Below are 115,343 nucleotides of genomic sequence, written 5' to 3' on the forward strand. Positions count from 1 at the left end.
GGAACTTCCGGCCGATCAGGCAGGACGACGAGGTGTAGAGCGTCAACTCGCCGAACCACTCGAGCAGGTCGATCTCGCCCTCGTCGCCCCAATCGGCGATCATCCGCTCGACCTCGTTGGGGATCGTCACGGCGTGCTGCTTCATGTGGGCGCCCTTGAGCGCCTGGTTGTGCAAGGCCTTGGAGCGCTCCTCCGGCGAGGTGTCGAAGACGACGCCCTCGCCGAACACCGGCGTCATGAACGGATAGGCGGCGGCCTGGTCCAACAGCTCGTCGGGGGCGCGGAAGAACTCCTCGTTCGCGCTCGCACCGGAGACCAGGACGACTTCCCGGTCGGCGAGTTGGAACATCCCGACGTCGCCGCATTCGCGTCGGACGCGCCAGAACAGTTCGATCGGATCGGTGGACATCTCGTCGAGGTGTCCGTGTTCGCCGTCGCCGCCGGATACCCGCTTCGGCAGGGTCTGGGTGGTCATAGTGGGCCTTTCACTCTTTGCGCTCGGAGGTGAGCTTGCCTTCGGCTTCGACTTCCACGACGCGCATGTGCGCGCCGGGCGGCATCGCGACGATCGCCCCGATGGCCTGCGCGAGGTTGTCCGGGGAGAGGAAGTTGCCGTGCCGCGCGAGGCCGAAGGCGATCCAGTCGTTGAGCATCGCCGTCGTCTCCTCCTGGTCGAGGTTCATCCCCATCCCGGTGAGGGTCTGGCCGGGGCGGATGATGCTGGCGCGCACCCCGGTGCCCTCCAGTTCCATCTGCGCGGTCGCGACGAGGCCGTCGACGCCGGTCTTCGCGGCGACATAGGCCGAGGACCAGGGCCGCGGATGCACGGCGACGTCGGAGCCGATGAACACGAAGTCGCCGCGACGGCGCTCGATCATCCCGGGCACGATCGCACGGTAGAGCCGGAACGCCCCGACGAGGTGGATGTCGATCTGCTCGGCCCACTTCTCGACAGAGATCTCGTGCGCCCGTCCGATACCGAGGTCGCCGGCACCGGCGACCGCGATTTCGATTGGCCCCCAAGCCGATTCGACCTCGCGCACAGCGGCGAGCACCGAGTCGTTGTCGGTGACGTCGAGCGCGACGGCCATCGCCTCACCGCCGTCGGCGATGATCTGTTCGGCGATCTCCTTGCATTTCTCGACGCGGCGGGCACCGAGGGCGACGGGGTAGCCGGCCTTGGCAAGCCATCGTGCGGTCGCCTCCCCGATTCCCGACGAGGCGCCGGCGACGAAGACGGGTCGACGGTCGGGGTGCGGTCCGAAGGCGGGCATCAGCGGGCCGTCACTTTCATCGGGAGGCTGGCGAAGCCCCGGACGTTGACCGAGTGGACGCGCTCGGCGTTCTCGAGGTCGAGTTCGTACCCGGCGACGCTGCGCGCCACCGCGTCGAGCCCGATATTGCTCTCCAGCCGCGCCAAGTGGGCGCCGAGGCAGAAGTGGGTGCCGAGCCCGAAGCTCATCAGGTTCTGTCCGACCTCGCGGCCCAGCACGTACCGGTCGGCGTCGTCGCCGAACACCTCGGCGTCACGGTTGGCCGAGCCGACCAACAACAGCACGCGCTGCTCGGCCGGGATCACGATGCCGCCGAACTCCGCGTCGGCCACGACCCGGCGCAGCACCATCTGCGTCGAGTTGTCGTAGCGCAGCGTCTCCTCGGTCCACAACGGCACCAGGTCGGGGTCGTCGAGGACGCGGGTCAGCTGATCGCGGTTCTCATGCGCCCAGTAAGCGGCGTTGGCCAGCAGCTTCGTCGTCGTCTCATTGCCCGCGACGACCATCAGCATCATGAAGCCGTTGATCTCCTCGTCGGTGAGCGCGACGTGCTCGCCGGACTCCTCATCGACGATCTCGGCTTCCAGCAGGGCCGAGACGAGGTCGTCGCCGGGTGATTTCCGGCGGTCGGCGACCAGCTCGTTGTAGTAGGTGTAGAGCGCGAGGTAGGCGTGGATCGCCGCCTCGGGGACGTCGAGGACGCCCTCCTCGCGGTGGATGAGCAGGTCGGACTGCTCGCGCAGGAAGGCGCGGTCGGCGACCGGGACGCCGAGCAATTCGCTCACGACGTCCATCGGCAGCTTGCCCGCGAAGTCGGCGACGTAGTCGAATTCGCCCTTCTCCAAGCACTGATCCCAGTGCTCGGTGGTGAGCTCACGGATCCGCTGCGCCAACTCGTTCACGCGTCGCGGGGTGAACCCCTTGGACACGAGCTTGCGGATCCGCAGGTGCTTCGGGTCGTCCATCGCGAGGAAGGACATCACGTTGCTGGCGTTGGGCCCGTAGGACATCGCGTCCATCGAGACCCCCCACGCATTCGACAGCGAGACGTTGTCGCGGAAGGCCTGCCGCACGTCCTGGTGCCGCGACAGCGCCCAGAAGTCGAGCGTCGAGTTGTAGTAGACCGGCGCCTCGGCCCGCAGGCGGGCGTAGGTCGGGTACGGGTCCTCGTGGAAGTCGTAGGCGTACGGGTCGAAGGGCAGCCGGTGCTCCATCCCGGCGATCGTCGTGCTCACTGGTGCTCCTTCAAGATCAGCAGGGCCGCCTCGGTCAGGCGGTCGGCGGTGTCCTCGTAGGACATGTGGCCCATACCCGCGTGGACGAGGCCGCCGGCGTACAGCATTTCCAGCGCCTCGACGACGGGCCCCGGGTTCTGCGCGTCGACCTCCAGCGCGTCGGCGAGGCGGCGGCGGATGAACCCGCCGATGCGCAGGCGCAGGTGCTCGACGTCGGGGTCGGTGCCCAGCAGCGCGACGGTGACCGCTCCGCCCAGATCGCCGTCGCCGGTGACGATGAGCGCGATCGACCGCAGCAGCTCGACGACGCGCTGCGCCGGTGTCGCACTCATGTCCGGCTCGGGCACCCCCTGGGCGAGCCGTCGCCAGAACACCTCGGCGACGAGGTGGCTCTTGGAGCTGAAGTAGGTGTACGCCGTCGCCGGCGCGACGCCGGCCAGCTTGGCGACCGAGCGCACCGTGAGGCCGTCGAAGCCGTCGGCGCGCAGGACCTCGACGGCGGCGTCGGTCAGCTTGGCGACCGTCTCCGCCTGCTGCGCGGTCAGGCGTCGACGGGTGGATTCGGTCGAAACCGAAGTTGCTGCGGGGGTGGACATGTGAGCGACGTTACACTACGTTTGTACTCACGTCTAGACACTTGTCCAGACGGTGGCCCAGTAACTGGGCCGCCGACGCCCGCACCGCGCCCGACGAGGGAGATTCCATGACCTTGCGCCCACAAAACAGCTCTGACCTGCTGATCGACGGCAAGCTCGTCCCCGGTTCGCAGGGCAGCTTCCCGATCCTCAACCCGGCGACCGAGCAGGTCATCGGCCACGCCGCCGACGCCGGGCCCGACGACATGGACGCCGCGATCGACTCCGCCCGACGCGCCTTCGACACCACCGGCTGGTCGCGCGACCACGCCTTGCGCGCCCGGTGTCTGCGCCAACTGCGCGACGCGCTGCTCACTCACAGCGACGAGTTCCGGGCATTGACCACCGAGGAGGTCGGCGCCCCCGCCTTCCTCACCGGCGGCCCGCAGTTCGAGGGCCCGGTGCGCGACCTCGGCTACTTCGCCGACCTGGCCGAGAACTACGAGTGGACCCGCGATCTGGGCCGTGCCGAGCCGATGGGCATCCCGAATCTGCGGGAGATCCGCCACGAGGCCGCCGGTGTCGTCGGGGCCATCACCCCGTGGAACTTCCCGCACCAGATCAACTTCGCCAAGATCGGGCCGGCGCTCGCGGCCGGATGCACCGTCGTGCTCAAACCCGCCCCGGACACCCCGTGGGCCGCGGCTCTCGTCGGCAAGGTCATCGCCGAGGAGACCGACTTCCCGCCCGGCGTGATCAACATCGTCACCTCGTCGGATCACTCCCTCGGGGAACAACTCGTGGCCGATCCCCGCGTCGACATCGTCTCCTTCACCGGGTCGACGGCCACCGGGCGCAAGGTGATGGCCGCGGCCACGCAGAACCTGACCAAGGTGTTCCTGGAGCTCGGCGGCAAGTCGGCGTTCATCGTCCTCGACGACGCCGATCTGAACGGCGCCTGCAGCATGGCCGCGTTCAACGTCGTCACCCACGCCGGGCAGGGTTGCGCGATCACCACGCGCCTGCTCGTCCCGCGCGAGAAGCTCGCCGAGGCGATCGCCGCCACCGGCAAGGCGATGGCCGGGCTGAAGGCCGACGACCCGTCGAAACCCGGCACCATCTGCGGGCCGCTGATCTCCGCGGCCCAGCGCGAACGGGTCGAGGGGTATCTCGAGCTGGCCGTCGAAGAGGGCGGGACCATCGAATGCGGCGGCGGCCGCCCCGCCGACAAGGAGAAGGGCTTCTTCATCGAGCCGACGCTGATCTCCGGCCTCGACAACTCCGCACGTGTGGCGCAGGAAGAAATCTTCGGCCCGGTGCTCGTGATCCTGCCGCACGACGGCGACGACGACGCGATCCGCATCGCCAACGACTCCCCCTACGGGCTGTCCGGCATGGTCTACGGCTCCGACGAGGCGCGGGTGAACCACGTCGTCGACTCCGTGCGCACCGGGACGATGGGTGTCAACGGCGGTATCTGGTACGCCGCCGACGTCCCCTTCGGCGGCTACAAACACTCCGGGATCGGCCGCGAGATGGGTGTGGCCGGCTTCGAGGAATACCTGGAGACCAAATCCGTCGCGAAGCCCGCCTGACACCGCCGAGTGGGCACCCCAAATACACCGAGTGGGCACCCAAGCACGAGTAAATCCGCGGTGGTCGAGTGGATCCGAGCCGCTAGGCGAGGAACCGTATCGAGACCGCCGCCAGCCGAGGAACCGTATCGAGACCCCGCAAGACGAAATGCCAACCCAACAGAGATAGGACAACACCATGAGTTCAGGACGTTTCGACGGTAAGACGATCATCGTCACCGGTGCCGCGGGCGGCATCGGTGAGGGCTATGCGCGCGGGCTCGCCGAGGAGGGCGCGAATGTCGTCGTCGCCGATCTCAACGACGAGGCCGGCGAGGAGGTCGCCGCCGACATCGGCGGGCTGTACGTTCACACCGACGTCTCCGACCCCGAGTCCGCCGAGAACCTCGCGGCCAAGTCGGTGGAGCGCTACGGCACCATCCACGGCCTGGTCAACAACGCCGCGATCTACGGCGGCATGAAGCTCGACTTCCTCATCACCGTGCCGTGGGACTACTACAAGAAGTTCATGGGCGTGAACCTCGACGGCGCGCTGGCCGTCACCCGCGCGGTCTACCCGCATATGAAGGACGGCGGTTCGATCGTCAACCAGAGTTCGACGGCGGCCTACATGTACAGCGGCTTCTACGGCCTCGCGAAGGCGGGCATCAACAACCTGACCTTCCAGCTCGCGACGGAACTCGGCGGCAACAACATCCGCGTCAACGCGATCGCCCCCGGCCCCACCGACACCGAGGCCACCCGCTCCACCACGCCGATGGAGATGGTCCAGGACATGGTGAGCAAGCTGCCCCTCAAGCGGTTCGGCACCCCCGACGACCACGTCGGCATGTGCAAATTCCTCCTCTCCGACGAGGCCAACTGGATCACCGGGCAGATCTTCAACGTCGACGGCGGTCAGGTCTACCGCCCATGAGCGACGACGTGGCGCTCGGCTACATCGGCCTGGGCAACATCGGCGGCCCGATGGCCACCCGTCTGGCCGCCTGGCCGGGCGGGCTCACCGTCTTCGACCTTTCCGACGAGGCCGTCGCGAAGCTGGTCGGTGCTGGTGCGACACGGGCGGATTCGATCGCCGCGGTCGCGGCGGCCGCCGACATCGTCGGCATCTGCGTCGTGAACGACGAGCAGGTGCGCACCGTCGTCGCCGACCTGTTGTCGGCGGCGAAGCCGGGCACGATCATCACCGTGCACTCGACGATCAGTCCGCAGACCGCGATCGAGCTGGCGGGCGACTGCGCGTCGAAGGGTGTGCAATTGCTCGACGCGCCGATCTCCGGCGGCGCCCCCGGGGCCGAGCAGGGGCGGCTGGCGATCATGGTCGGCGGCCCGCGCGAGCAGTACGAGCGGATCAAGGAACCGTTCAAACTGGCCGGTGACATGGTGGTGCACGCGGGCGAGGACGTGGGCGCCGGGACGCGGATGAAGCTGGCGCGCAATCTCCTGCATTTCATCTCCTTCACCGCGACCACCGAGGCGGCACGACTGGCCGAGGCCGCCGGCATCGACATCGCCAAACTGGGCCGGGTGGTCCGCCACACCGACGCCATCACCGGCGGAGCCGGCGCGATCATGCTGCGCGACACCACCGCGCCGATCGCCCCCGACGACTTCTGGCACGGTGTCTTCACCCACGTGGTCAACTTGGGGAACAAGGATCTCGACCTGGCTTTGGCGCTGGGCGAAGAACTCGGCGTCGACCTGCCGCTCGGCACGATCGCGCGCCGCGACCTCGCCCCCGGCTTGGGAATCATCGATGACGACGAAGGGACAACAGCGTGACTTCAGGATCGGCCGTCGGCGGCGAGGGCACGCCGCAACGCAAGCGCGGTGTCGAGAAGATGTCGGAGGTCTACGGCTGGGAGATGGCCGACGGCCCCGGGCTGCACTTCGCGCACACCGCCGACCAACTCTTCGCCGAGGTGTGGGGCCGTGAGGGCCTGACCAACCGGGATCGTCGGCTGCTGCTGCTCGGTCTGCTCGCCGGCAACGGCCACACCGACGTCGCGGAGATCCAGTCGGCCGCCGCACTCGGCAACGGGGAGCTGACCCCGGAACAGCTCGAAGAGATCGCCCTGTTCCTCTGCTACTACGCCGGCTGGCCCGTCGGGACGAAGATGAACACCGTCTTCGGCACCGCGATCAAGAACTGGCGCAAGTCGGCGAAGCAGGGCTGACAACACCGCCGAAAAGAACGAGCGCCCGCACCCGTCTTCGGGTGCGGGCGCTCGTCTTCCGGCGCTACGAGGACTTGTTCTTCATGACCATGCCGAGGATCGCGGCGAGGATGCCGCCGCCGACGCCGCCGCCGACGCCCGATCCGAGGATCTGGGTGATCGCATTCGGGTCAGAGATGACCCCGTTGAGCAGGGCGCCGATTCCGCCACCGCCCAGCAGGCCGCCGACCGCACCGGCAACGCTGTTTCCCACCTGGCCGACGTTGTTCTTGGCTCCCGCGGCATTGCCGCCGAGCAGACCACCGAGCAGACCCGGCAGCAGCGTTTCCAAACCCATGGTTCCTCCTGATCGACACACGGACCCGTAGTCGGGTGCGCTGCGCCGAACGCTACCGACCACAAACGTGAGAAATCACGCAATTCACGTATTTCGCCCAACACGGGTGGCGCCACAGAGATGCCGACCCCGATCTACCCTGAGACTCGTGTGCCCCGACGACCCGATGCCCGGCGCGACGCCGACTCCCTTCTCCCCCGCCGAAGCCGAGGCGGTCCGCCGACTGTGGGAGCCGTTGGGCCTGCCCGGGCTGATCGACATCCACACGCATTTCATGCCGCGCAGCGTCCTCGACAAGGTGTGGGCCTACTTCGACTCCGCCGGCCCACTCCTCGGCCGCGAATGGCCCATCACCTACCGCGCGGAAGAGCAGACCCGCGTCGACGGCCTGAGCGCCTTCGGCGTGCGGGCGTTCACGTCGATGCTCTACGCACACAAGCCGGATATGGCGGCCTGGCTGAACACCTGGGCGGCCGAGTTCGCCGCGCTGCAGCCGCGTTGCCTGCACACGTCGACCTTCTATCCGGAGCCCAGCGCGCCCCAGTACACCCGAAAGGCGCTCGAGGACGGGGCACGCATCTTCAAGGTGCACATCCAGGTCGGCGACTTCTCCCCCGACGACCCGCAGTTGGACGACGTGTGGGGAATCGTCGAAGACTCCGGCCTCCCGGTCATCATCCACTGCGGCTCGGGCCCGGCACCCGGACGCTTCACCGGGCCCGCTCCCGTCGAGAACGTCCTGAAGCGCTTCCCGAGGCTGCGGCTGATCGTCGCGCACATGGGGACCTTCGAGTACCTGGAGTTCCTCGACCTCGCCGAGCGCTACGAGAACGTCGGACTCGATACGACGATGAGCTTCACCGATTTCTCCGAGCAGGGCGCGCCCTATCCGCGCGAGGCGCTCCCGCGGGTGAAAGCACTGGCAGACAAGGTGTTCTGGGGTTCGGACTACCCGAACATCCCGTACCCGTACGCGCACGGAATCGAGTCGCTGATCCGCCTGGATCTCGGCGACGACTGGTTGCGCCGGGTGCTGCACGACAACGCCGCAGAGCTCTTCGACCTCGACTGAAGCCCCGACCGGCTCGTCATCTCGACGATCTACACGCGCGCCGCGAGCACCTATCGTTCTGTCCACCTGAACGGAACGATCGAAAGTCAGCCAATGACGACGCGTAACCGCAAGAACCGTGTACTGGCGGCGCTGGTATCCGGCGCCCTCATCTTCGGGGCCACCGCCTTCGGCAGTGCCGCCCCCGCGTTCGCGGACTCGGGCCTGTGCCAGACGGTCTCATCCGCGGCCGACGGGCTGCGCGCCCAGGTCGAGTCGATCAAGTCGCGCATCGCGGCGCACAACTCGCAGCCGGTCAACCGCTACGACGCCGGGGCGGTCAACGCCTACAACGCCGAGGCCGCCCAGCTCAACGCCGAGCGCGACGCGATCAACGCGCAGATCCTCGCGGCCGGTCAGCGAGTGTCCAAATGCAACACCGCGGCGCGGCAGCTCGAGACCGCGGGGCCGCCGATGAATCCCCTGACGCAGGCCGACAAGCAGGCACTGACCAACGCCAACGCCAACGTTCCCAAGGGCTGGACGCCGCCGACCACGCTTCCGCAACGCCCGAACGGCAACGTCTACGTGCCCAAGGACTCGCCGGTGCGCCCGCATTTCGACATCATGGACAAGCGGCAGACGCCGATGTTCCCGTATCCCAACATCCAGCTGCAGGGCAAGAGCATGCCCACGCCCACCCAGATCAACGAAGCGACCGGCCAGCCCTACGGCGAGGTCACGCGCGGTCCCCGCAAGGGACAGGCGGCGGTGAGCCCGGACCACATCGTCCCGAAGGCCGAGATCATGCAGATGCCGCGGTTCACCGAGCTGACCCCGGATCAGCAATGGGCGATTGTGAACTCGCCGAGCAACCTCGCCTGGGTCGGCACGCGCACCAACTTCAAGAAGGGGTCGCGCGACGTCGCCGCCATGTCCGGGGTGAAGCCGGAATGGCAAGCTAAGTACAAGCAGCTCCAAGACGACAAGCGGCGAGAAATCCAAGACCTGATCAACCAGTTCGCCGACAGCAACGCAGGTAAGTGAGACACCGTGTCAGGAATCGACAGAGACCAGCTGGACGCCGCCTTCGACCTCTACGGCGGTGGGGATTTCACCATCCTCGACGCGGATTCGACGGCGCTCCCCGAGCTGCCGGTGCAATGGCGCGGCGTCGTCGGGGCGTCGAGCGCGGATGAGCGGCGCCGGGCCGCCCTGGCGTCGTGGAATGACGAATTCCTCGGCCTGCTGCCGCGCTTTGCCGACGCGCTGCACACGCGACTCCTCGACGTGCGGGCGATCTCCTCCCCCGCCGAGGACCAGCCGATGCTCGTCTACATCCTCTCCGGCGCGGCCGACCCCTACGCGCTGTGGATCGGTTGGAGCCCCACCTCATCCGGTTCCGACGACCCGCCCTTCTTCGAAGCTCTGCCCGCACCCGCGCAGACCTTCCTGCGCGACGTCCACGCCGGGTTTTCCGCTCCCGACGCCGAGAGCTGCGGACTCACCCCGCCATCGGACATGACCACGATGGCGCAGTGGGCGGAGTGCCCCGACGGCATCCCCGACTGGGACGGGTACGGGTGGGAGGACTGCGCCCCCATCGACTCGCGACGGCTCCTGCGGGTGACCGGCTACGGCGCGGACTACAGCCTGTGCGTCTCGCCCGACCTGCCCGCCGGGCAGGCGCTCGCCTACTCCGACGGCGAGCTCCACGTCCGCCCGTTCGCGGCGGAACTCGACCGCATCATGTCCCTACCGGTGGAGGTCTAACCGATGTTCCCCTCGCAATCGCCACAGCAGCCGTGGACCCCGCCTGGTCCGCCACAGCCGGGTCCGCCACAGCCGAACCCGTCGCAGCCGTTCCCGTCGGCGCCGTCCTCCTTCCCCGCGGCCCCCTCGCCGTTCCCGCCCGGACCGTTCCCGTCGACGCCGCCGCAGCCGGCCCCGATGCCGTCAGCGCCCCAGCAGCAGCAGTGGGGACCTTCCGGCGCCCCGTCGACCTTCCCGGGGCCGCCCGTGCCCGACGCCCCCAAGCGATCGCGCAAGAAGCTGTGGATCTCCCTGGGATCGATCGCGACGGTCGCCGTCGTCGCGGCGGGCGCGGGAGCATTCGCCTACCACGCCGCCAACACCCCGGAGAAGCAGGTCCGCAAGACCATCTCGAAGTTCGCCGAGGCCGTCGACACCGCCAACGGGCCCAAGATGCTGAGCATGATGTGCAAAGAACAGGCCCAGGAGGTCCGGGAGGGCGACGACTTCGACGAGAACGACGACAGCACCGTCGACCCGGGCAACCGTCGCCCGGTCGACATCTCGTCGGTGACGGTTAGCGGCGACACGGCGCAGGCCACCGTGACCCGGCCGCCCGACGTGCCGCACACCTACCGTCTGGTCAAAGAGGACGGCTCGTGGAAGTTCTGCTCCACCGGTCCGGTCAGTCCGCAATAGCGACGACGGCCTTGCCGCGAACCTTCCCGTCGTGCAGGTCTTGTAGGGCCTGCGGAAGCTGCGCGAGCGAATAGGTCACGTCGACGGGCGGTCGCATCCCGTCGGCGATCATCTCGGTCAGCTCGTCGTGCAACACCGCGGGGACGTCGGGATGGGTTCGGATGTACTCGCCCCAGGCGGCGCCGACGATGTCGATGTTGCGGAACAGGACGCGGTTGAGCTTGACCGTCGGGATGCCGCCCGCGGCGAACCCGATGACCACGTAGCGACCGTCCGGCGCCATCGTCCGCAGCGCATCGTCGAAGACGTCGCCGCCCACCGGATCGATCATGACGTCGAGGCCGCCGTCGGAGAGTTCCTTCACCCGGGCGGCCCAGCCGTCCTCCAGTTGCACCACCTCGTCGGCACCGGCGTCGCGCAGCATCTTCTCCGCACCCGTGCGGTGGACGATGGCGATGACTGTGCAGCCCATCTCCTTGGCGACGCGAATCGCGGCAGCGCCCACGCCGCCGGCCGCGCCGAGCACGCCGACGATCTCGCCTGGCGCCGCGTGGGCGCGCATCTTGAGGGCGAAGATCGCCGTTTGGAAGTTGATGCCCATCCCAGCGCCCTCGGCGAAGGTCAGCCCCTCCGGTAGCGGCAGGATCTGTTCCGGCACCGCGGCCATCTTCTCGGCGAATCCGCCTATCCCGGCCGTGACCAGCACTTTGTCGCCGACCTTGTACGCTCCCCCGTCCGGGGCCTCGGCGATCACGCCAGCCACCTCGGTGCCCGGCGTGAACGGCACGGGCGGGCGCATCTGGTAGAGCCCGCGGCTCATCAGCAGATCGGGGAAGCAGACGCCGCAGGCTTTGATGTCGACGAGGTACTGCCCGGGTGCGGGCTTCGGGTCGTCGACGTCGGCGAGTTCGAACCCGCTCGGACCGGTTTCTTCGCGCAACACTTGAGCCTTCATGGCTACCGAGCCTACGCGTGTAGAACGTGTTTCAACTCCGGTTACGATCAGCTCATGGATTCCCCGACGACCCTCCCCCCGACGCTGAGCCAGGCCCGTCTCGAGGTCGCGCTCGACGCACCCGGGTTCCTCCCGCTCGACGAGGCGCTGGCCCTGCACGAGTCGGCGGAATCCTTTCTGGCACAACCTGATTCGGTTGGAATCGGGGTGGAGGTCGGGACCTACTGCGGCAAGTCGACGGTCTTCCTCGGCGCGGTGTGCGAGGCGCACGGCGCGCTGCTCGCCACCGTCGACCACCACCGCGGATCCGAGGAGCATCAGCCCGGATGGGAGTACCACGACACCGCGCTCGTCGATCCGCACGCCGGCACACTCGACACGTCGGCCCGATTCCGGCGAACCATGTTCGACGCGGAGCTGGAGCAGACGGTCGTCGGCGTGATCGCCTCGTCGACGATGGGTGCGCGCATGTGGGGCCGCCCGGTCGACTTCGTCTTCATCGACGGCGGGCACAGCATGGCCGCGGCGCAGAACGACTTCGACGGCTGGTCGCCGTGGGTCCGCGTCGGCGGCGGCCTGCTCATCCACGACGTCTTCCCCGACCCGGCCGACGGGGGCCGACCGCCGTATGAGATCTACCGGCAGGCGCTCGACTCCGGACGGTTCGACGAGGTGTCCGCGCACGGGTCGCTACGCGTGTTGCGCCGCGTCGAACCGCGCCGGTAGCGCCAGATTGCCGACGCCGGTGGCGATCACCTCGTCGAGGCCCTGCCATCCGGCGGCTCGGGCGAGGAGTTCGACGGCGGCCTCGGCGGTCCGCGCCGGCGCCCCGTCCTCCTGCCATGCGGCTTGGACGAGCAGGGCCCGCGACGCCCGGTCGGCCTTCAAGTCGATCCGCCCGGCCAGCTTGCCGCCCACCATCAGCGGCAGACAGTAGTAGCCGTAGCGCCGCTTCTCCTTGGGCGTATAGATCTCGATCCGATAGTGGAAATCGAAGAGCCGCTCGGCGCGCGGGCGGAACCAGACGGTCGGGTCGAAGGGGGTGAGCAGCGCGTCGGGCGCCAGGCGCGACGGTACCCGCGCATCGCGATGCAGCCATGCCGGCTCCGGCTTCCCGTTCTTGACCCAGCCGTCGACGACGATCGGCAGCAGCACCCCGTCGGCCTCCAGCTCGCGCACCGCGGGCTTGGCGTCGACGGCCTTGAGTCGGTGGTAGTCGGCGAGATCGGCTAGAGTAGCGACGCCCAGCGACTGCGCCGCGCGTTCGACCAGGATCCGGTGCGCCTCGCCGCGTTCGACGGGGATCAGCGCCGGCGCCGGCAGCACGTCGTGGGCGAGCGCGTACCTGCGCTGGAATCCCTCGCGGCCCGCCGTCGCGACCTCGCCCCACGCGAACATCAACTCGACGGCCCGCTTGGTCTCGCTCCAGTCCCACCACGGCCCGCGGTTGGCGCGGGGGCCTTCCTCCAGCTCGCGTACGAACTGCGGGCCGCCGTCGGCGAGTTGCGCGCGAACCCGTTCGATCGTCGACGACAACGCACCGGCCCGCCCCTCCCGCCGATGCCGGGCGCGATAGTCGTCCATGCGCCACGCGAAGAGACCGCGGTCGTGTACCGGCAGGAAGGCGGCCTCATGGGCCCAGTATTCGGTGTACTCACCGCTGCGCCAGAGCAGTCTGTCCAGCTGCGGCACGTCGTAACCGCCGTGGCGGGAGAAGACCGGCAGGTAGTGGCTGCGCGCGAACACGTTGACCGAATCGATCTGCAGGATGTGCAGCCGTTCGAGTGCCGGGTCGAAGGGTCGCCGCGTACGCAGTCTCGGGGTGTTCGTGAAGCCCTGTGCGGCGAGTGCCACGCGACGAGCCTGCGCGGCACTCAGCGACGCGCGCCCAGATGTCATGCCCTCACGCTAGTGCGAAGGTCGGACGGCACCGACGGTGGTCGCATGTCGTACGACGCTGGTCGAGTGTCGCAGGCAGTGGTCGAGTGCCATAGAACGCTGGTCGAGTGAATTCGAGGCGCTAGCCGAGAATTCGTATCGAGACCACGCCAATCGCAAGCAGTTACGCCGGGACAGCGTCACAGAACGCTGGTCGAGTGAATTCGAGGCGCTAGCCGAGGATTCGTATCGAGACCACGCCAATCGCAAGCAGTTACGCCGGGACAGCGTCACAGAACGCTGGTCGAGTGAATTCGAGGCGCTAGCCGAGGATTCGTATCGAGACCACGCTAGCCGCAGACGGCTACGCCGAGACCGGCGCCAAGCCGAGCTTGCCGGCGAGCTTGGCGAGGTACCCGGAAGCGCGCTCGACGGTGTCGTCGGGCAACCCGTACAGGACTGTCGTGACGCCGAGTTCGCGCCACTTCTCCAGCTTCTCCGGCACCGGCTTGAAGTCGAGGACGACGATCTGCGGCTCGCCGTCGCGACCGGCGTCGTGCCAGATCTGTTTGAGCAGCCCGACCGAGCCCTCGATGTCGGCCTCACCCGGCGTCGTGATCCAGCCGTCGGCGCTGCGGGCGATCCACTTGAAGTTCTTCTCGTTGCCCGCGGCGCCCACCAGCACGGGGATGTGACTCTGCGTCGACTTCGGCCAAGCCCAGCTGGGGCCGAACCGCACGAACTCCCCGTCGAACTCGGCCTCCTCCTGCGTCCACAGTGCGCGCATCGCCTCGAGGTATTCGCGCAGCATGGTGCGACGGCGCTTGGGCGGGACGTTGTGGTCGGCCATCTCGTCGAGGTTCCACCCGAACCCGACGCCGAGGGTCACGCGTCCGCCGGAGATGTGATCGACGGTGGCGATCGTCTTGGCCAGCGTGATCGGGTCCGATTGCACGGGCAGTGCGACGGCGGTCGCGAGGCGGATGCGCTCGGTCACCGCGGCGGCCGCGGCGAGTGTGGTCCACGGGTCGAGGGTGCGCATGTAGCGGTCGTCGGGGAGCTCCGATGTTCCCGTTCCCGGATGGGCGGCATCGCGTCGCGTCGGGATATGACCGTGTTCCGGCACGAAGTACGACGCGAAGCCGGCCTGCTCGATCAGTGGTGCCAACACCTGCGGCGGTAACCCGCGGTCGCTGGTGAACTGTACGATTCCGAACTCCATCGGACGCCTCCTGGACAGGTGTCTAGTTCTGTAAACTGTAACACGTTCTAGTTGGGAGAGGTGCCCACTCGGCGGGGTTGGGGTGCCCACTCGGCGTACTTGAGGTGCCCACTCGGCGGGGTTGGGGTGCCCAGTCGGCGGGGTTGGGGTGCCCACGGTCTCGATACGGTTCCTCGCCCCAGGGGGCTCGGATCCACTCGACCAGCGCGACGGGGTTGGGGTGCCCACTCGCGACGGGTCAGGGCGCGACGCCGACTTCCGTGGGCAGTCGCACGTCGCGGAAGATGCCGTTACCACCCGAGCAGCGGGATAGTGCGTCGGCGGCCAGGACGACGGCGGCCGAGGTCCAGCAGCTCTTCTCCACCGGCCAGCGCTTCCCGTCGGCGTAGACGAGGCCGGTCCAGTAGGAGCCGTCCGGGTCGCGCAGGTGCCCGATGTCGTCGAGCAGGACGGTGGCCGCGTCGACACGGCCGATCGCCTCCAGCGCCAAGGCCAACTCGCTGGTCTCCGCGCCGGTGACCCACGGCCGGTGGTCGATGCAGCGGATCCCCTTGCCCGCGACGACGAACTCATCCCACCGCGAGTCGATCAGCTCGTGCGCGCGATCGTCGCGCACGGCTCCGCCCAGCACCGGGTAGTACCAGTCCATCGAATGCGACGACGGTTCGACGAACACCCCGGGCGTCACCCCGGCGCCCGAGCCGAAGGCCACCCCGAAGGCGTCGGCCAACCGGGCCTGAGCCGCCGACCAGCGCGCCCGCGCCTCGTCGTCGTCCATCTCCCGGGTGATCCGCACCGCGCAGTCCAACGATTGCAGGATGCTGGCGTTGCCGGTGATCAGCGCCTCGTCGAACATCTCCAGACTCTGCCCGTCGGCGGCCCAGCGGAAGGCGCCGTCGGCGCGCTGGAACCGGCAGACGAGGTCGACGGCGGCGCGCACCGTCGGCCACATCTCGACGAGGAAGTCCGTCGACCCGCTTACACAGAAGTGGTGCCACACCCCGACGGCGAGGTAGGCGCAGAAGTTGCTGTCGATATTGGGGTCGACGACCCGTCCGCCGCGGTACTCGATCCCCCAGGACCCGTCGACCCGCTGCTCGCGCGCCGACCACCGGTAGGCGGCCAGCGCCTCCTCGTGGAAGCCGGTCACCGAGAGCGCCATCGCCGACTCGACGTGATCCCACGGATCGGTCTTGCCGCCCGGGAACCACGGCAGCGCACCCGAGGGCTCCTGCATGGCCGCGATCGCGGCACCCGTCGCCGCGACCTGATCCGCGGTCAGGACGCCGGGCACCTCCGGAATGTCGAAACCCACGGTTACAACGGCTTTTCCAGGTACAGGACCACCGATTTGCCGATCACCGGGTTGAGCAGCTTCTCCGCGGTCCGGGTGAGCGCCGGCGCTTTCATCATGTCCCACACCAGCATCTGGTGATAACCGCGGACCAGCGGGTTGCCCTCGTTGTCGACGCCGACCGCGCATTTGAGCCACCAGAACGGCGCGTGCAGCGCATGCGCGTGGCCGGTGCCGGTGACCCTGAGCCCGGCCTCCTCGAGCTTCGACGCCAGCTCCGAGGCCTTGTAGATGCGAACGTGCCCGCCCTCGACCTCGTGGTATTCGTCCGACAGTGCCCAGCACACCTTCTCCGGCCAATACCGCGGCACCGTCACGGCCGCTTTGCCGCCGGGCTTGAGGATGCGGACCATCTCGGCGATCGCCGCCTCGTCGGCCGGCACGTGCTCGAGGATCTCCGACATCAGCACGACGTCGAAGGAGTCGTCGGCATATGGCAGGCGCAGCGCGTCGCCGACCTCGGCGCGGGCCTTCGCCGACGCCGGGACCTGCTTCTCGGCCATCATGGCGTCGAACATCGCGCCGACGTCGGCCATGTCGGACTCGGATTGGTCGAAGGCGATGACGTCGGCTCCGCGTCGGAACATCTCGAAGGAATGGCGGCCCTGGCCGGCGCCGATGTCGATGGCACTCGTCTCCGGTCCGACGTCGAGCCGGTCGAAATCCACGGTCAGCATCATTCGCTCCCTTCGATGGCGCGCCGGTATTGCGCGACGGTCTTCGCCGCGACGGCGGCCCAGCTGTAGTTCTCGACGGCGCGTCGGCGGGCCGCGGCCCCGAGTTCGGTGCGGGCCCGCTCGTCGTCGAGCAGGCGCAATAGTTCTTGGGCGATCGCACCCGAATCCTGCGACGGCACGAGGACGGCGCCGGCGCCGCTCCCCTCGCCGACGACCTCCGGGATCGCCCCGGCCCGCGTCGCGATCAGCGGGGTCCCGCAGCTCATCGCCTCGACGGCCGGCAGCGAGAACCCCTCGTACAGCGACGGGACGACGGCGACCTCCGCCGAGGCGAGCAACGCGGCCAGCTCCTCGTCGTCGATCCCGTTGACGACGCGGACGTGCTCGCGGATCGACAAGGCGTCGATGAGCCGCGCCGAGGGGCCGGTCGGGTCGAGTTTGGAGACGAGGGTGAGTTCGACGGGGCGTTCGGCGGCGACCTTCGCGATGGCCTCCAGCAGGTAGGAGACGCCCTTGAGCGGCGCGTCGGCGCTGGCGATGCACACCACGCGGCCGGGGACGCGCTGTGCGGTCGGCAACGGCGTGAACAGCTCCGTGTCGACGCCGAGCGGGATGGTGGCCAGGCGCCCCTCGGGGATGTCGAAGGCCTTGCGGGTGTCGACCTCGCTGCTGCGGGAAACGGTGAGCAGCACCGGGATTCGGCGCGCGACGCGCCCCTGCATGGCCAGGAAGGAGTGCCAACGGGCCGCCGTGATCTTGCGCCACCCCTTGGCGGCTTTGACGGCCAGCGCGCGGTCGCGGGTGATCGGGTGGTGGATCGTCGCGACGAGCGGGAAGCCCATCTTCGGCAGCCGCAACAGACCGTAGCCGAGGCACTGGTTGTCGTGGACGACGTCGAAATCGTCGCGGCGCTGCTCCAGCAGGCGGGCGACGCGCAGGCTGAACGTCAGCGGCTCGCCGAAGGCGGCGGTCCACATCTGGGCGACCTCGACGACGTCGATCCAGTCGCGGTATTCGCTGCGCTTCGGGTTGCGGAACGGCTCCGGCTCGCCGTAGAGGTCGAGGCTGGGCACCTTGGTCAGGCGGACCCCGGCGTCGAGGGCGGCCTGGTCGAACTCCGGGTAGGGCTGGCCGGAGAAGACCTCGACGTCGTGACCGAGTAGCGCGAGTTCGCGCGAGAGATGCCGGACGTAGACGCCCTGGCCCCCGCAATGCGGCTTGCTGCGGTACGAGAGCAGGGCGATGCGCAAGCGATCGGATGTGTCTCCCACTGCGCTACTCCGCCGCTTCCGCTGCGGCTTCGAGCGCGGAGACGTCGGTCAGCTTGATCCGCGGGCGGCCCGCCTCGCGTCCGGCGGCCCGCTCCGCGGCGTCGATCTGCTTCCACCCGGCCAGGTCGACGAGGTGTGCGCCCCGTTCGGCGACGAGGGCGGCCACGTCCTCGCGCGCGATGGTCGGGTCGGTCAGCTTCTCGTCGACGAAGTCGGCGATCACGGCCTCGGCCGTCTCCTCCCCGCACAGGCGGTTGCGTCCGATGCCGCCGGTGGCGCCGCGCTTGATCCAGCCCGTCACGTAGACGCCGGTGAGCGGTGCGTCGCCGTCGAGAACGCGTCCCCCGTCGTTGGGGACGACCCCGCGCGCATCGTCGAACGGCAGTCCGGGCACTGCCTCGGCGTGTCCCTGGTAGCCGATGGACCGCAGCACCAGACCGGTCTCGAGCGTGTCGGTCTCCCCGGTGGGGCTGACCGCCACCCGCTCGGTGCCGTCGTCGAATGCGTTCTTCCCGACCACCATCGAGGTCACCTTGCCGTCACCGGTCAACGAGACCGGCGAGGAGAGGAAGCGGAAGACGATGCGACGGTTGCCATCGGTCGTCGGGCGCTCCGAGAACTCTTGCGCCAGGCGCAGTTTCGTCCCGATCGTCGAGTCCAACTCGTCGTTGTCGAACGCCTCCTGCGACGCCGGGTCGAGGGTCAACTCGTCGGGGTCGATCACCACGTCGACCCCCTCGATGTCGCCGAGGGCGAGGAATTCGCTGTTGGTGTAGGCGGCCTGGCCGATGCCGCGGCGGCCCAGCACCACGACCTCGCGGATATTCGACGCCCGCAGCCGCTCCAGCGCGTATTCGGCGATGTCGGTCTTGGCGAGGGCCTCGGGGTCCGTCACGAGGATCCGCGCTACGTCGAGCGCGACGTTGCCGTTTCCGACGACGACGGCGCGCTCGCCGGAGAGGTCGAAATCGAGGTGCGTGTAGTCGGGGTGGCCGTTGTACCAGGCGACGAACTCGGTGGCCGAGATCGAGCCGGGCAGGTCCTCGCCGGGGATGCCCAGCTTCTTGTCGGTGGCGGCGCCCACCGCGTAGACGACGGCGTGGTAGCGCTGCGCCAACTCGTCGTGGGTGATGTGCTCGCCGACCTTCACGTTGAGGAAGTAGTTGAAGTTCTTCTTGTTGGCCGTGCTCAGGTAGCCGCGCTCGACGAGCTTGGTCGCGGCGTGGTCGGGTGCGACGCCGAAGCGGACCAGGCCGTGCGGTGTGGGCAGGCGGTCGTAGACGTCGACGGTGACGGTGTTCTTGCGGACCAGGACCTCGGCGGCGTACAGCGCGGCGGGTCCGGCGCCGACGATCGCGACGTGCAGCGCTTTATCCGGCATCGGGGGCGTCTTCTTGGGCGGCACCAGCCCCCCGTCGACGTCGTGGTCCTTGTAGTAATCGGCGTTGATCTGCAGGTAGGGCTCGTCTTTTTCGGACAGCTGGTCGTCGGGGTAGATGGCCTCGACGGGGCATTCGTCGATGCAGGCGCCACAATCGATGCAGGTCTCGGGATCGATGTAGAGCTGCTCGGCGGTCAGGAACTCCGGCTCGTCGGGCGTCGGGTGGATACAGTTGACAGGGCAGACACTGACGCAGCTGCCATCGTTGCAGCACGGCCGAGTGATAACGTGCGCCATCTGGTGATACCTCGCGGATCGTCAGGTAGAACGTGTTCTAGTTCACATCGAACTCTAGCGCACAGATCAACGCCTATCCACAAGGGAGATCGTGACCGCCGCAGCCGAGGGACCCAAGCCCCTGTCCGACCGCAAAGCGGGTGCCCGATTCTTCGAGGCCGCCTACCGCGTGCGCACCGGCGACGTGGACCAGGACATGCGCGTCCGCCTCGATTCGGTGGCGCGCTACCTGCAGGACGTCGCCAACGACAATATCGAGGCGACGGACTTCTGGCGTTCGGATCCGTTCTGGATCGTGCGCCGGACCGTCGTCGACGTGATCCGGCCGTTCTCCTGGCCGGCGACGGTCACCGCACAGCGGTGGTGCGGCGCGCTCTCGACGCGGTGGACCAACATGCGGGTGCGGCTGACGGCGGCGCACGAGACGAACCTGTTCAACCCGGAGCCGCGCGAGGACGGGCTGATCGAGACCGAAGCGTTCTGGATCCTCGTCAACGACCAGGGCTTCCCGACGAGGCTGACCGACGAGGCCTTCGAGATGCTGAGCTCGATGACCGACGAGCACCGACTGCGCTGGAAGGCGATGAACCCGGAGAAGGCACCGGAGCAGGGCAGCGAACCCGACCGCGAGCACGTACTGCGCGCCGTCGACTACGACCCGTTCAAGCATCTCAACAATGCCGCCTACCTGGCCGTGCTGGAGGACGAGGTACTCGCGCACCCCGAACTCATCGACGGCCCGCACCGCATGGTCATCGAGTACCTGCGGCCCGTCGTCCCCGGCTCGCGGATCACCGTCCGACGGCTGCGGGAGGACGACCGCCTCACCCTGTGGCTGTTGCTGGGCGAGGAGAAGACCGTGGCCGCCACCATCTCGCTGGGACCGCTGCCGTCATGACCCGACCCGCCCCCGCCAATCCGTGGTCTTCCGTGCGCCCGGGCGCGGCCTTCGGATGTCTCGTCCTGGGCGCCGTCGTCGGCGCGGTGATGCTGGTGCAGAGCGGCGACGACGACATCGGCCCGCTGCGGACCGTCGGCGCGCTGCTGTTCGTGCTGTCGGGTTGGATCATCTCGCTCTCGCTGCACGAGTTCGCCCACGCGTTCACCGCGTTTCGCTTCGGCGACCACACCGCGGAGACCCGCGGCTATCTCACGCTGAACCCGGTGAAGTACGCGCACCCGGGACTCTCGATCGGGCTGCCGCTGGTGATCATCCTGCTGGGCGGCATCGGATTCCCGGGCGGCGCGGTGTACCTGAACGAGTCGGGCTTCAGCAAGCGGCAGCGCACCCTCGTCTCGGTGGCCGGACCGGCGACGAACTTCGTGCTGGGCATCGTGTTGCTGCTCGTCGCACCGCTCGTCGGCGACGACTGGCTCAACCTCAAGGCGGCCGTGGTCATGCTCGGCTTCCTGCAGATCACCGCCGCTTTCCTCAACATCTTGCCGGTGCCCGGATTCGACGGCTACGGGGCGATCCAGCCCTATCTGTCACGGGAGACCCAGGCCTCGATGGCGAAAATCGCGCCCTACGGGTTCCTGATCGTCTTCGCGCTGCTGTTCATCCCGAAGCTGAACTACGCGTTCTTCGACGTGGTGTTGGGCTTCATGAACTGGTTCGACGTCCCGCGCGACCTGCTCTGGTACGGCATGCAGATGACCATCCCCTGGCGCTGAGGCCGCCCTCACGCGTCCCGGTCGGCGTCGACCACCCGCGCGCCCCACGACTGCGCCCAGAGTTCCAGCGGGCCGAGCGCGAGCAACAGCGCGGCGCCCTGCTTGGTAAGCCGGTAGCCCGACCGGCTGCGGGAGATGATCCGCGCCTCCAGTAGGTCGTCGAGCCGCTGGGAGATCGTCGACGGCGAGGCGGCCGGTATCCGTTCGCGCAGCTGCGAAAACCGAACTGAGCCGTAGCGCATCTCCCACAGGATCAGCAGCATCCACCGCCGGCCGAGCAGGTCGAAGGCGGCCATCAGGGGCCGCCCGGTCTCCGAACCGCGAACGGGCCGCCCAGGCAGCGGCGTGGGCTCTGACATGTGGTGATCGTATCGCAGCGGCGGAACACCCTCGGATCGCGAGCCCCCGAGCGGGTGTGACGCACGCCATAGTCCGGTACGGACTGAGGGCGAGCCAACCCTACGGAATCTTGACAATGATCATTGTCATAGATACAAAAATTGTACCTAGGAGGTGGTCCGCTTGCCGATCCCGCTGGCGTCGTCACGCGGCGCGCACCAGTCGAGCCGATGGCTGGGCCTCGTCGTGGTCGCCGTCCTCGCCGCCTCGGCGCTGTATGTCGCCAACCTACGGCTCAGCACGATCCCCGACCGTGCGATGGGACACGCTCCGGCGGCCGTCGGCGTCGGCGTGCCCCGAACCAAAGAAGTGCAGTACCTGGTCACCGGTCCCGCGGGGGCGCAGGCGACGATCTCCTACCTGATCCCCGGTGGCGGCGTCACCGACACCCAGGTCGCCCTCCCGTGGCACACCACCCTGACCACCCAGGACTTCACCACCGCCGCGGGCGTCCTCGCCCAGGTCCACGGCGACGGCGCGGCCACCTGCGTCGTCCGCGTCAACGGGACCCAGCGCGCGGTCGACCGCGCGAATCGCTCCCAGCCCGTCGTCAACTGCGCCGTTCCCACCGCATAGGACTCGAATCGATGACCCCCTCGACGACCACCGCCGGCAAACGACCTCGGTTGGCACGACTGCTCTACCGGTTCTCGGTCCCCGTCCTCGGCTGCTGGCTGCTGCTGGTCGCCGTACTCAACATCGCGGTGCCACAGCTGGAGTCGGTGGTGATGCACAAGGCGCAATCCTTCCTGCCGGACCAGGCGTCGTCGGTCCAGGCATTGACCAAGATGGGCCACTACTTCGGCGGCGGCGGGAGCAACAACTTCGTCTACGTGCTGCTCGAGGGTGATCACCGACTCGACCAACAGGCCCACGTCTACTACCGGGCACTGCTGGACAAGTTGACCGCCGACACCGAGCACGTCGGCTCGGCGATGGACTTGTGGTCCGACCCAGACCTGGCCCCGGCCGCCGAGAGCGCCGACGGCAAAGTCGCCTACGCGCTGGTCAACCTGACGGGCAACATGGGCACCGCCCTGGCGATGAAATCGACCGAGGTGGCCCGCACGATCATCGCCGAGAACCCTCCCCCGGCCGGTGTCACGGTCCACCTCACCGGGCCGTCCGCGGTGGTCAACGACGAGATGGTCGCGATCGCGAACTCGATGCTCCTGTTGGTCGCGCTCAGCGGCCTGCTGGTCACCATCGTCCTGTTGTTCGTCTACCGCTCGCTGATCACCGCGGCCGTCCCGCTGTTGACCGTCGGCGCCGGGCTCGCCGTCGCCCGCGCGACGATCGCGCTGCTGGCCGAGCACGATCTGCTCAACGTATCGGTCTTCGCCGTCGCACTCTCCGCCGTGGTGGTCCTGGGTGCGGGCACCAACTACGGCGTTTTCCTCCTCGGGCGCTATCAGGAGAACCGGCGAAACGGGTTGGGGCGCGAGGACTCGTATTACGCCGCGCTCGCCGGGGTCCAGCACATCATCATCGCCTCGGCGCTCACCGTCGCCGGAGCGATGGCCTGCCTCACCGCGACGCGGCTGTCCATGTTCAGCACGGCCGGGCTGCCGTGCACGATCGCGATCCTCGTGACGTTGGTCGCGGCACTCACCCTGGGCCCGGCCGTGCTGGCCGAGCTGAGCCGTCGCGGATATGCCGAGCCGCGGGCCGAGGCGGCGGCCACTCGCCGCTGGCACCGCATCGGCACCTCCGTGGCACGCTGGCCGGTGCCGATCCTCGTCGGGGCCCTGGCGGTCATCGCCGCGGCGATCGCCCCGCTGGCCTTCTACCACCCCAGCTATGACGAGCGCCGGGCGCAGCCGGCCGACTCCCCGGCGAACCTCGGGTTCGCCGCGGCCGACCGCCACCTCGCCCCCAACGTGATGGCGCCGAGCGTCCTGATCGTCGAGTCCGACCACGACATGCGCAACCCCGCCGACCTCATCGCCCTGTCCAAGCTGACCGACGCCGTCGCGTCGATTCGGGGCATCAACGCCGTGCAGGGGGTGACGCGCCCGCTGGCGCGCCCACTCGAGCAGGGGACGCTGACCAGCCAGATCGGCTACATCGGCAACCGCTTCACCCAGTTGACCAGTCTGCTCAAGCACCGGATCGACGATCTTGACCAGATCTCGACCGCCCTGGACAACCTCGACTCCGCAGTCGACGGGCTCTCCTCGGCCCTGGCCGAAGGCAGCGCCGGAACCACCTCCCTCGCGCAGGCCGCAACGCGGCTGGGCGACGCGAGCGGCACCACGCTGGGCAAGGTCGACGACCTTTCGCGGGCACTGAAACCGGTGCGCCGAATGATGAAGGCCCCCGACTGCGGCCGCGTCGAGCAGTGCCGGGCGGCCCGCTCGGGACTCTCCGCCTTCGACGACCTGCCCGCCCTGCGCTCGGCGATCGCCGACGTCGCGACCGGTGCGAACAGCGTCAGCCGAGCACTGCCGCTGGCGAGCAGCCAGATTCCCGTGTTGCGGGCGGCCCTCGCGCAGGCCCGGGAGGTCATCGTGCCGCTGCGGGGAACGCTCAACGCGATCCTGCCGCAGACCGAGGAGATCACCGCCTTCATCGACGAGGTGTCCAAGGCCTACGCCTCCGGTGCGCCGGGCAGCTTCTTCTTCCTGCCCAGCCAGGCACTGCAGAGCCCGCTGTTCCAGTCCGGGATGCCGCATTTCTTCTCGCCAGACGGCAAGGCCACCCGCATGGTGGTGACGCCCGAAGTCGAAGGCTTCAGCCGCGAGGCGATGGACGTCAGCGCCGAGGTCATCCCGACGGCGGTCGCGGCCGTGAAGGGCACGTCACTGGCCGGTTCGACGGTGAGCATCGGCGGCCCGGGCGGCACGCTTCTCAACATCGAGTCCTTCGCGCACGAGGACTTCATCGCCATCGTCGTCGCCGCATACGCCTTCGTCTTCTGCGTCGTGCTGCTCCTGCTACGCAGCTTCGTCGCGGCCTGTGCGGTGCTCGGCACGGTCACCCTCTCGTATCTCGCGGCGATGGGGCTGTCGGTGGCGCTCTGGCAGGGCTTGCTGGGCAATCCGCTGCACTGGTCGGTGGCGCCGATCGCCTTCACCTTCCTCGTCGCCGTCGGCGCCGACTACAACATGCTGTTGGTCAGCAGGTTTCGCGAGGAGTACCGCCACGGCGGCGGGGTCGGCCTGATCCGGGCGATGGTCGGCACCGGCCGCGTGGTGACCGTCGCCGGCCTGACCTTCGGGTTGACGATGCTGGCGATGATCGCCAGCGACGCGCGCAACGTCGGCCAGGTGGGCACCACGGTGGCCCTGGGGCTGTTGATCGACACCCTGATCATCCGTTCCCTGGTGATGCCGGCGATCGCCCGGGTCTGCGGCCGGTGGTTCTGGTGGCCGACGAACTTCGTCTACCCGCGCAAATCCCCCGACTCCGGTTAGCCCTTGCGGGTCGCGCCGTCGGATGACCGATCGACCCCGGTGTTAGCCTTTGCCCTGTCGTTGGTAAGCGCAAGACTCGGGGGGCACCGTGATCCGTCCATTCATCCTGCTGACAGTCGTCGCGGGGATCTTCTCATTCCTCTGCTTCAAACAGGGCGGGGTGCTGCCCGGTCTCATCCTCGCGATCGTCGCGGTGGTCCCGATCGGCCTGATGATCGCGTCGATCTCCCGGCGCAAGCGCAACGGCGGGCAGCCCGTGCCGTGGAGCCCGGTCGCGCGCAAGGCGATGGCCGCCGTCGGCGTCCTCCTGCTGGTCGGCGTGGCCTACTCCGCCTACTGGCTCTTCGCGACGCCGAAGGCGGAGAAGAACCTCAAGTACGACTCGGACCTGCGCAAGGCCTGCGCGACTCCGCGCAAGTTCTTCCCCTCGGCCGCTGAGTTCACTTCGGGCGGGCAGAACAAGGTTGCCGTCTTCTATGACCAGGGCGCCGAGTCGAGCCCGACGCAGTTGCGCAACCCCGACGCCGGCAATCCCGACGCCAAGGATTACTCCGTCGTCGTGTGCCTCACCGATTTCCAGAAGGGCGCGAAGGTCGGCGAGTGCAAGTTCGACAAAGGCACCACGCCCGTCTTCACCGGCACGTTCAAGGGCCACGTGTTTGAAGCGCGCACCGACAAGAAGCTCGGCGACATCTCCGTCCCCGCCAACCCGACGGCCGACGAGTCGCGCGACTGCCCCACGCTGATCTACATCAAGGGCAAGCCCGAGGACAAGCAGATCCACACCAAGCCCGACACGGACGCGCTACAGAAGGCGCTCTCGCAGTACGCACACTGAGCCCGGCCGCGCCTGCCCACAAGGTTCGGGCTACGCGGGCCGGGAAGTCGTGCGACGGTTCAGCTTCCCGTACCGGTCCCGGCCCTGCGACGGGGTGAGGACCACCGGTTCGGCCGGCTCCCCGGCGTCGCGGTGTGCGCGGAGAACCTTCGACGTCAGCGGTGAGATCGGTGCGATGACCAGCGAGCCGACGGTGGCATTCGACGACGCCCGGACGGCCATCCGCGTCGGCAGTTTCCACCCGGTGTCGACGATCCCCGGCTGGTCGAACTCGCCCATCTCACGCATCCACTTGGGCAGTGTCGCGATCGCGGCCGGCGCGGTCAGCCGACTGGCGATCCGCAGGCGCCAGTTGGCGTTGCCCCCGGTCCGCAGCAGGTAGTGCATGCCGCGCAGGGCGCGGTCGCTGACACACAGGCTGGGGCGAACGCTCTCGAAGTAGGCGCGCACCCCGTCGCGGTCGGCGGGCACATCGGCGGGGTCGCAGGTCTGCAGTTCGGCGGCGATGCGGCACTCGGCCCAGTACCGTCGCTCCTCTTCGGCGCTCAGCCCCGGGCCGTACATCTCGTAGCACTTGAGAACCGAATGCCAGCCGGTCAGGTGGATCCACAGCTGCGACGCGGGGTTGTTGGCGGAGTAGCGCTTGCCGGTGATCGGTTCGATGCCGGTGGCCTTCGCGTGGATGCCCATGAGGTGCTCGGAGGTCTCGATGGCCGTCTTCGAGTCCGCGGTGGCGACGGTGATGAAGTAGGCCAGCGTCAGGTCGAGGCGCTGCTGCGGATCCTCGTAGATACCGCCCATGTCGGCGACGGCGGCGGTGAGCGCGGGATCGAAGTGTTCCAGGACGACGGCGCGCTGGAAGCCGATGACCGCGGTCGGGTGGGTCCACAGCTTCCAGGAGACCGAGTCGGGGCCGAAGAACCCGTAGTCGGTGGTCCGATATTGCTTGAGATCAAACATGTGGGTGATTCTACACCCCATTCCTACATATGTGAATAATTGTGGTCGGCGACGGCGAGGGGTCACGCAGCCCGATAGGCGGCGGCCATCATGGAGCCGTACAGCTGGGCGAGGTCGTCGACGCTGAGATCGGCATCGGGGTCGAAGAGGACTCGCATGGCCGCCTCGCAGGACGAGAGGAACAACTCGATGAGCGCAGGCTTCTTCCGCTCCAGGTCTTTCGTGTCCCACCAGTGCGCGAGTGCGGGTGCGATCCAGCGCGTCGACGCATCGCCGACGACTTTGCGATAGTCGGCGATCGTCTGGGCGGTCTCCGGATCAGGACTACCGCCGATGAGGAGTCGCCACGCGTCGGCGTTGCTGTCGACGGCGCTCAACAGGGCGCGGTAGCCGTCGATGAAAACCTGCTCCGGATCGTCGCCCCGCGCCGAATGCAGCGAATCGAGGACGACGGTGAGCAGATGGGCCGACTCGCGATCAGTCAGCGCGCTCACGAGCGCGACACGGTCGGAGAAGCACGAGTAGACAACCGGCCTGGTCACGCCCATGGCCTTCGCGACCGACGCGATGCTGACCGAGCCCAGACCCTCGTCGACGGCGATTCGCAGTGCGGTGTCGAGTATCTCCGGCCGACGGCGCTCCGGGCCGAGGTGCGCGGCACGCGTCCGACGCGTCGTTGTGGTGGTCATCTTTCCAGCGTAGAGCAATATTCCTACACCCCAGCAGGATTGCTCGCGGAACACCGAAATCACTTGTACACGAGTGTATAAATTCGCCCCCGGCACGGCGTCGCGCAGTGATACGGTCGCCGTCAACACGGCCTGGCCGGGACCACTCCGCGCCCGAACTGGAGGACCCATGACCGAGAACCACGAACCTACGGTCGTGTCGCAGGAACGTCCCGCCGACGCCTCCGCCGTCGACCTCGCGACACCTCCCGCGTCGTATCAACCGTCGGTCCGAAAGCGCGTGTCACCGGCACCGGAAGCGGTGGTGGAGACGGTCGAGGTGGAAACAGTGGTGGAGACGATCGACGCGCCCGCGGTCGCCCAATCCACGCCGCCCGAACCCCGTCGTGAGCCGGATTCCCCCGTGCCGGTCACCCACCCCGAGCCGCGGCAGGCGATGCCGGCACCCGTCACTTCTTCCGGCGAAGACCCGTTCCAGGCGCTCTACCATCGCCGTCTCGGTCGACCCTTCCGCCGGTTGCGACGTCAGGCGCAGCCGATCCTCTCCGAAACTCAGCTCGACCGGCTGAACCAACCCATTCAGGGCGACTACCTGGTCGCGATGCTCTCCCTGAAAGGCGGCGTCGGCAAGACGACCACCACCGTCGGGCTCGGTGCGACATTCGCCAGCCTGCGCGGCGACCGGGTGATAGCGGTCGACGCCAATCCCGACCTGGGCACGCTGGGACAGCGGGTGCCGCAGCAGACCGACTCGACCGTGCGCGACCTCATCGCGGACCGCTCGATCGAACGGTTCTCCGACGTGCGCGCGCATACCTCGCAGGCCCGGTCGCGGCTCGAGGTGTTGGCGTCCGAGCGGGATCCCGCGATGGCCGAATCCTTCAGCGACGAGGAGTACCGCGAGGCAACCACCGTCCTGCGTCGCTACTACAACATCATCCTCACCGACTGCGGGACCGGCCTGAGCCACTCGGTGATGAAGGGGGTGCTCGCGCTGGCCGACGCCGTCATCCTCGTCACCTCACCCGCCCTGGACGGGGCGCGGAGCGCCGATGCCACCCTCGATTGGCTGCAGGCGCACGGATACGAAGATCTGGTCTCCAACGCGATCCTCGTGGTGAGTCATTCGCGTCCCGGGTCGAAGCAGATCGCCAAGGGTCGGTTGGCCGGGCATTTCCTGACCAAGTGTCGTGCCGTCCACGAGATCCCCTACGACAACCATTTGGCCGAGGGCGGCGTGGTGGACCTCGATCGACTCCAGAGGTCGACCTATTCGGCTTTCGTGTCGCTCGGCATGCTCGTCGCCGACGACATGGCGCGCCCGCGCCGCACTCCTCAGGCCGCTCGGTAGGCGGCCGACATCAGGCGTCCGTAGAGGGGCGCGAGATCGTCGACGGTGAGGTCGTTGGTCGGGTCGAGCATCACGCGCACGGCCGCCTCGCAGGACGAGACGAACAGTTCGATGAGCGCCGGGGTCTTCTGCTCGAGTTCGTCGATACCCCACCAGTGCCTCAGCGCCGGGATGATCCACCGGGTCGACGCGTCGACGACGACCTTGCGGGCGTTCGCGACGACGCTGGCCACCTCGGCGTCGGGGCTGGTGTCGAAGACGAGCCGCCACGACGCCGGCTGCTGCGACACCGCGTCCAGCAGCGCACGGTAGCCGGCGATGAAAGCGGCGTCCGGGTCGTCGCCGGAGGCGGCGTGCAAGGCGTCGAGCGACGAGGTGAGCAGCGTGTTCGCCTCTCGGTCGAGCAGGGCGTTCAGCAGCGATGCACGGTCGGGATAGCAGGCGTAGATCACCGGTCGTGTCACACCCATCCGCACCGCGATGCCGGCGATGCTGACGGCCGAGATGCCCTCGTCGACGACCATCTCCAGCGCCGTGTCCAGCACCATCGGCCGCCGACGATCCGGCCCGAGGTGTGCGGCGCGGATTTTGGGCGACGGGGATGTCGTGGTCACGGCATCGAGGGTAGACGAGTTTCCTTCGTCTGTGAAGATTTTTCCTACTGTAGTGTAGGAAATCTATTTCTCATAGGTGCACCGGCGACCGCCGGAGATCAGGTCTGATCATTGCTCCCGTTCTGGCCAGCCGTCCCCGGCGTGCCGGTGGGACCGCCGTTGCCACCGTTCGTTCCGTTGCCACCGTGACCGACGTGGCCGGTCAGGCTACCGCCGATACCGCCGTTGCCACCCTTGCCGCCGTTCCCGTTGCCCTGCGGGCCCGGTTGGCCGCCGTCGCCACCCTGACCGCCGTTGCCGCCGGAATTGGTGACACCGGTCGACGATCCCGCCGTGAGCCCGTAGGTACTGGCCCCGCCGGTACCTCCGTTGCCGCCGACCGCACCACCGTTGTGCCCGCCGTCGCCGCCGTTGCCAGCCGTCGACGTCGCCTGATCGACGGCGACACCCGCACCAGACGATTGGATCGTCGCCGCTCCGCCGTTCCCGCCCGCGCCGCCGCGACCGATCCCGCCATTGCCGCCCGTCGCGGTCGAGGAGCTGAGGGCTCCGCCCGCCGCAGCCGTGACCGTCGCGGCGCCTCCGGCGCCGTTGACGCCATCGGTACCGGTGGCCGCGTTGCCCCCATTGGCGGTGCTGCCGGTGACCGTAGAGCCAGCTCCGGTGGCCTGGACGGTCGCGGCCCCGCCGACCGCGGTATCGCTACTCTGCCCGGCGAGTGCCTTGCTGTTCGTGATGGTCCCACCGCCCGCTTGGACCAGCCCAGCTCCGCCGCCAAGAGCGCCCGCCGCATTGGCGCCGCGCGCCTCGCCACCGGTCACCTTTCCACCGGCCTGGGTCACACTCACCGTCGCGGCGCCGCCTCTGCCGGTGGACCCACCGTTCAGGCCGCCGTTGCCGCCGCGCGCGATGCCGTCGGCCGCGCTTGTCGCAGCCGACTGCCTATGCGTCGAGACCACGCCGTTGCCGCCCGCGCCACCGGTCTTGGTGGTGCCGTCACCGACGCCGCCGTCGCCGCCAAATCCCTTCCCGCTCGCAGAGGTGTTGCTCCCGCCGGCATAGATCTGGCCGAGCGCGCCGGCACCGCCGGTACCGCCGTTCTTTCCATCTCCGCCGCGGCCGCCTTTGGCTTCACCCGAGGCGTTGCCGCCGACGCTGGGAACCGGATTGGCCGCCGTGTTGGTGTTCGAGCCGACGAGGACGGTTCCCGCACCACCCGCGCCGCCCTTGCTTCCCGCATTCAGTGCGTCGCCGCCGTCGCCGCCGGTCGCGGTGCCACTGGCCGTTCCGCCGACGCCGCCGCGAGGTGTCCCGAAGTCGTCGGTATAGCCGACTTGGACCGAGCCGCTACCGGCGTTTCCGCCGACACTCTGGGCACCGCTGCCCGCGCCTCCATTGCCGCCAAGGCCGTCACCCGACGCCGTGCTCCCGTCGGTCCACGCGAAGAGGCCGCCGTTGGCGCCGCTGCCGCCCCGGCCGCCACTCGATCCCGTGCCGCCCTTGCCACCGGTGCCGGTACCGCTCGCCGTAGCCCCGACCTTCGATGCTCCGGCATTGGTTGCCGACGTCGGGTCGCTCGAATTGCCGTAGGCCCGGCCTTCGCCACCCGCCATGATTCGGCCGGCTCCACCCGCGCCACCGTCCCGGGCCGTGACGCCGTCTGCTCCAGAACTCGCGGTCGCGTCGCCACCCTGTCCGCCGACCGCGTGACCCGACGCCTTGCTGTTGGCCCCGTCGGTATAGACCTCGGCGAAACCACCGTTTCCCGCCAACCCGCCGTTCGATCCGGTGCCACCCGCGCCGCCTCGGGCGCTGCCGGTCGCGGTGCTGGCAGCACCCTTGGAAACGACCTGGCCGAAGCCGCCGGTGCCGCCGGTACCACCCGCGCTTCCCGCGCCACCGGCTCCGCCGATGGCTCCGGTCAGCTGGGTCACCGGGTCGACACCGGTGGCCGAAGCCTTACCGCCGTTCTGTCCGAGAACGTAGGCCATGCCACCGGTTCCGCCTTTCCCGGTGCCGACTGAGTCACCGCCGTCACCACCGGTCGCGGAACCGCCGGCTTGGGTTCCGGCCACGTTGCCGCCGCTGGCATAGATGTCGGCCTTCCCGGCATCGCCGCCCTTGCCACCGGGCTGACCGGTTGCCGCGTCACCACCGGCACCGCCCGTGCCGCCCTTGGCCGTTCCAGTGGCCTGGCCCGTGCCATTCGCACCGACGAGCGCCTGGCCGCCCTTGCCACCGGCGCCACCCTTCGAACCGTCCGAGGCGTTCAGACCGCCGTCGCCACCGTCACCGCCGGTCGACGAACCGTTGAGCACCGTCGACCCGGCCTCGGCGGTGATCCAGCCCTGTTCGCCGGCACCACCATCGCCGCCGCGACCCTGACCGCCGTCACCACCCGCGGCCGTGCCCGACGCCTGCGCGTCGGCACCGAGACCATAGAGGAAACCAAAACCGCCGCCGCCACCATGAGCAGCCGCGGCAGAAGCATCACCACCGGCACCGCCGGTCGCCGAGCCGGTCGCCGACGCAGTCGTATCGGAGAGAACCCCGCCGTTACCGCCACCGCCGCCGATGCCGCCGTTCGACGCATCACCGCCGTCGCCGCCGCGGGCTCCGCCAGTCGACGTTCCGCCCGGATCCACGTATCCCGCCTGGACAAACCCTTCACCGCCGGCACCACCGGTGCTGCCGACACCAGTGCCCTGGCCGCCATCACCGCCCTGCGCCCAGCCGGTCGACGAACCACCGGTGGCCGTCACGTCACCCTCACCACCGGCGCCACCCTGACCACCGGCGATACCGTCACCACCACGGCCACCAACCGCACCGGTCAAACCCGTCGCCGGATTCACCGTGGTCGCCGCGGCAGTGCCGCCGTCCTTGCCCAGCACATAGCCCTTGCCGCCCGCACCACCATTGCCGGTGCCGACCGAGTCACCGCCGTCACCACCGGTCGCGGAACCACTGGCCTGGGTTCCGGCCACGTTGCCGCCGCTGGCAAAAACCTCACCCTTGCCCGCATCACCGCCGTTTCCGCCGGGCTGGGCGACCGCGGCATTGCCGCCGTCACCACCCTTGCCGCCCTTGCCGGTGCCGGTCGCCTGACCCCCGCCGTCAGCGCCGACCAGCGCCTGGCCGCCGGTACCGCCCTTGCCGCCCTTCGAACCGTCAGACGCGTTGACACCGCCGTCGCCGCCGTCACCGCCGGTCGCCGAACCGTCGAGCACCGTCGATCCCGAGTAGGCATACACCCACCCCTGCTCGCCGGCACCGCCGTCGCCACCGAGGCCGTCGCCACCGTCGCCACCCTTCGCGGTTCCCGACGCAATAGCGCCGTCACCGGGAGCGCTGATGTAGCCGGTGCCGCCCTTGCCGCCGGATGCGCCCGCGGCGGACGCGTCGCCGCCGCTACCGCCCGTGGCCGTACCCGTCGCCGACGAACCCACCCCGTAGCTCAGGATTCCACCCCAATTGCCGGTGCCACCGGTTCCGCCGTTGTTCGCATCGCCGCCGTCACCGCCGCGGGCCCCACCGGCCGCGGTGCCGCCACCGGGGCTGCCCAAACCGGCCTGCACCCAGCCCTCGCCGCCCGTACCGCCGGTACTGCCGGCTCCGGTTCCGGTTCCACCGTCGCCGCCCTTGGCCCAGCCGCTCGCCGAACCGTTGTTGGTCGTCACGTCACCGACGCCACCGTCGCCGCCCCGGCCGCCGGCGACTCCATCGCCGCCGCGACCACCGGTGGCCCCGGTCATTCCGGTGATCGGGTCGACGTCGTTGGCCGACGCCGTACCGCCACTCGTACCGGTCACGATGCCCTTGCCGCCCTGACCACCGCGTCCGGTGCCGATGGAATCACCGCCGGCACCTCCGGTCGCCACGCCGGTCGCGGTACCGCCGTCGCCCGTGATGTCCGCGTCGCCGCCCCGGCCGCCCTTGCCGCCGGCGCTACCCGGCGCACCACCGTCGCCGCCGGCACCGCCCTGACCGCCCTTCGCGGTACCGGAGGCGTCGCCGCCAGCGGTCTCGATGATCGTCGCGCTACCTCCGGCGCCGCCCTGGCCGCCGCGCTCGGCCGCCGATCCGGCACCGCCCGCCCCGCCCTGGCCGCCGGTGGCACCGCCGGTAACGCCAGCGCCGAGTTCGGCACCACCACCACCGCCGCCACCGCCACCGCCGCGTCCGACACCGGTCGCGTCGGCTTGGCCGCCGGCACCGCCGATGCCGCCGGCTCCGGCGACACCGCCGCCCACCGCATACCCGGCACCGCCGTCGCCACCCTTGCCTCCGCCGCCGACGGTCGCGCCGGAGCCCGATGCCCCGTTGCTGCCGAAGAGGCCGAACAACCAGCCGGTGCCGGTGCCCCCGACGCCGCCCGCTCCGGCGGTTCCCCCGCCGCCGTCGCCGCCATAGCCGCCGGTGCCGCCGACGACGTGGGTGGCGTCGCCGTCAGCACCCTTACCGCCTTCACCGCCACCGCCACCTGTTCCGGCATCGCCGCCGTTGCCGCCCTGGGCGAACAGGAAGTTGACGGCGTTGCCGCCCTTGCCACCGTCGCCGCCGCGGCCTCCTTGGCCGCCGTCCTGGCCGTTGCCGTAGCCGTTGCCGAGGTCGAGGCTCCAGTCGCCGTCCTGGCCGTTGACACCGCTCAGCCCGTTGCCGCCGCGGCCGCCGTCGCCGCCCACGGCGAACAGCCAGCCCAAGCCCTTGCCTCCGTCGCCGCCGTTTCCGGCGGCCGCTCCACCGATCGCGGCACCGCCGTCGCCCCCTGCACCGCCGATGCCCATCAGCGTGCCGCCCTTGCCACCCGCCCCTCCGTCGAGGCCGGCCCAGCCGTCTCCGCCCGCGCCGCCGTCGCCGATCCAGCCGGCGTTGCCGCCCTTACCACCGGCGACTCCATAGGCGGTGCCGTCGAGGCCCTTGCCGCCGTCACCGAAGAGCAGGCCGCCACGACCGCCGTCGGGGTTGTCGATCGTGCCGTCGGCTCCGTTGCCGATCAGGTAGACGCCGGTTACCTGGTTGATGACCCCGGCGACGGTCGAGCCGATGGGGCTGACCACCCAGATCTGCTGGCCGATCTGGTGCACCGGGTTGTACACGAGCCAGTAGACGATGTCGGACACGCCGGGCAGCGACGCCGTTCCCAGCAACGTGGGACTCGCGGACTGCGGCGTGGTGAGCAGGCGGGCCTGGACGGTTCCGTCCGGCGCCTGCTGCGTCTCGACCGGCACGATCGTGTTGTCGTCGGCCACGAGGACGTTGACCGGTGTCTCGAACTGGGCCGCGGCGACCTGGGTGACGTCGGTACCGGAGTTCGCGAGGAACGTCCCCATCGTCACGAGATTCGTCTCGGTGCCCTCGAGGCCGTCGTCGGCCGACTCGCCGAGATCGGGGCGCTTCGTGTCGATGCGGGCGCCCGTCTCGCGACTGGCCGCCCAGAGTTCGGCGAGGTTGCCGATGCTGCCGGTGCCGCCGGCGGCACCGCCGAGAATCGGCAACGTCAGCAACGACGCGACGAGTGACTTGTGGTCGGGGGCGGACTCGGTCACCGGGGCGGGCGCCGGTTTCGCTTCGGCAAACGTGGAGGGTTGCACGGCGTCGGCCGCGGGAATCGGCTTCAATGCCGAGGCCGCCGGGTTGACCGGCGTCGCCACACCGGGCGCGACACCGAATTGCCCCGACGGACGATTGGTCGAGAACTGATCCGAGGACGTGCCCGGCTGACCCACATGCGGCGTCACCGACGACTGCTGCGTCGACGGCGTGCCGGGCACCTGTCCGAGACCCGGCTGTGCCGGATTCGTCGAGCCGAGGGGTTGGCCCGGCAATCCCGTCGACGGCAGCGGGGATCTCGGGACGACATTGGTCTTCGGCACCGCGGGCGCCGGTGTTCCCGGTGCCGGATAGACCGGCGCCACGTTCTGGGGAGGGTTCGCGTCCGGTTGCACAGACGACACCGGCGGATCCACTGGCGCCTGCGGAACGACGGGCGGCGGGACTATCGGATCCTGCTGCGCGGGAGCCGGGACCGCCGGAGCCGGCGCCTGCTGGATTGGCGCTTGCTGGATCGGCGCCTGCTGGATCGGCGCCTGCGGCGCGGGTGGCGACCACAGGCTCCCACCGGCACCGCCCGACATTCCGCCGCCGCTATCGGGGCTCGCCCCACCGCCGAACTGGCCCCCGCCGCCGCCGAAGGATCCGGGACCGCTGGTCGACGGATCGGCGTTGGCCGAGCCGTGGCCGCCGCCCAAGAGAACAATGCTGATACCTGCCGCCGCGGCGATTACCTGGGCACGACGCTTACCGATATTTGCCATGTCAACAAAGGTACCTAGAACGTGTTCTAGGTCACACACCTTCTGAGAAACTACTGAGGGGTAACTCCCAAAGGGCCCGCCAATCGTCGAAACCGCACCTCAACGCGCAAAATGTGCTAGGGGTCCAACCCGACATCGCGTGCGCCGATCCACGAGGGCCGGGCGAGGTAGAACGCGTTCTAACAATCGCGCTCCACGGCGTATCTACGCGCTCGTCTTCAGCACCATTTCCATGAGCTTCTTGGCGCCGGTGCAGGGATCGACGGGCGTTTGTCCGGGCGATTCGACGAACCAGGTGTAGACGCCGCGGCTGGGGGCCTTGGCGGTCACGCCGCAGATACTGCGGCCTGGTTTGGTCTGCTGTACCGCCGAGCTGCCGTTGATCTTGATGTTCTCGGTCTCGTAACCCATCTTCTTCGCGGTGCGCTGCTCGGCGGCGACGTTGCCCCATTCGAACCAGTTGAAAGTCACCGTCGTCGGGCCGGGCAGGGTCCAGCGGCAGATCGCCCCGTTAAATCCGGGCGAGGGCGCGTATCCGCCCATCGCTTTGCCGATCTGCTGCGGCGAGAGGATCTGGCATTCCAGGGTGAGTTTGTCGAACTGGTCGGTGTTGACGTGCCCGGGTTCCTGCGAATCAGGGGCGCCCTTCGGCTGCGTGCGGCCCGGGATCGAGCAACCGGCCAGACCCACGATCGCGGCCACTGCCACGAGGGCGAAAACCCACCGTCGAATATGTTTAGTCATGACGACCTCTCGATGCTCATGGTCGCGAGTTTCTTCGTCGCATCGCAGAGCTGCTCGACGGGTTGCGGTGAGAGGGCGTCGGCGCGCACCGACCATTCGAAGAAGTCGGCGCCGAAGCCCATGCCGACCTCGCAGATGGTCTGATCCCACGCGATGAAGCCCTTGTTGCCCTTGATCTCCAGATTCTTGGTGACCGCGCGCGAAAGCTGCTCGGTGGCGCGCTCGCGGGCGATCGGCGAGCCGCGGTACCAGTTGAACGACGCCACGGCGCCGCTGCGGCTGGAGCCGGCCGCCCACTCGCACGACGAGGTGTTGTTGACCGTGTTCTGCAGTCCGCCGAAGCCGGTGATCTGCATGACCTCGTCGGTGGTCACTCCCCCGCATTCGCCGAAGAACGGACCGGTGCCCGCCTCGGCCGGAGCCTGCGGGACGCCGTTGTTACTGTTGCCGCCGCCCGAGTCGTCGTGGCGTCCGCACCCGGTGACGGCCACTGCGAGCGCGGCCAGGACCGCGACCATCGACGCCGCGGTGCGGAACCGGTCGAGTTCGCGACGTTCCCGCTTGGTGGGCCGGCCCGCTCCCCGATCGCGACGGGGCTGGCTGGCCAAGACCTCTTTCGACGGTGGCGGCGGGCTCTTGTCGATGTAGCACGCCGTCGCCACGGGTGCCGACACCCGCTTGGAGACCTCGCGGGCCACCTCGACGACCCGCTCCCTGCCGCCGACGCGCACCCGCACCTCGTCGCCGACGGTGATCACCTGCGCGGGTTTGGCGGTCGCCCCGTTGACGCGCACGTGTCCGGCGCGGCACGCGGCGCCGGCGGCCGAGCGCGTCTTGGTCAGCCGGATCGACCAGATCCAGGAGTCAACTCGAGTGGCCATGCGCTCTCCGGTCCGAGGGTGTGACGGTGTTGGTCTCAGCGTAGCGATCGATCCTGACGATCACCCGTATCCGACTGACAACCACCCCGCGGGCGACGATCCGGGCGGGTCGATGTCGGCCAAGGGCAGTCACTACCGCGGCGGACACTGAGTCCGCGGCTCCATCTCAGACGCACAGCGCCCGTCGACGACCGGATGGTCGACGACGGGCGCAGGCGGCTGCAGAGACGCGTTGCCGGATCAGAGTTCGACGACGGGCGCATCAGGCGCGTCGCGCTTGATCGCAGCGATGCCGTTCAAGGCGTTCTCCTTGGTCGTGTACGCCTGACTTTCGGCGGTAATCTCGCCGTTCGCCGCCTTTAGGTGGAAGTGGTACTTCCCGTCCTTACCGGTGAAAACCTCGAACTTCGCACTCATGCTCGATCCCCTTCCGGGAGCCGGCCTGGCACGTCCTGCCAGGTAGAACCAGCTTTGTCTATTCAAACATCCGGTTTGCGAAGATGCGCCGCGTTTCACCGGACTCCCGCTCGGCGCGCGACGCAAACCGGCGCCCGTCGACGACCAGATGGTCGACGACGGGCGCTGGCGTTGTGTGCGGGAATTACTGACCGAAGTTCGGTTGGAAGCCGCCGCCTCCGCCTCCGCCGAACCCGAAGCCGTGACTACCCGACGACGTGCCCGGGTTCTGAGCACCGGAGCCGGTAGACGACGGTCCTGTCGATCCGCCGCCGTTGGGCCCGGTCAACGCGCCTTGCGGCGGGGTCTGCACGGCAGCACCTTGGCCTTGCGGCGGGGTCTGCACTGCGGCGCCCTGGTTGCCCCCGCCCCACGACGGCGGGCTGGTCCACTGCGGCGGGCTGAACGACGGCGGCTTGTACGCCGGCGCCGGGGGCGGCGTGTATGCGGGCGCCTGACCCACCTGCGGCGCCACCGGGTTGGTGCCCTGCGGCGTGAACTGGAAGCTCGTCGGCGGCTTCACCGTGTTGCCCAGACTCTTCCCGACGTCGACCTTCGGGGTGTTGTCGAGGAAACTGTTCGTGCTCGGCGTCGACGCGGCCAGGGGTGCCACGCTCGGCGCCTCCACCGGCGTCAGCGTCGTCGAAGCGACGCGCAAGGTGGTGGTCGGATCGGTCTGTGTCAGCGAGAACGGCAGTGAGCTTCCGCTGCTACCGCCGATCAGGCCGCCCAACAGCTGCCCCAACGCCAGCAGGTTCTCGCCCGGGAATCTGATGTTGTTGAATCCGAGCCCGTGGACCTCGGGAAGCCACTGCGACGTGTCCAGCGAGTTCAGGTCGACGAGCGGGAAGCCGAAGTAGTTCGGCGTGTTCGGCGTCGCGACGTTCGTGGCCGACGACGCGATCGCCGGGAAGATCGTCACCTTCTGCCCGAGCCATTCCGCCGTGATCGGGCTCTTCAACCCGTAGTCGCTGGTCAGCGAGACAAGACTCGGCAGACCGTAGGCGCCCGTACGACCGCCCGCGCTGAAACCGAGTCGGACGAAGTCCTGGGTGAGGAGCTTCTGGATCGCGCGGCTGTCGCCGCTCAACAGGCCGTTGATCAGCTTGCTGGTCACATCGCCGGGGTCGGTCAGCAGCGAGAGGATCGCCAACGGGTTGACGATCGCCCCGGAGATCGATTTGTCGTTCGGGTTGTAGTCGCCGTTGAGTACCGCGAGGACGTTCACACAACCGCCGTCGGTCGACGAATACGCGACGGTCAGGCCGCCGAGACAGGCGACTTGGGCTGCTTGCACATTGCCGTCGAGCGCCGAGTCGACGGCCGATTGCGGTGCCCCCATCGCCTGGAGAATCCCCGCGACCGCGAGACGGACCGGGAGGCCCACGACACCGGTTGGCAGCGGCAGATCAGTGGTCGCCAACCCGAGGCCGAGCATCGAGAACGCGGTCGCGCTGTGACCCGCTCCGGCCATCGAGATGGCGTAGGAGAGGGGCAGTACGGCGGTCGAGTTGGAGTCTCCGAGCAGATTGAGACTCTGCAGCGTCTGATATGCCGTGCTGCCCGCGCTCTCGCCGAGCACCAGTTGGAGGAGTCCCTCCGGATCCAGCGCGGTGCCACCCAGGTAGGAGTTCGAAGCGGCCTGTGCCTGCGGCGGCGCGACGAGGCCAGCTCCCAATGTGAGCGCGGATGCGGCTGCTACGGCCGCAACGGTCCCCCGGAGTTTGCGACTCTTGCGCCGTGCCGCTCTGTTCTCATTCCCCCGACCCCCGACATTGATCTTCGTTGTCTTCACGACTGAACACCTGCCTGCCCTGGTCGACTACGCCGGCGAATCACCGGTGTTCATCGATTGAAACACCAAATTTGCCAGTTGTGACGCAGATCACGTCAATTCGGACAAGACAAACACCCGCCGGGACCGAAGTCCCTGACGGGTGTTCGTCAGTTGGGGCTGCCTACTGCCCGGTAGTCGGGGCACCCGCACTCGGGCTGCCGCCGGTCGGGCTGCTGACGGCCGGGCTTCCGCCCGTCGTCGGCGCCGATCCGCCACCCGCCGGTCCGGTGAACGGTGACGCGGGCGCCGCGGGAGCCGGCGCCGGCGCCGGCTGCGCGGGTCCGCTGTTCAGGCTGCCGCCCAGGTTCGGCGGCGTCCCCAGGGAGGGGGCGGGAGCCGGAGCAAGGTTCGGAGCCGGATTGGCGGGGGTGTTGCTCTGCGTGTGACCGTCGAGGAAGCTCGGGCGGCTCGGCACGAAGCTGTGCTGCGTTCCGGCCGTGTCCGACGCCGACGGTGCGCTGTGCTGGATACCAGGCGCGGACACCGAAGGAAGATTCTTCAGTCGCGGCAGCGCGGCGGTACCTTCGGGCACCGAGCGGCTCTCGGTCCCACTGGGCGTGGTCGCGGCCTGAACATTGTTCGTGAGCGTCTCGGTCGTCGCCGCGCGCAGCGCCGAGTTGCTGTCCAGGTTCGCCGACGACGGCGCCGCGAGAGCGGTGGCGTTGTTGGTACCCAAAAGGCCGCCAAGCGGATTCGAGTTGCCGTTCGCGAAGAGGTTGAACAACCCGAAGTTGAGATTGTCCAGGCTGAGTCCGGTTACACCGGGCATCAGCTGCGACGGGTCGAACGTCCCCGAGAGCTGCGGCAGCGCGAGGTAGTTGGGAGTCGACTTGTGGTTGATCTCGCCGGTCCTCGGGAAGATCGTCAGATTCTGCCCGAGCCAGGAGACCGTGATCGGATTGATCAGGCCGTAGTCACTGGTGAACGCGACCAGGTTCGGCAGCTGTTGCCCGAGAATCTTCGCCCCGTTGCGGTCGCCGCCGATCGTCAAACGGCCGATGTCCGCGGTGAGGAGATCCTGCAACGAACTGCCGTTCAGGATGCCGGTGACCAGCTTGGTGAGGACGCTGCTGGGGTCGCTCAGGATCTCGAGCAGCGCGAACGGGTTGGTGACGGCCGCCTGAACCTCGGGGATCTTGCCGCCGGTCAGGACTCGGCCATCGAGCGTGCCGAGGATGTTCGCACATCCGCCGACTCCTTCGGCGTAGGCAGCGGTGACGGCACCGAGGCAGTCGAGTCGCTTCACACCCGGAATCGCCAGACCGGTGTCGATACCGACGATCTTGATCGGAACGCTGTCGGTGTTCCAGGCGTTTGCCATGCCGATGACGGCGATCGCGAAGGAGGTGCGACCTCCGGAGGCTCCGGCGGTCGCGACGCTGAACGGGAGATAGGAGATCGCCGTCGCCTTACCGCCGGTCGACGCCAGCGCGAACTGGAATCCGTCGCCGATGACCTTCGCGGTGCCCTGGGCGATCGGCGGCTGAGCGGTACTACCGCCGAGATCGGTGATGATCTGGCGAATCAGTTTGTTGACGCCCAGCCATCCGAAGAGCGTGTTGTCGTTGTTGATCTTGTCGATCGTGTTGTTCCACACCGTGTCGGGAACGCCTTCGATATGCGACGGCAGCACGACGGCGATGCCCGTTCCGGTCGACTGCGAACAATCGGCTGTACCGCCCTGGCCGTTCGTGGCGGTGGCACCGCTCGCACACAGCTCGGTGCGCCACTCGGATGCGAGTTTCGCGCCGGCCTTGTTCACGATGGCATCGAGCACCTGGTGATAGGGGTCGCCGTCCAGGCCACCCTTGCCGTTCAGCCAGTTTGTTACGTCGTCCAGCCCGGCCGCGTGCGCCTGCTGCGGAGGAGCGATCAGGCCCCCACCCAGCGTCAGCGCCGACACCGCGGCCACCCCGGCGATGGCACCACGCATCTTGATGCCCCGGCGGGTGACCTTCGGCTCGACCTCCCGGTCCTTGCCACCACTGTTAACAGCCTTCACGGCCACTCCTGTCGTCCCTGGTCGATCTGCGATCAGCCCCGGCGGTATGCCGGTAGTTACCGATTCAAGCAAGGAATCTAGATGACGTGACGTGGTTCACACAAATCGCCTCGCGGCGAGTCTGACCTGCACAGATGTCCAGAACAGTGGGTCGCGTGTCCAAGTCTGGTGACCCGAACGGGACCCGAGTCCGGATACTCCGCAGGTCAGGGCCAGTCTAGACAAATAGGGCGAACCCCGGAAACCGCGAAAGGTCTCGGAACGGCCCCGCTCCGGCCGCAGTCGGGTGACCTGACAGGAAGGTCCCAGGCAGCCCCGGTATCCTCGGTCACCGACTGTCTACGAAAGGACCGGGCGTGCGGGGATTCCGCTTCATTGGAATGGTGCTGGCCGCATTGATGGCTGCGGCGCTGTGCGCCGGGACCGCGCAAGCCGCTCCCGCCTCCCGCATCACGAGCAGCTACGACGACGGCCCGCAGGAGACGACGCTCGTCGTGTACTCCGCGGCCATGCGCCAGGCCTACCCCATCACGGTCCTTAAGCCGCGCAACCAGAACAAGCCGGCCCCGGTCCTCTATCTGCTCAACGGCGCCGGCGGCGGCGAGGACTCGGCCACCTGGGCCGCACGCACCACCTACACCAAGTTCTTCAAGAACAAGAACGTCTACGTGGTCACCCCCATCGGCGGCGCCTTCAGCTACTACACCGACTGGATGCACCGCGACCTCATGCTCGGCAAGCCCATGTGGCAGACCTTCCTCACCAAGGAACTGCCCCCGCTGATCAACGCGAAGTTCAACACGACCAAGCGCAACGCCGTCGCCGGCATCTCGATGGCGGGCACCTCGGTGTTCAACCTGGCAATCGCGAAGCCCGGCCTGTACCGCTCCGTCGCCGCCTTCAGCGGCTGCGCCCGCACCAGCGACCCGCTGGGCCAGCAGTACATCAAGATGGTCATCGACCGCGGCCAGGGCAACATCGCCAACATGTGGGGCCCGCTCAACGGTCCCGGTTGGCGCAAGAACGACCCGTACATCCAGGCACCGCGCCTGCGCGGCACCAAGATCTACATGACCACCGGCACCGGACTCCCCGGTGCGCACGAGAACCTCGCCGACAAGGGCATCGCCGGCGACCCCGGCACCCTGGCCAACCAGACCATCGTCGGCGGACTCATCGAAGCCGCGGTCAACCAGTGCACGCAGGACATGGCCGTCCGCCTGAGCTCGTTGGGCATCCCGTTCAAGCTCACTACCCGCCCCGGCGGCACCCACTCGTGGGGCTACTGGGAGGACGATCTCCACAACACCTGGCCCAGCCTGGCCCGCGACCTGCGCACGCGGTAGGTCTTCGCCCTTTCGGGGGTCTCGATACGGTTCCTCGCCTAGCGGCGGTCTCGATACGGTTCCTCGCCTAGCGGCGGTCTCGATACGGTTCCTCGCCTAGCGGCTCGGATCCACTCGACCACCCCGGATCCACTCGACCACCCCGGATCCACCGCCGGATCGAGTGACCGCGACGAAGGAGCAGTCGTATCGAGATCTCGACCACCCCGGATCGATCTCGACCAGCGCTGACGACGTCGAGATCGCCCGACCACTGTCGGATACGCGCGACCACCGATAGGCTACGAACGAGAACACGTTCTAGTTATCGGGAGGCGTTGTGCCCAGCCATCAGGTCCTCGGGACCACCGTCGAAATGCCGGTGCAGATCCGCGACGCGCGCTGCTTCGTCGCCGGGTTCAGCGCGTCGGCCGACGCCGTCCGCCGCGCCATCGCACCGACCGACCTGCAACCGGTCGTCATCAATCCGCGTAGCCTCGATCCACGGCGGTTCGGCCAGGCCCGCACCGTGGCGATGCTCGTATTCGTCCAGTACATCGACGGCGACCTGGGTCCCTACCACGAGTTCGGCGTCTGCTTCCTCGTCAACGAGCCGGGCACCTCGACGTCGCCGGTCGCCTCCCTGCGCTCACTCCTGCGCAGCGACGCCCGCGCCCTGATCCACCACCTACCCGTCGACGGGGAGTTCACCCTCGCCGCGGGTCGGGGGATCTGGGGCTTCCCCAAGACGATGGCGGAGTTCGACGTCGATCACGACTCCCCGCGCAAGCACGGCGCCGTGCGCGCCGACGACCAAGAGATCTGCGACCTCACGATCGCACCCGGAATCCCGGTGCCCGACCAACCCGGCGGCGCGACGTTGCAGGCCTACTCCCACCTCGACGGCACCACTCGACGCACCCCGTGGCGCCTCTCCGGAACCCACGGCGTCCGCACCCGCCCCGGCGGCGCGAAACTCGTCCTCGGCGGGCACCCGATCGCCGACGAGCTGCGCTCCCTGGACCTCTCCCGCCACGCGCTCATGACCTCGTCGGTGGCGAAACTGCAGATGTCGTTCGACGACGCCGTGGTCGTGTAGCTGGCATTTCGTCGCACGAGGTCTCGATACGGTTCCTCGCCTAGCTGTACTTCCCCGACACGTTGTGAACGGGTGAGGTGAGGCGAAGACCTCCGGGCAGGATGTGGGTTACCACACTCACCATCTCGCCACGGAGGTCTTCATGACCCACGCTAATGCACCTCTGACTCCTACGGGCCGTCGACGTCTGGCTGTGCTGGTTGTTGATCAGGGGTGGTCGTTGCGGCGTGCTGCTGAACGGTTTCAGTGCTCACCGGCAACGGCCAAACGCTGGTCTGACCGCTACCGGGCGGGGTTGCCGTTGACCGATCGCAGCTCCCGACCCCAGTCCTCACCGCGGCGGCTGGCACGCAAGGTCGAACAACGAATCATCGGTCTGCGGTTCACCCGCCGGTGGGGGCCACATCGGATCGCCTATCACCTGGGCCTGAACAGATCGACCGTCGAGCAGGTCCTCAAGCGGTACCGCATGCCGTTGCTGGCCCATCTCGATCAAGCCACCGGACTCCCGGTGCGCCGCCCGGCCCCGGTCCGATACGAAGTCGACCGGCCCGGGCGGCTGGTGCACATCGACATCAAGAAGCAAGGTCGAATCCCCGATGGCGGTGGTTGGCGCGCCCATGGCCGAGGCTCGATACAAGACCGGGCCGCAGACACCGCCCGGGAAAGAGCCTGCCGCGCGGGGGCGAAAAGCTCGCGCGGCTACCGCTATCTGCATCACGCCGTCGACGACTACTCGCGGGTCGCCTATTCCGAGATCCTCGACGACGAACGTAAAGAGACCGCCGCAGGGTTCTGGTTACGGGCCAGCGAGTTCTTCGCAGGTATCGGCGTCACGGTCACCGCGGTGATGACCGACAACGGTGCCTGCTACCGCTCCCACGCCTTCGCCGACGCCCTGGGACCCACGATCAAGCACAAGTGGACCCGCCCGTATCGACCGCAAACCAACGGGAAAGTCGAACGATTCAACCGCACCCTGGCCGCCGAATGGGCCTACGCCCGGCCCTACGCCAACGAAACCGAACGCGACGCCGCCTACACCGCCTGGCTACACCACTACAATCACCACCGACCCCACACCGGCATCGACGGCCAAGTCCCCTCAGCCCGCGTTCACAACCTCACAGGGAAGTACACCTAGCGGCTCGGATCCACTCGACCACCCCGGATCCACCGCCGGATCGAGTGACCGCGACGAAGGAGCGGTCGTATCGAGATCTCGACCACCCCGGATCACTCGACCACCCCGGATACACCGCCGGTCTTTCGACTCGACGCGCATCAGGCGCCGTCGAGGCGCAGCAACTCCAGCTGGGCCAGCTGAACGGGGTCACCGAACACCACACGGTAGGCGGAATAGGCACCGGCAGCGGCGAAGACCCGCGTCTGCCGCTCCCAACGGAACTCGGCCTCGCACGCGCTCAGCGTCGCCCAGTCGCCATCCGATCCGCGGCCCTGCAGCTCCCACCGATAACGCCCCGGTTCGACGACGGTCAGCGTGTAGTGATCCACGGCCGTCGGCTCCCCGAAATCCCAGCCGACCCAGCCACCTGCGTTCAAGACAGCTGGGGCGGTGGCCGACGAGTCGTCGAACGCATTGGCAGTGTCGGGTCCGCCCATCGCGCCGGAGAGCGCCGGTGAGGTGAGGTCGACGGGCGGGCGCGGCGCATCCCCCACGGCAGTCAACGACGGCGGTACCGAACCCTCCGCCCAATCCGACGGCTCCGGCCCCAGCTCGAATTCGATGACGGCCCCGCCGACGATCCGCTCCCGCTCGATGGTGACCCGTTTCCACGGCTGCCCGTCGACAATCACCGACTGCACGTAGCAGTTCTCCGCGGACGCGCCGCGCGCCACGATGTCCAGACGCTTGCCGTTCTCCATCGTCCACGTCAGACGCGGGAAGGCGGGCGCACACAGCACGAATAGCCCGCTGCCGATGGTCAGCGGATACAGCCCCGACACCGCGAACAGGTACCACGCCGACATCTCGCCGTTGTCCTCGTCGCCCGGGTATCCCTGCCCCAGGTCGGAACCGGTGAACAGCCGACGCACGGCGTCGCGCACGATCGCCTGCGTCTTCGCGTGCGCCCGACTTCCGGGCCGCGATGCGAACGCGTACATGAACGGGATGTGGTGGGCCGGCTGATTCGACAGTGCGAGCATCCCCATCCGGGTGTCGCGGGCCTCGCGCATCTCGTGGATGACGACGGGATAGCCGCCCATGAACTGCGCGCGCCCGGTTTCCGGCAGTGCCATGAACTCGTCGAGGGTCTCCTCCAGCTCCGCCCGGCCGCCGTACAGTTCGGCCAACCCCTGCCCGTCCTGCGGCGCGGTGAACCGGGTGCCCCAGGCGTTGGTCTCGGTGTAGTCGGTCCCCCAATTTCGCGGGTCGAAGGGGCCGCTGCGCCACGCGCCAGATCCATCCCGGCCGCGGAAGAAGCCGGTCCCCTCGTCGAACATCAACGCGTAGCGCGCACCCCGCGCGGCGAACCACGTCGCGTTGGCGGCGAACTCGTCGGCGCGCTCGTGCTCGGGGAAGCGCTGCGCCAGATACTGCGAAAACGCCCCAATCGCCGCGTCGTTGATCGCGGCGTCGATCGTCCACGACATCCCCTCGTGCTCGTCGGTGTCGGCATACCCGGTGAACATCGAGCGGTCCATCCCCTTGCGCCCGACGAACCGGTTCGACGACGGCACCGTCGCATTGCGCAGACAGGAGTCGTAGGCGCCGATCACGTCGAAGTCGCCGAGTTCCCCGATCCCGGCCAGCGCCGCGTCGGCGAACACCGCGTCGCTCGAGGTGCCGGTCATGATGTCGGCGGGTGCCGGCGCCGACCACCGGCTCACCCAGCCACCGTCGCGATAGTGCTCGACGAATCCGTCGAGCAGCCGCCCGGTCAGTCCGGGGGCGAGCAGCGTGCGCAGCGGCCAACTCGCCCGGTACGAGTCCCAGAACCCGTCGGTGACGGTCAGCTGCCCGTCGACGACGCGCCGCCCGGTGTGCGACGGCGAGTCCTGCACATCCGGCGGATAGGCGAACGGCGATGCGAACTTCCAGCCGTCCGGCGTGTGCTCCGACGCGGTGTTCGGGTACAGATGCACGCGATACAGCGACGAGTACAGCGACGTCAGTTCCGTCGGTGTCGCACCGTCGACGGCGAGACGCCCGAGCAACTGCTCCCACTGCTCGCGCGTGTCCGTGACGACGGCGTCGAAGGTTGTGCCGTCGTCTTGCGTGGTCTCGATACGGTTCCTCGCCTTGCGGCTCGGATCCACTCGACCACCGTCTGGACGATCCGACTGTGGGTGGTCGAGTGCCGGCGAGGCGCTAGCCGAGTCGGCGTATCGAGACCCACCGCGGGATCCGCCCGACCGTCGGTGATCGAGATCTCGACCACCGTCTGGACGATCCGACTGTGGGTGGTCGAGTGCCGACGAGGCGCTAGCCGAGTCGGTGTATCGAGACCCACGATCGGCGTCGAGATTGCGCTCGGCCTGCTCCACGCTGATATGCGAGACACCGATCCCGACCGTGATGCGGCGGTCGTCGCCCTTCAGTCCGACGGTGAGGACGCCCAGGACGGCCTCGCGCTCATGCCCGGGGAAGCGTCGGGCGCTGAGCACCCTACCGTCGACCTCGACGTACACGTAGGTCCGCGGCACATGGGTCAGACCGCCCGGTCCGTCGACATATCCCGTCGCGACATACCGCTCCCCCGGCACCGGATCGGGCAGGTCGAGATGCCCGTCGCCATCGATCTGGTCGAAGATGAGCGAGCCGATGTCCCCGCCATACGTCGCACGCAACCACACCGAATGCGAGCCGGCGGTCAGCTCGGCGCGGATCGGTTGGTGTACCCCGTCGTCGAGGACCACCGAATACAAATGCGGCCGATCGATCTCCCGGTCGTGGGAGAAGGGCAGCGCCCGATCCTCCCGGTCGGGCTTGGGGTGCGCCAGCGGGTGCGGGAACACCTGGAAGCTGCCGCGGTCGCCCATCCACGGCGACGGGATGTGCGAGGTGGCGAAGGCCTGCAGATAGGGCACGACGCTCGCATTGTCGGTCGACGGGTCGTCGGGCGGATTGGAGTCGACGCGACTGGCCTCGTGATACGAGTACGGCCACCCCCGGTTGCCCGCATCGGTCATGGGCAGCCCGAAGACGAAGCCGTGCGGCACCGCCACGAGCGGCGCGCAGCCACCGCGCGAGAACCGGTCCGACGAGAAGGTCCCCCGGGTGGTGCGGACCCGGTCGATCGGATCGGCGGATTCGGACACCTCGACGAGGGCGACCGCGTCGACGAATCCCGCCTGTTCGCGCTCCCGCGCATCCGGCTCCACGCGCGCCGGCACCCAGCCGGTCAGCTCGACGCGCTCCACCGTCTTCCCGCCGACCCCGGCGAGGGTCACCGTCCGCGACGACCACTGGTCGACGCCCAGCATCCGCGCGCCGTACTGGGCCGACGCGTCCAGGGCGGTGCCGTACTCGTCGGCCGACCCCGCCTCGGAGAGCCGGGTCCCGTCGGTGAAGACCACGTCGAGCGCCACCGCCGTCGACGCGTACCCGTCGCGGACATCGGGCTCACCGTCGTCGAAGACGCAGAACGCGGCGTAGCGCAGTGCCTGGCCGTCGCCGATCTCACGGCCTTCCAAGCCGGTGTCGACGACCGTCGCGCGCCACCGTCGCCCGGCGCCCGCGGTTACCCGGAAACCCCACGGGTGCGCGGAGGACAGCCCGACGCCGGGCTTGGCGTTGACCCCATAGGTTGGACCGTCCCCACGTCGGAGCGGGTCCACAGAAAGAATGTCGGTTACGGCCGACGACGAGTCGGTCCGATCAGTGCTGGCCACGCGCTCCAGTCTGGCAGGCGCGGCGGCGAAATCGCGGTAGCGGCGTCTAGCCGACTGCGCGCAGGCCCACGGTCGGCGCGATGCCGTGGCCGAGCCAGTCGATGACCTCGGCCACCGAGTCGCCGGAAGCGGCGCTGGGGAGCGTCGCGACGATGCCCGCGGTCAGGGCGGCGGATTCGCCGAGCCCGTGACGGTCGAGGACCGACTTGTATTCGCGGATCGTCTTGTCGAGATCTCCATAGGTGACCGCATGGTCGCCGAAACGGGCGGCCGTCAGTCGCGGAGTAGTCATTGCACGGTCGGCGACGTGATCAATCACAGCCATCATGCCAATACCTCGGATCCATCTGCGTGCTGCGCAAGTACCTCTTGACGTTGCGCATTGCTCAAGGAAATTCCCAGAACACTCACAGTTTGACACAGGTGAGACTCAGATTCCAGCCGTTACCCGCGAAAAGTTCGAAACGCTTGAGCGTAGCCAACCCGCAGGTCAGCGTCGATTACACGAACGACACGGCGGGTCACATCTCCATGACACAACGTCGATGCAGGTCAGAAGATATTTCAGCTCCCGAAGTATCGGCCCACGGCCTATCGGCGGGGGCGGATGCGACTCATTTCGAGTCGGCGTCGGCCTCCATCGCCTCGATCAGGCTCTTGGGCCGCAGATCGGTCCAATTCTCCTCGACGTAAGCCAGGCAGGCCTGCCGACTGTCCTCGCCGAAGACCTTGGTCCAACCGGCCGGGATCTCAGCGAACGTCGGCCACAGCGAGTGCTGGTTTTCGTCGTTGACCAGCACGTAGAACCGGCCGTCCTCGTCGTCGAAGGGGTTGGTCATCGTTGCAGTCTCCTTGGATGTCGCAGGCGCCGCCCGCGGATTCTGCGGCCCATTATGCCAGGTGGGGACCACCCGCCGAGTCAAGCCTTGGTGCGGTCGGCGATAGCGCGCCCCTGCACCACACGCATGATCTCGTTGGCCCCCTCGAGAATGCGGTTGACGCGCAGGTCGCGAACGATCTTCTCCACCTTGTACTCGGTCAGGTAGCCGTATCCGCCGTGCAGCTGCAACGCGGAATCGGCCACCTGGAAGCAGGTGTCGGTGACGTAGCGCTTGGCCATCGCGCACAGCTCCACCTTGTTCGGCGCGTCCTCGTCGAGCGCCGACGCCGCATCGGTCAGCATCAGGCGCGCGGTGTGCAGGCCGGTCGCCATGTCGGCCAGGGTGAAGCGCACCGTCGGCTCGTCGAGCAACGGCTTGCCGAAGGCCTCGCGATGCGCGGTGTAGCTCGCCGCCAGATCGAAGGCCGCCTGCGCTCCCCCGAGCGAACAGGCCGCGATGTTGAGCCGCCCGCCGTTGAGGCCGGACATCGCGATGGAGAAGCCCTTCCCCTCGACGCGGCCCAGGAGCGCGTCGTCGTCGACCCGCACCCCGTCGAAGATCACCTGGGCCGTGGGCTGGGCATGCCACCCCATCTTGGACTCGGGCGGCCCGAAGGAGAGTCCCGGCGTTCCCTTCTCGACGAGGAAGGTCGAGATGCCCTTGGCCCCGGCGCCGCCGGTGCGGGCCATCACCACGTACAGGTCCGACGCTCCGGCACCGGAGATGAACTGCTTGGCACCGGTGATCACATACCCGCCGTCGACCCGCTCCGCCCGGGTGCTCAGCGCGGCGGCATCGGAGCCGGCGCCGGGTTCGGTGAGGCAGTAGCTCGCCACCGTCGACATGTCGACCAGGCGCGGCAGCCAGCGCGCGCGCTGCTCGTCGTCGCCGTAGGTGTCCACCATCCAGGTGCACATGTTGTGGATGGAGAGGAAGGCGGCGATCACCGGGTCGCCGATCGCCAGCTGCTCGAAGATGCGCACGCCGTCGAGGCGGCGCAGGCCGGACCCGCCGTGCTCCTCGTCGCAATAGATCGCGCCCATGCCGAGCGCGGCCGCCTCGCGCAGCACGTCGAGCGGGAAATGCTTGGTCGCATCCCACTCCAACGCGTCCGGGGCGAGCTTCTTAGCCGCAAACGCGGCGGCGGTGTCAACGATCACCTGTTCTTCGGGGTCCATGGTCCTCACGGTTCGAGACTAATGTCACCGGGTCGCGATTTCCGGTTCTCCCTGCTCACAACGTAGAATTGTTGCCCATGTCCACAGTCATCCTCTACGGCACGGAGACCGGAACGGGCGAGCTCGTCTCCGACTCGATCGCCGATGTTCTCGCCGCCGACCACGATCCGTCGATCTACGACATGACCGACTTCGCCGTCGAGGACCTTGATCCGAGCGACTTCGTCGTCGTCGTCTGCTCCACCTACGGCGAGGGCGAACTGCCCACCGGCGCACTGCCGTTCGCCGACGAACTCGACGCCAACAAGCCCGACCTGAGCGGTCTGCGCTTCGCCGTGTTCGGTCTGGGCGACAAGGTGTACGGCGACACCTTCAACCGCGGTGGCGAGATCATCGCCGAGATGCTGACCGCCCTCGGCGCCACCCAGGTCGGCGAGCACGGCCGCCACGACCTCTCGTCGGACATCAAGCCGACGAAGCAGGCCGAAGAATGGGCCGCCACCATCGCGCCGCTCATCAACGACTGATCCCGACGCCAGCCGAACCGGCGCGCTCCCGTCACCGGCGAGACGCGTCGGTTTCGTCGTGACGCGCCTTGGCGCCTTTACTCGTCATCACGTCGGCACGGACCGCGGATAGCTTCGCCAATTCGACGACCGAGCGGATCATCAAGGCCAGGACGACGCCCAGGAACAGGGCCGTCGTCACGCTGACCCGGATCTGCTCGCCGAGGACCAGCATGCCCAGGGCCATCGACGTCGCGGGCTCCATGACGTTCATCGCGGGGAACGAGGTCTGCAGATCGCCCGCGCCGAAGCCGCGCTGCTGGGCCACCACCGCCCCCGGCGCGACGAGCAGCAGGACGTACACCTGCGGGTGGAAGAAGACCTCGTGCCAGGTGGTCATCGCCTGCATGATCACCGACTTCACCAGCAGCGCCGAGACCCCGAACAACACGCCGGCGGCCAGGCCGTAGAACAGCGCCCGGTAGTGGCTGCTCTTGGACTTCTCCGCCAGCGCGACGAGGACCAACACTCCGCCGACGACGGCCGCCGTCGCTATCGCCAACGTCGTGGTGTCGGGCCGCCGCGAGGATTGTTCGGGGTGGGCGACGAGGAGGAAGGTCCCGACGCTGGCCACCAGGATCAGTCCCCACAGCCATTCGTTGGGATGGGGATGCCGGTCGTCGGCCCAGGCTTCCAGCGGCAGGGAGAACAGCACCGCCAGCACGATCAGGGGCTGCACCAGCAGAATCGGCCCCAGGCCGAGCGCCGTCGCCTGCGCCGCGAATCCGAGGACCGCGATACCCGCGCCGATCCACCACCGCGCGTTGATCGCGCCCGACGCAGCCGATTCGCGCTGCCGGATCACGGTCCCGGAGGCGATCAGCAGCGCCGCGCCGATGGCGAGGATCGCCGGAAGCCAGGTGTGCACGTGTCCGATTATCGCCGAGTGCCCGGCCCGGCGCTCAGCGCGGGGTGAGGGTCACCCGCGAGGTGACCGAGGGCGACGGCGGGATCCGCCAGATATACGCCTTGCCGACGTAGCCGTTGCCCGACCGCCAGAAGTTGTACCTGGTCAGATCCTCCAGCGTGTACGCGCCGCCGCGTTTCGTCGGCACGATGTCGTGCCAGGAGCGCTGCCCGGACAGGTAGATGCGGTCGCCGCGCACGATGACGGGATAGGAGATCACCGTCGCACCGTCGGGGTAGTACATCGTGTACGTGTAGTGGCCCGACGCGATCTGCGCCGACGCGGCTCCGGCGCCCACCGCGAGGCTCCCCGTCGTCACTGCCGCCGACGCGACGAGGGCCGCGATCATCGCCTTGCTGCGCATGCGGCCGAGATTACCCGGCCGGGCGCGCACAAACCCCACAGTTCGCGACATACCCAGCGGGTTCACCGTGTCGGGTATGTCCGTAACTGCGGGGTTTGTGCTGGTTGGGCACATTGCCGACGACGACGGGCGCGGCGCACACTGGCTTGGGTGAGCGAACCGCAGCAGATGCCCTCCTTCCACTCCACCCCCGCCGACGACGGACAGCAGGAACTCCTGGTGGCCGTGCTCGACGCGCAGGCGGATCTGACCAGCATCAAGCGGATGCGCGCGTGGGCGTCGAAAGCCCTGGGGGTCCGGCCGGGCGAGCACGTCCTCGATGTCGGCTCGGGCACCGGCTCTGAGGTGCTGGCGATGGCGGCCGCGGTCGGATCGTCGGGGCGGGCCGTCGGTGTCGACCCGAACCCGCGGATGATCGAGCTCGCCGACACGCGCACCGGCGAGGCGCCGGCCACCTTCGTCGAGGGTTCCGCCTACGCACTGCCCTTCCCCGACGACACCTTCGACGCGGTGCGCTGCGAGCGCGTCTTCCAGCATCTCGAACACCCCGAGCGGGCGACCGCCGAGATCGCGCGGGTGCTCAAGCCGGGCGGGCGGGCCATCCTCATCGACAGCGATTGGTCGACGGCGATCATGCACCCCATCGACCCGACGATCGTCGCCGCGATGCAGTCGATCGCCGACGACCGCACGCCCAATCGCGAGTCCGGTCGCCGCCTGCGCGGACTGCTGAGCGCGGCCGGTTTCGTCATCGACGACATCGGTTCCGAAGCCGTCATCTTCCAGCCCGAGGTCTCGGCGCCCATGTATGCCGCGCAGGTGCAGGCCGCCGTCGCATCCGGGGTCCTCACCCAGGCGCAGGCGGAGCAGGCCACCGCCGAGTTGGAGCAGGGCCTCGCCACCGGCGACTACCTGTTCTCGGTGACGATGTACGCCGTTCTCGGCCACTTACCCACCGCCGTGTGACGGCGCGGCTCCCGCGGTTTGTCAGGGGTCGGCGCTAGCGTTTGGGGCATGGGATTTTCCGACGAGTTGGAGCGCCTGGTGACGCTGAGCCGGCACCAGATCGAGGTGGTCTGCGCCGACGAGACGCAGCTTCCCGAACACATCGAGCTGTGCCGCGAGCAGTTCGACGAACATCTCGCCGCATTCGACGCCGCCCAGGAGCGCGACGACGTCGAGGCCGACTTCCACTGGCAGGAAGCGGCGGCGTGGCGGGAGACGGCGGCCATCCTCACCGTGATGGTCGACCGCGCCGCCGGTGCCACCCGGCGCAGCGCGTGAGCCGCACCCTCGTCCTACTGCGGCACGGCAAATCCGCCTATCCCGACGGGGTCACCGACCACGACCGGCCCCTTTCCCCGCGCGGCGACCGTCAGGCGGCCTTGGCCGGGCAATGGATGCGCGACGAGGGGATCACTCCCGACGCGGTGTTGTGTTCGACCGCCCGGCGCACCCGTGAGACCTTCGACCGGACCGGCGTCGGCGCGCCCGCCCACTACGTCGACGACCTGTACGGCGGCTCCCCATCGACGATCCTGGAAACCATCCGGATCCACGCGCCCGCAGCCGCCGAGACCCTGCTCGTCGTCGGCCATGTGCCCGGGATGCCGGCGACGGCGATGACACTCGATCCGCAGGGCGTCATCAGTGAATTCCCGACGTCGGCGTACGCCGTGCTGACCGTCGGCGTGCCGTGGGCGGAGATCGGACTGGGCGTCGACCCGGCCTGCCACCTGGTGGGAGTGCGCGTCCCGCGCTGACCTCGTTGCCGCCTCCCCGCATGTTTGCGCGACCGCCGGCCCGGGTATCCCGCCGATGTCCGGGAAACTGGCAAAGGAGGCAGACCAATGCACAACGCCAAAGCCGTCGGACTGCTCGGCTACGTCCTTCTCCTAGTCGGCATCCCTTTCGTCGCCGTATGGCTGGCACTCGCCGCCTCGGCGCATCCCGAGGCCGGCTGGGTGGGCGCCGCGTCGATCACGACGCTGCTCGTCGGTATCGCCTGCCTGATCGTCAGCAGGAGGATGCTCACGAGCGGGCGCCACATCGACGAGCGGGCGGAGGAGGATCCGATTCAGCCCGAAGTCACCGCCGAGGAGGCCGCCGAATACGAGCTGCACTACCACGGTCGCGACACTCGCCGGGACCGTCGGTGATCAACCCGCCGGACGGTGGCCAGGCATCTCTCGACTTGTTATGGTCGGAGACACGGTTGAACACCACAGCCGTCGAGATCGCAAGTCTCGGAGGTTCGGCCCATGTCCGATCTCATTTCTCTCCCCACCCGCACATCGACCGCCTCATCGACGCTCCGACGCGACGACGCATGCGACACCCACGTCGGCAGTGCTGACGGCACGACGTTGGTCACCGTCACCGGTTCCATCGACGCCACCACGGTCGACGAGTTCGCCGAGCACCTCGACGCGGCGGTCGCATCCGGCGGCAACCGTGTCGTGGTCGACATGACCGACGTCGACTTCCTCGGTGCCGGCGGAATGATCGCCCTGCACGGCACCGCCCTGTCGCTGCTCAATGCGGATGGCGCCATTGCCGTCGTCGGACCGCGCCCGGTGTCCCGCCCCCTGCGGCGTACCGGACTCGACCGCGTGGTCCCGGTCTTCGACTGGCTGCCCGCGGCGTTCGAAGCGGTCGGCGGACAGTCCCGGTTGTTCTGAGGGTTTGGCTTCCGCCGGGCGCGGGTAACGCTCGGGAGACTGCACCGTCGAAAGGAGCACTCGTGTTTCCCACCCTCACCGAACCGGTGAAACCCACGACCCCACCGCCGCCGATGCCGACGCCCGGCGCGCCTCAACCCGAGCCGGAGCCACCCGCACCGCCTCCCGTCGAACCCATCCCGCGGCCCGCTCCACCGCCTCCGCAGCCGCCCGGCCCACCGCCCCCGGGCGATCCCGGCCCGCCCGATCCCGAACCCCGGCCACTGGTCGTCCGCGCCTGACCGTCCCGGCTCACCACCCCCGGCTCACCACCCCGGCTCCGTAAGCTGGAGCGGTGACCCAGACACACCCCGCCGAGGAGCCGGCCCGACCGTTTCCCGTCGGTCAGTTCTGGTATCACTTCGACGAGGACCGCTGGGTCTGGTCCGACGAGTTGGCACGGATTCACGGCTATTCGTCGGCCGCCGACGTCGAGCCCACGACCGCGCTGATGCTCGCCCACAAGCATCCCGACGACAAAGACCGCGTCGAGCAGCTCATCACCCGGGTCCGCACGGCGCGCGAATCGTTCAGCGGGCAACACCGCGTCATCGACGCCCAGGGCCGGGTCGTGCCGGTCGTGGTCGTCGCCGACACCTTCACCGACCGCACCGGCACGGCGGTGGGCACCACCGGCTATTACGTGGCGCTGCCGACCACCGGCACAGACACCGAGCCGCCGGTCGACCTCGGCGCCGAGCAGGCCGTGCGCGACCGCGTCGAGAAGGTCGTCGACCGCCGTGCCGTCATCGAGCAGGCCAAGGGTGCGCTGCGCCTGGTGTACCGACTCGACGATCAACAGGCCTTCGACCTGCTCACCTGGCGTTCCCAGGAGACCAACACCAAGGTGCGCGACCTGGCCGCGGCGATCTGCGACCAGCTCGGCACCCTCGATCTGCCGTCGGCCGCGCGAGCCCGGTTCGACCACCTGCTGCTGACCGCCCACGAGGCTGCCGCCTCGGTCGACGCCGACGAGGACTGACCGTCGCGGCGAGATTGTTCCCGGCTGACTCGAACGGCGCCGACCTCCGCCCCACCGCGAAGACTCGCCGGGGAAACTTCCCCGGCGAGTCTGGTGAGCGCTGCAGAAGGGCCGCTCTAGAAGACGTCCTCGTCGCGGGATTCTTCCTTCTCCGCCTGGGCCCGCTCCTGGCGCATACGCTCCATGCCGGCCTCGCGAGTCGCCCCGCCGGCCGTCTTCTGGGCGCGCCCCTCCTCGGCGAGGTCATCGTTGCCGGTGACGCTGCCGACCGTCTCCTTGATCTTGCCCTTGGCTTGGTCCATCGCTCCCTTGATGGTCTCGGTGGCGTTGTTGTCTGCCATGAGCGATCACTCCTTTCGATCGTCGGTTTGACGGACGCTCAGTCGCCCATCGGTGGTTGGGTAACCGGAAGACGGGCGGATCAAACCTGCGGGATCGCCGCCGTCGCGCACCGACGAGTCAGTTGCGGCTGTGCGCGGTGGCCCGACGATTGGCACTCTTGATCGCTGAGACGAGTTCGGACTTGCTCATCGTCGAGCGCCCGTCGATGTCGAGGCGCTGGGCCACCTTGTAGAGATGCTCCTTGGTCGCGTTGGCGTTCACCCCCTCTTCGCTGTGCCCGGACGGATTGGGGCCGCCGCTAGACGCCCGCGAGTCCGACGGCCCGGTGCCGCTCTTGGCCTCCCAGTGGTCCCCCACCTTTTCGAACGAATGCTTGAGGGCGTCGTAGGCGACGCGGTGGGCGCGCTGTTCGTCGTGATACTCCTCGAGCGCGGCGTCGTGGGCCTTGGCGAAGGTCCGCTGCGCCTTCTCCGGTGAACGGGCGATCGTCGACGGCAGTTCGGATTTCCTCACGTTTCCGCGTTGGGTCGTCTTGGGCATGGTTGACCTCCTTGACTCGGGTTGGTGCCCGAACCGGGTTCCCCGCCTTCCCGACGTCGAAACACTGCGGACGGATCCTCCGCACCGATGTTTCGCCGGGGCGCCCCACGGGTATCGCCTCCCCATGACACCAACATCACCCACCTTCACCGCACCGGGAATCACCACCGTCGAGGCAGCCGGGCTCATCAACACGCTGCAGGAGCGCCTGAGCGCACTCAACGACCTGCACCTGACGCTCAAACACATCCACTGGAATGTCGTCGGCCCGAATTTCATCGGCGTCCACGAGATGCTCGATCCCCAGGTCGAGTTGGTTCGCGGATACGCCGACGTGCTCGCGGAACGGATCGCCACACTGGGCGGTTCGCCGCGCGGCACCGCGTCGGCGATCGAGTCCGAGCGCACGTGGGACGACTACTCCCTCAGCCGCGACACCGCCCAAGCTCACCTCGCCGCCCTCGACATCGTCTACGACGGTTTCATCGCATCGCACCGCCAGGCGATCGCCGCCACCGGTGACCCCGACCCGGTCACCCAAGACATCTTCATCTCGCAGACCGCCGAGCTGGAGAAGTTCCAGTGGTTCGTGCGCGCCCATCTGGAAAGTGCGGCCGGCTCCCTGCCCGAGGGGAGTTCCCACACCGAACGCGGGGCCGCCGCGACGGTCCGCTGACCTTTCGGCCGGCACTCGCCGGGGGCCGGGGTCATTCTCCCGGCCCCGCCCCGTCTCCGTCGCCGGTCTCCCCCACCGCCTCCCGCAGCCGTCGCAGGATCGCCGAGAGCAGGCGCGAGACGTGCATCTGCGAGATACCCAGCTCCTCGGCGATCTCGCTCTGCGACATCGACCGGAAGAACCGCAGCGCGACGATGGTCCGCTCCCGCTCGGGTAGTTCGACCATCGCCTCGCGGATCGTCACGAAATCGTCCATGCGCCCCATGTCCGGGTCGGCGGCGCCGATGGTTTCCACCAGCGGCCGGCCGGCATCCTCACCCCGATCCGATGCGGGGGCGTCGAGCGATGACGCGGTGTGCGCCAACCGCGCGAGCAATCCGTCGATCACCTCGTCAACCGGTAGGTCCAGGTGCGCGGCGAGCTCCGTTGGCCGCGGCGAGCGCCCGAGGGTTTGCGCGAGTTCGTCGATGCCGCGCGTGATCACCTGGGCGGTCTCCTTGGCCCGGCGGCCCACCCGGACGGTCCAGGTGTTGTCGCGGAAATGGCGGCGCACCTCGCCCATCACCGTCGGCACGGCGAAGGAGAGGAATTCGGTCTCGCGCGTCGGGTCGAACCGATCGCAGGCGTTGACCAATCCCACCCGGGCCACCTGGACGAGGTCGTCGAAGGGTTCGCCGCGCCCGGCGAACCGTCGCGCGACGTGGTCGGCCAACGGGAGGCAGGCGGCCACGGCCTCGTCGCGCAGTTGCGCGCGGCGCTCGTCGTCGGTCTCGGCGGCAGCGGTGGCGAGCAGCCGTGCGGCGGCGGCGTAGTCGTCGCGCCCGGTGTCGCCCTCGGCGGGGGTCACTACCGGATCAGTCCCTGTGCGCGGTCATCGTGATCCGCGCCTCGCGGCCGTGCGTGCCGTCGAGATAGGCGATGTCGGCGTCGTCGGCGACCGAGGTGATCACGTACCAGCCGAACCCGGTCTGATCGAGGTCGTCGCCGTCGATGTCGCAGCACACCGTCACGCGCGCGTACTCGGCTCCGGTGGTGAGGTGCAGGCGCAGGCGGGCGCGCGGCGGTGCCGCGGCGACCAGTTGCGTACATGCCTCGTCGACGCCGATCTTCACGTCGGCGATCGTGTCGAGGCCGAAGTCCTCGGCGAGCAACACCGCCTCGACGAGGTTGCGGACGACCGCTATCCGCCCGGATACCGCCTCCACCGATAGTTCGACGACATCGCTGTCCACCGCAACTCTGCCTTCCGTGTCGCTGTTCGCGTCCTCGCCCAGTGGGCGACGAGGCCGGATTACCCGTCCGCCTCGGTGTTCAAACCTTCGGCCGGGACCAGATCGAGCCGCACCCCCAGCAATCGCACCGGGCGATCGAGTTCGAAATCGTCGAGCAGTGCGTGCAGCACGGGGAGGATCTGCCCGGCGTCGACGGTGACGGCACCGAGTTTGCGCGACTTGGTGCGGGTGAAGAAGGTCTTGGTCCGCAGTGTGACGGCGACGCGGAAGACCTCGCGCCCCTCGTCGACGACCTGCGCGAGCACGTGGGCGGCGAGGTCGTCGACGGCGGCGTGCAACTCGGCCGGATCGGTGAGGTCGGTCGGGAAGGTACGCGAATGCGAATGCGATTTCGCCTCCCACGGCTCCTCGGTGACCGTCGAGTCACCGCCACCGCGGCACAGCACGTACAGCCAATTCCCCTGGTGCGGGCCGAAGGTCGTGATCAGGTCGTCCTTGGGCGTCGCCACCAATTCGTCGACGGTGTTCACGCCGATCGTCGCCAGTTTGGCCGCGGTCTTCGGCCCGACGCTCCACAACTCGCGCGTCGGCTGACCGCCCATCAGCTCGCCCCAGTTGTCGGCGTCGAGGGTGAACACCCGCGGCCCGTCGTCGACGGGCTGCTTCTTGGCGAAGTTGGTGGCCATCTTGGCGCGCTGCTTGTTGTCGCTGATCCCGATCGACGACGGGAGGCCGGTGACCTCGGCGATCGCCGAGATGACGTCGCCGGCGACTCCCGCCGCCCGCCCGGCGTCCAGCGCCCCGACGTCGAGATAGGCCTCGTCCCACCCCCACACCTCGACAGGGCCGAAGGTGCGCAGCACGCCCATCACCTGCGCCGACGCCTCGTCGTACGCGTCGGTGTCCAAGGGGACGAATACCGCGTCGGGCATCTTCTTGTGCGCTGCCCGCAGCGGCATGCCGGCGCGCACCCCCTGCGCGCGTGCCTCGTACGACGCGCAGGTCACGACCTTGCGCGGCTGGGTCGGATCGCCCTCGCCGCCGACGATGACCGGCACCCCGACGAGTTCCGGACTGCGGCGGCGCTCCACCGACACCTGGAATTGATCCAGGTCGACGTGCAGGATGCGCGAGGTGCCCACGAGCCCAGGGTAGGCGGCCCCGCCCCGTTATCGCTTGGCGCGGGTGCAGTTCGGCTCGGCCGGCTTCTCCGGCCACACGCAGATGTCGATGAAGGTCTGCTGCTCGAATCCACCGCCGTCGACGACGGTGTACGCGTTGCCCTGCGAGCCGACGTAGGTCGCGCCGCCGCCGGTACCGCCCTCCGAGGTGACGATCGTGGTCATGGCCCAACCCTTGTCCCGCAGCGCGTTGCGGTAGGCGACCATCGAGGGCCCGGGCGCCCCCGTCGCTTCGTAGTGCATGCGGATTCCGTTGCTGGCGATCGGGTCCGGCCCGACCGTCCGGGTCACCCCCGCCGGCACCGGGATCGACGACTTGAGGTCCTCCGGCGACTTGGTCTCGGTCGTCGAGCTGGAACAACCCGAGACGACGACGCCGGCGGTGAGGACGAGCGCGGCAAGAGCGGTGGCAGTGCGGGTCATGGGCAGAGCCTCTCTAATTGGATGAGAGCGCAATCTTAAGGCCGGCCACCCGCAAACCCCACACTTTCGGACATACCCGACGGGTAGGAGGTGTTGGGTTTGTCCGAATGTGCGGGGTTTGCCCGTCAAAGGAGACCGGCGCGCTGCAATTGGATCCGAACACGGTTGGGAACCCGCTTCGGCGTGCACAGATCCGTCCAGGTCCAGCGGACGACGATGATCCCCAAGTCCTGCAACCGACTCTCGCGCTCCTTCTCGCGGCGGAGGGCGGAATCGGTGTCTTCGCCCGCCTTGAGGTACTTCACGTACTTCTCGAGTCCGTCGAATTCTCCGACGACGAGGATCTTCCCGTCGTCGTCAACCCAGTCGAAGTCCGGCCGCGCCACAAAGCGACCGTGCTCGTCGAAGACCTCGGTCTGCAGACGATGAATCGGGATCCCGTTGAGTATCAGTTGGGCGCGGCTCCACGACTCGCCGGGATTCTCCGCCAGCCCGTCCGCGTGACGGAGCGCTTCGCGTGCGACGCCGACACCGGTCCGGGGTTCGCGACCATGCGCCTCCATCCGACTGCGGTCGGCACCGCATCGAAGCGCTCCATCCAGTACGGCGAGCGCGCCGGCGAAACCTTGGGGCGACGTGCGCGCGACATCGAAGGCTGTCCGTTCCACGCTGGTCGCGCGCACTCCGTCGATCACGACGGCATCGGCGGCAGCGACGTTTCCCGGATGCAGGTGTCGCGTCTTTCGCTTGTACCCACGATCGGAGCTCGGCGAGGTCAAATGCAATCGAGACAGATCCGGCCGCAGCATCGGCAATCCGTGCAACGTCGCCGCCGAAGCGTGACTGACGACGGCCCCAGCCGGGTTGTCCATGGCGAGGACTCGAAGTCGGTGTGCGTCGCTCGGCCACCGATCCGCCGGCGGCGCGTACACACCGCGACCGACGCGGACCAACAGTCCAGCCGATACGGCCCGGTCCAACTGCCGAACGGACAGACCCTGCGCAGCTGCGTCCCGCGCCCGCAGATATCCGTCCCCACCCAGACTGATCGTCGTCATGCCCCTTAGACGCAGCGCAGCACCCCACGGTTCCCGACCATCACGCACCGCGTCGCAAACCCTGCAGATACGGACATACCCCGCACCTTTTCGATGCGGGGTATGTCCTGAACTGCAGGGTTTGCGCTACAACCTGCGTCTAGACGTTGTAGTCGCCGTAGCCGTAGTCGTCCAGCGGCACCGCAGCGCCGGCGGGAGCACCAAAGGTGCCGTCCGGGCTGTAGTAGGTGTCGTCGTAGTTCGGCACCGCGTAGGCCGCGGCCCGAGCCTCTTCGGTCGGCTCCACCTGGATGTTGCGGTACCGGTTGATACCGGTACCGGCCGGGATGAGCTTACCGATGATGACGTTCTCCTTGAGACCGATGAGCTTGTCGCTGCGGCTGTTGATGGCCGCATCGGTGAGCACTCGGGTGGTCTCCTGGAAGGACGCCGCCGACAGCCACGAATCGGTGGCCAGCGATGCCTTGGTGATACCCATGAGCACCGGGCGACCCGACGCGGGCTCGCCGCCCTCGCCGACGACCCGACGGTTCTCCGACTCGAAGTCGGTGCGCTCCACCAGCGAACCGGGCAGGAACTCCGTCGCACCCGACTCGATGATCTGCACGCGGCGCAGCATCTGACGAACGATCGTCTCGATGTGCTTGTCGTGGATCGACACGCCCTGGCTCCGGTACACCTCCTGGACCTCGTTGACGAGGTGGACCTGTACCTGGCGCGGGCCCATGACGCGCAGGACCTCGTGCGGGTCCGCCGCGCCCTCCATGAGCTGCTGGCCGAGTTCGACGTGGTCGCCGTCGGCGAGCAGGCGCTCGGAGCCGTCGTCGTGCTTGAAGACACGCAGACGCTGACGCTTCGAGATCTTCTCGACCGCGACCTCCTCCGAACCGTCGTCGGGGATGATCGTGAGCTTGTAGAACCGATCGTCGTCCTCGAGGCGGATGCGGCCGGAGACCTCGGCGATCGGGGCCTTGCCCTTGGGGACGCGGGCCTCGAACAGCTCCTGGACACGCGGCAGACCACCGGTGATGTCGTCACCGACGCCACCCTGGTGGAAGGTACGCATGGTCAGCTGGGTGCCGGGCTCACCGATCGACTGGGCCGCGATGATGCCGACGGCCTCGCCGATGTCGACGAGCTTGCCCGTCGCCATCGAACGGCCGTAGCACATGGCGCAGACGCCGGTGCCGGTGTCACAGGTCAGGACCGAGCGGACCTTGACCGAGTCGATGCCGGCCTCGAGCAGCGCCGCGATGGCCGGATCACCTAGGTCGTGACCGCACTCGACGATCACGTTGCCCTTCGCGTCGACCGCGTCGGCGGCCAGCGTGCGGGCGTACGCACTCGTCTCGACATGCGCGTCGCGGATGATCGAGCCGTCGGCCTGCTTCTCGCCCAACGGCACGGTGATGCCGCGGTCGGTGCCACAGTCCGTCTCGCGCACGATGACGTCTTGGCTGACGTCGACCAGACGACGGGTCAGGTAACCCGAGTCGGCCGTGCGCAGCGCGGTGTCGGCGAGGCCCTTACGGGCACCGTGCGTGTTGATGAAGTACTCGGCGACGGTCAGTCCCTCGCGGAACGACGACTTGATCGGCCGCGGGATGAACTCACCCTTCGGGTTGGTCACCAGACCCTTCATGCCCGACAGGTTGCGGACCTGGGTGAGGTTACCGGTGGCGCCCGACATCGGGATCATGACGATCGGGTTGTCGGCCGGGTAGTAATCCTCCATGGCCTTACCGACTTCCTCGGTGGCCTGCTTCCAGATCTCGACCAGCGAGTCGCGACGCTCGTCCGGGGTGAGCGCACCGCGCTGGAACTTGCGCTCCAGGTTGTCCGCCCGCTCCTCGTACTTGTCGAGGATCTCGCCCTTGGTCGGCGGCACGAGCACGTCGGACATGGCGACGGTGACGCCCGAGCGGGTCGCCCAGTAGAAGCCGACGTCCTTGAGCTTGTCGACGGTCTGAGCGACGACGATCATCGGGTAGCGCTCGGCCAGATCGTTGATGATCACGGCCTGACGCTTCTTCGGCATCTGCTCGTTGACGAACGGGTACTCGACGGGGAGCAACTCGTTGAACAGGACGCGACCCAGGCTGCTGACGATCTCCCACGGCTGGCCGTAGGCCCAACCGTCGGGGAACTGCTCCGCCTCGATCTCCGGCGTCGGACGCTGGTCGGTCAGCCGGATCTTGATCTGCGTCTGCACGGTGATCGCACCGCGGTCAACGGCCATGATGGCCTCGGCCGGGCTCGAGTACACGCCGCGCTCGACGTCGTCCTTGGTGGCCTCGCGGTATTCGCCGTCGAGGCCGTCCTTGATGGTGGTCAGGTAGTACAACCCGGTCACCATGTCCAGACGCGGCATCGCCAGCGGGCGACCCGAGGCCGGGGACAGGATGTTGTTCGACGACAGCATCAGGATGCGGGCCTCGGCCTGCGCCTCCGCGCTCAGCGGGAGGTGTACGGCCATCTGGTCACCGTCGAAGTCGGCGTTGAAGGCCTCACACACCAGCGGGTGCAGCTGGATGGCCTTGCCCTCGACGAGCTGCGGCTCGAAGGCCTGGATACCCAGGCGGTGCAGCGTCGGGGCACGGTTCAGCAGCACCGGGTGCTCGGCGATGACCTCTTCGAGGACATCCCACACGGCCGGGCGCTGGCGCTCGACCATGCGCTTGGCCGACTTGATGTTCTGCGCCTGGTTCAGGTCGACGAGGCGCTTCATCACGAACGGCTTGAACAGCTCCAGGGCCATCAGCTTGGGCAGACCGCACTGGTGCAGCTGCAGCTGCGGGCCGACGACGATGACCGAACGGCCCGAGTAGTCGACGCGCTTGCCCAGCAGGTTCTGGCGGAAGCGGCCCTGCTTGCCCTTGAGCAGATCGCTCAGCGACTTCAGCGGACGGTTGCCCGGTCCGGTGACCGGGCGGCCGCGCCGGCCGTTGTCGAACAGCGCGTCCACCGACTCCTGCAGCATCCGCTTCTCGTTGTTGACGATGATCTCGGGCGCACCCAGATCGATCAGTCGCTTGAGGCGGTTGTTGCGGTTGATGACGCGACGGTAGAGGTCGTTCAGGTCCGAGGTGGCGAAGCGGCCACCGTCGAGCTGGACCATCGGGCGCAGCTCCGGCGGGATCACCGGAACGGCGTCGAGGACCATCCCCAGCGGCGAGTTGCCCGACTGCTGGAAGGCCGCGACGACCTTCAGCCGCTTGAGCGCGCGCAGCTTCTTCTGGCCCTTACCGGTGCGGATGATCTCGCGCAGCGACTCGGCCTCGGCGTCGATGTCGAAGTCCTCGAGGAGCTTCTTGATCGCCTCGGCACCCATGGCGCCGGTGAAGTACTCACCGAAGCGGCCCTCGAGCTCGCGGTAGATCTTCTCGTCGACGATGAGCTCGCCCGGCTTCAGCTTGGTGAAGCGGTCCCAGATCTCCTCGAGCTCGTCGAGCTGGCGCCCGGCGGCGTCGCGCATGCGCTTCATCTCGCGCTCGGCGGCATCCTTGACCTTGCGCTTGGCGTCGGACTTGGCGCCCTCGGCCTCCAGCTCGGCCAGGTCGGCCTCCAGCTTGGTCTGGCGCTCGTTGAGGGCGACGTCGCGGTCGTCCTCCAATGCCTTGCGCTCGACCTCGATCTCGGCCTGCAGCGTGGAGAACTCGTTGTGGCGCAGCTCCTCGTCGACGGCGGTGATCACGTAGGCCGCGAAGTAGATGATCTTCTCGAGATCCTTCGGGGCCAGGTCCAGCAGGTAGCCCAAGCGCGACGGGACGCCCTTGAAGTACCAGATGTGGGTGACCGGCGCGGCCAGCTCGATGTGGCCCATCCGCTCGCGGCGCACCTTGGCGCGAGTGACCTCGACGCCGCAGCGCTCGCAGATGATGCCCTTGAAGCGGACGCGCTTGTACTTACCGCAGTAGCACTCCCAGTCGCGAGTCGGTCCGAAGATCTTCTCGCAGAACAGGCCGTCCTTCTCGGGCTTGAGCGTGCGGTAGTTGATGGTCTCCGGCTTCTTGACCTCGCCGTAGGACCAGTTGTGGATGTCATCGGCCGTGGCCAGGCCGATCTTCAGTTCGTCGAAGTAGTTAACGTCGAGCACTTGTGCCTCTCAGTTAGAAAAGTAGCTGGTCGTATCAGTTGGCGAGGTCGTCGATGCTGGCCGACTCGTTGCGGGACAGGTTGATGCCGAGGTTGGCCGCTGCGCGCTCCAGGTCCTCGTCGTCGTTGTCCGCCATCGTGATGGCCGCGCCGTCGGAGGAGAGCACCTCGACGTTCAGGCAGAGCGACTGAAGCTCCTTCAGCAGCACCTTGAACGACTCCGGGATACCCGGCTCGGGGATGTTCTCGCCCTTGACGATGGCCTCGTAGACCTTGACTCGGCCGACGACGTCGTCGGACTTGATCGTCAACAGCTCCTGCAGCGTGTACGCCGCACCGTAGGCCTGCATGGCCCAGCACTCCATCTCACCGAAGCGCTGGCCACCGAACTGGGCCTTACCGCCGAGCGGCTGCTGGGTGATCATCGAGTACGGACCCGTCGAACGCGCGTGGATCTTGTCGTCGACGAGGTGGTGCAGCTTGATGATGTACATGTAGCCGACCGCGACCGGGTACGGGAACGGTTCGCCGGAGCGCCCGTCGAACAGGATCGCCTTGCCGTTGCCGTCGACCATGACGTCGCCGTCACGGTTGGGCAGCGTCGACGAGAGCAGACCCGTCAGCTCCTCTTCCTTCGCACCGTCGAAGACGGGCGTCGCGGTGAGCGAGTCGGGCTCCGCGGAGTACATCTCCTCGGGCAGCTTCTCGGCCCAATCCGGCACGCCCGCGGCGACGTCGATGTTCCAGCCGGCCTTGGCGACCCAACCGAGGTGGGTCTCCAGGATCTGGCCGATGTTCATACGACGCGGGACACCGTGGGTGTTGAGGATGATGTCGACCGGCGTGCCGTCGGGCAGGAACGGCATGTCCTCCTGCGGGAGGATCTTGCCGATGACGCCCTTGTTACCGTGGCGGCCGGCGAGCTTGTCACCGTCGGAGATCTTGCGCTTCTGCGCGACGTAGACGCGGACGAGCTCGTTGACGCCCGGGGGCAGATCGTCGTCGTCGTCGCGGCTGAAGACTCGCACGCCGATGACCTTGCCGGTCTCGCCGTGGGGCACCTTCAGCGACGTGTCGCGGACCTCGCGGGCCTTCTCGCCGAAGATCGCGCGCAGCAGGCGCTCCTCCGGGGTCAGCTCGGTCTCACCCTTCGGCGTGACCTTGCCGACGAGGACGTCGCCGTCGCGGACCTCGGCACCGATGCGCACGATGCCGCGCTCGTCGAGGTCGGCGAGGACCTCGTCGGAGACGTTCGGGATGTCCCGGGTGATCTCCTCGGCACCGAGCTTGGTGTCGCGGGCGTCGATCTCGTGCTCCTCGATGTGGATCGAGGTGAGGGTGTCCTCCTCGACGAGGCGCTGGCTCAGGATGATCGCGTCCTCGTAGTTGTGGCCCTCCCACGGCATGATCGCGACGAGCAGGTTCTTGCCCAGCGCCATCTCACCGTTCTCGGTACACGGACCGTCGGCGAGCACCTGACCGGCCTCGACGCGCTGACCCTCCTCGACGATCGGGCGCTGGTTGGCGCACGTGCCGTGGTTGGAGCGCTCGAACTTGCGCAGCTGGTAGCTCTCGCGGGTGCCGTCGTCGTCCATGACGGTGATGTAGTCGGCCGAGACCTCCTCCACCACGCCGGTGCGATCGGTGACGATCACGTCGCCACCGTCGACGGCGGCGCGCAACTCCATGCCGGTGCCGACGAGCGGCGCCTCGGACTTGACCAGCGGCACCGCCTGGCGCTGCATGTTCGCACCCATGAGCGCGCGGTTGGCGTCGTCGTGCTCGAGGAAGGGGATCATCGCGGTCGCGACGGACACCATCTGGCGCGGGCTGACGTCGATGTACTGGACCGACGCGGCCGGCACGTACTCGACCTCGGCGCCCTTCACACGGACGAGCACGCGCTCATCGGTGATCTGGCCCTTGCCGTCGTAGTTGGTGTTCGCCTGGCCGATGAGGAAGCGGTCCTCCTCGTCGGCGGTCATGTACTCGATCTCGTCGGTCACGCGACCGTCGACGACCTTGCGGTACGGCGTCTCGATGAAGCCGAACGGGTTGACCCGCGCGAAGACGGCGAGGTTGCCGATCAGGCCGATGTTCGGGCCTTCCGGGGTCTCGATCGGGCACATGCGGCCGTAGTGCGACGGGTGGACGTCGCGGACCTCGAGGCCGGCGCGCTCACGGCTCAGACCACCCGGGCCGAGCGCGTTGAGGCGGCGCTTGTGGCCCAGACCCGCGAGCGGGTTGTTCTGGTCCATGAACTGCGACAGCTGCGAGGTACCGAAGAACTCCTTGATCGCGGCCACCACGGGGCGGATGTTGATCAGGGTCTGCGGCGTGATCGCCTCGACGTCCTGGGTCGTCATGCGCTCGCGCACGACGCGCTCCATGCGGGACAGGCCCACGCGGATCTGGTTCTGGATCAGTTCGCCGACGGTGCGGATGCGACGGTTGCCGAAGTGGTCGATGTCGTCGACCTCGATCGGCACCTCGAGACCCTCCGGCCCGGCCACCTTCGCCAGCGGCGTGGTGTGCGGGTCGGCGTCGTGCAGGCGCACCAGGTACTCGACGATGGCGACGATGTCCTCGTTGGTGAGGGTCGACGGGCCGTTCATCGGGTTGTCGGTGAGGCCGAGCTTCTTGTTGATCTTGTAGCGGCCGACGCGCGCCAGGTCGTAGCGCTTCTCCTTGAAGAACAGGTTCTCCAGCAGGGCCTCGGCGGACTCCTTGGTCGGCGGCTCGCCCGGGCGCAGCTTGCGGTACACCTCGAGCAGTGCCTCGTCGGAGTTCGACGTGGGGTCCTTCTCCAGGGTGGACATCATGATCTCGGAGAAGCCGAAGCGCTCCCGGATCTCCTCGGCGGTCATGCCGAGTGCCTTGAGCAGCACGGTGACCGGCTGGCGGCGCTTGCGGTCGATGCGGACGCCGACGGTGTCGCGCTTGTCGATGTCGAACTCGAGCCACGCACCGCGGCCCGGGATCACCTTGACGGTGTGCAGAACCTTCTCGGTGGCCTTGTCGATCGACGAGTCGTAGTACACGCCCGGGGAACGGACCAGCTGGCTCACCACGACGCGCTCGGTGCCGTTGATGATGAAGCTGCCCTTGTCGGTCATGATCGGGAAGTCGCCCATGAAGACGGTCTGCGACTTGATCTCACCGGTGTTGTTGTTGATGAACTCCGCGGTCACGAACAAGGGCGCCGCGTAGGTCATGTCCTTGTCTTTGCACTCGGCGATGCTCGCCTTGACGTCCTCGAAGTGCGGATCGGAGAACGAGAGCGACATCGAGCCGGCGAAATCCTCGATCGGCGACAGCTCGTGCAGGATCGACTCCAGACCACCGCTGGGGTTTTCCTCCCCGCGGGCCAGAGCCTCCTCGCGCCACTTGTCGGAACCGATCAGCCACTGGAAGGAATCCAGCTGGACGTCGAGCAAGCCGGGAACTTCCAGCGGCTCGGAGATTTTTGCGAACGAAGCGCGCTTAGGTGCGCCCGGGATCGAAGTGGTTGAGGTGGACTGGCGGGTGGGTGCCAAGATGCGTCCTTCCAACACGAAAGTTGACTAGCTGCTACGAGGTGGGCTTGCGCCGGTGTCGCTGGTCTGACGACCTGACGGCGAAACACTCGTGACAGCACGACTCGTGCGGGACGGGCGAATCAAAGATGGACAGGAGGCAGCCAGCGCAACGTCCAACTGTATCAGAAAATAGGCGCGCTCTGTCAAGTCGCGCCTAGAGGCAACTGCCGCACTCGCTGGCTGAGGTTGCGCGGCCTTGGCAAATAGCGTGACCCGTCGCGGCCACCACGTCAAGCGTTACGCGCGAATCGGACGGGATTTTTCCCGACGACGAGGCCGCGACCTGCTGTTTTCGGGTTGGAATCGGTCACCAGGAGTCGATTTGGCGGATCAGCCAGCGGCCGTTCTCGCGCACGACTTCCATCTGCTTGCTGAAAATGACGCTCGAAGCACCGGTCGAACTGACGACGCCGTTGACCAACACGTGGCCGGTGGATCCGTTTCCACCGCCGGTCAGGTCGCGCACGCCGATCGCCTGCACCCGGCACTCGGTGGTGACCCCGGCCGCGTTGGTCTGATCGATGATCTGCTTGTTGCCCGGAACCGACTTCTCCCAGTCGGTCAAGGCCTTACCGGTCAGGACCTGACGCGTCTTGCGGTCCCACTTCTCAAAGGGCTCACCCGGTTTGGGCATCAGGCACACCGCGGACTCGGTCTGGCCGAGCACCTCGGAGGTCGCCTTGGAATCGACGAAACTCGCGTCCTCGTGCCGCGGCGCACCACCGGGATGCCACCACCCGAGCAGACCGATCACGATGCCGACGAGACCGGCGACGGCGAGCCACCGCGCCGGCTTCGGGATGCTGCCCGACGCGCGCGGCGCGGTCCGGGCGACGGCGGCCGACGACTTGGCTGTCGACGACTTCGCGGTCCCGGACGTGCCACTTCCCGACGACTTGGCCGGGGCCGACTTGGCCGCTCCCGACTTAGCGGGCGAAGACTTGGCAGCGGAAGACTTTGCGGGCGAGGACTTGAGCGGTGCGGTCTTCGCGGCACCGGACTCCGCGGAGCCGAGGCGTTCGATCGGCGCGCGGCGCGAGGTGCCCGCCGTCCGTTTCGCGGCACCCGAGCGCTGCGACGAGGAGGCACCGGGCCGCGGCTGACCCGCGACGCGGGGACGCTTCTTCTTCGGAGGCATGTCGGACATCAGTTACCACCGTTCTGCGGTGCGGTACCCGGCCGCGGCGAACCCTGCTGTCCGCCAACGGGATTCGCCCCTTGCGGGCCGAGCTCGATGCCGGACAGGGGAACGATCGAATCGGCCTTGTAGCGACCGTCGGCCTGCTTCACCGAGACCGAGAACGTCATCGGCTGGGGTACGTCGGGCTGTCCGGGGACCTTCGCGACGGTCTCGATGACGATGAGCGCCTTGCCGGTCTTGGCGTCGGCGTCGAGTTCGGTGACCGCGCTGCGGACCACCCGGCTCTGGGTGCGGCCCGGCGAGTCCTTACGGCTCAGCAGGTCCTGGTAACCCTGACCGCTCACCTGTTGCAGGGCGTTGCCGGTCAACGAGGAGGCCGCGTTCTGCTTGAACTTCTCCGGGTCCTTCGGGTCGATCGACGTGACGTTGACGACCGCGATCTGCGCGGCCTCGAGTACCGAGTCGCGCACCGAGGCGACCGGCGCGGCCGAATAGCTCTTCACGGCGGAGTAGACGCCGAATGCCCCGAACAGGAGGCCGACGACCGCGATGACGGCGGCCACGGCCCAGGCCAGTGTCGACGCGTTCGGGCGGGAGGGGCCGGATTTCGCGGCGCGCTCACGCGACTCCGCGGCTTCGCCGTCGGCGGCGTCGACCTCGTCGGTATCAGTCTCGTCGGCACCGGTGTCGTCGGAGTCGACCGCCTCGGCACCCGCGTCCGCCACGGTCGCGGCCTCGTCGGCCGCGGCGTCGGTGAATTCCGACTCCACGTCGGGCCGGTCGTCGGACTTGTTCTCGTCAGTCATAGCAGCGCCACTCTATCTGCGGCATCGCGTGCGGGGCCAATCCGGCGCCCGCCGCGAGGCCCGTTTACTTCTTGGTCGGGTGTACGCCGAGCAGCCAGGCCAACTGCCAGGCCAACGGATTCAGATCCAACCGATCAGGATCCTTCTTCGGCTTGCTATCCCACGGCTGCGCAATATGCGGATTGGCCAACGTCGCCCGCGCCGCACCACGCACCCCCGTCGGCGAACCCTGCGGCACCGTACACCGCGCATTCAAATTCAACGGAAAATCGTCATAGTTCACATCAAACGTCGGATTCTTCCGCTTGATCGCATCAATCATCTGCTGCGTCGACTCATACCCCTGCGTACACGCCGCCGGATTATTCGTCTCCAACACCACACCGAAATGAATCTGACCATCACCGGGAGCGGGGGTGGCCGACCCGGCCGACAACGCCGAGAGCATGGCCAGCAGTGCGTTGGTGGAGTAGCCCGTCGGCGCGATTGCGACCCGGCTCACCGAACCCAGATCCTTGACCACCTTGGTGATGTCGGCACCCTGCTTCTGCAACAACCCCGACAACGCCGACGCCGACGTCTGACCCGTCGTCAACAACCGCCGCACATCCGGATCACTCGACGCCAACGTCGAACTCACCAACTCCAAATTCTTCGACCACGCCAAAATCGCATCCGACTGATCCGCCTGCGTCGCCAACACCACCGACGAATTCCGCAACAACGCAATCGTGTCCGACAACGAGTCATACCCCGCCTTGGACAACGTGTTCAACGACGTCACCAACCGCGTCAGATTGTCACCCTGACCATTGAACGCCTTGCCCAACTCCTCGACAATCGTCCGCAAATCATCCACCGGCACCGACTCCGCGAAATCCAACGCCGAATTCACCACGTCTTCGAGCGGCCGCGGGATCTCCGAGTTCGTGATCACCGAGCCCGAGTGCAGATACGGGCCGGCGGCCGACGTCGGCCGCAGATCGATGTACTGCTCGCCGATGGCCGAGCGGGAGGCGACGAATGCGACGGCCGATTCCGGGATCTTCGGCGCGCGCCGGCTGATCATCAGGTTGGCGTTGACGCCGTCCTGGGTCAGCGTCATCGACTTGATGCGTCCCACCGGGACACCCTGGTAGGTGACCTCGGCGTTGGCGAACGCTCCGCCGGAATCCTTCAGCTGCACGGTGACCGGGAACTCCGAGACACCGGCGAGCCGCGGCAGGCGCGCGTAGTTCACCCCGACGATCACCATGGCGATGACGCCGAGGATCGCGAAGGCGGTCAACTGGATCTTGACGAGCTTGGTCATCTCAGCGCCCCCCGAGCATCGAGATCGGACCGTCGGTCGCCGTCTGGCCCGGCCGCGCGGGCGGCAACACCATGAACTGCAGGCGGCGCTGCTTCTTCTTCGCCGACGCCGGGTGCTTCAGGTCGGGTCGGTAGGTGCCGTAGGACGGCGGGGTCCACGGACCGATCCGCGAATTCGGCGGCGGCGGCAGGAGACCGATGGTGGGCCAACCCCAGCGCGGCCCGTTGCCGTTGTAGTAGGGGTTCGCCGGGTCGACGGGGATGTTTCGCGCCTTGGGCGGCGAGTAGATCGGCACCCCCTGGCCGACGCCGAGCGCCTCGAGCTGGTTGAGCAGGCGCAGGTCCAGCGTCATGAACAGGTTCGTCGCATTGCCCTTCGCGGCCGGCGTCAACCAGTCCGGGAACGGAACGGTCAGCATCAACGGCGCCGCCGTGATGAAGTCGGGCATCGCCTTGGCCAGCGAGGTGAGGATCGGCCGCAGGGCCTTCAGATCACTGATGATCGCCTCGCGCGACTTGCCGAGCACATCGGTGCCGACCTGGCCGAGCTTGTCCAGCTTCGTCAGCAGATCCACGAACTGCGGGCGCTGCTCCTCGAGTACCTGCACGCCGGCGGGAAGCTGCTCGAGCACCTGCTCGATCTGTGTGGTCTGCGCCGAGGCGCGGGTCGACAGGCGCGCGAGACCGTCGATCGCGGTCACGATGTCGTCGCGCTGCTTGTTGAGGTTCGTGATCAGCTTATTCGACTGGATCAGCAGGCCGCGGACCTTGTTGACCTTGTGTGGGTGGCCGTCGGAGTCGGTCACGGTGACCGTCGCCGTGTCCATCGCCGTGGTCAGCTCGGACACGATCGGCTGCAGCTGGTTGAGGCCGCCGTTGTTGAGCAGCATCGACAGGGCGCCGAGCACCTGTTCGATGTCGGTGGCCGTACGCGTGCGGGGCTCGTTGTTGGCGTCCTTGCCCCCGATCGTCGAACCCGAGGGCTGCGGCGGCGCGTTCTGCGCGCCGGGCGGCTCGGACAGCCCGACGAACTTCTCGCCGAGCAGCGCCGTCTGCTGGACCGCCGCGTGTACCTGGTCGGAGATCCGCACGTTGTCGCGGACGAGGATCTTGACCGAGGCCTGCCACTCGTCCTTCGGGATGAAGATGTCGGTGACCCGCCCGACGACCACGCCGTCCTTCTTGACCAACGACTGCGGCACCAGGTCGAGGATGTCGTCGAACTTCACCGTGAACGTCTGCGGGTGCGAGCCGACGTCGACGCCGCCGGGAAGCGGGATCGACTGCATGCCGCTGCACGCCGACATCAGACCGGCACTCGTCACGGCCACGGCGGCGACGGTTGCGGATTTACGCCAGCTCATCAGTTGCCACCCCCGTTGCCCGCGGGAGCCGTCGAAGACGGGACCGCGGACGGCTTCTTCTTCGGCTTCTTCTTCTGCTTCGGCGGCAGCGGGTTCGGCGTCGTCGGCGTGGGCGCCTCCAGACCCGGATCCGGACGACCCGGCCGGGTGCCCGGCACGGCGTAGCGCTGCGTCTTGTCGTTGCTCATGATTCCGAACGGCAGAACCGGAAGCAGCGGCGACGTGCCCTTCTTGATCTGGTTCGCGATCGAGTTGCAATGACTGATGATCGGCGCCATCTTGTGCTGCCACTCGAGGAACGGCTGCGTGCCCGGCATGATGCTGCCCGGGTTGAGCAGGTTGCACTGGGCGGCCATCAGGTTCTGGAGATCCTCGATGGTCAGGCGCATCGCGAGCGTGCCCGACTCCGCGTCGTAGGCGTTGATCAGGTTGGAGACGGTGACCGGCAGGACGGTGAAGATCTCCTTCAGCGAGTCCTGACGCTCCCGGAGCACCTGCGTGGTCGGCTGCAGCGAGCGAACGGTATCACCGATCGCCTGCTGGTTGTCGTTGACGAAGCGGGTGACGTCGCCCAAGGCCACCGACAGGGTGGCCAGCGCCTCGCCGAGCTGCTGGCGCTCACCGGCCAGGAAGGTGCTGAACGAGGCCATCTGGGAGTTGAACTGGCGCACCTGCGCGTCGTTCTCGCGCAAGGCGGAGACGAAGACGTTGAGCTGCTTGATCGTGTCGACGATGTTGTCGCTCGAGTTCGACAGCGTCGTCGCGGCCTTCGACAGGTTGGTGAAGGCCGAGCCGAGCTTCTCGCCGTTGCCGCGCAGGTTGTCCGCGCCGACGCGGACGAATTCGCTGACGACGCCCTCCTTCGATCCGTGCGCGGCGTTGACGCCGTCCGGGCCGAGGGACTTGGAGAGCTTCTGCAGGTTCTTGTACAGCTCGTCGACCTCGACCGGGATCATCGTCTGGTCGATGCCGAGGGTGATGTGCCGCGGGGCCTGCGGACCGGTGCCGCGGTAGGCCGGGGTCAACTGGACGTAGCGGTCGGCGACGATGGACGGGGCCACCTGAACCGCGCGGACGTCGGCGGGCAGCTTCAGGCCGCGGCGGACCTTCATCTTCACCTGGACCCGGTCGCCCTGCGGGGTGACGCGCTCCACCTGGCCGACCTTGACGCCGAGCAGGCGGACGTCGGAGCCCTTGTAGATACCGATGCTGCGCTTGAAGGTCGCGTCGATGGTCGTCGCGCCGATTCCGGAGAACAGCCACCACAGGACCGTCCCGGTGAGCAGCGCCAGGATGGTGCCCAGCACGATGCCCACGATGTGGCGCGGGGTGAACCAGCGGCCCGGGCCCGCCGTCGTCGTCAGATCTGGGGTCGTCATTATCCGGCCTCGGTTCCGCCGTTGTTGAGCAGCTTGGTCTTGTTCGGGGGCCGCGACGTGTTCTGCTGCGGCAGCGCCGGCGGAATCAGGTTGGTCACCATCGACTCGAACCAACGCCCGTTGCCCAGCACGTTGCCGTACAGGCGGTAGAAGGGCGCGAGGCTCTGGATGGAGCGCGAAAGGTTGTCCTTCTGCTTGCTCAGCAGACCGGCGACCTGCCGCAGCGACGAGAGCGCCGGGCCGATCTGCGCCTGGTTGTCGGCGACGATCCCCGACAGCGCCTTGCTCAGCTGGGTCGTCGACGAGAGCAGCGTGGCGATCGACTGCTGGCGACGGTTCAGTTCGTCGAGCAGCTGTCCGGTGCCGCCGATCAGCTTGACGATCTCGTCATTGCGGTCGGCGAGGATCTTCGACGTCCCCTTCGTCGCGTTCAGCAGGGCCTGCACGTCCTGGTCGCGCTTGGCGATGGTCTCGGACAACCGGCTCAGGCCGGTGAGGGCCGGGCCGAAGTCGCCTGCCGTGCCGGAGAAGGCCGCCGACATGGTCTGCAGCGATTCCGCCACCTTGTCGGTGTCGAGGTTCTCGATCTGGTTGCTGGCGTCGCTGAAGGCGTCGATCACGTCGTAGGGCGAGATGGTGTCGGTGATCGGCTTGCTCGGATCGGCCGGATCGGAGCCGCGCGGGGTGAGGCCGAGGTACTTCTGGCCGAGCAGCGTCTTGATCTGGATGGACGCCTGGGTCTGGTTGCCGATCCAGGTGTTCTTCACGTTGAACTTGACGTCGACTTTGTTGCCCTCGGGGTTGAGCCCGACGCTCTCCACGGTCCCGACCTTGATACCCGCGACCCGGACCTCGCTGCCCTTCTGCAGGCCAGCGGCCTCGGAGAACTGGGCGGTGTAGCGCGGACCGGCTCCGAGGATCGGCAGCTGGGTCAGGTAGAAGGACGAAATCGACAGCATCAGCAGGATGAGGACGCCCAGGGCGCCGACGGTCACCGGCGAGCGGCGGCCGGCGAAGCGGCGCGAGGGGTGCATCAACTGCGGCTCGGCCGCCAGGGCGCGGGCCTCCGCTTCCGCGCGCAACGACTCGTCGTCGGCGGAGAACTCGTTGTCGGGCATGTCTGCCTGGTCCTTGTCGTCAGCCATGTCCACTCCTAGCGGGGACGCTGGTTGTCACGCCAGCACCTGGTCGCCGCACTGGTGTAGAGCACGTGGTTGATGTCGGGAAGAGGGATCAGGGGGTCGGTGAGCAGCACGGACTTGCCGTTGCCCATCACCACGTCCACACCGCAGAGGTAGAACTGGAACCACGAGCCGAACGTGGCGGCGCGGCCGATCTTCTCCAGCTTCGGGGGGAGGTTCGTGATGATGGCCTCGACGTCCTTGTCGCGGCGCATGATCTCGTCGGAGGCCGACTTGAGCCCGGCGATGCTGCCGGCGACGGACGGCCTGGTCTGACCCAGGATCGAGCCGAGCACCGAGGTCAGGTTCGACACCGAGGTCACCGCGGATCCGACCGAATCCTTCTGCGCTGCCAGACCGGTCACCAGCTGCGAGGTGTTGACCAGCAGCGAGTCGAACTGCGAATCGTGCTCGTTGACCGTCTGCAGGACCTGCTTGAGGTTGGTGATCAACTCGCCGATGACCTGGTCGCGGTCGGCCAGCGTGTTGGTCAGCTCGGCCGTATTCGAGAGCAGCGAGGACATCGTCCCGCCCATGTTCTCCCCCGGCGTGTTCTGGAAGACCTGGATGATCTGGTCGGCCAGCTTGTTCACGTCGGCGGGGCTGAGCTGCTGGAACACCGGCTTGAAACCGTTGAACAGCTCGGTCAGGTTGACCGCCGGGTGCGTCGAGACGTCCCGTGCGTCCTGCTCGAGGCCGAACACGTGGCCCGGCTGCAGCGACTTGTTCGCGTCACCCTCACCGCGCTCGAGCGCCAGGTACCGCAGACCGGTGAGGTTGCGGTAGCGGATGTAGACCTGGGTGCCCTCGGGCAGCGTGTCGCGGTCGACGGCGAAGCTGACCTCGGCGCGGTTCTTGTCGTAGACCGCCACGTTGCTCACGGCGCCGACGCGCACACCGGCGATGCGCACGTCGTCACCCGGGTTGAGCATCGCGGCGTCGCTGAAGACGGCCTTGAAATCGTGTTTACCCGACGATCCGGCGTTCGCGATCGTCAGCGCGAGCATCGTCGTCGCCACGACGGTGACGACGGCGAAGACGATCAGCTTGATCAGAGGGGCGGCGATGGACTTCATCGGATGGTCACCTGCGCTCCGCGGAGCCGCGACGCACCGACGATGGTGGTCCAGTCCGGGACTTCATCGGGGGCGACGCCACTGCTCGCGCCGTACAACATCTGGATTTGCGCCCGGTACACCGGATCGTTCAGCAGGTTCTGCTGCTGCGCGACACCCTTGGGGAGCGCCGAGTACTGCGCGGCGGGCATCTCCGGAATGTTGCGGGGGCCGGGGTTGCGCGACGGGACCTGGTAGGAACCGTCGGCCAGGCCACCGCCCGGGTATTGCGGGAACGGACGGCCGTTGGTCGCCGGCTTGTAGCAAACCGGGCCGCGGTCGTAGTCGAACAGGCGCGGCTCGTCCTGGTTGGGCAGGTAGCGCCCGCGCGGGTTCACGAACTGCAGGTTCACGCGCACACCCGGGTTGGGCGTGCCCTCGCCGACGATCCGGCGCGATTCGGGGATCAGCGCCGCGAAGTTCTTGAACGTGCAGCCGAACACCGGCGACTGGCGGGCCAGCCCGTCCAGCATCTCCTGCGTGCCGGTGAAGATGCTGATCAGATCGGCCCGGTTGGTGTTCAGGAAGGAGGTCGTGTCGATCGAGGCCTGACCCAGCGTCGAGATGAGCGCGCGCAGGTCGCCCTGGCGCTCGACGATGGTGTTGCCGGTGACCCGCAGGTGGTCGAGGCCGTCGATGATCGACGGGAGCGCCTGGGAGTAGGTCTGCGAGAACGACGCGAGACCGCGCAGCGTCTGCTGCAGGTCGTCGGTGTGGGCGTTGACCTCGCCGAAGATCTCGTCGAGACGTTTGACCGTCTCGCCGAGCTGCTGGCCGCGACCGCTCAACGCCTGCGAGATCGACGTCAGGGTGACGTTCAGATCCTGCGGCGGGACGGCCTTGAGCAGCGGGAGCAGACGGTCGAAGAAGTCCTGGACTTCCTTCGCGTTGCCCTGCTCGGAGGTGTGGATCGTGTCGCCGCCGGCCAAGGTCACCGCGCTCGTCGGTTCCCGCGGAACCTCCAGCGCGACGAACCGCTCACCGAAGAGCGTCTTCGGCAGGATCCGCGCGGTGGTGTCGCGCGGCAGCAGGTGCAGCTTGTCCGGATCGAGCGCCAGCACGACGTCGACCTTGCCGTCGGGCGACGGGGTGACCGCCTTGACCGTGCCGACCATCATGCCGCGCGCCTTCACGTCGGCGTGCTCGGACAGCGAGTTGCCGGCCGAGTCGGTCTGCAGGGTGATGTCCTTGGTCGAGCTGAAGTGACCCTGGAACTTCAGGATCGATCCGCCGATGAAGAGTGCGATCACGGCAAAGAAAGCCAGGCCGTAGAGCCGGCGTCGGAGTGCAACCATCTGTCAGCCCGCCACTCTCACCGTCGTCGAGGTGCCCCAGATCATGAGACCGAGGAAGAAGTCCAGCAGCGCGATCAGGACCAGCGCGGTACGGACGGCGTGACCCACGGCCACGCCGACGCCCGCGGGACCGCCGCTGGCGTAGTAGCCGTAGTAGCAGTGCACCAGGATGATCACGAACGCGAAGATCAGGACCTTGCCGAAGGACCAGAGGACGTCCTCCGGTGGCAGGAACAAGTTGAAGTAGTGGTCATAGGAGCCGCCGGACTGCCCGTTGAACACGGTGTTGATCGTGCGCGACGCCAGGTAGGCCGCGAGCAGGCCGAGCACGTACAGCGGGATGACGGCGACGAAGCCGGCGATCACCCGGGTGCTGACCAGGAACGGGATCGACGGGACCGCCATCACCTCGAGCGCGTCGATCTCCTCGGAGATCCGCATGGCGCCCAGCTGGGCGGTGAAGCCACAGCCCACCGTCGCCGAGAGTGCCAGGCCCGCGACCAGGGGCGCGACCTCGCGCGTGTTGACGTAGGCGGAGAGGAAGCCGGTGAGCGCCTGCGCACCGAGGTTCTGCAGTGCGGCGTAGCCCTGCATGCCGACCACGACGCCGGTGAAGCCCGACATCAGGACCATGACGCCGACGGTGCCCAGGATGACGGCCAAACCGCCGGAGCCGAAGGCCACCTCGGCGAGGATGCGCAGCACCTCGCGGTAGTAGTGCGTGATCGTGCGCGGGATCCACGCGATCGTGCGCGCGTAGAACGACATCTGCGTGCCGGCGCCGTCGAGCACCGACAACGGCTTGTTGATCTGCTTGCGCAGCTCGTACCCGACGTACTCGGCACGGCTCTTGGCAATGGTCACGCCGCCTTCAGTCACGCTAGGCCCCCTTAGCCGGAACGACCTGCAGGTAGACCGCGGTCAAGATGAGGTTGGCGAAGAACAGCAGCAGGAAGGTGATGACGACGGACTGGTTCACCGCGTCGCCGACACCCTTCGGACCGCCCTTGGGGTTGAGGCCCTTGTACGCCGCGACGACGCCGGCGATGACACCGAAGATCGCGGCCTTCACCGTCGAGATATAGAGGTCGGGCAACTGGGCCAGTGACCCGAAGGAGGCCAGATACGCGCCCGGGGTACCGCCCTGGACGACGACGTTGAAGAAGTAGCCGCCGGCGATGCCGATGACCGCGACCAGTCCGTTGAGCAGGATCGCGACGAGCACCATCGCGAGCACGCGGGGCACCACCAGTCGCTGGACCGGGTTGATGCCCAGCACCTCCATCGCGTCGATCTCCTCGCGAATGGTGCGGGCACCGAGGTCGGCCGCCACCGCGGAACCCGCGGCACCGGCCACCAGAAGCGACGTGACCAGCGGCGATCCCTGCTGGATGACCACCAGGACGCTGGCCGCGCCGGTGTAGGACTCCGCACCGATCTGCTTGATCAGCGAACCGGTCTGCAGGGAGACGATCGCACCGAACGGGATGGCGATGAGCGCCGTCGGCAGGATCGTCACGCTGGCGATGAACCACGCCTGCTGGATGAACTCCCGCCATTGGAACGGGCGCACTGTGGACTGGCGCGCGACGTCGATGAATAGCTGGACGATCCGCCCGGTTTGTTCAAGCGCCCCGGAGCCGGCCTTCGCGATCCTATCGACACCACGCTCGGTGGCGGTCGTCATCTCCTATTAGCTCCCACTGCTCTCGTCCGGCGCCTTGGACGGGGTGACCCAGTCGGTCTCGTCGGCCGCGTCGCCAATGGTGTTGAACACGTCGGTATCGGCGCCGCTGGCGGTGGCACCGGCGGCCGCACTGCCGACGGCGGTGGCCACCGCGGCGGTCTGCGCGGCACTGGTCGCCGCCGACTGCATGGCGGCCTGCGCACGATTCTCGGCGAGGATCTTGTCCTCCTCCACCATGCTGCGGCGGATCGCCTCCTGGGCGTTCGCGGGCAGCGTGTGGATGATCTCCTCGACGTTGCGGCGGTGGCGCGCGGAGGCCTTGCGCTCGGGCATGCCCGGGTTCGGCTGGACCTGGGCGATGATCTCGCTGAAGTCGTCCTTCGTGCCACCACCGGAGATGCCGGCTGCCTGCATCGCGGCCTCCGCGGCGGCGACGGCCTCGTCCTTCTCCTCGGACATGCCGATCGGGCCGAAGCGGTCACCGGAGAGGAACTGCTTGACGACGGGCTGCTCCGAGGTCAGCAGCACCTCGCGGGGGCCGAACATGACCAATTCCTTGCGGAAGAGCATGCCGATGTTGTCCGGGATCGTCCGCGCGATGTTGATGTTGTGCGTGACGATGAGGATCGTCGCGTCGATCTGCGCGTTGATGTCGATCAGCAGCTGGCTGATGTAGGCGGTACGGACCGGGTCCAGACCCGAGTCCGGCTCGTCACAGAGGATGATCTGCGGGTCCAGCACCAGGGCGCGGGCCAGGCCGGCGCGCTTGCGCATACCGCCGGAGATCTCACCGGGGAGCTTGTCCTCCGCGCCGGCCAGACCGACGAGGTCGATCTTCTCCATGACGATGGAGCGGATCTCGGACTCCGACTTCTTGGTGTGCTCGCGCAACGGGAACGCGATGTTGTCGTAGAGGCTCATCGAGCCGAACAGCGCGCCGTCCTGGAACAGGACGCCGAACAGCTTGCGGATCTCGTAGAGCTCACGGGCCGAACACTTGGTGATGTCGGTGCCGTCGATGATGACCGATCCCTGTTCGGGATGCAGCAGACCGATCAGCGTCTTCAAGAACACCGACTTACCGGTGCCCGACGGGCCCAGCAGCGCACTGACCTCGCCCTCGGGCAGAGTCAGCGTAACGTCGCGCCAAATGTTCTGAGAGCCGAAGGACTTGGTCAGTCCCTCCACGCTTACTTCAACACCCACGGCGGATCCCTCCAGTTATTCGTCCCGCGCGACAGCCAAGGCGTGACTCCCGCATCCCCTGAGGACATATGTGGTCGGAGTCACTGTATCCCACCGCATGAGTCGCTCATGCGTAAAGGTGGCCCCAGCAAGCTCTGTCGCTGTCGGACGACATCGCCACACACTGTGTCGGAACGCACACCCTACTCACCAGTAGGGCTTAACGGCTCTTAAGAGTAGCCCATCACAAGCCGTGCTCCAAGTGGCCTGCGACCAACCCCGTCCCGACGGCGGACGGCGGACCGCGACCCGCCCGCAAAATACGCGAATGCCCCGCGAGAACGAGTCTCGCGGGGCATCGCGGAAGTGCTCCTCACCGGCCCCGTGCGGGGCCGGCTCAGCGGGTCACTTGAGGGAGACGGTAGCGCCGGCCTCTTCGAGCTTGGCCTTGGCAGCCTCGGCGTCGTCCTTGGAAACCTTCTCCAGGATCGGCTTGGGCGCACCCTCGACGAGGTCCTTGGCCTCCTTCAGGCCCAGACCCGCGACGACCTCGCGGACGACCTTGATGACCTGGATCTTCTTGTCGCCGGCACCCTCGAGGATGACGTCGAACTCGTCCTGGTCGGCGGCGGCGGCGTCGCCACCGGCGGCCGGTGCGGCACCGGCAGCGGCAACGGCGACCGGGGCGGCCGCGGTGACCTCGAAGACCTCTTCGAACTTCTTCACGAAATCGCTGAGCTCCAGCAGGGTCAGTTCCTTGAACTGATCGATGAGCTCGTCAGCGCTGAGCTTCGCCATGATTGGCGTCCTTCCTTATAGGTGGTCGACCGCTGCTCGTCGCAGTGCCGACCGGGTTTGTGCTGTGACCGGGTGGTCAGGCGGCGGGGATTACTCCTCGCCCGCAGCTTCCTTCTTCTGCTGCAGGGCCGCGGCGAGGCGCGCCACCTGCGATGCCGGCTGGTTGAACAGTCCGGCGGCCTTGGCCAAGTTGCCCTTCATGGCACCGGCGAGCTTGGCCAGGAGGACCTCACGGGTCTCCAGGTCGGCGATCTTGTCGATCTCGGCCACCGACAGCACGCGGCCGTCCATGTAGCCGCCCTTGACGACAAGGGCCTTGTTCTCCTTGGCGAAGTTCTTGATCGCCTTGGCCGCGACAACGGGCTCGCCTTCGATGAAGGCGATGGCCGTCGGGCCGGAGAACAGCTCGTCGAGCCCTTCCACGCCCGCCTCTTTTGCGGCGAGCTTGGTCAGGGTGTTCTTGGCGACGGAGTAGGTTGCGCCCTCACCGAGGGAACGACGCAGCTCGGAGATCGCGGGAACGGAAAGGCCACGGTATTCCGTGACGACCGCAGCCGTGGAGCCCTTGAACTGTTCTGCGATCTCCGCTACTGCGGCGACCTTGTCGGACTTGGCCATACTTCGCCTCCTCTCATTTCACGTGGATGCGCAGAGAGTCGTCGGGCGGGGCATCGTCGTCGACACGGCAAACAAAAACGCCCCGCGCAGGAAGCACACGGGGCGTACGGTCGCGGCGCCGGGCGTCGCACTGTATTCCTCGGGTCATCCTGCGTGGGCCGCCGACGCGTGTTGACGTCGAGCCTTCGATGGGTCGTCGTGACTCCCCATGACCAACGGTCTCTGGCTGAACCTTGCTATGGGCATACGCCCACAACAAGCGCCTAGGCTACCGGGTATGGCCCAGCGATCCAAATCCGATTCCCCGCATCCGGACTGGTCGGAGTCACAGTCCGCGCAGACCGAGACGGCCGCGCGCGCGGCCGAGGCCGCCGACGCGGTGATGTCGCGCCACCTGCACCGTCTCGCCGGAATACCCGGCACGGCCATCGCCACCGTCGCCTGGCCCCCCACCGCGACCAGCTCCTGGCATTACTGGTGGCACGCGCACCTCGTCGACCTGCTCGTCGACGCCGAGGTCGCCCGACCCGGTTCGGTCGGCCGCCCGACGGTCCGCAGGCTGTTGCGCGGCATCCACCTGCACAACCTCATGCGCTGGTGGAATGACTACTACGACGACATGGCCTGGCTCGGGCTGGCCATCGAACGCTCGCGGCGCCACCTGGACGTCGGCTCCGCCCGCGGGCAGCGCATCCTCGCCAAGCGGATCTTCGACTCGTGGTCGCCGACCAAGGGCGGCGGCATCCCGTGGCGGACGATGGACTACTTCTTCAACACCCCGGCCAACGGCCCGGGAGCAGTCCTGATGGCGCGCACCGGATCCCCCGAGCGGGCGGTGCAGATGTGCGACTGGATGCACGACACCCTCGTCGCGCCGGACACCGGGCTGATCTACGACGGCATCAAGCCGCCGTTGTCGCCCGAATCCGGCGCCGAGCCGGAGATGGTGCGCGACATCTACACCTACTGCCAGGGCGTGGTACTCGGCGCGGAGGTCGAGGCGCTGCGCGCGACCGGCGACGTCAAGCACCGCGAGCGGATCAGCGCCCTCCTGCGCGCGATCGAGGACCACATGCTGGTCGACGCCGAACTCACCGTCGCGAAGGATCCCGCCTCCCCCGACGCCGGTGACACCGTGACCCGCACCGCGCGGATCGTGCCCGCCGGGGGCGGCGGCGACGGCGGCCTGTTCGCCGGGATCCTGGTGCGCTACCTCGCGCTGGTGGCCACCGACCTGCCCGACGGACCCGGTGCCGACGAGGTGCGCGCCCGCGCGGCGCGGATCGTGCTCGACACCGGCGAAGCCGTGTGGCAGACCCGCGCCATCGTCAACGACCGCCCGCTGTTCAGTGCCGACTGGCGCCGCACCGCGGTCATCCCCACCGATTCCGGCACCGAGGCGAGGTTCATCGCGGGTGCGGTCACCTCGTCGGAGACCCCGGAGCGAGACCTCTCGGTCCAGCTGTCGGGATGGATGGCGCTGGAGGCGGCCGCACGCGTCGCCGCGGGACTCGCCGAGCACTGACGCCGATCTCCGTCGAACTTGGTCAAACGACCAGTCGGACAACGGAATCGGGTTTCCGAAATGCCACCCCCCGGTTAACGATTTGTGACGCCTATCCGATATATTCGGCAACAGCGTCCCGGTGGCGTGCGTCACAGCCAGAGTTTGCCTCTCTAGATATGATGCACCGCACTGAATCGCTACAGGTTCGACCCAACGACGGGCACCGTGCCCCTCGGCTGCGCCGACAGGCAGGTGAAGTGATGGCTTACCAGCTGGATCCCACGAGTCGGAAGGGTGCGCGCAAAGCCGCCCCGAGGCCGCTCGGCCCCGTCGAGCGGCCCGACCCGCACGCCCTGCCGCTCGGTGACCCCACCGGCGGCGCCGACGCCCGCGAATGGCTCGTCAGCGTCGACGGCAAGCAGCCCTATCCACGGGTCCACATCGACCGGAACGTCACCATTACCATGAGTGACGGCGTCCGCCTGCGCGCCACTGTCGTCCGCCCGGCCAGCCGGCTCGGCACCCCGGTGACCGCACCGCACCCCGCGATCCTCTCGGTCAACCCGTACAACCGCGCCCTCCTCGACGCCCTCGACGGCGGCCTGCACGCGCCGGTGGTCGGGAAGGCGCTGCGCTCGGCGTCGGGGGCGGTCGACGCCAGCGGCACCGTCCTGGAGGGGGTCACCCGCCTCACCGGCGTCGTCGCCGGCGGCGGACTCGACGTGTTCGGGATCAACCGCAACCTCGTGCGCAGCGGATACGTGCAGATCATGGTCGACGTGCGCGGTACCGGTGCGTCGCAGGGCAAATGGCAGATCCTGGGCGCCCGCGAGCAGAAGGATTCCCTGGAACTCATCGACTGGGTGACCACCCAGCGCTGGTGCAACGGCCGCGTCGGGATGGCCGGCTGGTCCTACTCGGCCATCAACTCCCTGCAGGCCGCCGACAAGCGACCGTCGGCTCTGCAGGCGGTGTTCGCGATCGAGGGCACCTCGGACATCGTGCGCGACATCTACATCACCGGCGGCATGCACTCGGCGTTCATCCCGATCTGGCTGAGCCTGGTCAACGCCCTCAAGTGGGTGCCCAACCCGCGGACCGCCCTGCACGACCTCAACCACGGCGAGTTCGCCCGCTGGCTGCGCGACCGCGTGAAGTCGCCGGCCACCGAGATCCCCTCCCTGCTGTGGGGCTTCCTCACCACCCGCGACGAGCGGATCTTCGACGACCCCTACTTCGACGAGCGCGATCCCAAGGTCGACAACATCACCTGTCCCACGTTCACCGTCGGCGGGTGGCACGACCTCTTCGGGCCGAGCAGCACGCGCATCTACGAGCAGCTGAACCTGAAGCCCGGCGAGAAGCAGGTGCTCGTCGGAAACGGATACCACATCGACGTCGGCACCGGGCAGGGCGGACGATTCGCCCCGCCGCGCCTGGACGTGCTGGAACGTGCGTGGTTCGATCACTGGCTCAAGGACGTCGACAACGGGATCGAGCGGTACGGCCCGGTGACGCTGCAGCAGCAGGGCGGCGGCTGGACGTCGGGGGCGCAGTTCCCCCGCCCCGGCGTCGTCACCCAGCACCTGTATCTGCACGGCGAGCCGTCGGGCACGGCACCGCACGCTCGTCACGACGGCAGTCTCGCGGCGACCGTCGACGCCTCCGGCCCGTCGTCGCTCACGATCCGCCCGGATGTGCGTGGCCTGGTGTCGCGCGACATGTCGCAGGTGACCGCCGGTGCGGCCATCGCGCTCGGGCCGCTGTTCAGCACCGATGCCGGATTCCAGGAGCGCGGCGGCCTCTCGTTCACGACCCCGGCCGCCGTCGAACCGGTCCAGGTGAGCGGCTCGGCGAATCTGCGCCTCTACGTCGCGAGCACCGGCGGCGAGGGCACCTGGGCGGTGACGGTGAACGATGTTGCCCCGGACGGGACGTCGACGGTCCTCACCAACGGCGGGCTCACGGTCTCCAACCGGGCGCTCGACCAGAAGCAGTCGGAATACGACGCCGACGGCAACCTGCTGCGCGCGCACCACTACCTGACCCGGGTGCGCAAGCTGCCGGTCCCGGTCGACGCGCCCGTCGCCATCGACATCGACCTGGTTCCCACCGACGCGGTGATCGACACCGGGCATCGGCTGCGCGTAGACGTCTACGCGGCGAGCTTCCCCCGCTTCCTCACCCTGGTACCCGATCTGATCAAGGCGCGCAGTCGCCGACAGCGCCTGGTACTGGACGAGAATCACCCGAGCTACCTGACCTTCCAGGCAATCGGCTCCTTCCCGGCCGTCTGAGGGCGGTCGTCGACCTCACGTGATCGGCACGGATGGTCGCGTTCTCTCCCCGACGGTGGTCGAGTGCACCCCCAACGGTGGTCGAGTGCCTTCGAGGCGCTAGTCGCGTTGGTCGAGTGCCTTCGAGGCGCTAGTCGCGTTGGTCGAGTGCCTTCGAGGCGCTAGCCGAGAAGGTGTATCGAGACCAGGTGTATCGAGACCCGGTGAGATTCGGTGCCCACTCGGCGCAATTTGACTGCCCACTCGGCACGATTCGGGTGCCCACTCGGCGGATCTGGACCGGGATCAGCCCAACTGCATCGGGAAGAAGACCGTGTAGATCAGGGTGATGATCATGTTCACGATGATGATCGCGACGGTGGAGATGACGACGGTGGCGTTCACGCCGTCGGCCACGCCCTTCGGGCCACCCTTGGCCTCCAGGCCGCGCTGACAGCCGATCACGGCGATCATGAAACCGAAGACGATGGCCTTCAGCATCGCCAGGCCGATGTCGCGCACCGAGGCGAATGCGCCGAACGACTGCCAATAGCTCCCCGCCCCGACGTCCTGTCCGAGAACCGCGACGTAGTAGGCGGCGACCACGCCGACCAGGATGATGAACAGCGCGAGGAGCGGCGCGACCACCACCGCGGCGATCATGCGGGGCACCACCAGCCGCTGGATGGGGTCGATGCCCATCGTGCGCATCGCGTCGATCTCCTCGCGCACGTTGCGTGCGCCCAGATCGGCCGCGATGGCCGACGCGCCCGCACCGCCGAGCAGCATTCCCGACGCCAGCGGCGCGGCCTGCTGGATCACCGCGAAACCACTGCCGGCGCCGAGCAGCGACTGCGCGCCCAGCTGGTTGATGACGTTGCCGATCTGAATGGTGACGATGACGCCGAAGGGGATCGCCATCAGAAATGCCGGCAGCGCCGTCACGCTGACCAGGTACCACGCCTGGATCAGCGTCTCCTTGACCTTCAATTGCCAACGACCGATATCGAGCAGCATCTGCGCGACACCCTGCACCGCCAGTTGGAACGTGCGCCCCAACGTGCGCAGCGGACCGTAGGCGTTGTCGCGCAGGTTGTCCTTGAGGATCGCGCCGGCCGACGGGCCGGCGGTCGCGGGATCAGCTGTCGAAGCGGTCATCGGATCATCCTCCCGGAGCCGGCGCGGGGGCTGGGGCGGTCGTGGTCGGCGGCGCCTGCTGCGGTGCCTGGGGGTTCTGCTGCTGTTTCGGCATACCGGGCAGACCCGAGCCGGACGGATCGCCGACGGCGGTGATCATCCAGTTCTCCGCCTTGTTCATCGTCACGGTGTACGCGGCCAGCGTCGTGGCCCCGTTGGGCGCCTGCACGCTGGTGGTGTCGATCTGCACGACCGCGACGACGTTGTACAGATCGCCCGACGACTTGGTGGTCTGCGACGTGATGTTGGTGGCCTTCATCGTCAACCGGAGCGGCGTGAAGATCTGCTGCATCGCCGACACCGCGACGTCGAACTGCTTCGACAGTTGCGGTGAGACCCCCTTCTTCAGGTTCGCCGCCCAGGGCGTGAGGTCCTTGTAGTCGAGGGTGGCGGCGCGGACGGCGTACTCCCCGGCGATCCGCTCGGCCGTGGCGTTGTTCGCCTGCTGGGTCTGCAGCGTGTTCAGCTTGTGGCGCACCCGCAGATTGTCGACGACCCCGAAGAGCAGTCCGGCGAGTACCAACGCACCGACAAGCGAATACACCAGCGTCCGAACCGACAGCGTGATCTGACGCGGCGACGATCCGCCGGTTTCGGCGACGGGCTCGGCAGCGGGCTCGTCGGACTTGGCCAGCTTCTCGACCGGCGGTCGTTTGCGCTTCTGCACCTCGACCTTGGCGTCGTCGACCGCGGTCTCCTCCGGGTCGGAACCGTCGCTATTGGGGGATGTGGTCGGCACAGGTTTCCTCTCGGGTCGTTGTCTGGGCGGCGCGGCTAGTTCACCGGTGACACCACTACTCGCATGCCGTTGCCGGCACCGAACAGCTGGAGCGCGTCGGACAGGAATTCACTGATGTTGATCTGCGGAATCGTCTGTTCGAGCGCGGTCACGATCGGCATGATCGGGCCGAGCGCGTCCATCGTGGGCGGCAGGATTTCTGCCAAGTACTTGTTGAGCTTGACCAACAACGGATCGATGGTCTGATGCAGATTCTCGTACAGACCGCCCTTGTTGACCAAGACGCCGACGCCGCCGAGGGTGCCGGTGTAGGCCGACAGGATCTTGGCGAGCGAGTCGATGAAGGGCGGCACCGCCCCGACCGCCCAGGCCATGTCCTGGTTGTACCGCTGTGTCGCGGCGAACATCGACCGGATCTGCGGGTTCCTCGAGGCCAGCACGCCGGCGATCAACCTCGTGCCGTCGCTGATCCGCCCGGTGGCCTCATCGGTGTCCTGCAGCGCCTCCCACGACTCCTTCAACACCTTGCTCAGCGGGTCGACGGCGATGACGGCCATCATGTTCTGGAAATTGTCGAACATGCCAGGGATGGACTCGGGTTCGGCGACGTGTTCCGCGGCGATCACGTCGCCGTCCTTCAGATACGGACCGGCCAGCGTCGTCGGTGTGAAGTTGAGATACGGCTCGCCCAGCGCCGACATCATCCCGATCTGCAGCGGGGTGGTCGCCGGGATGTCGATATTCGACGGGAACTTCAGCCGCACCGACGCGCCCTGCGGGTTGAGGTCGACCTTGGACACCTCTCCCACCCGGACGCCGCGGACGAACACCCCGGTCTTGTCGAGGATCAGGTTGGTGTCGCGCAGGTTCATCGTGACCGTCGACGTCTGCTGGAACGGGTTCCACCGGTAGACCGATACCGCGAGGTAGGTGGCGCAGGCCGCCACCACCACCACGAAGGTGATGATGTTGAAGATGAGTTCGCGCGTGACCGGGCTCTTCATCGCGTCAATCCCATCATCCGCAGCTGCCGGAGCATCATGTCGGCGAGTTGGCTGTTGGACACGTCGTTCTCGATGGCGAGCCGGTTCACGTTGACCGCCGGCCCCTCCTTCAGGAAGGGGATGATCCGGTCGGTGAGCACGTTCAGCAGCGCCTGCGGGTTCGACGCCTGGCCGAAGTAGTCCGGCCATCCCGGGATGAGCAGCGGCTTGACGACGCGCTCGACGATCGAGACCAGCGCCTTCACGACGGGGACCAGCGGCAGGATCGGCGTCAACGTGCCCTGGAGGCGCCCCATCAGGTCGACGATCTGCGCGGGAACGGTGGCGGCGTCGATCAACTGCAGCCCCTGCGGGGAGAGCACGAACCTGATCTGATCCTCCATCTGGGCGATCTGCGAGGTCAGCTGGCTGCCGGAGTTCATCATCGCGCGCAGCAGTTCGGTCCGATCCCCCAGCGCGTTCAACGTCCCGACGATCGTCGCCGTCGACTGCCTGGTCTTCGCCGTATCGGCCGGGAACTGCTGCACGACGCGGTCGAAGGTGTTCCCCAGTTGGGGCAGGCTGCCGCCGCCGACGAAGTTCGCCAGGCTGTTCAGCAGGGATTCGATCTGCACCGGCGGCTTCACCCGATCGGTGCCGAGGGTGGCGCCGTGCGGAAGCGGATTCGAGTAGGCGTCGGCCGGGTTGGTGATCGCCACGTAGGTGTCGCCGAGGAGGGTGTCCTGGCGCAGCTCGACGCTCGCGTCGCGACCCACCACCGTCGACGGGCTCAGCTTCAGAGTCACGCTTGCGTAGTCGCGGGCCGAGGCGATGTCGGAGACGACGCCCGAGCGCAGGCCGTTCACCGTCACCTTCGAATCGGCCGGCAGATTCATGATGGTCGGGAACTGGATGTGCAGCGGCCAGCTGTCGCCGCCCGCCCCGGGGGCCGGAAGTCGTTCGACCGAGAAGGAGGCGCACCCGGAGGCCACCGCCGCGACGGCACCGAGGGCTGCGACGACCCGCGTGACCCGGCCCGCCCGCGAGAGTCTGCTCGTCGGGAAAAAAGTCATGGCCGCCCCGCTCCCGTGAACAACAACAGCGCGCGCAAGGCGTCGAGTTCCATCGCGTCGGGCGCGACGACCTTGCACTGGCCGGGTAGGAAGCGGTTGACGTTCGCACAGGTCAACCGCGGGTTCTTCGCCGGGATGCGGGTCCGCGGCGGTTCGTAGTTGATGCGCAGGCCCAAGGTTTTCTGGTCGAAGGCGATGTGGAAGGCGCGGATGAATCCGGGCAGGATGCCCAGCAGGTCTCCCCAGTTGCGGAACCCGGCGCCGATGAGCCGGACCACCGGCACGATCGCGTCCAGGGTGGGCCACGCGAAGTGCTGGTAGCGGTTGACCAGGCTCGCCGCCGAGACCAGGATCTCCGGCAGCGCATAGGCGATGCGGGTCATCGCGTTCACCACCGGGACGACGATCGGATCGGTGACCGCGTTGACGGCCTCCACCAGCGATTGCAGCGTGCCCCAGTTGTCGGCGAGGCCGTTGGCCAGCACACTCGTGTGATCGAGCGTCGTCGCCATGTCGGCGAGGGCACCGGTGATCGGGGTGCGGGCGGGCACCGCGAGCTGCTTGAGCAGGTTGTTGACGATCGGTCCGATTCCGTCCATCTCCCTGGAGATGGAGTTCAGGCTCGCCATCACCTTGGCCGATTGATCGGGGTCGGCGTCGGCGGTTAGTTCACGGGCCAGCTTGTTCACGCTCTGCAGGGCCTCGGCGATCGACGAGGGGGTCGACGTGCGGTCCCGGCCGATGCATCGACCCGGCGGCAGCCGCTCGCCGCCGAGGTCGTCGCCGATGAGGGCGAGCTGTCGGACCGCGATGACCGACGGCGCGATGCTGGTGGCCTGCGCCCCGATCGGCAACGCGTACTTGTGATCGATGCTGAAGGTGACCTTCGCGATGTCTCCGCCGTTGTCGATCCGGTTGACGCTCCCGATCGGCACGCCCCGCAGTGTCACCGGGTTGCCCGGGAACAACCCGATGGCATCGGGCAATTCCGCACAGTAGGTGTCCGCACGGGTGGTGACGCGGTGGAAGCCGACGTAGGCGCCGGCGAGGACGAGGATCGACATGATGATGAGGCCCGACATCATCCACTTCGATCCGGCGAGCTTCTTCATCAGCACTTCACCCCCGGCATCGGAAGGCAGTAGTCGGTGGACAACACCAGGTTGGAGTGGTCGACGTTGATGGAGCCGTCCGGCCCGACCATGCCCTCCAGCCGCTTGATGAGGTCGCGGCCCTGCTTGATCATCGGCTCGTAACGGGTCAGGAGCGGGCCGAATTGCCGTCCGATCGCGTCGACCTGGCGCACCAGCGGGTCGATCGTCGTGTCGTACTCCAGGAGGATGCCCTTGGCCCGTTCGAGGAGATCGGCCAGCCGGCCGAGGAAGTAGCCGAACCGCGCGCCGTAGGTCTCGAACTCGGTGAGGAATCCGGCGAGCTGGCGCCCGAGCGCGGTGAGCGTGTTGCCGTCGACGTCCAGCCGCTCGGTGTATTCCGAGGCCATCGCGAGCATCGAGCCGAAGTCGTCCTGCCGGCTATTGAGGTTGGCCAGCATCCCCGACATCGCCTCGAGGTTCTTCCGCAGCGCGCCCGGATGCGCCTCGAAGCCGTCGTGTACGTCGACGAGAAGGTTGCCCAGCGGTTTGAGGTCGATCTTCTCCAGTTTCGGCGTCGCCAACGAGAACGTCTTCGTCAGCGAATACGGCACCGAGGTGTTCTCCTTCGTGAGCTTGCCGCTCAACGGCTTGTCCCCGGTGGAGGTGATGTCGATGAAGTTGCCGCCGACGACGGTCAGCATCTTCGCGTCGGCCCGCGATGCGTCACCGATGAACACGCCGCGGCTGACGGACATCTCGACGTCGACGTGGTCGCCGGCGAGAGTGATCTTCTTGACGGTGCCGACGGGCACCCCGGCGACGCGGACGCTGTCGCCCGGCTTGATCTGACCGGCCTCGTCGAACTCGGCGGTGAACCGCGATTGCCCCGGCGTGAAGACGTAGATCCCGGCGGCGATGAGGCCCAGCACGACGAGGAAGACGGCGCCGCCGATACCCCAGCGCATCTCACCGCGCTCGCGCTGGGCGTTGGTCATCGCCGGTTTGTCGGACAGCCGGCGCAGAAACTCGCGCGGCGACCATTTGCTGCGCGGCTTCGCCACCGCGTGCGTCGCCTCCGCCTGGCCGACCTCCGGCTCGGTCACCTCTGACACAGTGTCACCTGCGTTCCACGGAGGAAGACCTTCAGATTGGCCGGTACCTGTGCCTGTCCCTTGGAGCACCGTTGCGCGGCGGGGGTGCCGGCGGGCGGGAGCACCGAGTTCACCGCGGCGAGGATCCCGGGCGTCAGGGCCAGGATGTCGACGACGGACTGGCCGAGCGGCAGGACTTGCCGCACCAGGTCGTTGAATCCGGGTGAGTCGTTCTTGTCGAAGCCGATCGCGGCGACCAGGTCGTCGAGGGCCGCGATCGCCGCACCGGTCGAGTCGGCGTAGTTGCGCAGCTCGCCCTGCTTGGCGACGAGCACGTTGCCGAAGCGCTGCACGTAGGTGATGAACGGATCCAGGTACTGCGAGTTGCCCTTGACCGTCGCCGAGAGCGACTTGAGGTTGTCGACGAGGGTGTCGATCACCTGGTTCTGCTGGTCGACGAGCCCGACGACCTGCGTCAACGAATCCAGCGTCTTGCCGAAGCCGGAGCCGTCGCCCTCGACCAGCGCCACCAGCCCCTCGCTGAGCCGGTTGACGTCGTCGGGTTTCATGACCTGGAACACCGGGGCCAGTCCGTGGAACACCTGGGTGATGTCGAAGGACGGCGTCGTCGACCCGACGCCGATCTCCGAGCCCTCCCGCAGCGGGGCGCCCTGGCGTTCCTTCTGCTGGAGGTCGAGATAGCGGACGCCGGTCAGATTCAGGTAGCGGATAGCCAGGTGCGAATCGGTGTAGACGTTCTCACCGCGCGCCAGGGTGAACTTGACCCGGGCAATCGTCGTGTCCTGGTCTTTGGGCCGGTACAGCTCGACGCCGGTCACCTTGCCCACGCGGGTGCCCAATCGGCGCACGTCGTTGCCGACGCGCAGCCCCGCGACGTTGGTGAAGTCGCCGGTGTACTCGTTGCTGGCTCCGGGCACCGGCCGCACGATGCCGTTGGCGACGAAGATCCCGCCGCCGATCGCGACGACGGCGAAGATGATCAGGTAGACGAGCGCCCGTTTGGCCGAGGTCATCGAATACCTCCCGTGAGCGCCGACACCGGTCCGGGCAGCCCGCGCAGGATGACGTTCACCTGGAGCACCACCCGGCCGTCGACGCGCGGCAACGCGCGGTCGAGGTTCTCGATCAGCTGCCGGATCTGCAGGCCGTTCTTGCGCGCATCCGGGACGCTCGACAGGATGCGGTCGAGCAGCGGCTGCACCTGGGGCATCAGCGGCATCATCTGTCCGAGTCCCTTGGCCCCGAGCAGGGTGCCGAGGTTGGACATCGTGACGTTCGTCGCCTGGTTGAACCCGTCCGTCTCGCGTCGGAGGAAATCGGCGCCGCCGTTGCGCGCGGCCGGCCACTCGAGCAGATTGTTGACCGCTCCGAGGAGGTGATCGGTGCTCGGCGGCAGGTTGGCGATGAGGCCGCCCAGTTGTGGGAGCGACCGCTCGACGGGGATCTGCTCGGTGTCGACGACGGCATCGGTGAGCCGGCCGACGATGTCGAGGATCGGCAGGAAGGCCATGGTCGCCTGGTTCGCCCCGGCGAGGATGTCGCCGACGTAGGGCTGCAGGGCGCTGCCCTGGATGTCGGAGAGCTGGCGCAGCATCGTGGTGAGCGTTGCGTCGACCGGCGTGTCCGGGTTCAGGCTGCCCCCGCTGGGGATGGGGTCGCCGCCGGGCTCGCTGTTGAGCACCACCGCGGCGATGCCGAACAGGTTCTTGGGCGCATAGGTCAGCCGCGTGGTGGACGTGATGATGCCCGGTGTGGTCAGCCGGTCGCGGTTCAGGTCGAGGTCGAGGGTGAACTTGCCCTCGCGGTCGGCCGAGACGGCGCGGACGACGCCGATCTCCGAGCCGTTGACGACGACGCCGGTGCCCTCGCCGATACCGCCGGCGAGCGTGTCGGTATGCATCTTCAGGTGGTAGCTGTCGTCGGGGAGCATCGCGGTGACGACGCCGGCGACGATGGCGATGACCACCGCGCCGATCAGCGCGTAGACGGCTCGGCGGACGTAGGTCGCCCTATCGGCGGCCATCCCGGGTGCGCGAAAGTCTGGCATCTGTCATCACCCCCGGAACACGAACGGGGAGTTGAAACCCCAGAAGAGAAGGGTCAGGAGCAGGTCGAGGGCCACGATGGCGACGAGGCTGGCGCGGATCGCGTCGAGACGACGAAGCCGATCGAGTGGACGCCGACGACCTCGAGGGCGTCGATCTCCTCGCTGATCCGCATGGAACCGATCTCCGCGGTCATGCGGCAACCGGCCTGCACGGCGAACCCGAGGGCGGCGAGCAGCGGTGCGAACTCGCGCGTGATGGCATAGGACGCGACGCCGCCCGATACCGGTCCGAGGTCGAGCATGCTGAGCGTGCCGTGGGCGACGATCGCGACGGTGGCGCCGGCGGCGAGGCCGAGCACCGCCATCACCAGTGCGGTGCCGCCGCCGACGATGATCGCGCCGCGCCCCCACGCGAGGTCGGTCACCGTGCGGATCGTCTGTCCGCGGAACTTCCACATCGCCTGCGGGGCGTAGCGGACGGCGTAGTAGGCGAAGGAGAGGAAGTGGCCGATGTTGCCGAGTGCCTGGATGAGTCCGTCGTAGGCCCGGTAGAGCCACGCGGCACCCCGCGGCCGATACGCGGCGGGAACCCCCATGCCGAACCTCACCCCCACCCCGAAAGAATCTTCAACCGGTCAAATGTCCGCGTCAGACTATCATTGACCGTTGTAACGGTTGTCACATGTGTCCGGAATGGTGACCTGCGGTACTCCCACTCTTGGACAAACGCCCCAATTCGTCGGTCATAGTCCGTTCTCCCCGAACAGAATTCGGTAGCACAGGCCCACTTCCGGGCCGAGCACCGTCGCCGCCAACGATGCGAGGGTCGCGCGGAAGACACGACCGTGCGGCGGACCGCCGGACCCGTCCAGGTGGTGGGCCAGCTCATGCAGCACCACCAGTTCGCGCAGCGCCCATCCGGAGCCGCGGACGCCAACCGGGATGGCGATCACCCCCGGGGCGGCACCGTCACCCGACCCGCGCTCATAGGTCGCGGCGGCCGCCCCGCGCCGCGACCGGACCCGCACCGGGACACCGGCGCGCGGGAATTCGTCGACGACGGCGGGCATGGCGAGCACCCGCCGCACGTAGTCCTCGATCGACGGCAGGGAGGCGAACCTGGCCTCGACCGGCAGGGTGATGGCCGTCCCGCCGATGACCGCGGACCGGGAGGGGCCGACCTCGTCGAAGAGGCGCAGGACCATCGACTCGGCGGCGTACACCGCGGCGCGCTCGGCGTCGCGACGGTCGCTCACCTCACTTCTCGATCGCGCCGCGCGGTGCGCCGAAGCGGCCCTGCTCGCCGAATCGGGCCCGACGTCCGGCCCGGTCCCCCGCCCGCCGCGCGGCGTCGGAATAGCCGGCCTCGGCCCGCGCCGCCCGCCAACTGCCCCGCGCGGTGGATTTCTCCGCGTAGAAGGTCGCGACCTCGACCTCCTTGTGCCGCAGGGCGACCGCGGTCGACGTGGGCCCGTCCTCGGTTTCGGCGCCGGTCGCCTGGGCGCGGGCCTCGTCGCGCGCCTCCCCCAGCCGCACCCCGACGCGTTCGGCGAAGGCGGCCTGGAAGTTCAGCCGGGCGGTGATCGGCGACAGCGCGGAGTGTTCGACGACGCGTCGCGACGTCCAGCCCTTGCCGCGCCGGACCACCCGCGCGGCGCGCTCCCCCTTGTACGCCCCGGATTTCAGGTAGGCGTCGCTCGCGGCGACCATCTGGATGAGCAGCGACGTGTAGAGCGCCTCGGTCGTGTCGATGTCGGTGTCGAAGCCGTAGGCGAGGACGAAGGTGGAATTGTGCGCCACGTCGACGGTGACCTCGTTGGCCCGCGCGATCGCGACGAAGAGTTGGACGTAGGTGCGCAGCCCCCGCTTGCCCGCCTCGCCGATGGTGATCTGCCTGGCCGTCGGCGTGGTGCGCTGCGCCGCGGCCGGGTCGTGGGCGCGCGCGACGGCCAGGTCGATGGCTGCGGCGGTGGCCATCCGCTGGGCGGCGGCCATGAAGGTCTGCGCCTCGTGCTCGTTGTCGGTGCCCTCGGCTTGGCGCAGGAGTGCCGCGATCCGGGAGAGCGTCTTGTCGTCGCGCATACTTCTTAGACTAATTGCGCGCCGAAACGGTTCCCGTCGGGTGCGTACCGCCGCGCTACCCCGAGGCGTGGCGCCGCAGTTCCCAGCGGGCGATGGAGCGCTTGTGGACCTCGTCGGGACCGTCGGCCAGGCGCAGCGTCCGCAGGTGCGCATAGGCCGAAGCCAGCGGGAAGTCGTCGGTGACACCGGCGCCGCCGTGGACCTGGATCGCCCGATCGAGCAGCTTGAGGGCCATTTTCGGCGCCGCCACCTTGATCGCCGCGATCTCGGTCTGCGCCGCCTTGTTGCCGACCGTGTCCATCATGTGGGCGGCCTTGAGTGTGAGCAGCCGGACCATCTCGATCTCGATGCGCGACTCGGCAATCCAATCCTGGATGTTTCCCCGCGCGGCCAACGGTTTGCCGAAGGTGACGCGCTCGTTGGCCCGACGGCACATCAGCTCCAGTGCCCGTTCGGCCATCCCCACGGTCCGCATGCAGTGGTGGATCCGCCCCGGGCCGAGCCGGGCCTGGGCGATCGCAAACCCCTCCCCCTCGCCGGCGAGGACGTCCTCGACCGGGACGCGTACGTCGGTGAAGGTGATCTCGGCATGGCCCTCGCGGTCCTGATAGCCGAAGACGGGCAGGTTGCGCACCACGGTCACACCCGGCGCGTCGATCGGCACCACCATCATCGACTGTTGTCGGTGCGTGGCGGCCTCCGGATCGGTCTTGCCCATCACGATCAGCACCCGACAGTTGGGGTGCATCGCGTTGGAGGCGAACCACTTCCGGCCGTTGAGGAGGTAGGAATCCCCGTCGCGGCGCATCGACAACTCGATGTTGGTGGCGTCGGAGCTGGCGACGGCCGGCTCGGTCATCGCGAAGGCCGAGCGGATCTCCCCGGCCAGCAGCGGCTCCAGCCACCGCTTCTTGTGCTCGTCGGTGCCGAACAGGGTCAGCACCTCCATGTTGCCGGTGTCGGGGGCATTGCAGTTGAACACCTCCGGGGCGAACTCACTGCGGCCCATGATCTCGGCGAGCGGCGCGTAGTCGAGATTGGACAGGCCCGGCCCCCACTCGGGGTACGGGTGGAAGAGGTTCCACAGACCCTGCGCTTTCGCCTGCGCCTTCAGGTCGTCGAGGATCGGCGGCTGGAAGTGCGGGCTGTCGGCGGCGGCCATCTGCTCGTGGTAGGTCGACTCGGCCGGGTAGACGCGTTCCGCCATGAACTCCAGGAGCCGGTCGCGGTATTCGTTGCCGCGGTCGGTGAAGGCGGGGATCGTCACGGTTCCTCCTGTGGTCGGGTCTTTGCGAGTCAGTCGTCGGCGGCGAGGGCCGAGCGCACGCCGCGCTGCATGCGGCGCATCCCCGCCAACCAGCGGTCGTAGTCGGCCCCCTTGCCGCGGTACATGTCCAGTACCTCCGGATGCGGGAGGACCAGGAACCTGCCCTGCTCCACGGCATCGAGCACGACGGCGGCCACCGCCTCGGGGGTCAGGACGGCGCCGGCGGATTCCACGGTGGCCAGCATGAGCGCCTCGTCGTCGCTCACCGCGCGTTCCGGGCGCAGCAATGCGGTGTCGACGCCCATCGGGCAGACGCAACTGACGCCCACCCCGTCGTCGCCGAAGGTGATCGAGAGCCATTCGGCGAAGCCGACGGCGGCATGCTTGGTCGTGGAATAGGTGGCCGACCCGATCTGCGAGAGCAGCCCGGCGGCCGAGGCGGTGGCGACGAAGTAGCCGCTGCCGCGCTCCACCCAGCCCGGGACGAGCGCTTGCGCGGCCCGGACGTGGGCCAACAGGTTCACGTCGATCGAGGCGGTCCACTCCGCGTCGGTGGCGTCCAATCCGGCACCGGTGCCGATGCCCGCATTCGCGAAATACAGGTCGACCGGGCCGAAGGCATCTTGGGCGGCCGCGATCTGCGCCGCGATCACCTGCGGGTCGCTGGTATCGCCCGCCACCGCCACCGCCGAGCCGTCCGGCAGGGAGGCCGCGGCGGCCTCGGTCGCGCCGGGATCGAGGTCGGCGACCACGACGCGGGCTCCGCGTCGGACCAGCTCGGAGGTCAGGGCCGCGCCGATGCCGTTCGCGCCGCCGGTGACGATAGCCACCCGTCCGTCGATGTCCACCCTGCCAACGTATCGGAGGTGCGACGGTCAAACCCCACAGAACGCGACAAACCCAGCACCTTTCGGGTGCTGGGTTTGTCGCTAACGGTCGGGTCTGCGCCGATCAGGCCTGCGGGGCCTCGGCGAAGTTGCGGGTCACGGCCGGGTCGACCGGGATGCCCGGGCCCGTCGTCGTGGAGACGGTGACCTTCTTGACGTAGCGACCCTTCGCGGCCGACGGCTTGGCGCGCATGATCTCGTCATACGCGGCGCCGTAGTTCTCGGCGAGCTGCTCGGCGCTGAAGGACGCCTTGCCGATCACGAAGTGCAGGTTGGCGGCCTTGTCGACGCGGAAGTTGATCTTGCCGCCCTTGATGTCGTTGACGGCCTTGGTCACGTCGGTGGTGACGGTGCCCGTCTTCGGGTTCGGCATCAGGCCGCGGGGGCCCAGGACGCGGGCGATACGGCCGACCTTGGCCATCTGGTCCGGCGTCGCGATCGCGGCGTCGAAGTCGAGCCAGCCGCCCTGGATCTTCTCGATCAGGTCCTCGGCGCCCACCTCGTCGGCTCCGGCGGCGGTCGCCTCGGCGGCCTTGTCGCCGGCCGCGAACACGATGACGCGGGCGGTCTTACCGGTGCCGTGCGGCAGGTTGACGGTGCCGCGGACCAGCTGGTCGGCCTTGCGGGGGTCGACGCCGAGACGGACCGCGACCTCGACGGTCGAGTCGGTGTTCTTCGACGACGTGTCCTTGGCGAGCTGCGCAGCCTCCAGCGGGCTGTACAGGTTCTCCTTGTCGACCTTCTCCGCGGCTTCGCGGTAGGCCTTGCTGCGTTGTGCCATTGCTCTGTTCCTTCCCCGGATCTACTCCGGATGAGTGGTTGATGGGCCGAGCCGGCCCTCCCACGGTGTTTCGTGACGTCCCCGGGCGGGGACGGGGTGATCAGCCTTCGACGGTGATGCCCATGGAGCGGGCGGTACCGGCGATGATCTTCGCTGCCTGATCGATGTCGTTGGCGTTGAGATCCTCGGCCTTGGTCTTGGCGATCTCACGGACCTGGTCCATGGTCACCTTGCCGACCTTGTTGACGTGCGGCTCGCCGGAGCCCTTCTGCAAGCCGGCCGCCTTGAGTAGCAGCTTGGCCGCGGGCGGGGTCTTCAGCTTGAAGTCGAACGAGCGGTCTTCGTACACGAAGATCTCGACCGGCACCACATTGCCGCGCTGATTCTCAGTCGCCGCGTTGTAGGCCTTGCAGAACTCCATGATGTTCACGCTGTGCTGACCCAGCGCCGGACCCACCGGCGGGGCCGGATTGGCCTGGCCCGCCTGGATCTGGAGCTTGATGATCCCGGCGATCTTCTTCTTCTTGGGAGGCATCCTAATTGTCCTTTTTCTTTCCTCATCCGCGCACGCTGGATACGCGGAAGTCTCTATGTGGGCGACTGCGGCGCGAGGCCGCGATCGTCGTCGCTAAATCTTTTCGACCTGGTTGAAACCGAGTTCGACGGGGGTCTCGCGGCCGAAGATCGACACGAGCACCTTGACCTTGCGCTGCTCGGCGTTGACCTCGCTGATCGACGCGGGCAGGGTCGCGAACGGGCCGTCCATGACGGTGACCGACTCGCCGACCTCGAAGTCGACCTCGATCGGCGCGGTAACGGCGGCCGCCGCGGCGGCGACGTCGGCGCCACCCTTGGTGGAGGCGGCCTTCTTCGGCTCGGTGCGCGGAAGCAGGAACTTCAGCACCTCGTCGAGGGTCAACGGCGACGGCCGCGACGTCAGGCCGACGAAGCCGGTGACGCCGGGGGTGTTGCGCACCGCGCCCCAGGACTCGTCGTTGAGGTCCATGCGCACCAGGATGTAACCCGGCAGCACCTTGCGGTTGACCTTCTTGGGCTGGCCGTTCTTGATCTCGGTGACCTCTTCGGTGGGCACCTCCACCTGGAAGATGTACTCCTCCAGGTCCAGGTTCTGCACACGGGTCTCGAGGTTGGCCTTCACCTTGTTCTCGTAGCCGGCGTAGGAGTGGATCACGTACCACTCGCCGGGGGCGAACCGCAGCTGGCGGCGCATCGCCTCGGCCGGATCCTCCTCGGCGGCCTCTTCCGTCGCGGCCTCGTCGGCCGGGGTTTCGTCAACCGGGGTCTCGTCGGCAGCGGCAACATCGTCGGCCGGTGCTTCGTCGGCGGCGGGAGCGGACTCGCCGTCCTCGACGTCGACGTCGGTCACGGCAGCCTGCTCGGCACCCTCCGCGACGACGGCCTCGTCGGCAACGGTCTCCGTGGCAGCCTCCACCGCCGAGGCGGTGTCCTCGGTTGATTCGATCTCGTTCTCGGGGGTGGTCACTGCCCGATGCTCCTTCAGTCTGGGTATTCAATGCCGGGCGCCGCTCGCGCGGCTGCTCCGGCTAGGGGGTGGGCGTCGTCGACGCGGCGTCGGAACTGCCGAAGACCAGCAGGATCAACTTCGCGAAGCCGTAGTCGAGTCCGAAGATGAACGCGGTGAACACGATGATGAAGACGAGGACGATGCTCGTGTAGATGATCGTCTCGCGCCGAGTCGGCCAGATCACCTTCTTCATCTCGGAGACGACCTGCTTCAGGAACGTCCACACCGCGACGAACGGATTGCGCCCGCCAGCAGCCTCGGATGCGGAGGACTTCGCCGCACGCTCGGTGCGCCGGGACGAGCCCGCACGCTTGCCGGTCGGCCGGAGCTCGGCGTCGTCGAGCGTGTCGACGGCAGCATCAGCCACGCCCTCGACGGCGTCGTCGGCCTTCGCCTTGGCCTGGGCAGCTCGATCGCGCTTGCTCAACTTTCGAGTCCTCTCGTTTCCGGTGGCCGTGGCAATCCACGGCAGGGGCGACAGGACTTGAACCTGCAACCTGCGGTTTTGGAGACCGCTGCTCTGCCAGTTGAGCTACGCCCCTTTGTGACCGGGGTCGGTCACGCCCGATTGACCCCCACAACACCAACGCGCCACCCTATGGGCAGCGCGCAAGTCAAGAATCAATCTGACACCTCAGTGTAGAGCACCGTCGGCATCGGACACCAATCAGATGCCGACGGCGCCCCCGTCAGTTGAACTGGACGACGATGGTGGCGCGTCCGAAGATCTTGCGATCGCCCTGTTTGCCGACGAGCGCGATCGTGCCCTTGCGGGTCTCGGGGTCCAGCGACTTCACCTTCGCCGTGAAGTCCACCGACGTGTAGTCGTCGGCCGGCACGTACACCGGGCTGGTGAACCGCACGTTGTACTCGCAGAAGGCGGACGGGTCGCCGATGAACTCGGTGACATAGGTCGCGCCGAGGCCCATCGTCTGCATCCCGTGGGCGACGACGCCGTCGAGCCCGGCCGCCTGGACGATCTCGTCGGAGTAGTGGATCGGGTTGGGATCCCCGACGACGCCGGCGTAGTTGACCAGGTTGCCGCGGGTCAGCAGGAAGGACTTCGGCTCCAACTCCTGCCCGACGGTCAGCGTGTCGAAGTCGATCGCCTTACCCGCGCGCGGCGACTCGGTGGGATCGGGCTGGTCCTTGTCCGCAGCCGGACGGTCGACGGTCTTGCCGGGATCGCCGTAGGCGGCAACCTTCATCATCACGTGGTCGAGCGAGTCGACCAGCGCGGGATCGACCTCGACGCCGGTCCGCGCGACGAGCGAGGTGTAGGTCGTCATAACCGGTTCGCCGTGCTGATTCCAGATGACGTTCTTGCTGACCAGCATGTCGAGGGTCTCGGGGCTGGACATGTGGCGGAAGGATTCCAGCGAGACGTCGCAGATGAGCTGGTCGCCGACCTTCATCGGCTGGTGGTAGATCAGGCGCTGATCGGTCTGCATGACCTGCCACAGGTCGTAGCCGGTGACGACGTGCTCGAACAGATAGCGCTGCGCGGTGATGCCGAAGACCGAGACGAAGGTCGGGGCGGCGATCAGGGTCTCCGAGCCGTATTCGCGGGCGGCCGCCTCGCTCCAGTGCGACGGGTGCGCGTCCTGCACCGCCATCGCGTGCTTGCGGACCTCTTCGCGCCCGACCTCGTAGTAGTCGTCGACCGTGTAGTGGAATCCGACGAGGGCGGCGTTGCGCTCGGCGATCTCGTCGGGCGACAGGTTCGGAGTGGGTTCGGCGTTGGGATCGGATCCGGAAAACACTGTCTCAAACCTGCCTTGTGGTCACGACGAATTCGGTGGGAGCATCGCACGTCGGCGCCGATGCGGGGCGGCGGGAACTGGGGCCGACGGGAACTACGGTGTGTGAAAAACAAAGGGACACCGTTTCCGGTGCCCCTCGTCGTCAGCGCGATTCCTTGTGCGCCTGGTGCGTCCCGCAGTTGGGGCAGAACTTCTTGATCTCCAGGCGGTCGGGATCGTTCCGACGGTTCTTCTTGGTGATGTAGTTGCGGTGCTTGCACACCTCGCACGCCAAGGTGATCTTGGGGCGAACGTCTGTCGAGGAGGCCACGTCGCTGCCTTCTTTCGGTGGTACTGCGGCCCGTCCGGTGCTGGCCGGTGGACCTGGTTCTCAAAACCGGCGGCCGCCGATTCCGATGTGTAGCGGTGGGGGGACTCGATCCCCCGACCTCACGATTATGAGTCGTGCGCTCTAACCAGCTGAGCTACACCGCCGCGCGGACCGAACTCGCGATCGGTTCCAGCGAGCCCCCTAACGGAATCGAACCGTTGACCTTTTCCTTACCATGGAAACGCTCTACCGACTGAGCTAAGGGGGCGTCGTCGTCGCGGATCCGGCGAACCCTGATCGTGCGATGACATGACGAGGTTACACACCCGTATCCGCGTCGGACAAATCGTCGTTGCGGAGGTGAAAACCCCACGTCGTGGCAGGTATAGGATTCGAACCTATGTAGCTTGCGCGACGGATTTACAATCCGCTCCCTTTGGCCGCTCGGGCAACCTGCCGGTGCGCTCTCCCGCACCGGTCCGGCGCGAAAGGGCAACGCCGCACAGAATACAACGCTCCCCCCGGGCCGACGCAAACCCGCTGCTCATATGCAGTGGAACCCGACCGGCTACGCTGAGCCCATGGCAGATTCATCGTTCGACGTGGTCAGCAAGATCGATCGGCAAGAGGTCGACAACGCGCTCAACCAGGCCGCCAAGGAGCTCTCGCAGCGCTACGACTTCCGCGGCACCAACTCGACCATCGAGTGGTCCGGCGACGAGGGCATCGTCATCACCTCCGACGCGGAGGAACGCGCCCAGGCCGCGCTCGGTGTCTTCCAGGAGAAGCTGATCCGGCGCGACATCTCACTCAAGGCCTTCGACGCCGGCGACCCCGCCGCATCGGGCAAGACCTTCAAGATCTCCGGCACCCTCAAGCAGGGGATCGACTCCGAGCACGCGAAGAAGATCACCAAGATCATCCGCGACGAAGGACCCAAGGGCGTCAAGGCCCAGATCCAGGGGGAAGAGGTGCGCGTCTCGAGCAAGAAGCGCGACGACCTGCAGGCCGTCATCGCCCTGCTCAAGGGCTCCGACCTCGACATCGCCCTGCAGTTCGTCAACTACCGCTGACGGGGTCTCGATACACGCCCTCGCCTAGCTGTACTTCCCTGTGAGGTTGTGAACGCGGGCTGAGGGGACTTGGCCGTCGATGCCGGTGTGGGGTCGGTGGTGATTGTAGTGGTGTAGCCAGGCGGTGTAGGCGGCGTCGCGTTCGGTTTCGTTGGCGTAGGGCCGGGCGTAGGCCCATTCGGCGGCCAGGGTGCGGTTGAATCGTTCGACTTTCCCGTTGGTTTGCGGTCGATACGGGCGGGTCCACTTGTGCTTGATCGTGGGTCCCAGGGCGTCGGCGAAGGCGTGGGAGCGGTAGCAGGCACCGTTGTCGGTCATCACCGCGGTGACCGTGACGCCGATACCTGCGAAGAACTCGCTGGCCCGTAACCAGAACCCTGCGGCGGTCTCTTTACGTTCGTCGTCGAGGATCTCGGAATAGGCGACCCGCGAGTAGTCGTCGACGGCGTGATGCAGATAGCGGTAGCCGCGCGAGCTTTTCGCCCCCGCGCGGCAGGCTCTTTCCCGGGCGGTGTCTGCGGCCCGGTCTTGTATCGAGCCTCGGCCATGGGCGCGCCAACCACCGCCATCGGGGATTCGACCTTGCTTCTTGATGTCGATGTGCACCAGCCGCCCGGGCCGGTCGACTTCGTATCGGACCGGGGCCGGGCGGCGCACCGGGAGTCCGGTGGCTTGATCGAGATGGGCCAGCAACGGCATGCGGTACCGCTTGAGGACCTGCTCGACGGTCGATCTGTTCAGGCCCAGGTGATAGGCGATCCGATGTGGCCCCCACCGGCGGGTGAACCGCAGACCGATGATTCGTTGTTCGACCTTGCGTGCCAGCCGCCGCGGTGAGGACTGGGGTCGGGAGCTGCGATCGGTCAACGGCAACCCCGCCCGGTAGCGGTCAGACCAGCGTTTGGCCGTTGCCGGTGAGCACTGAAACCGTTCAGCAGCACGCCGCAACGACCACCCCTGATCAACAACCAGCACAGCCAGACGTCGACGGCCCGTAGGAGTCAGAGGTGCATTAGCGTGGGTCATGAAGACCTCCGTGGCGAGATGGTGAGTGTGGTAACCCACATCCTGCCCGGAGGTCTTCGCCTCACCTCACCCGTTCACAACGTGTCGGGGAAGTACACCTAGCGGGGTCTCGATACACGCCCTCGCCTAGCGGCTCGGACGCACTCGACCACCGTCGGACGTACACCCGACCACCGTCGGACGGACCACTCGACCACCATTGGACGCTCGACCACCGTCGGGCGCAGTTGAACACCATCGGGTGGTCGACCACGGTCAGACGCCGCGGCGGGCCATCTCCTGCAGCCGGGCGATACGGTCAGCCGTTGGCGGGTGCGTCGAGAAGAGCTTCTGGAAGCCTCCCGCACCGCGGAACGGGTTCTCGATCATCATGTGCGACTGCGCCTCGATCTGCGGATCGGGCGGGAGCGGCGCCTGGTCGATCCCGCCGGAGATCTTGGCCAGCGCCGACGCCAGGGCGAGCGGATCCTTGGTCAGCTCGGCACCGGACTGGTCGGCCTGGTACTCGCGGGAGCGGGACACGGCCATCTTGATCACCGTCGCCGCCAAGGGGCCCAGCAGCGTCATGAGCAGGATGCCGACGAGGCCCGGTCCGTTGCCGTCGCGGCTGCTGCCGCCCATCCACATCGCCATGTGGGCCAGACCGGTGATGATCGCGGCCAGCGCGCCGGCCACCGACGAGATGAGGATGTCGCGGTTGTAGACGTGCGACAGCTCGTGACCGAGGACCGCACGCAGCTCCCGCTCGTCGAGCAGGCGCATGATGCCGGCGGTGCAGCACACCGCGGCATTCTTCGGGTTGCGCCCGGTGGCGAAGGCATTCGGCGACTCGGTGGGGCTGATGTAGAGCGCGGGCATCGGCTGCTTGGCCGCGGTGGCCAGGTCGCGCACGATCCGATAAAGCTCGGGGGCTTGGACCTCGGTGACCGGCTGCGCGTGCATCGACCGCAGCGCGAGCTTGGCCGAGTTGAAGTAGACGTACGCGTTGGTTCCCACCGCGAGCACGATCGAGATGATCAGCGCCGTCTTGCCGAACATCGCGCCGATACCGACGATGATCGCCGACATCAGGCCCAACAGCATGGCCGTCTTGACACCGTTAAAGAAATGCATCGCACTCCGCCTTCACTCGGCCGCGGGACCGCCCTGTACGGGCCCGTTGTTGCACATATTGCCAAACGACGGCATTACCCGGATCGTTCCCGACAACTGGGCCGAGCGCGTCACACCCCGCGGGCGAGAGCGCAACGGATCGGTGCTCGTATGTGGCACGAACCCGTTGCGCTGACTGGATTCGGGGCCTATCCGGTGCGCTCGACGGTGTAGGCGGCGAGGTCGGCCAGGGCGTCGCGGGCCGGTCCGGCGGGCAGTTGCTCCAGGTCGGCCTGGGCCGCGGCGAGGTACTCCCCCAGCTTCGCGTGGGCGGCGGCCATCCCGGCCGACGAGCGCAGCAGCGTCAACGCCTCGTCGACCTCGGCGTCGTCGGTCAGCGGCCGCGGCTTGCCGGTGCCGGCGTCGACGAGGAGTTCGCGCAGCCGCGGCGACGCCGCATCGCCGGCGTCGCCGAGCGCGTACAGGACCGGCAGGGTGTGTACCCCTTCCCGCAGGTCGGTGCCCGGCGTCTTGCCCGAGTCGTCGGTCGGCGAGGCGATGTCGATGATGTCGTCGGAGACCTGGAAGGCGGTGCCGATGACGTCGCCGAGTCGTGCCAGCCGCTCGACCGTCTCCGCGTCGGCGTCACTGGTCATCGCGCCGAACCGACCGGCGGCCGAGATCAGCGACCCGGTCTTCTCCCACACGACCTTGAGATAGTGCTCGACGGGGTCGGCACCCTCGCCGACGCCGACGGTCTCGCGCATCTGGCCGGTGACGAGTTCGGCGAAGGTGTCGGCGATGATCCGCACCGACTCCGGCCCGAGCGTCGACACCAGGCGCGACGCGCGGGCGAACAGGAAGTCGCCGGAGAGGATGGCGATGGAATTGCTCCACCTGGAGTTGGCCGACGGGGCGCCGCGGCGCACGGGCGCCTCGTCCATCACGTCGTCGTGGTAGAGCGTCGCGAGGTGGATCATTTCGACGACGGTCGCCGCCGTGATGACCTCGGGGGCGTCCGGGCGCGGGCCGAACTGGGCGGCGAGGATCGCGAACATCGGCCGGAAGCGCTTGCCGCCCGCCTTCGCCAGATGCGTGGCGGCTTCGGTGAGCAGGTCGTCGCCGGAACCGAGCTCGGTCAGCAGCAGGTCCTCGACCTGCGCCAGCGACGATTTCACGGCCAGCGAGAACTCGTCGGAACCCAGGTTCAAACCGGCGATGGTCGACTTCACGTGGTACACCTGCGCAGTGTCTCGGGGAGCCGGCGCGGACGCGTCCGACCCGCTGAGCCTATCCGACCGGGCGCCGCTCCATCAGCCCACCCGGCCCCGGCAGATCACGCGGTAGATACTGGTCGGGTGAGCAATGCCAGTCCCGCCCGGCACGAGTCGCCGACGACGATAGCGCGCACCGACGTCCTCGTCGTCGGCGCAGGTCCCGCCGGTTCGGCCGCCGCGGCCTACGCCGCGCGCGCCGGGCGCGACGTCGTGCTGATCGACATGGCCGTATTCCCCCGCGACAAGACCTGTGGCGACGGGTTGACCCCGCGCGCCATCACCGAACTCGTCAGCCTCGGATACGGGCCGCGCCTGGCGCAGCTGCCACGCATCGTCGGGCTCCACCTGCACGGCTGGGGTGCCGATCAACGGGTGCCGTGGCCGGGTAAGCGCTTCGCCGACCACGGCAGCGCCGTGCCGCGCATCGAGTTCGACGACGAGCTGCGCGCGCTGGCCGGAGAGGCCGGTGCGACCCTGTCGTCGGGCGCGAAGGCAGTCGACGTGGAGTGGGACGGCGACCGGATCGGCGCGGTGGTCGTCGAGGATCCCCACGGCCGACGGTCGATCCGGGCGTCGACGGTGATCGTCGCCGACGGGGTGCGCTCCGGCCTGGGCAAGGTGCTGGGCAGGCAGTGGCACCGGGACACCGCCTACGGCGTCGCCGGGCGCGCCTACGTCTCCTCTGGGCGCGCCGACGACGAGTGGATGGGTTCCCACCTGGAACTGCGCGGCTCCGACGGCAGCCTGCTACCCGGCTACGGGTGGGTGTTCCCGTTGGGCGGCGGGCGGCTCAACGTCGGCGTCGGCGCGCTGGCCACTGCGAAACGACCGGCGCATGTCGAACTGCGCCCGACGTTGAAGCATTACGCCGACATGGTCCGCGACGAGTGGCAGATCACCGGCGAACCGCAGCGTCTGACGTCGGCGCTGCTGCCGATGGGCGGCGCGGTCAGCGGCGTCGCGGGCCGGAACTGGATGCTGATCGGCGACGCGGCGGCCTGTGTCAACCCCCTCAACGGCGAGGGAATCGACTACGGCCTGGAGACCGCGCGGCTGGCCGTCGACCTGCTCGAATCCGGCGCCGACGACTTCACGTCGCGCTGGCCCGACATCCTCACCGCGCACTACGGTCTGGCATTCTCCGCGGCCCGGCGGCTGGCTGCGGTGCTCACCGTGCCGCAGGCGGTGCCGCTGCTCGGCCGACCGGGCATCCGGTCGCGGGCGTTGATGTCGATGGTCGTGCGCGTCATGGGCAACCTCATCTCCGACGAGGACGCCGACCTCATCGCGCGGGCCTGGCGAACCGTCGGACGGGTGTCGGTCCGGGTCGACGACCGACCGCCGTTCCGGTAGGCAGCGTCAGGGTCAGGTGCCCACTCGGCGCGATCGAGGTGCCCACTCGGCAGGGTCGAGGTGCCCACTCGGCGCGATCGGGGTGCCCACTCGGCGCGATCGGGGTGCCCACTCGGCGGAATTGGGCTTTCCACGGTGGTCGAGTGCCGACGAGGCGCTAGACGCGTTGGTCGAGTGCCGCCGAGGCGCTAGCCGAGAAGGTGTATCGAGACCGGTGTATCGAGACCGCGCTAGCCGAGAAGGCGTATCGAGACCCCGGCGCGATCGGGGTGCTCAGTCGGCGCGCGGGCGGATCGTCACGAGCGCCGCCGCGACCGCGGTGGTCAGAGGCACCGATAGCGCGATCGCGATGCCGCCGACGAAGGCGCGGGCCAATTCGATGGCCACCTGGTCGGTGGTCAGCAACGACCCGAAGGGCTGCGACGCCACCGAGAACAACAGCAGCAGTGGCAACGCGCTGCCCGCGTAGGCGAACACCAGGGTGTAGACGGTGCTGGCGATGTGGTCGCGGCCCACCCGCATCGCCGCGCGGAAGGTCGCGACGCGCGACGGCTCCCCCGCCGCGGCGAGTTCGAAGGTCGCCGATGCCTGGGTGATGGTCACGTCGTTGAGCACGCCGAGCGCGCCGATGATGAAGCCGGCGAGCAACAATCCCGTCATCGAGATGGTGCCCTGGTAGATCTGCAGGCTCATCGCCTGATCGCCGGAGAGGCCGGCGATGTTCATGGTGCGGATCGCCAGCCAACTCAGCAGTCCGGCGAGGACCAGGGAGATCAGCGTTCCCAGCAGCGCGGCCGAGGTGCGCATGCTGACGCCGTGGGCCAGGTAGAGCACGACGATCAGAATGAGTGCCGCCGAGGTGACGGCCACGGCCACCGGCGAATGTCCCTGCAGGATCGACGGCAGCGTGAAGGCGCCGAGCACCCCGAACGCGAATACGAGGCCGATGACCGAGCGCAATCCCTTCCACGCGGCGACCAGCACGATCGCGGCGACGAACAGCAGCGCCCAGACGAGAATCGCCCGACCGCGCGCGAAGTCGTAGAAGTTGTAGCGCGGCGAACCGTCGAGCCCGGGCGAGATGCTGAGCCGGATGGTGTTGTCCACGTGCAGGGTCGGCTGACCGGGCTGCGGGTTGTCGGCGGTGGCGGGGTCGAGTTTCGGCTGGTCGGGACCGGTACCCGACTGGGCGCGATTCGTCGGGATCTGCAACAGGACGAATTTGCCCTTGTCGGCGCCGGTGTCCAGGCGCACCGTCGACGCATAGCACGGGCCGTCGGCGACGGCGGTCACCTCGAGCGCGGACTGATCGACCGCCTGCCCGACGACGGGACTGCTGCAATCGGCCCGTGTCTGCGCGACGACGGTGCCGGTGTCGGTGCGGATGGGTCCGCCGTCGGCGGAGCGGAACTGCATCGGGATCGGATGGTCACCACTCCCCGACGGCCACAGCACGCCCAGCCCGATCGCGACACCGACCGCCGCGATCCCCAGGAGCACGATCACGATCTTGCGGGCCGCGTCCCCGATGGGCACCGGCCCGTCGACGCCGTGGCTGTGACCGTGATGGTGTCCGGGCGCGGGCGCCGGGGTGGGGGCCGGCGCGGTCGAGCGCGTGACGTTGCGCGGTCGTGCGGGCGGCTCCAGGTGGTGGCTCACGCGGCCAACGCTACTTCACGGCACTGTGCAGTGCCGCAATCCCGCCGGTGAGGTTGTGCCAATGCGCGCCGCGGAATCCGGCATCTCGGATCAAGCCGGCCAACCCCTCCTGATCGGGCCAGTCGCGGATCGATTCGGCCAGGTAGACGTAGGCGTCCGGGTTCGACGAGACGCGCGTGGCCACCTCCGGCAGCGCGCGCATCAGGTACTCCAGGTAGACGGTCCGGAACGGGCGCCACGTCGGCGTGGAGAACTCGCAGATCACCAGGCGCCCGCCGGGGCGCAGGACTCGACGCATCTCGCTCAGCGCGAGCCCGACGTCGTTCACGTTGCGCAGTCCGAAGGAGATGGTCACCGCGTCGAAGGACTCGTCGGCGAAGGGCAGCGCGAGCGCATCGGCGGCGACCTTCGGCACGTCCCGGCTGGCTCCGGCCTTGAGCATCCCCAGCGAGAAATCGGCCGCGATCGCGGCGGCACCGCTCTTGGCCAATTCGACGGTCGAGACCGCGGTCCCGGCGGCGAGGTCGAGGACGATCTGGCCGGGGCGCAGGCCCAATGCGCGGCGGGTGGCCGCACGCCACCGCCGGTCCTGGCCGAAGGACAGCACCGTGTTGGTCAGGTCGTACCGCTTGGCCACCCCGTCGAACATGGAGGCCACCTCGTCGGGCCGCTTGGCCAGGTCGGCGCGGTCGCCGGGGTGGGCACCACGGTCGGCGCGGTCGCCGGGGGAATCGCTGCGGTCGGCGCGGTCAGTCATGCCACAAACGGTAGCCGCAGGCGGGTGGCGCGTCGCGGGCGGTCAGCCGGCGAGCGGGGTCGGCGTCTGCGCCTCCCGCGACGCGACGACGGCCCGGTAGTGGCTCAACAGCTCGTCGCACACCGAAGACCACGTGCGGTTGCGCACACGGGCCAGCCCGGAGGCGCCGAACCGGGCCCGGGTCACCGGGTCGCGCAGCGAGTCGATGGCGCCGGGCAGCGCGTCGGAGAAACGGACCGGGTCGAGCAGGAATCCGGTGCGGCAGTGCGCGATCAGATCGCGCGGTCCACCGGCGTCGGGTCCGACGACGGGCAGGCCGCTGGCCATCGCCTCCTGGATGGTCTGGCAGAAGGTCTCATGCGCCCCGGCGTGGACGAAGACGTCGAAGCTCGCGTAGGCCCGGGCCAGTTCCGCGCCGTGCAGCGCACCGGTGAAGATCGCGCCGGGCAGCTGCTTGACCAGTTGGTCGCGCTGCGGACCGTCGCCGACGATGACCAGGCGGACCGTCGGGTCGGCGGCAAGCGGGGCCAGCTTCTGCACGTCCTTCTCCGGGGCGAGACGGCCGACGAAACCGATGACGAGCGGGCGCTGCCGATCGTCGTCGTGGTCGGCGCCGGACCACTGCGCGACGAGGTCGGCGTCGGAATGCTCCGGGCCGAACAGCCCGAGGTCCACGCCGCGACCCCAGCGGTGGACCCGGGGGATGCCGTGTGCCCGCAGGTCGGCGGCGGTGGCGCTCGACGGGGCCAGCGTCCGGTCGCAGGCCGAGTGCAGCCGACGGAGGTAGCGCCACGCGGCGCGCGAGGTGAAGTTGGCGCGATAGCTGGCGGCGAAGCCGGCGACATCGGTCTGGAAGACGGCCACCGACGGCAGCCGGAGACGGCGGGCGGCGTAGGCGCCCGCACCGCCGAGGACGAACGGGGAGGCCAGATGCACCACGTCGGGGGCGAAGTCGCGCAGCGCGCGGTGCACCGTGGGCGTCGGCACGCCCACCGGGAGCGACGGGACGCCGGGCACCATGATCGCCGGGACGTGGCGGACCGGGGTGCGTCGACCGGCGAGGTCCGGGCCGGACGGTTGGCCCCGCGGGGTGTCCGGCGCGATGACGAGCGCCTCGTGACCGTGGGCCTCGAGGTGGTCGACGACGCGCAGCACCGAATTGGTCACTCCGTTGACCTGCGGCAGGAAACTCTCGGAAACAATGGCCACTCGCATACCGTCAGTGTCGACGGGTCGGGCGGCGCATCGGTGGTGCGAACACGAAATCCCGATGAACGCGCGACCAATTCACACTCGCGGTTCGACGGCCTTCTCGTCGACGGATTCGCCGCCCGTCTCCGCATCGTCGAGACGGGCGGCATCGGCGCGGATCCGGCGGCGTCCGGCCTCGGCGACCACCACCATCAGGAGGGCGATCACCGCCCAGGAGCCGACGATCACCGATAGGCACGGGATGATCGCGATTTTCGCGCTGCGACCGGTGGGCCGGGCCAACCCGTCGGGGTTCGACGCGTCGTAGTCCACCGAGATCCGTTGCCCCACCGCGAGATCGGTCGGGTAGAGCAGGCCCAGCTGGGGATTGTGGAATTTGCCGTCGGCGGTGAAGAAACCGACCGCGGCGTGCCGCCGATCCGCCGAGGAGACCTCGGCCACCGTCGTCGCCTTGTGCGCGTTGATCTGGTGGTCGTTCTTCACGCATCCGACGAACAGGAAGCAGGCCATGAGGGTCAGCGTCGTCCCGACGACGAGCAGCGCGATCTGCACGATGCGCTGGGCGGTCGGGTTCATGGGCTCAGGTTACCCGGCGAGCCGCGCCGCGATCGCGGCGTGGACCTCGCGCAGCACGGTGCGGTCGGTGGCCACCTCGAGCACGATCGGACAGGGCGCCCCGGTGGCGGGAGCCGCGAGCGCGTCGCCCAACTCCTCGACCGTGAGCCGGCGGTGCCCGACTCGCACTCCCGCACAGAGTGCGGCCAGATCGGTGTGGTGCGGGGTGCCGAAGATCCGTTCGTAGGCACCGGCGTAGGCGTCGCCGTTGAACCGCGGATCGCCCTGTTCCAGGAGTCCGAAGATGCCGCCGCCGTCGTCGTTGGCGACGACGATCCGCAGGTCGGCCGGACGCGGCTCCCCCGGCCCGATGATCAACCCGGTGGTGTCGTGGATGAAGGTGAGGTCGCCCATCAACGCCACCGTGCCCGTCGAGCCGGGGCCTCCGGCCGCGTCGCCGTCGGCGGCCAGCGCGGCGCCGATAGCCGTCGAATTCGTCCCGTCGATCCCGGCCACGCCCCGGTTGGACAGCACCCGCGCGCCCGGGTCGATGACGGCGGCCAGCGCCACGTCGCGGATGGGGTTGGAGGCGCCGAGGAACAGTTGCCGTTCCGGTCCGACCGCCCGCCCGACGGCCGCGGCGACGTGCAGACCGGTCACCGCGGGGGTGTCGGCGAGGACGGCGGATACCGCCCCGACCGTGCGACGGTGCGCTTGCGCGCAGTCGGCGAGCCATGCGTCTCGGGGCGCGCCGACGGGTTCGGCCCGCGTCCCGGTGGAGACCACGTTGCCGGAGACGTCCGGCCAGCGCGGACCGGTGGTGATCGCGTGGACCGCGACGTCCGGGTCGGCGAGCAGCCGGGAGACGTCCCGGTGCAGGGTC

107 protein-coding genes and 4 tRNA genes (2 of these 111 running past the window's edge) are annotated in these 115,343 nt (G+C 68.2%); 30 read left to right on the plus strand and 81 right to left on the minus strand.

The features are described from left to right. The 4 genes in view from HUN08_RS14565 to HUN08_RS14580 are tightly spaced (at most 17 nt apart) and all read right to left on the minus strand, a layout consistent with a single transcriptional unit that may run on beyond the window. Window positions 1-475: the 5' portion of a cytochrome P450 gene (locus HUN08_RS14565; protein WP_124248532.1), read on the minus strand. Its footprint begins 893 nt before the window's first position; the window shows 475 of its 1,368 coding nt (coding positions 1-475); its start codon is at window positions 473-475; the stop codon falls past the left edge of the window. 10 nt (window positions 476-485) lie between these two features. Beyond that, window positions 486-1,274 carry an SDR family oxidoreductase gene (locus HUN08_RS14570; protein ID WP_124248531.1) on the minus strand — a complete coding sequence of 263 codons (789 nt, stop codon included), beginning with the start codon at window positions 1,272-1,274 and terminating at the stop codon, window positions 486-488. Next, entirely contained in the window at window positions 1,274-2,488 is a 1,215-nt protein-coding gene (locus HUN08_RS14575; RefSeq protein WP_124248573.1) for a cytochrome P450, read from the minus strand. The genes HUN08_RS14570 and HUN08_RS14575 overlap by 1 nt, the downstream gene beginning before the upstream one ends. A gap of 17 nt (window positions 2,489-2,505) precedes the next feature. Continuing rightward, window positions 2,506-3,105, minus strand: a complete 600-nt coding sequence (locus HUN08_RS14580) for a TetR/AcrR family transcriptional regulator (RefSeq protein ID WP_124248530.1) — start codon at window positions 3,103-3,105, stop codon at window positions 2,506-2,508. A gap of 107 nt (window positions 3,106-3,212) precedes the next feature. Here HUN08_RS14580 and HUN08_RS14585 point away from each other — a divergent pair, with 107 nt between their 5' ends. From HUN08_RS14585 to HUN08_RS14600, 4 genes are all read left to right on the plus strand, one after another. Further along, window positions 3,213-4,679 (plus strand): aldehyde dehydrogenase, encoded by a 1,467-nt coding sequence (locus HUN08_RS14585; RefSeq protein ID WP_124248529.1) that lies wholly within the window; start codon window positions 3,213-3,215, stop codon window positions 4,677-4,679. 178 nt (window positions 4,680-4,857) lie between these two features. Further along, window positions 4,858-5,595, plus strand: coding sequence for an SDR family oxidoreductase (locus tag HUN08_RS14590; RefSeq protein WP_124248528.1), 738 nt, complete (start codon window positions 4,858-4,860; stop codon window positions 5,593-5,595). Beyond that, window positions 5,592-6,461, plus strand: coding sequence for an NAD(P)-dependent oxidoreductase (locus HUN08_RS14595; protein ID WP_124248527.1), 870 nt, complete (start codon window positions 5,592-5,594; stop codon window positions 6,459-6,461). Before HUN08_RS14590 ends, HUN08_RS14595 begins: the two co-directional genes overlap by 4 nt. A 59-nt stretch (window positions 6,462-6,520) precedes the next feature. Continuing rightward, on the plus strand, window positions 6,521-6,856 hold the full coding sequence (locus HUN08_RS14600; protein WP_301547001.1) for a carboxymuconolactone decarboxylase family protein: 336 nt from the start codon (window positions 6,521-6,523) through the stop codon (window positions 6,854-6,856). A gap of 64 nt (window positions 6,857-6,920) precedes the next feature. Here the strand turns inward: HUN08_RS14600 and HUN08_RS14605 are convergent, their stop codons facing one another. Beyond that, complete coding sequence (locus HUN08_RS14605; RefSeq protein WP_124248525.1) at window positions 6,921-7,193, minus strand: hypothetical protein; 273 nt, start codon at window positions 7,191-7,193, stop codon at window positions 6,921-6,923. A 139-nt stretch (window positions 7,194-7,332) separates the two neighbouring features. Here HUN08_RS14605 and HUN08_RS14610 point away from each other — a divergent pair, with 139 nt between their 5' ends. The 4 genes from HUN08_RS14610 to HUN08_RS14625 all read left to right on the plus strand — a co-directional run bounded on the left by HUN08_RS14610 (window position 7,333) and on the right by HUN08_RS14625 (window position 10,695). Beyond that, a complete protein-coding gene (locus tag HUN08_RS14610; protein ID WP_301547002.1) occupies window positions 7,333-8,265 on the plus strand; it encodes an amidohydrolase family protein in 933 nt (310 codons plus the stop codon). 93 nt (window positions 8,266-8,358) lie between these two features. Continuing rightward, window positions 8,359-9,291, plus strand: a complete 933-nt coding sequence (locus tag HUN08_RS14615; protein ID WP_124248524.1) for a hypothetical protein — start codon at window positions 8,359-8,361, stop codon at window positions 9,289-9,291. A gap of 6 nt (window positions 9,292-9,297) precedes the next feature. After that, a complete protein-coding gene (locus HUN08_RS14620; protein ID WP_124248523.1) occupies window positions 9,298-10,017 on the plus strand; it encodes a hypothetical protein in 720 nt (239 codons plus the stop codon). A 3-nt stretch (window positions 10,018-10,020) separates the two neighbouring features. After that, entirely contained in the window at window positions 10,021-10,695 is a 675-nt protein-coding gene (locus HUN08_RS14625; RefSeq protein WP_124248522.1) for a hypothetical protein, read from the plus strand. Here HUN08_RS14625 and HUN08_RS14630 read toward each other — a convergent pair. Continuing rightward, the gene (locus HUN08_RS14630; RefSeq protein ID WP_124248521.1) at window positions 10,682-11,650 is read right to left on the minus strand and encodes an NADPH:quinone oxidoreductase family protein; all 969 of its coding nucleotides are present in this window, start codon (window positions 11,648-11,650) and stop codon (window positions 10,682-10,684) included. The two genes, HUN08_RS14625 and HUN08_RS14630, sit on opposite strands and share 14 nt — an antisense overlap. A 54-nt stretch (window positions 11,651-11,704) precedes the next feature. Here HUN08_RS14630 and HUN08_RS14635 point away from each other — a divergent pair, with 54 nt between their 5' ends. Next, window positions 11,705-12,376 carry a class I SAM-dependent methyltransferase gene (locus HUN08_RS14635; RefSeq protein ID WP_124248520.1) on the plus strand — a complete coding sequence of 224 codons (672 nt, stop codon included), beginning with the start codon at window positions 11,705-11,707 and terminating at the stop codon, window positions 12,374-12,376. On the opposite strand, the gene HUN08_RS14640 is transcribed toward HUN08_RS14635, so the two are convergent. The 6 genes from HUN08_RS14640 to HUN08_RS14665 form a co-directional block, all read right to left on the minus strand. Then, a complete protein-coding gene (locus HUN08_RS14640; RefSeq protein WP_124248519.1) occupies window positions 12,341-13,549 on the minus strand; it encodes a winged helix-turn-helix domain-containing protein in 1,209 nt (402 codons plus the stop codon). The genes HUN08_RS14635 and HUN08_RS14640 overlap by 36 nt on opposite strands. A gap of 343 nt (window positions 13,550-13,892) precedes the next feature. Next, window positions 13,893-14,750, minus strand: coding sequence for an LLM class F420-dependent oxidoreductase (locus tag HUN08_RS14645; protein WP_124248518.1), 858 nt, complete (start codon window positions 14,748-14,750; stop codon window positions 13,893-13,895). A gap of 238 nt (window positions 14,751-14,988) precedes the next feature. Continuing rightward, window positions 14,989-16,065 (minus strand): prenyltransferase, encoded by a 1,077-nt coding sequence (locus HUN08_RS14650; RefSeq protein WP_124248517.1) that lies wholly within the window; start codon window positions 16,063-16,065, stop codon window positions 14,989-14,991. Window positions 16,066-16,067: 2 nt separating this feature from the next. Next, window positions 16,068-16,781, minus strand: coding sequence for a class I SAM-dependent methyltransferase (locus HUN08_RS14655; RefSeq protein ID WP_124248571.1), 714 nt, complete (start codon window positions 16,779-16,781; stop codon window positions 16,068-16,070). After that, on the minus strand, window positions 16,781-18,031 hold the full coding sequence (locus tag HUN08_RS14660) for a glycosyltransferase family 4 protein (protein WP_124248570.1): 1,251 nt from the start codon (window positions 18,029-18,031) through the stop codon (window positions 16,781-16,783). The genes HUN08_RS14655 and HUN08_RS14660 overlap by 1 nt, the downstream gene beginning before the upstream one ends. Before the next feature lie 25 nt (window positions 18,032-18,056). Then, window positions 18,057-19,730: an FAD-dependent oxidoreductase gene (locus HUN08_RS14665; protein WP_124248516.1), complete on the minus strand. Its 1,674-nt coding sequence runs from the start codon at window positions 19,728-19,730 to the stop codon at window positions 18,057-18,059. A 91-nt stretch (window positions 19,731-19,821) separates the two neighbouring features. Here HUN08_RS14665 and HUN08_RS14670 point away from each other — a divergent pair, with 91 nt between their 5' ends. Both HUN08_RS14670 and HUN08_RS14675 read left to right on the plus strand, forming a co-directional pair. Further along, window positions 19,822-20,628, plus strand: coding sequence for an acyl-[acyl-carrier-protein] thioesterase (locus HUN08_RS14670; protein ID WP_174900938.1), 807 nt, complete (start codon window positions 19,822-19,824; stop codon window positions 20,626-20,628). Continuing rightward, window positions 20,625-21,404 (plus strand): site-2 protease family protein, encoded by a 780-nt coding sequence (locus tag HUN08_RS14675; protein ID WP_124248514.1) that lies wholly within the window; start codon window positions 20,625-20,627, stop codon window positions 21,402-21,404. The genes HUN08_RS14670 and HUN08_RS14675 overlap by 4 nt, the downstream gene beginning before the upstream one ends. An 8-nt stretch (window positions 21,405-21,412) precedes the next feature. Here HUN08_RS14675 and HUN08_RS14680 read toward each other — a convergent pair whose 3' ends face one another. After that, entirely contained in the window at window positions 21,413-21,763 is a 351-nt protein-coding gene (locus HUN08_RS14680) for a helix-turn-helix domain-containing protein (protein WP_124248513.1), read from the minus strand. A gap of 163 nt (window positions 21,764-21,926) precedes the next feature. Between HUN08_RS14680 and HUN08_RS14685 the strand changes: the two genes are divergently transcribed. From HUN08_RS14685 to HUN08_RS14695, 3 genes are all read left to right on the plus strand, one after another. Next, on the plus strand, window positions 21,927-22,379 hold the full coding sequence (locus HUN08_RS14685; RefSeq protein WP_301546746.1) for an MmpS family transport accessory protein: 453 nt from the start codon (window positions 21,927-21,929) through the stop codon (window positions 22,377-22,379). Between the two features lie 11 nt (window positions 22,380-22,390). After that, window positions 22,391-25,219: an RND family transporter gene (locus HUN08_RS14690; protein WP_124248512.1), complete on the plus strand. Its 2,829-nt coding sequence runs from the start codon at window positions 22,391-22,393 to the stop codon at window positions 25,217-25,219. Window positions 25,220-25,307: 88 nt separating this feature from the next. Beyond that, complete coding sequence (locus HUN08_RS14695; RefSeq protein WP_124248511.1) at window positions 25,308-26,057, plus strand: hypothetical protein; 750 nt, start codon at window positions 25,308-25,310, stop codon at window positions 26,055-26,057. Between the two features lie 30 nt (window positions 26,058-26,087). Here HUN08_RS14695 and HUN08_RS14700 read toward each other — a convergent pair whose 3' ends face one another. Then, complete coding sequence (locus tag HUN08_RS14700) at window positions 26,088-27,017, minus strand: oxygenase MpaB family protein (protein WP_124248510.1); 930 nt, start codon at window positions 27,015-27,017, stop codon at window positions 26,088-26,090. 62 nt (window positions 27,018-27,079) lie between these two features. Further along, complete coding sequence (locus HUN08_RS14705; RefSeq protein ID WP_124248509.1) at window positions 27,080-27,706, minus strand: TetR/AcrR family transcriptional regulator; 627 nt, start codon at window positions 27,704-27,706, stop codon at window positions 27,080-27,082. A gap of 169 nt (window positions 27,707-27,875) precedes the next feature. Between HUN08_RS14705 and HUN08_RS14710 the strand changes: the two genes are divergently transcribed. Beyond that, window positions 27,876-29,057 (plus strand): MinD/ParA family protein, encoded by a 1,182-nt coding sequence (locus HUN08_RS14710; RefSeq protein WP_124248508.1) that lies wholly within the window; start codon window positions 27,876-27,878, stop codon window positions 29,055-29,057. On the opposite strand, the gene HUN08_RS14715 is transcribed toward HUN08_RS14710, so the two are convergent. From HUN08_RS14715 to HUN08_RS14745, 7 genes are all read right to left on the minus strand, one after another. Then, on the minus strand, window positions 29,042-29,671 hold the full coding sequence (locus tag HUN08_RS14715) for a TetR/AcrR family transcriptional regulator (RefSeq protein ID WP_301546747.1): 630 nt from the start codon (window positions 29,669-29,671) through the stop codon (window positions 29,042-29,044). The genes HUN08_RS14710 and HUN08_RS14715 overlap by 16 nt on opposite strands. A gap of 98 nt (window positions 29,672-29,769) precedes the next feature. Continuing rightward, on the minus strand, window positions 29,770-35,988 hold the full coding sequence (locus tag HUN08_RS14720; protein ID WP_165353403.1) for a PE family protein: 6,219 nt from the start codon (window positions 35,986-35,988) through the stop codon (window positions 29,770-29,772). Between the two features lie 204 nt (window positions 35,989-36,192). Continuing rightward, window positions 36,193-36,732: a DUF3558 domain-containing protein gene (locus HUN08_RS14725; RefSeq protein ID WP_124248507.1), complete on the minus strand. Its 540-nt coding sequence runs from the start codon at window positions 36,730-36,732 to the stop codon at window positions 36,193-36,195. Then, entirely contained in the window at window positions 36,729-37,613 is an 885-nt protein-coding gene (locus tag HUN08_RS14730; protein WP_124248506.1) for a DUF3558 family protein, read from the minus strand. Before HUN08_RS14730 ends, HUN08_RS14725 begins: the two co-directional genes overlap by 4 nt. A gap of 240 nt (window positions 37,614-37,853) precedes the next feature. Further along, the gene (locus tag HUN08_RS14735) at window positions 37,854-38,030 is read right to left on the minus strand and encodes a DUF1508 domain-containing protein (protein ID WP_124248505.1); all 177 of its coding nucleotides are present in this window, start codon (window positions 38,028-38,030) and stop codon (window positions 37,854-37,856) included. Between the two features lie 184 nt (window positions 38,031-38,214). Then, entirely contained in the window at window positions 38,215-39,747 is a 1,533-nt protein-coding gene (locus tag HUN08_RS14740; protein WP_124248504.1) for a hypothetical protein, read from the minus strand. 280 nt (window positions 39,748-40,027) lie between these two features. Next, window positions 40,028-41,908 (minus strand): hypothetical protein, encoded by a 1,881-nt coding sequence (locus HUN08_RS14745; protein WP_124248503.1) that lies wholly within the window; start codon window positions 41,906-41,908, stop codon window positions 40,028-40,030. Window positions 41,909-42,288: 380 nt separating this feature from the next. Between HUN08_RS14745 and HUN08_RS14750 the strand changes: the two genes are divergently transcribed. From HUN08_RS14750 to HUN08_RS14760, 3 genes are all read left to right on the plus strand, one after another. After that, the gene (locus tag HUN08_RS14750) at window positions 42,289-43,254 is read left to right on the plus strand and encodes an alpha/beta hydrolase family protein (protein WP_124248567.1); all 966 of its coding nucleotides are present in this window, start codon (window positions 42,289-42,291) and stop codon (window positions 43,252-43,254) included. A 355-nt stretch (window positions 43,255-43,609) separates the two neighbouring features. Beyond that, a complete protein-coding gene (locus tag HUN08_RS14755; RefSeq protein WP_124248566.1) occupies window positions 43,610-44,332 on the plus strand; it encodes an acetoacetate decarboxylase family protein in 723 nt (240 codons plus the stop codon). 142 nt (window positions 44,333-44,474) lie between these two features. After that, window positions 44,475-45,476, plus strand: coding sequence for an IS481 family transposase (locus HUN08_RS14760; RefSeq protein WP_174900939.1), 1,002 nt, complete (start codon window positions 44,475-44,477; stop codon window positions 45,474-45,476). A gap of 140 nt (window positions 45,477-45,616) precedes the next feature. Here HUN08_RS14760 and HUN08_RS14765 read toward each other — a convergent pair whose 3' ends face one another. The 4 genes from HUN08_RS14765 to HUN08_RS14780 all read right to left on the minus strand — a co-directional run bounded on the left by HUN08_RS14765 (window position 45,617) and on the right by HUN08_RS14780 (window position 51,248). Continuing rightward, entirely contained in the window at window positions 45,617-49,135 is a 3,519-nt protein-coding gene (locus HUN08_RS14765) for a GH92 family glycosyl hydrolase (protein ID WP_301546748.1), read from the minus strand. 100 nt (window positions 49,136-49,235) lie between these two features. Beyond that, window positions 49,236-49,481, minus strand: coding sequence for a hypothetical protein (locus tag HUN08_RS14770; RefSeq protein ID WP_124248776.1), 246 nt, complete (start codon window positions 49,479-49,481; stop codon window positions 49,236-49,238). A 322-nt stretch (window positions 49,482-49,803) separates the two neighbouring features. Then, window positions 49,804-50,028: an MbtH family protein gene (locus HUN08_RS14775; RefSeq protein ID WP_124248777.1), complete on the minus strand. Its 225-nt coding sequence runs from the start codon at window positions 50,026-50,028 to the stop codon at window positions 49,804-49,806. A gap of 80 nt (window positions 50,029-50,108) precedes the next feature. Then, window positions 50,109-51,248: an acyl-CoA dehydrogenase family protein gene (locus HUN08_RS14780; protein WP_124248824.1), complete on the minus strand. Its 1,140-nt coding sequence runs from the start codon at window positions 51,246-51,248 to the stop codon at window positions 50,109-50,111. A 77-nt stretch (window positions 51,249-51,325) separates the two neighbouring features. On the opposite strand from HUN08_RS14780, the gene HUN08_RS14785 reads away from it, so the two are divergent. After that, complete coding sequence (locus HUN08_RS14785; RefSeq protein ID WP_124248778.1) at window positions 51,326-51,775, plus strand: flavodoxin domain-containing protein; 450 nt, start codon at window positions 51,326-51,328, stop codon at window positions 51,773-51,775. Window positions 51,776-51,806: 31 nt separating this feature from the next. Here the strand turns inward: HUN08_RS14785 and HUN08_RS14790 are convergent, their stop codons facing one another. Together HUN08_RS14790 and HUN08_RS14795 are read right to left on the minus strand one after the other, a co-directional pair. Beyond that, window positions 51,807-52,682, minus strand: coding sequence for a DMT family transporter (locus HUN08_RS14790; RefSeq protein WP_124248779.1), 876 nt, complete (start codon window positions 52,680-52,682; stop codon window positions 51,807-51,809). 34 nt (window positions 52,683-52,716) lie between these two features. Further along, the gene (locus tag HUN08_RS14795; RefSeq protein WP_124248780.1) at window positions 52,717-53,085 is read right to left on the minus strand and encodes a hypothetical protein; all 369 of its coding nucleotides are present in this window, start codon (window positions 53,083-53,085) and stop codon (window positions 52,717-52,719) included. A gap of 150 nt (window positions 53,086-53,235) precedes the next feature. Here HUN08_RS14795 and HUN08_RS14800 point away from each other — a divergent pair, with 150 nt between their 5' ends. From HUN08_RS14800 to HUN08_RS14825, 6 genes are all read left to right on the plus strand, one after another. Further along, window positions 53,236-54,051, plus strand: a complete 816-nt coding sequence (locus tag HUN08_RS14800; RefSeq protein WP_301546749.1) for a methyltransferase domain-containing protein — start codon at window positions 53,236-53,238, stop codon at window positions 54,049-54,051. 48 nt (window positions 54,052-54,099) lie between these two features. Beyond that, window positions 54,100-54,369 carry a hypothetical protein gene (locus HUN08_RS14805; RefSeq protein WP_124248781.1) on the plus strand — a complete coding sequence of 90 codons (270 nt, stop codon included), beginning with the start codon at window positions 54,100-54,102 and terminating at the stop codon, window positions 54,367-54,369. Next, window positions 54,366-54,848, plus strand: coding sequence for a histidine phosphatase family protein (locus HUN08_RS14810; RefSeq protein WP_124248782.1), 483 nt, complete (start codon window positions 54,366-54,368; stop codon window positions 54,846-54,848). Before HUN08_RS14805 ends, HUN08_RS14810 begins: the two co-directional genes overlap by 4 nt. An 87-nt stretch (window positions 54,849-54,935) precedes the next feature. Further along, window positions 54,936-55,244 (plus strand): hypothetical protein, encoded by a 309-nt coding sequence (locus HUN08_RS14815; protein WP_124248783.1) that lies wholly within the window; start codon window positions 54,936-54,938, stop codon window positions 55,242-55,244. Window positions 55,245-55,346: 102 nt separating this feature from the next. Then, entirely contained in the window at window positions 55,347-55,766 is a 420-nt protein-coding gene (locus HUN08_RS14820; protein ID WP_124248784.1) for an STAS domain-containing protein, read from the plus strand. 334 nt (window positions 55,767-56,100) lie between these two features. Then, entirely contained in the window at window positions 56,101-56,787 is a 687-nt protein-coding gene (locus HUN08_RS14825) for a PAS and ANTAR domain-containing protein (RefSeq protein ID WP_124248785.1), read from the plus strand. A 116-nt stretch (window positions 56,788-56,903) separates the two neighbouring features. Here the strand turns inward: HUN08_RS14825 and HUN08_RS14830 are convergent, their stop codons facing one another. Together HUN08_RS14830 and HUN08_RS14835 are read right to left on the minus strand one after the other, a co-directional pair. Further along, the gene (locus HUN08_RS14830) at window positions 56,904-57,128 is read right to left on the minus strand and encodes a CsbD family protein (RefSeq protein ID WP_124248786.1); all 225 of its coding nucleotides are present in this window, start codon (window positions 57,126-57,128) and stop codon (window positions 56,904-56,906) included. A 118-nt stretch (window positions 57,129-57,246) separates the two neighbouring features. Continuing rightward, window positions 57,247-57,669: a ChaB family protein gene (locus HUN08_RS14835; RefSeq protein ID WP_124248787.1), complete on the minus strand. Its 423-nt coding sequence runs from the start codon at window positions 57,667-57,669 to the stop codon at window positions 57,247-57,249. Between the two features lie 124 nt (window positions 57,670-57,793). Between HUN08_RS14835 and HUN08_RS14840 the strand changes: the two genes are divergently transcribed. After that, the gene (locus HUN08_RS14840) at window positions 57,794-58,345 is read left to right on the plus strand and encodes a Dps family protein (RefSeq protein WP_124248788.1); all 552 of its coding nucleotides are present in this window, start codon (window positions 57,794-57,796) and stop codon (window positions 58,343-58,345) included. Between the two features lie 31 nt (window positions 58,346-58,376). On the opposite strand, the gene HUN08_RS14845 is transcribed toward HUN08_RS14840, so the two are convergent. From HUN08_RS14845 to rplJ, 20 genes are all read right to left on the minus strand, one after another. Next, complete coding sequence (locus HUN08_RS14845; protein ID WP_301547003.1) at window positions 58,377-59,138, minus strand: SigB/SigF/SigG family RNA polymerase sigma factor; 762 nt, start codon at window positions 59,136-59,138, stop codon at window positions 58,377-58,379. A gap of 61 nt (window positions 59,139-59,199) precedes the next feature. Continuing rightward, on the minus strand, window positions 59,200-59,577 hold the full coding sequence (locus tag HUN08_RS14850; protein WP_124248790.1) for a hypothetical protein: 378 nt from the start codon (window positions 59,575-59,577) through the stop codon (window positions 59,200-59,202). A 59-nt stretch (window positions 59,578-59,636) separates the two neighbouring features. Further along, on the minus strand, window positions 59,637-60,719 hold the full coding sequence (locus HUN08_RS14855; RefSeq protein WP_165353506.1) for a DNA polymerase IV: 1,083 nt from the start codon (window positions 60,717-60,719) through the stop codon (window positions 59,637-59,639). Between the two features lie 27 nt (window positions 60,720-60,746). After that, window positions 60,747-61,181: a hypothetical protein gene (locus HUN08_RS14860; protein WP_174900940.1), complete on the minus strand. Its 435-nt coding sequence runs from the start codon at window positions 61,179-61,181 to the stop codon at window positions 60,747-60,749. A gap of 125 nt (window positions 61,182-61,306) precedes the next feature. Further along, the gene (locus tag HUN08_RS14865; RefSeq protein WP_124248791.1) at window positions 61,307-62,239 is read right to left on the minus strand and encodes a type IV toxin-antitoxin system AbiEi family antitoxin domain-containing protein; all 933 of its coding nucleotides are present in this window, start codon (window positions 62,237-62,239) and stop codon (window positions 61,307-61,309) included. 139 nt (window positions 62,240-62,378) lie between these two features. Then, window positions 62,379-66,335, minus strand: coding sequence for a DNA-directed RNA polymerase subunit beta' (locus tag HUN08_RS14870; protein WP_124248792.1), 3,957 nt, complete (start codon window positions 66,333-66,335; stop codon window positions 62,379-62,381). Between the two features lie 34 nt (window positions 66,336-66,369). After that, the gene (locus HUN08_RS14875) at window positions 66,370-69,870 is read right to left on the minus strand and encodes a DNA-directed RNA polymerase subunit beta (RefSeq protein ID WP_124248793.1); all 3,501 of its coding nucleotides are present in this window, start codon (window positions 69,868-69,870) and stop codon (window positions 66,370-66,372) included. Window positions 69,871-70,219: 349 nt separating this feature from the next. After that, window positions 70,220-71,059, minus strand: a complete 840-nt coding sequence (locus HUN08_RS14880) for a hypothetical protein (protein WP_165353507.1) — start codon at window positions 71,057-71,059, stop codon at window positions 70,220-70,222. After that, window positions 71,059-71,859: a hypothetical protein gene (locus tag HUN08_RS14885; RefSeq protein ID WP_165353508.1), complete on the minus strand. Its 801-nt coding sequence runs from the start codon at window positions 71,857-71,859 to the stop codon at window positions 71,059-71,061. Before HUN08_RS14885 ends, HUN08_RS14880 begins: the two co-directional genes overlap by 1 nt. Window positions 71,860-71,923: 64 nt before the next feature. Next, window positions 71,924-73,171, minus strand: a complete 1,248-nt coding sequence (locus HUN08_RS14890) for an MCE family protein (RefSeq protein WP_124248796.1) — start codon at window positions 73,169-73,171, stop codon at window positions 71,924-71,926. A 1-nt stretch (window position 73,172) separates the two neighbouring features. Further along, window positions 73,173-74,534 carry an MCE family protein gene (locus HUN08_RS14895; RefSeq protein WP_124248797.1) on the minus strand — a complete coding sequence of 454 codons (1,362 nt, stop codon included), beginning with the start codon at window positions 74,532-74,534 and terminating at the stop codon, window positions 73,173-73,175. Continuing rightward, window positions 74,534-75,913, minus strand: coding sequence for an MCE family protein (locus HUN08_RS14900; RefSeq protein ID WP_124248798.1), 1,380 nt, complete (start codon window positions 75,911-75,913; stop codon window positions 74,534-74,536). The genes HUN08_RS14895 and HUN08_RS14900 overlap by 1 nt, the downstream gene beginning before the upstream one ends. Next, on the minus strand, window positions 75,913-76,947 hold the full coding sequence (locus tag HUN08_RS14905) for an MCE family protein (RefSeq protein ID WP_301547004.1): 1,035 nt from the start codon (window positions 76,945-76,947) through the stop codon (window positions 75,913-75,915). The genes HUN08_RS14900 and HUN08_RS14905 overlap by 1 nt, the downstream gene beginning before the upstream one ends. A 119-nt stretch (window positions 76,948-77,066) precedes the next feature. Beyond that, a complete protein-coding gene (locus HUN08_RS14910; protein WP_124248799.1) occupies window positions 77,067-78,170 on the minus strand; it encodes an MCE family protein in 1,104 nt (367 codons plus the stop codon). Continuing rightward, window positions 78,167-79,504, minus strand: coding sequence for an MCE family protein (locus HUN08_RS14915; RefSeq protein ID WP_124248800.1), 1,338 nt, complete (start codon window positions 79,502-79,504; stop codon window positions 78,167-78,169). Before HUN08_RS14915 ends, HUN08_RS14910 begins: the two co-directional genes overlap by 4 nt. Before the next feature lie 3 nt (window positions 79,505-79,507). Next, entirely contained in the window at window positions 79,508-80,383 is an 876-nt protein-coding gene (locus tag HUN08_RS14920; protein WP_124248801.1) for an ABC transporter permease, read from the minus strand. 1 nt (window position 80,384) lies between these two features. Beyond that, on the minus strand, window positions 80,385-81,191 hold the full coding sequence (locus HUN08_RS14925; RefSeq protein WP_124248802.1) for an ABC transporter permease: 807 nt from the start codon (window positions 81,189-81,191) through the stop codon (window positions 80,385-80,387). A gap of 6 nt (window positions 81,192-81,197) precedes the next feature. Next, window positions 81,198-82,397, minus strand: a complete 1,200-nt coding sequence (locus HUN08_RS14930; protein WP_124248803.1) for an ABC transporter ATP-binding protein — start codon at window positions 82,395-82,397, stop codon at window positions 81,198-81,200. 384 nt (window positions 82,398-82,781) lie between these two features. Continuing rightward, window positions 82,782-83,174, minus strand: coding sequence for a 50S ribosomal protein L7/L12 (rplL, locus tag HUN08_RS14935; protein WP_124248804.1), 393 nt, complete (start codon window positions 83,172-83,174; stop codon window positions 82,782-82,784). 90 nt (window positions 83,175-83,264) lie between these two features. Next, window positions 83,265-83,792, minus strand: coding sequence for a 50S ribosomal protein L10 (gene rplJ, locus HUN08_RS14940; RefSeq protein ID WP_124248805.1), 528 nt, complete (start codon window positions 83,790-83,792; stop codon window positions 83,265-83,267). Window positions 83,793-84,069: 277 nt separating this feature from the next. On the opposite strand from rplJ, the gene HUN08_RS14945 reads away from it, so the two are divergent. Together HUN08_RS14945 and HUN08_RS14950 are read left to right on the plus strand one after the other, a co-directional pair. Next, window positions 84,070-85,317 carry a glycoside hydrolase family 76 protein gene (locus HUN08_RS14945; protein ID WP_124248806.1) on the plus strand — a complete coding sequence of 416 codons (1,248 nt, stop codon included), beginning with the start codon at window positions 84,070-84,072 and terminating at the stop codon, window positions 85,315-85,317. 242 nt (window positions 85,318-85,559) lie between these two features. Next, window positions 85,560-87,596, plus strand: coding sequence for a CocE/NonD family hydrolase (locus HUN08_RS14950; RefSeq protein ID WP_124248807.1), 2,037 nt, complete (start codon window positions 85,560-85,562; stop codon window positions 87,594-87,596). A 285-nt stretch (window positions 87,597-87,881) separates the two neighbouring features. Here HUN08_RS14950 and HUN08_RS14955 read toward each other — a convergent pair whose 3' ends face one another. The 23 genes from HUN08_RS14955 to HUN08_RS15065 form a co-directional block, all read right to left on the minus strand. Continuing rightward, window positions 87,882-88,733: an ABC transporter permease gene (locus HUN08_RS14955; protein WP_124248808.1), complete on the minus strand. Its 852-nt coding sequence runs from the start codon at window positions 88,731-88,733 to the stop codon at window positions 87,882-87,884. 4 nt (window positions 88,734-88,737) lie between these two features. Continuing rightward, window positions 88,738-89,511: a hypothetical protein gene (locus HUN08_RS14960; RefSeq protein WP_124248809.1), complete on the minus strand. Its 774-nt coding sequence runs from the start codon at window positions 89,509-89,511 to the stop codon at window positions 88,738-88,740. Window positions 89,512-89,546: 35 nt separating this feature from the next. After that, window positions 89,547-90,515, minus strand: a complete 969-nt coding sequence (locus tag HUN08_RS14965) for an MlaD family protein (RefSeq protein WP_124248810.1) — start codon at window positions 90,513-90,515, stop codon at window positions 89,547-89,549. Then, the gene (locus tag HUN08_RS14970; RefSeq protein ID WP_124248811.1) at window positions 90,512-91,567 is read right to left on the minus strand and encodes an MlaD family protein; all 1,056 of its coding nucleotides are present in this window, start codon (window positions 91,565-91,567) and stop codon (window positions 90,512-90,514) included. The genes HUN08_RS14965 and HUN08_RS14970 overlap by 4 nt, the downstream gene beginning before the upstream one ends. Next, window positions 91,564-92,679: an MlaD family protein gene (locus HUN08_RS14975; protein WP_124248812.1), complete on the minus strand. Its 1,116-nt coding sequence runs from the start codon at window positions 92,677-92,679 to the stop codon at window positions 91,564-91,566. The genes HUN08_RS14970 and HUN08_RS14975 overlap by 4 nt, the downstream gene beginning before the upstream one ends. Further along, window positions 92,679-93,764, minus strand: coding sequence for an MlaD family protein (locus tag HUN08_RS14980; RefSeq protein ID WP_301546750.1), 1,086 nt, complete (start codon window positions 93,762-93,764; stop codon window positions 92,679-92,681). The genes HUN08_RS14975 and HUN08_RS14980 overlap by 1 nt, the downstream gene beginning before the upstream one ends. After that, window positions 93,761-94,786 (minus strand): MlaD family protein, encoded by a 1,026-nt coding sequence (locus HUN08_RS14985; RefSeq protein ID WP_124248813.1) that lies wholly within the window; start codon window positions 94,784-94,786, stop codon window positions 93,761-93,763. Before HUN08_RS14985 ends, HUN08_RS14980 begins: the two co-directional genes overlap by 4 nt. Next, complete coding sequence (locus HUN08_RS14990; protein ID WP_124248814.1) at window positions 94,783-95,820, minus strand: hypothetical protein; 1,038 nt, start codon at window positions 95,818-95,820, stop codon at window positions 94,783-94,785. The genes HUN08_RS14985 and HUN08_RS14990 overlap by 4 nt, the downstream gene beginning before the upstream one ends. A 53-nt stretch (window positions 95,821-95,873) precedes the next feature. After that, on the minus strand, window positions 95,874-96,416 hold the full coding sequence (locus tag HUN08_RS14995) for an MlaE family ABC transporter permease (RefSeq protein ID WP_367649923.1): 543 nt from the start codon (window positions 96,414-96,416) through the stop codon (window positions 95,874-95,876). A 147-nt stretch (window positions 96,417-96,563) separates the two neighbouring features. Beyond that, entirely contained in the window at window positions 96,564-97,076 is a 513-nt protein-coding gene (locus HUN08_RS15000) for a TIGR04338 family metallohydrolase (RefSeq protein ID WP_301546751.1), read from the minus strand. A 1-nt stretch (window position 97,077) separates the two neighbouring features. Beyond that, window positions 97,078-97,902, minus strand: a complete 825-nt coding sequence (locus HUN08_RS15005) for a DUF2786 domain-containing protein (protein ID WP_124248815.1) — start codon at window positions 97,900-97,902, stop codon at window positions 97,078-97,080. A gap of 55 nt (window positions 97,903-97,957) precedes the next feature. Then, window positions 97,958-99,169, minus strand: a complete 1,212-nt coding sequence (locus HUN08_RS15010) for an acyl-CoA dehydrogenase family protein (protein WP_124248816.1) — start codon at window positions 99,167-99,169, stop codon at window positions 97,958-97,960. 29 nt (window positions 99,170-99,198) lie between these two features. After that, entirely contained in the window at window positions 99,199-100,017 is an 819-nt protein-coding gene (locus tag HUN08_RS15015) for an SDR family oxidoreductase (protein ID WP_124248817.1), read from the minus strand. A gap of 103 nt (window positions 100,018-100,120) precedes the next feature. Next, a complete protein-coding gene (gene rplA / locus HUN08_RS15020) occupies window positions 100,121-100,837 on the minus strand; it encodes a 50S ribosomal protein L1 (protein ID WP_124248818.1) in 717 nt (238 codons plus the stop codon). A gap of 100 nt (window positions 100,838-100,937) precedes the next feature. Further along, window positions 100,938-101,372 carry a 50S ribosomal protein L11 gene (gene rplK / locus HUN08_RS15025; RefSeq protein ID WP_007323851.1) on the minus strand — a complete coding sequence of 145 codons (435 nt, stop codon included), beginning with the start codon at window positions 101,370-101,372 and terminating at the stop codon, window positions 100,938-100,940. Between the two features lie 93 nt (window positions 101,373-101,465). Beyond that, a complete protein-coding gene (gene nusG, locus HUN08_RS15030; protein WP_124248819.1) occupies window positions 101,466-102,341 on the minus strand; it encodes a transcription termination/antitermination protein NusG in 876 nt (291 codons plus the stop codon). A gap of 61 nt (window positions 102,342-102,402) precedes the next feature. After that, window positions 102,403-102,810, minus strand: a complete 408-nt coding sequence (secE, locus tag HUN08_RS15035; RefSeq protein ID WP_124248820.1) for a preprotein translocase subunit SecE — start codon at window positions 102,808-102,810, stop codon at window positions 102,403-102,405. A gap of 42 nt (window positions 102,811-102,852) precedes the next feature. Further along, window positions 102,853-102,925: transfer RNA gene (locus tag HUN08_RS15040), tRNA-Trp, on the minus strand. A 147-nt stretch (window positions 102,926-103,072) separates the two neighbouring features. After that, entirely contained in the window at window positions 103,073-104,146 is a 1,074-nt protein-coding gene (locus tag HUN08_RS15045) for a fused (3R)-hydroxyacyl-ACP dehydratase subunits HadA/HadB (protein ID WP_124248821.1), read from the minus strand. Window positions 104,147-104,288: 142 nt separating this feature from the next. Beyond that, window positions 104,289-104,456 carry a 50S ribosomal protein L33 gene (gene rpmG, locus HUN08_RS15050; RefSeq protein WP_005188102.1) on the minus strand — a complete coding sequence of 56 codons (168 nt, stop codon included), beginning with the start codon at window positions 104,454-104,456 and terminating at the stop codon, window positions 104,289-104,291. A gap of 90 nt (window positions 104,457-104,546) precedes the next feature. After that, a tRNA-Met gene (locus tag HUN08_RS15055) sits at window positions 104,547-104,620 on the minus strand. 31 nt (window positions 104,621-104,651) lie between these two features. Further along, a tRNA-Thr gene (locus HUN08_RS15060) sits at window positions 104,652-104,724 on the minus strand. Between the two features lie 109 nt (window positions 104,725-104,833). After that, a tRNA-Tyr gene (locus HUN08_RS15065) sits at window positions 104,834-104,914 on the minus strand. Window positions 104,915-105,037: 123 nt separating this feature from the next. On the opposite strand from HUN08_RS15065, the gene HUN08_RS15070 reads away from it, so the two are divergent. Continuing rightward, on the plus strand, window positions 105,038-105,529 hold the full coding sequence (locus HUN08_RS15070; protein WP_124248822.1) for a YajQ family cyclic di-GMP-binding protein: 492 nt from the start codon (window positions 105,038-105,040) through the stop codon (window positions 105,527-105,529). Between the two features lie 24 nt (window positions 105,530-105,553). On the opposite strand, the gene HUN08_RS15075 is transcribed toward HUN08_RS15070, so the two are convergent. From HUN08_RS15075 to HUN08_RS15085, 3 genes are all read right to left on the minus strand, one after another. Next, entirely contained in the window at window positions 105,554-106,555 is a 1,002-nt protein-coding gene (locus HUN08_RS15075; protein ID WP_174900941.1) for an IS481 family transposase, read from the minus strand. A 255-nt stretch (window positions 106,556-106,810) separates the two neighbouring features. Then, window positions 106,811-107,668, minus strand: coding sequence for a zinc metalloprotease HtpX (gene htpX / locus HUN08_RS15080; RefSeq protein ID WP_124249090.1), 858 nt, complete (start codon window positions 107,666-107,668; stop codon window positions 106,811-106,813). A 188-nt stretch (window positions 107,669-107,856) separates the two neighbouring features. Further along, a complete protein-coding gene (locus HUN08_RS15085) occupies window positions 107,857-108,879 on the minus strand; it encodes a polyprenyl synthetase family protein (protein WP_124249111.1) in 1,023 nt (340 codons plus the stop codon). Window positions 108,880-109,005: 126 nt separating this feature from the next. On the opposite strand from HUN08_RS15085, the gene HUN08_RS15090 reads away from it, so the two are divergent. Further along, window positions 109,006-110,277, plus strand: coding sequence for a geranylgeranyl reductase family protein (locus HUN08_RS15090; RefSeq protein ID WP_174900942.1), 1,272 nt, complete (start codon window positions 109,006-109,008; stop codon window positions 110,275-110,277). A 273-nt stretch (window positions 110,278-110,550) separates the two neighbouring features. Here the strand turns inward: HUN08_RS15090 and HUN08_RS15095 are convergent, their stop codons facing one another. The 5 genes from HUN08_RS15095 to menD all read right to left on the minus strand — a co-directional run. After that, window positions 110,551-111,813: a YibE/F family protein gene (locus tag HUN08_RS15095; RefSeq protein WP_301547005.1), complete on the minus strand. Its 1,263-nt coding sequence runs from the start codon at window positions 111,811-111,813 to the stop codon at window positions 110,551-110,553. A 133-nt stretch (window positions 111,814-111,946) separates the two neighbouring features. Then, entirely contained in the window at window positions 111,947-112,693 is a 747-nt protein-coding gene (locus HUN08_RS15100; protein WP_124249091.1) for a demethylmenaquinone methyltransferase, read from the minus strand. A 42-nt stretch (window positions 112,694-112,735) separates the two neighbouring features. Then, on the minus strand, window positions 112,736-113,908 hold the full coding sequence (locus HUN08_RS15105; protein ID WP_124249092.1) for a glycosyltransferase family 1 protein: 1,173 nt from the start codon (window positions 113,906-113,908) through the stop codon (window positions 112,736-112,738). A 72-nt stretch (window positions 113,909-113,980) separates the two neighbouring features. Further along, window positions 113,981-114,481, minus strand: coding sequence for a hypothetical protein (locus tag HUN08_RS15110; protein WP_124249093.1), 501 nt, complete (start codon window positions 114,479-114,481; stop codon window positions 113,981-113,983). A 9-nt stretch (window positions 114,482-114,490) separates the two neighbouring features. Then, on the minus strand, window positions 114,491-115,343 hold the 3' portion of the coding sequence (gene menD / locus HUN08_RS15115; RefSeq protein ID WP_124249094.1) for a 2-succinyl-5-enolpyruvyl-6-hydroxy-3-cyclohexene-1-carboxylic-acid synthase. Its footprint extends 833 nt past the window's final position; 853 of the gene's 1,686 nt are visible here — the last part of the coding sequence; its start codon lies off the right edge, out of view — the gene reads right to left on this strand; it ends in the stop codon at window positions 114,491-114,493.

It is taken from the genome of Gordonia sp. X0973 (genome assembly GCF_013348785.1).
Lineage (GTDB): Bacteria > Actinomycetota > Actinomycetes > Mycobacteriales > Mycobacteriaceae > Gordonia.

Coding starts and splice junctions, on each gene's coding strand:
- HUN08_RS14570 (WP_124248531.1), bottom strand. CDS start 1,274: ATGCCCGCCTTCGGACCGCACCCCGACCGTCGACCCGTCTTCGTCGCC.
- HUN08_RS14575 (WP_124248573.1), bottom strand. CDS start 2,488: ATGGAGCACCGGCTGCCCTTCGACCCGTACGCCTACGACTTCCACGAG.
- HUN08_RS14580 (WP_124248530.1), bottom strand. CDS start 3,105: ATGTCCACCCCCGCAGCAACTTCGGTTTCGACCGAATCCACCCGTCGA.
- HUN08_RS14585 (WP_124248529.1), top strand. CDS start 3,213: ATGACCTTGCGCCCACAAAACAGCTCTGACCTGCTGATCGACGGCAAG.
- HUN08_RS14590 (WP_124248528.1), top strand. CDS start 4,858: ATGAGTTCAGGACGTTTCGACGGTAAGACGATCATCGTCACCGGTGCC.
- HUN08_RS14595 (WP_124248527.1), top strand. CDS start 5,592: ATGAGCGACGACGTGGCGCTCGGCTACATCGGCCTGGGCAACATCGGC.
- HUN08_RS14600 (WP_301547001.1), top strand. CDS start 6,521: ATGTCGGAGGTCTACGGCTGGGAGATGGCCGACGGCCCCGGGCTGCAC.
- HUN08_RS14605 (WP_124248525.1), bottom strand. CDS start 7,193: ATGGGTTTGGAAACGCTGCTGCCGGGTCTGCTCGGTGGTCTGCTCGGC.
- HUN08_RS14615 (WP_124248524.1), top strand. CDS start 8,359: ATGACGACGCGTAACCGCAAGAACCGTGTACTGGCGGCGCTGGTATCC.
- HUN08_RS14625 (WP_124248522.1), top strand. CDS start 10,021: ATGTTCCCCTCGCAATCGCCACAGCAGCCGTGGACCCCGCCTGGTCCG.
- HUN08_RS14630 (WP_124248521.1), bottom strand. CDS start 11,650: ATGAAGGCTCAAGTGTTGCGCGAAGAAACCGGTCCGAGCGGGTTCGAA.
- HUN08_RS14635 (WP_124248520.1), top strand. CDS start 11,705: ATGGATTCCCCGACGACCCTCCCCCCGACGCTGAGCCAGGCCCGTCTC.
- HUN08_RS14640 (WP_124248519.1), bottom strand. CDS start 13,549: ATGACATCTGGGCGCGCGTCGCTGAGTGCCGCGCAGGCTCGTCGCGTG.
- HUN08_RS14645 (WP_124248518.1), bottom strand. CDS start 14,750: ATGGAGTTCGGAATCGTACAGTTCACCAGCGACCGCGGGTTACCGCCG.
- HUN08_RS14655 (WP_124248571.1), bottom strand. CDS start 16,781: ATGCTGACCGTGGATTTCGACCGGCTCGACGTCGGACCGGAGACGAGT.
- HUN08_RS14665 (WP_124248516.1), bottom strand. CDS start 19,730: ATGGCGCACGTTATCACTCGGCCGTGCTGCAACGATGGCAGCTGCGTC.
- HUN08_RS14675 (WP_124248514.1), top strand. CDS start 20,625: ATGACCCGACCCGCCCCCGCCAATCCGTGGTCTTCCGTGCGCCCGGGC.
- HUN08_RS14680 (WP_124248513.1), bottom strand. CDS start 21,763: ATGTCAGAGCCCACGCCGCTGCCTGGGCGGCCCGTTCGCGGTTCGGAG.
- HUN08_RS14690 (WP_124248512.1), top strand. CDS start 22,391: ATGACCCCCTCGACGACCACCGCCGGCAAACGACCTCGGTTGGCACGA.
- HUN08_RS14700 (WP_124248510.1), bottom strand. CDS start 27,017: ATGTTTGATCTCAAGCAATATCGGACCACCGACTACGGGTTCTTCGGC.
- HUN08_RS14705 (WP_124248509.1), bottom strand. CDS start 27,706: ATGACCACCACAACGACGCGTCGGACGCGTGCCGCGCACCTCGGCCCG.
- HUN08_RS14710 (WP_124248508.1), top strand. CDS start 27,876: ATGACCGAGAACCACGAACCTACGGTCGTGTCGCAGGAACGTCCCGCC.
- HUN08_RS14720 (WP_165353403.1), bottom strand. CDS start 35,988: ATGGCAAATATCGGTAAGCGTCGTGCCCAGGTAATCGCCGCGGCGGCA.
- HUN08_RS14725 (WP_124248507.1), bottom strand. CDS start 36,732: ATGACTAAACATATTCGACGGTGGGTTTTCGCCCTCGTGGCAGTGGCC.
- HUN08_RS14730 (WP_124248506.1), bottom strand. CDS start 37,613: ATGGCCACTCGAGTTGACTCCTGGATCTGGTCGATCCGGCTGACCAAG.
- HUN08_RS14735 (WP_124248505.1), bottom strand. CDS start 38,030: ATGAGTGCGAAGTTCGAGGTTTTCACCGGTAAGGACGGGAAGTACCAC.
- HUN08_RS14750 (WP_124248567.1), top strand. CDS start 42,289: ATGGTGCTGGCCGCATTGATGGCTGCGGCGCTGTGCGCCGGGACCGCG.
- HUN08_RS14755 (WP_124248566.1), top strand. CDS start 43,610: ATGCCGGTGCAGATCCGCGACGCGCGCTGCTTCGTCGCCGGGTTCAGC.
- HUN08_RS14760 (WP_174900939.1), top strand. CDS start 44,475: ATGACCCACGCTAATGCACCTCTGACTCCTACGGGCCGTCGACGTCTG.
- HUN08_RS14770 (WP_124248776.1), bottom strand. CDS start 49,481: ATGACTACTCCGCGACTGACGGCCGCCCGTTTCGGCGACCATGCGGTC.
- HUN08_RS14775 (WP_124248777.1), bottom strand. CDS start 50,028: ATGACCAACCCCTTCGACGACGAGGACGGCCGGTTCTACGTGCTGGTC.
- HUN08_RS14780 (WP_124248824.1), bottom strand. CDS start 51,248: ATGGACCCCGAAGAACAGGTGATCGTTGACACCGCCGCCGCGTTTGCG.
- HUN08_RS14785 (WP_124248778.1), top strand. CDS start 51,326: ATGTCCACAGTCATCCTCTACGGCACGGAGACCGGAACGGGCGAGCTC.
- HUN08_RS14795 (WP_124248780.1), bottom strand. CDS start 53,085: ATGCGCAGCAAGGCGATGATCGCGGCCCTCGTCGCGTCGGCGGCAGTG.
- HUN08_RS14805 (WP_124248781.1), top strand. CDS start 54,100: ATGGGATTTTCCGACGAGTTGGAGCGCCTGGTGACGCTGAGCCGGCAC.
- HUN08_RS14815 (WP_124248783.1), top strand. CDS start 54,936: ATGCACAACGCCAAAGCCGTCGGACTGCTCGGCTACGTCCTTCTCCTA.
- HUN08_RS14820 (WP_124248784.1), top strand. CDS start 55,347: ATGTCCGATCTCATTTCTCTCCCCACCCGCACATCGACCGCCTCATCG.
- HUN08_RS14830 (WP_124248786.1), bottom strand. CDS start 57,128: ATGGCAGACAACAACGCCACCGAGACCATCAAGGGAGCGATGGACCAA.
- HUN08_RS14835 (WP_124248787.1), bottom strand. CDS start 57,669: ATGCCCAAGACGACCCAACGCGGAAACGTGAGGAAATCCGAACTGCCG.
- HUN08_RS14840 (WP_124248788.1), top strand. CDS start 57,794: ATGACACCAACATCACCCACCTTCACCGCACCGGGAATCACCACCGTC.
- HUN08_RS14860 (WP_174900940.1), bottom strand. CDS start 61,181: ATGACCCGCACTGCCACCGCTCTTGCCGCGCTCGTCCTCACCGCCGGC.
- HUN08_RS14865 (WP_124248791.1), bottom strand. CDS start 62,239: ATGACGACGATCAGTCTGGGTGGGGACGGATATCTGCGGGCGCGGGAC.
- HUN08_RS14880 (WP_165353507.1), bottom strand. CDS start 71,059: ATGTCCGACATGCCTCCGAAGAAGAAGCGTCCCCGCGTCGCGGGTCAG.
- HUN08_RS14885 (WP_165353508.1), bottom strand. CDS start 71,859: ATGACTGACGAGAACAAGTCCGACGACCGGCCCGACGTGGAGTCGGAA.
- HUN08_RS14890 (WP_124248796.1), bottom strand. CDS start 73,171: ATGACCAAGCTCGTCAAGATCCAGTTGACCGCCTTCGCGATCCTCGGC.
- HUN08_RS14895 (WP_124248797.1), bottom strand. CDS start 74,534: ATGAGCTGGCGTAAATCCGCAACCGTCGCCGCCGTGGCCGTGACGAGT.
- HUN08_RS14900 (WP_124248798.1), bottom strand. CDS start 75,913: ATGACGACCCCAGATCTGACGACGACGGCGGGCCCGGGCCGCTGGTTC.
- HUN08_RS14905 (WP_301547004.1), bottom strand. CDS start 76,947: ATGCACCCCTCGCGCCGCTTCGCCGGCCGCCGCTCGCCGGTGACCGTC.
- HUN08_RS14910 (WP_124248799.1), bottom strand. CDS start 78,170: ATGAAGTCCATCGCCGCCCCTCTGATCAAGCTGATCGTCTTCGCCGTC.
- HUN08_RS14915 (WP_124248800.1), bottom strand. CDS start 79,504: ATGGTTGCACTCCGACGCCGGCTCTACGGCCTGGCTTTCTTTGCCGTG.
- HUN08_RS14925 (WP_124248802.1), bottom strand. CDS start 81,191: ATGACGACCGCCACCGAGCGTGGTGTCGATAGGATCGCGAAGGCCGGC.
- rplL (WP_124248804.1), bottom strand. CDS start 83,174: ATGGCGAAGCTCAGCGCTGACGAGCTCATCGATCAGTTCAAGGAACTG.
- rplJ (WP_124248805.1), bottom strand. CDS start 83,792: ATGGCCAAGTCCGACAAGGTCGCCGCAGTAGCGGAGATCGCAGAACAG.
- HUN08_RS14945 (WP_124248806.1), top strand. CDS start 84,070: ATGGCCCAGCGATCCAAATCCGATTCCCCGCATCCGGACTGGTCGGAG.
- HUN08_RS14950 (WP_124248807.1), top strand. CDS start 85,560: ATGGCTTACCAGCTGGATCCCACGAGTCGGAAGGGTGCGCGCAAAGCC.
- HUN08_RS14955 (WP_124248808.1), bottom strand. CDS start 88,733: ATGACCGCTTCGACAGCTGATCCCGCGACCGCCGGCCCGTCGGCCGGC.
- HUN08_RS14965 (WP_124248810.1), bottom strand. CDS start 90,515: ATGAAGAGCCCGGTCACGCGCGAACTCATCTTCAACATCATCACCTTC.
- HUN08_RS14970 (WP_124248811.1), bottom strand. CDS start 91,567: ATGACTTTTTTCCCGACGAGCAGACTCTCGCGGGCGGGCCGGGTCACG.
- HUN08_RS14975 (WP_124248812.1), bottom strand. CDS start 92,679: ATGAAGAAGCTCGCCGGATCGAAGTGGATGATGTCGGGCCTCATCATC.
- HUN08_RS14985 (WP_124248813.1), bottom strand. CDS start 94,786: ATGACCTCGGCCAAACGGGCGCTCGTCTACCTGATCATCTTCGCCGTC.
- HUN08_RS14990 (WP_124248814.1), bottom strand. CDS start 95,820: ATGCCAGACTTTCGCGCACCCGGGATGGCCGCCGATAGGGCGACCTAC.
- HUN08_RS14995 (WP_367649923.1), bottom strand. CDS start 96,416: ATGGGGGTTCCCGCCGCGTATCGGCCGCGGGGTGCCGCGTGGCTCTAC.
- HUN08_RS15005 (WP_124248815.1), bottom strand. CDS start 97,902: ATGCGCGACGACAAGACGCTCTCCCGGATCGCGGCACTCCTGCGCCAA.
- rplA (WP_124248818.1), bottom strand. CDS start 100,837: ATGGCACAACGCAGCAAGGCCTACCGCGAAGCCGCGGAGAAGGTCGAC.
- rplK (WP_007323851.1), bottom strand. CDS start 101,372: ATGCCTCCCAAGAAGAAGAAGATCGCCGGGATCATCAAGCTCCAGATC.
- HUN08_RS15070 (WP_124248822.1), top strand. CDS start 105,038: ATGGCAGATTCATCGTTCGACGTGGTCAGCAAGATCGATCGGCAAGAG.
- HUN08_RS15075 (WP_174900941.1), bottom strand. CDS start 106,555: ATGACCCACGCTAATGCACCTCTGACTCCTACGGGCCGTCGACGTCTG.
- htpX (WP_124249090.1), bottom strand. CDS start 107,668: ATGCATTTCTTTAACGGTGTCAAGACGGCCATGCTGTTGGGCCTGATG.
- HUN08_RS15100 (WP_124249091.1), bottom strand. CDS start 112,693: ATGACTGACCGCGCCGACCGCAGCGATTCCCCCGGCGACCGCGCCGAC.
- HUN08_RS15105 (WP_124249092.1), bottom strand. CDS start 113,908: ATGCGAGTGGCCATTGTTTCCGAGAGTTTCCTGCCGCAGGTCAACGGA.
- HUN08_RS15110 (WP_124249093.1), bottom strand. CDS start 114,481: ATGAACCCGACCGCCCAGCGCATCGTGCAGATCGCGCTGCTCGTCGTC.